Origin of the sequence: Sporosarcina sp. P2, from assembly GCF_002743255.1 — a bacterium.
GTDB lineage: Bacteria > Bacillota > Bacilli > Bacillales_A > Planococcaceae > Sporosarcina.
The window spans coordinates 1-115,343 of record NZ_PDYY01000010.1 but is presented as its reverse complement, the minus strand read 5'-3'; the positions used below and the strand labels follow the sequence as shown (position 1 = coordinate 115,343).

The window sequence follows — 115,343 nt, the reverse complement described above, 5'->3', positions numbered from 1 at the left end:
ATGAAATACAAGCAATTGTCCAAACGATTTCCTCGATCTCAGAGCAAACGAACTTACTAGCATTAAACGCTAGTATTGAAGCCGCTCGCGCAGGAGAACATGGAAAAGGATTCGCTGTAGTAGCCAATGAAGTACGTCATTTATCTGAAGACACAAACGAGGCAACTGCGAGAGTTCGCGACCTGCTCGTGCATATTCGGAAAGATACGACGACTGCCGAGAACCAAATGAAACACACATTAGATTTGACAAGTCATCAAGAAGGTACGATTCTGGAAACTAAAAATGCTTTCGAACAACTATCCGATTCCATTCTCAACATCACATCGCTGTTGAAGACTATGGAAAATGATATGAATAGTATGGATGAAAATCGACAACACGTTGTTCAAGCAATTGATCAAATTGCAGCTGTCGCAACTGAATCAGCTGCTGCTACCGAACAAGTCAATGCATCCATCGATGAACAAAAAGCTGCAATCAGCACGATTATGCACGCTTCCCTTGATCTTCATACAGAAGCGGAGAATATGCACGACCTTGTTGATCGATTTAGCTAATTAGTTAAGTGAAGTAAAACATCCCTGCGCGTAGGCAGGGATGTTTTATTATTCAACAGCATTTTTATATTTCTTGTAATAGTTGATTTGGCGCATCAGTAAATACAATTTACGCTTCATATGTTTATCTTTACTATAGAATAAAGGATTACCATACTTTCCTGCTTTGATAAGTGACCGAATCTCTTTTTCCATAGGCGGATTATCGACAAACTTTTTTAATACTGCTTTCGGTACGACAGTGAATAGGAAATGATCATCTAGATATGTGAGGGGTTTTTCTTTCCCGTATACTAAGTCATCGACTAAATACTTCGCCATATTTTCACCGCATTGCGTAATATAATAACTTGAACGCCCTTGACGGATATTCACTTCAAACGCTTTAAATTTGCCATCGCGTTCATCGTATTTCAAATCGAAGTTCCCATAACCGACATAGCCAATCGCTTCAAGGAAGTTAGCTAATTTCGTCATAATTTCTTCATCATACCGCGTAATCAATGCTGTATAGTTTCCGATCGCCGTCATCGCACGTTCTTGTAATACCACCTGGGCCAATGTGATTAACTGCGCTTTACCATGCTGATCAGCGTAATATACAGCATCCCACATATACGTATCATCGCCTGGAATGAAATCTTGGATAATCAGATCTTCTGTGTATCCACTGGCTTTTACCATTTGGATAATACGATTGATTTCCTCATATGTATCGACTTTATAGATCTTCTGCAACCCTTCAAACGGATGGCGATAGTATTGAACACCATCGCTAGGCTTGATGATGACCGGGAACAGGACTTCCTCTGTAAATGGTTCATCAGATACACATGAATGGAAGTATGTAGAGGGTGTATCTATTCCATGCTCCGCGCATAATTCATAGAAATTTTTCTTAATATAGACGGCATTCATAATTTCTTCATCGATATAATTGAACAAGAAATCTTCTTGCAAAGCTTCTCGCTGCTCTATAATTAAACGGACATATAAATCGTCTGTTCCGACAAGTACTAATTTCTGATCAGCCGTGCGATACTTTTTAGCAATTTCACGTAAAAACTGGACGAATACTTTAGGATCATGCAAACCTGGATGTAATTCTTGGATATCTGTAATCGTACTATAGCTTGTGAAAGGCAATGATTCTCTACCTACAATTACAGGTTTAATGCCATATTCTTCATGAAATGAAATCGCCATATTATAGGCGTTAATGTTAGTTCCGACAATAATCGGGATAAAAGAATGCTTACTCATATATTCCTCCAACAGACGTTTTTCCATTTAGTGTAGTTGTACCGAATTCGTAAGTCAAGAAAGGACCGTTCTTCACTAACCATACGTTTTATAAACTTGATCATGAGTAGAATATAATTCCCAAGGATAAACTCGCGGCGCTTCCGAGGTAAATTGCATCATTTCCTTTGTTGTCGGATGTTCGAATTCTAGTTTGTGCGCCCACAACGCAATCTGTTCGCCACGCCTATTCATTGAACTTCCGTATTTCTGATCACCATAGAGTGGATGGCCTTCTGTGGCCATTTGTACTCGAATTTGATGTGAACGTCCTGTATGTAGACGTACACTTACCAAGCTGTGTTCAATTTTTTTATCAAGTACCTGATATTCCAAACTAGCTACTTTCCCTTCTGGATGATTTGGCTTCACACTATACACTTGATTTTTCAGACGATTCTTGTATAAATAGTGCTGAAGAGTAGATTGTTTTTTTCGAGGCACACCGCGGAGAACTGCTAAGTATTTCCGTTCAATGACGCCACGACGAAGCTGATCAGATAGACGAGATGCTGCTTTGGATGTTTTAGCAAATACCATCACACCGCCAACTGGACGATCAAGACGATGTACTAAGCCAAGATATACATTTCCCGGTTTTTGATAACGTCTTTTAATATCTTGCTTTAATATAGTCAATACGTCTAAGTCTCCGCTCTCATCTTTTTGCACCGGTACGTTGACCGGCTTTTCCACGACTAAGAGATGGTTATCTTCATATAGGATAGGTATCTTCATTTAATGGATGCCTCTTTTTTTATAAGTTCCAATAATGCCTGACAACCTTCAAGCACCAAGTCATATGTTTCCTGAAAATCACCCGTGAAGTACGGATCTGGAACGTCTTTTTGATGACTAGTCAAATCCAAAAAACGGAGCACACGCTGGTGGTCATGATCACCAAATATGTTATGAATATTTCGGACGTTTTCTTCATCCATTCCAATAATATATTCAAATTCCCCTGCATCTTTTATGTTCAACTGACGTCCAGCCATCCCATCTGCCGAAATTTGAAATTCCGCCAGTTTGGACAGCGTTCCTTCATGTGGAGCTTTCCCGACATGCCAATCGCTTGTTCCTGCCGAGTCTACTTCGATGTGATTCTCCAATCGTTCATCATGAATCATCTTACGAAATACACCTTCTGCCATAGGTGAGCGACAAATATTCCCGAGACAAACGAATAATACACGTATCATACGACTCTCTCCCTTTATTATATTTCTATTCTAGTATACATGATTCGATAAATTACTTCATTTTATGTATAATAATCAGCGGCAATTCCGAATACTACGAAATTTATATCTTATACAAGAGAATTAAGTCGTAATTAATATTTATTATTATTCTGTGATATAATAGGACTTAAATATCAATATCTAGGGAACGATATAGGAGAAAGGGGGTCTATCCTATGCATATTGTGTTTGAAAAAACATGGGAAGCTACTTTATCAGAGCAACAAAAACAGGCTTTTATTTATCAATATGAAGCTAAAAGAACTGTACATGAAGAATTTACAGCTACACCTATACTGATAAAGAGAAAACGTAATGGAGGAATAGTCGCTACGGTATTTTTGCAAAATAATCGCGATGAATTATTATCTATCCGTGAAGCTACAGTGTGTGTAGTAAATGAACGTGGAGAAACAGCGGCTGAGGAGACATTTTCACTGTCCCTCGATATTCCACCTTTCGCAGCAACGCCCTGGTCTTTCGTCTTTTTACCAACTTGTGTAGATTCCACTGAAGAACCGACTGATGGATGGAAGGTCACCGTAAAGTAATACATGAAGAAACAGCTGCTCCTTGTGGAACAGCTGTTTTTTATGTTAACTCAACATTATGGTGAACTTGTTGTACATCTTCTAAATCATCGAGTGCATCAATCATTTTTTCAAACTGTTCCTGCGCTTCTGCATCTAATGAAATTTCATTCTGCGCTATCATGGACAACTCTGCTACAGTAAAGTCCGTAATACCGGCTTGACTGAATGCTTCTTGTACTTCATGGAAATGGGAAGGATCAGCGTATACAACTACTTGCCCGTCTTCCTCCTCGATATCGTTTACATCAACGTTTGCTTCCATCAATAACTCCAATACTTCTTCTTCCGTTTTGCCTTCCACACCGATAATCGCAGCGGGATCAAACATATAAGCTACAGAACCACTCACGCCCATATTGCCCCCATTTTTACCAAATGCCGCACGCACTTCGGAAACTGTCCGATTGACGTTATTTGTCAACGCGTCCACGATGACCATTGAGCCATTCGGTCCGAATCCTTCGTAACGAAGTTCATCAAAGTTTTCCTCACCGCCACCTTTTGCCTTTTCGATTGCACGGTCGATGATTGCTTTTGGTACGCTGTACGTTTTTGCACGCTCGAGTACGAATTTCAGTGCTTGATTCGATTCGGGACTTGGATCTCCTGATTTTGCTGCCACATATATTTCACGGCCAAACTTTGCATAGATTCTACTTGTGTTCGCATCTTTAGACGCTTTCTTTTCTTTAATATTATTCCATTTACGTCCCATTGAGTACACACTTCTTCCTTTAGTTTTAATGGTTTGCTACTATTAAGTATACCAATTGCTTTTTTACATGAAAAGTAAAATGATAAATAGACGCGGGTAGACACCGCTGATCTTCGCCCCAAGTGGACATTGGTCTTTTGCTATTTTTCGCCTGTAACGAAGTGTGACTAGCATTAAATTCTTTCAATATACTGCCGCGAAGTACATACCGAAACTAGAAATCTTTTTGGAAGAACCACTATCCAGCCACGCCTGTCGCGGCGGCGTAGCGACGAGCTATCTACTAGCGCCAAAGTGAGGATAATGAACTCTCTACTTACACTGCTAGTGCTATACGAAACTTCTTTCATCCCCCTTAAGAAAAGCTGTTTTAAAAAAACACTATCCATTATTAGTTATTAATTACTATGCAACGGACCTTACACCAATTAATAGGCTCTACTATTTACGCAAATAAATTTTAATCCCTACTATTCTAATTTGCATTGACTATTTTTAATTGTCTGTTAAACTGTTAATAATATAACAGTTAGCGGGGGGATAAAATGATCACATTTGAATCGTGGAAAGATGCACCGGTCTTACCAGAGTTTAAAGCAGACTCCGAGACCAAAGGAGCTTCCGAAGTGTTGCAATGGGCTTATGATCACTACGGAGAAAAGCTAGTCTATGCTTGTAGCTTTGGTATTGAAGGAATTGTATTGATTGAACTGATTTCACGCGTGAAGCCCGATGCCAAAATTGTTTTCTTAGACACGAATTATCATTTCCAAGAAACGTATGACACGATAGAAAAAGTGAAGAAGCGTTATCCTCAACTTCAAATCCATTTGCAACAACCTGGATTGACTATTGAAGAACAGTCAGATCAATATGGAATAGATCTTTGGAAAACCAATCCAAACCAATGCTGTGATTTGCGAAAAATTAAACCATTGGAAGAAGCGATTGCCCCTTCCACTGCTTGGATATCAGGATTACGTCGGGAACAATCTGCCATGAGAAAATCTACGGAGTATCTAAATGTAGATAACCGTTTTAAGAAGATTAAAGTGTGTCCGCTGATTCATTGGACATGGAAAGATGTTTGGCGTTTCGCCCACACACATGAACTGGACTATAATATACTTCATGATCAAGGCTACCCGAGTATTGGGTGCACAAACTGTACAAAACCAGCATTTACTGAAGAAGATATGCGTTCTGGACGCTGGACTGGTAGTGGTAAGACAGAATGTGGACTGCATACGTAAATTTTTTTAACTTAAACCCTAGTATTTCTATATGACTTATTAAAATGAAGAGGATAGGTGTTTACAAATGATAACAATACAACCACATGGCGGTAAGTTAGTTAATTTATATGATCCCACTCTCTCCACTAAGGGATTGCACAAAATAGTCTCAATTGATGCCACATCAGTAAGTGATTTGGAATTAATCGCAACGGGTGCATACAGCCCGCTAACTGGATTTTTAACTTCTGAAGATTATCACGCTGTCGTCAATGATACTCGTCTTGCGGACGGTACGATATGGAGTTTACCTATTACGCTACCCGTAAAAGATAGTTCGCCTTATTCCGTAGGCGATACGGTTTTACTCGACTATCAAGGTGATATATACGGCACACTTGAAATTACGGATATCTTCGAACCTGATCAACAAATTGAAGCAGAAAAAGTTTATAAGACAGCTGACAGAGCACATCCGGGTGTAGCGAAATTACTTGATCGTGGCCATATCTATCTTGGCGGACCGATTAAACTGATTAGACGAATAGAACAGAAAAATTTTGCTGAGTTTTATTTTGATCCTTCTGAAACTCGTCAAGCATTTGAAAATAATGGTTGGAAGACGGTTGTCGGATTCCAAACGCGTAATCCTGTGCATCGTGCGCATGAATATATTCAAAAAACCGCACTCGAAATCGTAGACGCACTTTTGCTCAACCCGCTAGTTGGTGAAACAAAGTCTGACGATATTCCCGCTGATGTACGGATGGAGAGTTATCAAGTATTACTGCGTGACTACTACCCTGAAGATCGCGTGAAGTTGGCTGTCTTCCCTGCCGCAATGCGTTATGCAGGACCACGCGAGGCAATTTTCCATGCTATTGTGCGTAAAAATTATGGTTGTACACACTTTATTGTCGGCCGTGACCATGCAGGTGTTGGAAATTATTATGGTACTTACGAAGCACAAGAAATTTTCTCGAACTTTACAGCGGAAGAAATCGGCATCACGTTACTGTTCTTTGAACATAGTTTCTTCTGTAAAACTTGCGGCAATATGGCAACACCTAAAACTTGCCCGCACTCCAGTGATAACCATGTCATCCTTTCGGGAACTAAAGTACGTGAAATGTTAAAAAACGGAATCTTGCCTCCACCGGAATTCAGTCGCAAAGAAGTGGTTGATGTACTGATCAGTGGATTACAAGAAAAAGAACTGGCAAAGTGAGGGATGATGATATGGCAGAGAACATTGTATGGCATGACCATTTAATTTCAAAAGAAGATCAACGGGCAAAAAATAAACATCATAGCGCAGTACTTTACTTCACCGGCCTATCCGGTTCAGGTAAATCCACGATCGCCAATGCAGCCGCACGCCGGTTGCACGATCTTGGTGCTAACACATATGTACTTGATGGTGATAATGTGCGTCATGGCTTAAATAAGGACCTTGGCTTTTCTGATGAAGCACGTAAAGAAAACATTCGTCGCATTGGGGAAGTCTCGAAGTTATTCATTGACAGCGGACAGCTTGTGTTTACCGCATTCATCTCCCCTTTCCAAGAGGACCGCGACAGCGTCAGACGTTTAGTGGAAGAAGATGAATTTGTTGAAGTGTACATCAGTTGTCCTCTTGATGCTTGCGAGAAACGTGATCCAAAGGGATTATATGAAAAAGCACGTGCGGGTGTCATTCCGGAATTTACCGGGATTTCATCTCCTTATGAAGCACCAGTGAAACCTGAACTTACATTAGAAACTGATCAATATACGATTGAAGAGTGTGTCGAGCAATTAATCGGCTACTTACGCGATAAAAAATGGATTAATTAAGGAGTGAGTAGAATGGGCAAAGTTTGGCTAGTTGGAGCAGGTCCTGGAGATCCTGATTTATTGACCGTCAAAGCAGTGAAAGCTATACAGCAAGCGGATGTAATTCTTTATGACAGACTGATCAATCAAGAGATTTTAACTCATGCGAAGCCCGATGTGGAATTGATTTTTGTAGGCAAACTTCCTAAGCATCATTTTGTTCAGCAGGATATGATCAATTTCTTATTGGTTAAACATGCGAAGCAAGGTAAACAAGTCGTCCGTCTAAAAGGCGGCGATCCCTTTATATTCGGTCGTGGCGGAGAAGAAGCAGCGTTTGTGGTAAAGCATCACATCCCATTCGAAGTGATTCCCGGCATCACGTCCGGAATCGCAGCTCCAGCATATGCAGGAATACCTGTTACCCATCGTGATTACAGCGCTTCGTTTGCAATTGTCACGGGCCATCGTAAAGAAGGTGCCGAAGAGGCTGAGAAATGGCAGGCTCTCGCAAAAGGGATTGATACACTGGCGATTTACATGGGTGTCAGCAATCTTCCGTATATTCAACAACAACTGATTCAGCACGGTAAAGATCCAGATACACCGGTTGCTTTCATTCATTGGGGAACGACAGAGACACAGCATACGGTTACTGCAACGCTTTCCACCATGACGGAAACGGCACGTCTAGAAGAAGTCAAAAATCCGAGTATGATCGTGATCGGTGAAGTGGTTCGCTTGCGTGATGAATTACAGTGGTTTGAAGAATCCAGTAAAGAACGTCGGTTACACGAGGCGATAGTATGAAAGCAATCCTATATATTTGCCACGGCAGCCGCGTAAAGAAAGGACAGCAGGCTGCTTTGGCATTTATTGAGAAAACAATGGAAACCAAAGCGGCCCCTATCCAGGAAGCATGTTTTCTAGAACTCGCCGAACCGTCGATTGCTGACGGTGTTGCACGCTGTATCGCACGAGGTGCAACAGAAATTATAGCTATACCCTTTCTGTTATTGCGCGCAGGTCATGCCAACGTGGATATTCCTACTGAGCTACAGGAAGTCATGATGAATTACCCTGATATTCCTGTTTACTACGGTGATCCGATTGGTGTGGATGAACGTATGGTTGATGTGCTAATCGAACGATTGCATGAAACAACAGAAGTAATTCCTAAGGATGCATCCATTTTATTGATTGGAAGAGGCAGCAGTGACCCTGCTACGAAAGAAGATTTTGCGAAAATCAAAAGAATATTCCAAGAGAAAACCAAGCTTCAAAATGTTCATGTCGGCTATCTAGCAGCTTGCGAGCCTTTTTATGAAAATGAACTTGAACGACTACTAGAACACCAACCTAAAAATCTGTATATTTTACCGTATTTATTATTCACTGGTATTTTAATGAAGTCAATTGAAAGAACACTAAAGAAAACCAAAACAACAACCGCTATTCATCTCTGCCCCGAACTAGGCTATGATCCAGTGATTCATGCGATTCTGAATGAAAGGGCCGATGAAGCAACAGAAAGGAAACGTGGTCTCTATGTTCCCCATCATGCTTGAAAACATGGATGAATCAAATATATTCCTAGTCGGTGGCGGGCACGTCGCGTATCACAAAGTACTCAACCTACATCGTTTCGGTATTCATCCTACTATTATCAGCCCTGAATTCCACCCGTCTTTTGAAAAATTAGAACAACAAGGTACGGTTACGCTCATTAAGAAAGAAGCGGAATGGGAAGATGTTGAAAATGCTTTTCTCACCTTGCTCGTAACAGATGACGAAGCCGTAAATGATCGTCTTGCCAAGCTATTGAAAGAAGCAGGTAAACTAGTCGTTCACGCTTCCAATCCAACATTAGGTACCGCGCAAATTCCAGCAGTCATGACGCGTGGTAAACTGATCGTCAGCGTATCGACAAGTGGAGCAAGTCCTTCATTGGCCAAAAAGATTCGGACCGAAATAGCAGAAACGTATGATGAACGTTATGAAGACTATCTGGACTTCTTGGCAGATGTCAGACACTATGTGAAGCAGTACGTAGCGGATCGTGCAGAGCGTAGGACATGGCTGAAGGAAGCTATTGAGCCCATTTATCTTCATAATACCGAAGAGCGCCAAACATTCCTGAACGAACTGCAGCAAATCTTTCCTTCAGAACAGCTCATTCAGTAAAAATCATATAAATAAAAAAGATCCTTAATTCATGTGCGAATTAAGGACCTTTTTTACAGTGTTTTAGGTTGATTACTTATTCATGAAAGATTTAATTTCTTCTTTAGACATAGAGGAATCACATTTAACGTTTACAGTGTCTCCATTTGTGTAAATGAAGCCAGGTACTGTCGGAATGTCATATTCATTTCGGAAAGCAGAAATGCCTTTCATATCAGCGTTTTCATTACTGTTAACGTAATAGATATGTGCATCTGTTTCTTTGGCTACTTTATTTAGTTTTTCAACGAATATTTGGCAATAAGGACATACGGATTTACCCACATAAATTACAGCCTCTCCATGACCTTTTACTAATTCCTCTGCTCTGGCCGAATCAATTTTATCAAAACCAGCTACATTTTCTTCATAACTCATTTCAAATCCATCTCCTTTCCCTACTATTAGTATTATACCGCATTGTGTAATGACTCAAACAATTCAGCTTATAGGTTCACGTCCATATACTTTTTCAAAGACCTCCTTCATACTATTTCCAGCTCCAACTGCCCCTTCTACGGAAGCATTAGTGGTAGCATCTTTTATGGCAGCAATTGCATGACTTGGTTGAACCACTAATTCACGGATTGAATTCATTCTTCTATCATTGCATTCTCCAACAACCAGATTAATGGTTCCAGTAGTATACCCAATTTCAGGACTTTCCTCCAACATATATTGTAAGGTTCTTTGGGTCACCGCGGGGACTCCAAACGTGTTTGTCAACATAATCGGAGGCTCAATCAAGCCTAATTCATTTACCTGAACGAGCCCAGTTGTTTTTCCAAAACCGTTTAAGACGTAACTTGCGCCTACCACTTTATTCATAAACAGACTGTCGCCATGCGGTAAAATGGCAGTCACGCCTGTAGCTGCGTAATCATCTCCCTGTAATGGATGATCAAGTGTGACATGTCCAACTTTCACGCCTTTTATATCCGTGATACAATTTTTGTTACCCGTTGGAAGACGACCAATGATAATACCTCTATCTCAAACTTTTTTGGATTCGCGCAAGTCCATATTATTCACTCCAAGTTAAAATTTTAATTAAGTAAAGATTTAGTTTTAGACTATTTTTCTCTATTTTAATAAAAATAAAAAAAGGCAGCAAAGTTCTACTGCCTTTTCAATCTTGATTAATGACCTAAATAGGCTTTCTTAATCGTATCATCTTGCAATAATTCTTTAGCAGTACCAGAAGCAACTACCTTCCCATTTTCAAGTACATAACCATGATCTGCTACTTTTAATGCTTGGCGCGCATTTTGTTCAACAAGTAATACAGTGGTACCAGCTTCATTAATCTCTTTAATAATTTTAAATATATCTGCAACGATTATCGGTGCTAGACCCATTGAAGGTTCATCTAGTAAAAGAAGCTTTGGCCTAGACATAATCACTCTGGCAATCGCTAACATTTGTTGTTGCCCACCTGAAAGTGTACCACCGTATTGTTCTTTTCTTTCTCTCAGAATCGGAAAGCGATCCATCACCTTTTCAATATCCGCGCTAACTTCTGAATCACTTCGGTGATATGCACCCATTTCCAAGTTTTCTAAAACAGTCATTGTTGCCAAAATACCTCGACCTTCTGGAACAAGTGCTAAACCATTTCTTAAAAGCTGGTCTGGTCGACGGCCTGTAACGTCTTTCCCTAAATAATGGATTGTACCTTCTTTAGGTTTTAAAAGCCCAGCGATGGTATTCATCATCGTCGTCTTACCAGCACCATTGGCACCTAAAATCGTTACGATTGTTCCTTCTTCTACAGCTATATCTATACTTTTTAACGCTTGAATTTTACCATAAAAGGTACTGATGTTATCTAGTTTAAGCAAGCTCATCTTCCTCCTCAACCCCGAGGTAGGCTTCAATTACTTCTTTATTGTTTTGAATACTGCTCGGTGTACCTTCTGCAATTTTTTTACCAAAGTTCAAAACGATAATTCTACTACAAACACGCATCACTAGTGGCATATCATGTTCGATAAGTAACACTGTAATATCTAACGTTTGGATTTTTTTAATTAAATTAAATAAATCATTCGTTTCTTTTTCGTTCATCCCAGCTGCTGGTTCATCAAGAAGAATTAACTTTGGTCTACTTGCTAAAGCTCTTGCGATTTCTAATCTCCGCTGCGCACCGTATGAAAGGTTTTTTGCAATTGTTTCCTTGTCATCCGCTAAGCCAACAACTTCTAGTATCTCATCTGCAGTCGCCAAAACTCTAGCTTCTTCTGCTTTTTGAGCTTTCGTACGAAAAACACTTTGCATCACATTAGTTTTTAGTCGGCAATGATTACCTACCATAACATTTTCACGTACTGTTAAGTCAGAAAACAGACGGATATTTTGAAATGTACGGCAAATACCTTTTTCTGTAATTTGATGCGGCTTCAGATTTGAAAGTGGATTACCGATAAACGATATTTCACCAGAACTAGGAGGATACATAGCTGTAATCATATTAAACATCGTCGTCTTTCCAGCACCATTAGGCCCAATTAAACCAAGAATTTCGCCTTCTTCCACTGAAAATGAGACATCGGTTAAAGCTTGGATACCACCGAAATTTTTACTGATCTTCTTTATTTCCAGTACCATGCTTTTTCTCCCCTTTCTTCTTAGGTCTTAATCGTTTAAATCGGTTCATCATATTCACATCGATAATTCCTTGTGGACGGAACGCCATCATAAGAACAAGAAGCGCACCATAAATCATAAATCGATATTCGTTGATAAAACGTAAGAATTCCGGCATTGCAGATAAGAACACAGCTCCGAATATGGATCCCCATATAACTTCGCTTCCGCCAAAAATAGAGAAAATCAATATTTCTACTGCTCTGTGATAATCAAAGTCTGATGGGCTAATGTACGCCATTAAATGGGCATATAATGCGCCTGCAAATCCTGCTAACATTGCGCCTTGACCGAAAGCTAATACTTTGTAATAAGTAATATTAATACCCATTGCTTCTGATGCTTCTTCATCCATTTTAATAGCGGAGAAAGCACGTCCAATTCTAGAATTATTTTGTCTCACGAAGAACCAAATGACAGAAATCGTTATAATAAGTAAGACAAAAAAGACAGCTAAACTTATGAACTGGTTGTTTTTCAACCCAAACATATCAGGTTCTATTCCTATAATTTTACTTATACTAAGTATTTCTCTTCCAAGATGCGGAATGCCTGATAAGCCAATTGCACCGTTTGTTAAACCATCCCAGTTAATGAAAAGAACTCGAACGACTTCACCAAACCCAAGTGTTGCAATAGCGAGATAAACACCTTGTAATCTTAAAGCCGGTATACCAATTAATGTCCCAACAATCCCTGTAAAGATAGCAGCTATAATGACACCGAGTACAAGCGGCATATTATAATTAAGCGTTAGAATTGCTGTTGTGTACGCGCCTATACTCATAAAACCTGCATGACCAAGTGATAATTGTCCCGTTCCAAGCGTTATGTATATACTAACAGCCAGAATAATATTAATTAAAATAAAAGAAATAACTTGTAGATAATATGGGTTTATTAATTCGCCTAACATCTAATCAACCCTTTCTCCCAGTTGTAGCTGTTCCAAAGATTCCTTGTGGTCGTACGATTAAAATAACAATGATAGCGATAAACGCAACAGCATCACGATAACCTGAATCTCCATATGCTACGATAAATGTTTCAGCCATCCCTAAAATCAAACCACCTACCATGGCTCCTCTAACATTACCTAAACCACCTAAAATAATAATAGCTAATCCTTTAAGTCCGAAAGATAAACCCATTTGGGGGTTAACAGAGTTGAAAGCAATTCCCACTAAAATTCCAGCAATTCCACCCATTGCTGATGCAATAATAACAGTTTGCGTTATCGTTCTCTTCGTATTTACACCGAGAAGACTTGCTACTGCCAAGTTTTCCGCGCTCGCACGTAATGCTTTTCCTGCTTTTGTTTTAGATAACCAAAAAGTAAGCCCAAACATTAGTAAAATAGCAATAACGAAAATAATAATTTGAACGTAGTAAACTGTTGTTGATCCTAAAACGAATTTTAATTCCGAAAGTGATGTACGGAATGGTTGGTTACCTGAACCAAAAAAGTGATGTGCAACGTTCTCAAGAAAAATAGAAACACCGATTGTACTTATTAAAGGCGCAAGATGTGAGACACCTTCTTTCCCTCGTAATGGTCTTAGCGCAAATGTTTCGAGAAAATAGCCTAAAATTCCCGTCACTACAATGGCTACAACAAATGCAATATATAATGGCCAACCCAATATATTCGTGACAACGACGCCCATAAATGCTCCGAACATAAAGATTTCCCCGTGCCCCATGTTTACTACGTTCAACACACCAAATACGAGCGTGTAACCTAGCGCAACAATGACATAAATACTCCCTAATGTTAAACCATTTATTAATTGTTCAATTAGCAATAGTACTCCTCCTTCTTCATTTTCGACTTGTATGATTAATCTTATTTTTCGTAAGTCATTTAGGAAAACAATAAGGCTGGGAAAATCCCCAGCCCCTCTCCTAAAAAATTATTCAAATACTACGTATTCGTCATCTTCAATAATTAAAACAGTTGGCTCCATAATAATGTCACCGTCTTCATCAAATGACATATTTCCTAGAACGCCTTCAAAATCTTTAATTTCAGCAAGTGCATCACGAATCGCATCACGATCTGCTTCACCAGCATTTTTAATTGCTTCAGCCATTACATAAAAACCATCATATGCTTGTGCTGCGAACTGGTCCGGCTCCATACCGTAAGCTGCTTTATAATCTTCAACAAACTTTTTAACTTTCTCGTTGTCTTTCTTAGCGAACCAAGGAGTTGCAACGATTAAACCATTTGCAGCATCGCCAGCAATTTTAATAACTTCCGGTGAGTTAAAACCATTACCGCCAACGAATGGTACGTCAATTCCCATTTTGCGAGCTTGATCAAGAATTACTGCGCCTTCATTATAAAGAGCAGAAGCTAAAACTAAGTCTGGATTTAGGCTCTTAATTTTTGTTAATTGTGCTTTATAATCAGATTGTCCTAATTGGAAAGTTTCTGTTGTTAAAACTTCCAAATCCAAATCTTCAGCAACTTGCTTCATCGTGTCATATCCTGCTTTTGTGAATACATCATCATTTCCATATAAAATAGCAACTTTTTTCGCGCCATATTTATCAATAGCTTTCTGCACAGATGCAGGAATTGCTAATGTCTCAGGAATTGAATTTCTGAATACATATTCTCCAAGTTGTGGAATACCTTCAGCTGTGTTTGACGTACCTAGAATCGGAACACCGTTTAAATCTGCTTCTGGTCCAACAATTTGCATTTCAGTACTTAAAGTAGGTCCAATAATTGCATCTACATTTTCTGAGTTCATTAATTTTTGTGCAACTGATAATGCTTCTTCTTGTTTACCAGCAGAGTCTTCAATCTTCAACTCGATGTCCACTTCTCCTAGTTCAGTAATTTCTTTGTGTGCAAGATTAATTCCGTTTGTAATCGCTTCACCATAACTAGCACCTGGACCAGTTAAGTATGAAATAACGCCTACTTTTGCTTTTACAACATCACCAGAATCTGCACTTTCAGTATCATCTGTTGATGAGTTTCCACATGCAGCTAACATTACTAATGTGAAAGCCATTAAAACTGTAAACAAGAGTTTACTTCTTTTACTCATTCTACCCAGCCCCCTATTTGATTGAAATTTCAATCACTGAGAATTACACAACTCTCAATAATTTGTTAGTTATATCATTTGGCATTTTCATTTGTCACAACTCTGGTTATCTTATGACTCATCGTATATGAGCTTCTGTTGTCACGTGACAAAATAGTGATATAACTAATATTTTGATTATACCCTACTATTATTAGTATAGGGTGTAATATTTCCAATATTAAAAACTTTCTATCGGATTAGAGTTATTCATTTCTCAATTGAAGATAATGTGAATTATTTTGATGAACTAGATTTATCCACTTATGGCTATCTTCGCAGCGAGTTGTTACGGTACACTCTCTACTATTATTAATCTCGCTATATTAGATGGTTTCACTGTTGCAGAAGCAGTCCGATAGCCGGACTAATTACCGCAGAAAAGACAATTACAGAAAGAAGCGTAAAGTATAGCATAAGAATACTCCTTATCTATTGATAATTTGGCCCGTTTATGGAATAACCTACTTCTCTTATTTGTACGCTCTATCACATAATGAGTTTCACTTTTCTCACAACTTCCATTACAGTTCATCGAGTACACCAATCCTAAACTCTTTCTCTACTATATACATACAATTCACTTCTACGAAATTTTTCAAAACATAAAAAAGAGCAGCTAGTTTTTACTCTAGCTGCTCTACTTATTTAATCACACCGTATGGAAATTGGTGCCGTCCGTAGTTTCTGCCACAATGCCAGCACGTATCACAAAGTCTCCGAAGTGCTCTCCGTCATCGCGTTCTTTCGCATAACGTTTTAATATAGGTCCTAATTCACTTAAGATCTCTTCTTCTCCAATATTTTCACGGTAGATCTTGCTCAAGCGTTGTCCCGAAAAACCGCCACCTAAATACATATTGTACTTGCCGGGTCCTTTACCGATGAAACCTAGTTCCGCTATCGCTGGACGTGCACAACCATTCGGGCAACCTGTCATACGCGTTACGATCTCTTCATCCCCTAGCCCTGCCTCGTCGAGCAAGCCTTCGATTTTCGTGATCAATGAAGGTAGATATCGCTCGGCCTCCGCCATCGCTAATCCACAAGTCGGTAGCGATACACATGCCATAGAGTTCTTACGCAGCGCTGACTGCTCTGTTGGTGATTCTAACCCGTATTTCGCAATAATTTCTTCTATATTCTTTTTATTTGAATCCGCTACATCACCTAACACTAAGTTTTGATTCGGACTCAAGCGGAAATCACCTGTGTGGATCTCTGCAATTTCACGAAGTGCGGTCATCAATTTATAGTTTTCTGTATCACGCACTCGACCGTTTTCAATAAAGAATGTATAATTCCAGCGATCATTTTCTGCTGCAACCCATCCATAGCGATCTCCGTTATGGTCAAAGTGATAAGGGCGTGTTTCTTCCAACTCCCAGCCTAGACGGCTATGAAGTTCGCTGACTAGCCAATCTAATCCTCGAGAATCAATTGTATACTTAAATCGTGCATATTTTCGTACAGAACGGTTTCCATTGTCACGCTGGATCATCATCAAGTGCTTCGCTACCTCCACCACTTGATCAGCAGGCACAAAACCGATTAAGCGTGCTAACTGCGGATACGTCTGCTCATCGCCATGCGCCATTCCCATGCCGCCACCTACCGCAACGTTGAAGCCGACTAATTTTTCATTTTCTACTATCGCAATTAATCCAATGTCTTGAGAAAATACATCAATATCATTCATTGGAGGTACCGCTATTCCAATTTTGAACTTTCTAGGCAAATAGGTCGCACCATAGATTGGCTCTACTTCTTCCCCTGCCGTATCCACAACTTTTTCCTCATCCAACCAAATTTCATGATAAGCCGTTGTTTGTGGCAACAAGTCTAAGCTTAATCGCTTCGACCACTCATATATTTCCGTGTGAACCGATGACTGATTCGGATTCGGACTGCACATGACGTTTCGGTTGACGTCACCACAAGCGGCGATAGAATCCAGTAATGCATCATTCATTTCCTGGATATTTTTTTTCATATTCCATTTCAAAATACCATGCATTTGGAACGCTTGGCGTGTTGTTAACTTTAATGTTCCATTACCATATTTATGTGCCAATTCATCCATAACCAGCCATTGTTTTGGCGTGGCAAAGCCAGCTGGTGTCCGCACGCGGATCATGAACTGATAGGCAGGCTCTAATTTTTGGCGCTGACGCTCGACCCGCAGATCTCGGTCATCTTGCAAATAACTGCCGTGGAATTTCATCAGACGGTTATCATCATCTGGAATTCCGGAACTGATAGAGTCATTCATCGTTTCAATGAGACTACCACGCAAGTAATCACTTTTAATTTTAATTTCTTCTACATCACTCGGCGCTCCATCTTGTATATGGATTGGTTTTGTTGTTGAAGACATGCTCCCACACTTCCTTTCAAATTACTTAATAGACATCTCGCTGATAGCGTTTCTCTTGAACTAACTGTGTGATGAATTGTTCGGCTTCTTCAAGTGATTTGCCGACTTCTTGTTGAAGAATTTCCAGCAAAGTCGCGTGGACGTCTTTTGCCATGTTCTGTTCATCACCACATACATAAATCACTGCACCTTCTTCAATCCATTGATACAGTTCTTGACTCGCTTGTTTCATACGATGTTGTACATATACTTTTTCATCCGTATCACGTGAAAAAGCTACATCGAGGCGTGTTAACGTGCCATCCTTCACGTAATTTTGCCACTCCGTTTGATAATAGAAATCGGTCACATAATGCTGATCTCCAAAGAACAACCAAGACTTTCCTTCCGCTCCTGTTTCACTACGTTCTTCAATGAATGAACGGAATGGCGCGATACCCGTCCCTGGCCCTATCATAATAATCGGTGTTTCCGAATTAGGTGGTAAACGGAAATTATCATTTTTATGGATATAAATCGTCAATGTATCTCCCGGCTCAAGATTTTCTGCACATTGGATAGAACACACGCCTTGTCTGTCGCGACCATGCGCTTCGTAACGAACAGCACCAATTGTCAGATGCACTTCTTCAGGGTTCGCTTCTAGGCTACTGGCAATTGAATATAATCTTGCTGGCAATTTACGAAGAATTCCCACCAGTTGTTGTTCTGAAGCTTCTACTGGTCCAAAGTCCGTTAATGCATCGTATAAGTCCCGTCCATCGACATACGCACGAAGCTCATCCGCATTTTGCTTATTTAGGAGTCGCTTCAACTCTTCTGACTTAGAGTAATTAGTCAGTTTTTCAAGTAGCGGTTTAGTTACTACGGTAATCTCTAAGTGATGAAGTAATGCGATACGTAAAGCACGGCGTTCCCCTTTTGAGTTGATTTCCACTGTTTCTTCTGCATTCCAGCTTCCTAACTTAATAATCTCATCGACTAAGTCGGAATTATTTGTTGGGAAAATCCCTACACTGTCACCCGGCTTATATGTCAATCCCGATCCTTCTAATGAAATCTCCACATGACGCGTCTCTTTATTAGAACCTCGACCGTTTAGATTAATATTTTCAAGTACTTCTGCATTAAACGGATTGGTGCGTGAGTACTGAGTAGATGATGGGCTTTCCACTTCTACACTAGCTGCAGCCGATTGACCGCCAGATTGAATTTCTAACGACACTTCCACCGCTGATAGCCACTGCGCTGCCGGTTCATCATAATCTAAATCACAATCTACTCGTGGAGCTAACTGAACTGCGCCTAGTTCGGATAGTTTCTGATCAAAATCAGCGCCTGTTTTACAGAAAAATTCGTACGAGCTATCGCCAAGTGCCAATACGGAATAATGGAGATGATCTAGTTTCGGAGCACGTTTTCCATGCAAAAACTCATAGAATGGCAACGCTGTATCAGGTGGATCTCCTTCTCCATGCGTACTGACGACCAGTAATAGATTTTCGATTTTCTTCAAATTATTCGGCTTGAAATCATTCATAGACTGGATTGTCACATCAAAAGATTGTTCTTTTAACTTGGCTGCCGCCTGTTCAGCGATTCCCTGTCCCTTACCTGTTTGTGAGCCATAAAGAACAGTTATTTCTTTTACTGCCAACGGGACTTCGCTAGCAGGACGTTCTAATACAACAACACTAGCAGATGATACTGAAGCTGTGCTGACAGCTGTTAAATACCCACTTAACCAACTTTGCTGTGTTTCTGTGATGCTCGGTAATAAACGATTGAGCAATTCTACTTGTTCTTCACTAAAAGGACTATTCGATACTTGTAACGCCATATTCATCACCCTCGCAACCTCTTATTTTATTATTGCATCATGTTGCAGAAAATCTGACTAGACTGACAACTTTCTTTAAGATGGCTTCATTGTATTACGATTATTCCTATTAGTCAAGTAGGCTTTTGATGCGGAGTGTGGCATCTATAGTAATAGTACAAATTGATAGTTTTTCCTTGTGGTGAATTGCACTTCGAAAGGACAGTCTCCCTTCGAAATCACTAGTTAACCTACTACAACTATTAGCAAAAACTTTGAACTTAGAAACACGTAAAAGAATGCCCTGTTGAAGTACAATAACTTCTAGGACATTCTAGTTTAGTAATTCGAAAGTTGTACGCTGGAGCGGTTACCTGCTTTTCGTATCCAGGCAGCCACTAAGATGATGACTAGTAAACCAAGTTGTGCCGTAATCGTTTCATTGGTCGGATAAAAACCAATAAAGTCAATAATCGGCAACCCGGGTTGCACCGTTGAGTTGATCACGTTCGTCAACTGTAACGTATGCAGACTGACACCAATAATCTTGAAAGCAAGTACATAAATTAATATCGTCGCCACTGCGAAGAAGCGATGGATTGGAATTCGATGGCTGAGCTTCATGAGGATAACTGCGACGACCGCCAATATGACAACCGCTAGCAATATCCCCAACACAAATTCCGCAGTAGACATTTTTGGCGCAATTCCTGCATAAAAGACCATTGTTTCTGCACCTTCTCTAAATACAGAAAGAAAGCTAACCGAAGCCATAGCGAGTATGCTACCTTTTGAAATTGCCTGTCCCATTTGTCTAGATATATAACGATTCCACGAGGCGACAGTAGATTTTTGATGCATCCAAATCCCGACACCGATCATCAGTGCTGCAGCAATGAGACCAACATAGCCTTCCATCATTTCACGATTATTGCCAATCGTGACAGAATGCAATACCGTAGATATCATAATCGCTACTACGACACTAAGCGTCATGCCAGCACCCACTCCAACATACACCCATTTACGCATAGCTTGTTGATTAGCATTCGTTAAGAATGATAATAGTGCCATAATAATCAACAACGCTTCTAGACCTTCACGTAATAAGATCAGTGCTGAATCCCAGAAACTGAAACCGTCATTTGTTTGCAATAAGGCAATTTGCTGTTTGAAATTTTTTAACTGATACACAGCCTTGTCAAGGTTATATCCACTATTAGACAATTGACCAATCATCATAGGCAGTTCATTTTCAAGTTCTGTATAAAGAGAGGCATTTTTCGTACGTACTTCCCCTTCCACATTCGGCCAAATTTTAATGAACTCGCTCAATGATTTCTTCGCTTCAACAAGCTCTCCATTTCGCACTGATTCTGAGCTTTCATCTAGTAGTGCAATCAATGTGGTCAAAGAATAGTCTTCAGTCGCTGTCTCTTTCAACGTCCCAGAGACGAACTGGTCTACCGTGACGGTTAATTCATCAAACTGCGTCCGCAACAGATCAAGATCAGGTTCTTCTTCCGCTAACGCGATTCTCATGAATGCCATACTCGTTTCAATTGCACCATATGCTGAAATACTTTGCTCTCGCACTGGACGTTCATTGCGTGTCCAAGTAGAAATGAACTGCTGATTCGCCTCTTCGATTTCTTCTAGCGAACCTAACTTAATAGCCTGATTCAATTCAGCAAGTGCCGGTTCCATCAATTTACCGAATTCTTCTCGCTCTGCTTGTTCATCAACTGGATTTTCCGACTTTTCCAATTCATGTACCGCCTTAGATAATGAACTCAATAGCACTCCGCGTGTTTCCGAGTCAGCTTGTATTGTTTTTTTTAACGTTTTATCGATTTCCAACGTGTACTCCGAACTCTCTAGATTCTGTTGTTTCCAAATCGTTTCGAATTCTCGTAAAGATGTCAGTGCCGCCGCATCGTTTGCTTTCTTAGTTTGCATAATGGAATCACTGATAGAAATATACAGATCACTATAATTTGTTTCTGTATCGGCAATTGCTGGACGAATCGGCATGAATGCAATAATCAACAGTACTGCAATCCATCTATATAATCGAGAAGAGTGAGTCACCGATAAAGCCTCCCTTTTGGATCCCAGGGAAGCAGGCGAATAACGCACTGCCGCGATGAGTAATATATTCATTTAATTTATCTTTACGACCAAAACTGTTTTGGATTGCAATAAATTGTTCAGGATCTTTTTGGAACGAAATAAACAATAAACCCGCATCGAATGTACCTGTTGAATCCATGACACCGGAACTATAAGAGAATGAACGACGATAGATCTTCTGTTTGGTCTTTTTAGCCAGTCGAACATGAGAATTTTCAGAAATAATATACGCACCGTTTGTATCCTTTTCATCCAAGTCTACTTCGTCCATCTCTTTTTCTTTACCTAATGGCGCCCCCGTATCACGATGGCGGCCAAATGTCGCTTCTTGTTCCTGCAGTGCTGTTCTGTCCCATGTTTCCAAATGCATCTGCACTCGACGGACAGCCATGTACGTGCCATTGGTCATCCAATCTTTTGATTGACCGGCATCAACCCAAGCAACTTCATTCATTTCGGATTCTCTGGATCCATTCGGATTGACAGAACCATCTTTAAACGCAAATAAGTTTCTTGGCGTCTCTTTTTTCTTCCCCTTCATTGGGTAAGAATTAAAGCCTGCCTGTGTCCATTTCAATGATACTTTTCCTGAAGCTGCACGTACTAAGTTTCGAACAGCATGAAATGCAACTTGCGGGTCATCTGCACATGCTTGAATACAAATATCTCCTCCTGTATATGCAGGATCTAGTTGATCTTTCGGGAAGTGAGGTAAATCTTTCAGTTCAGCAGGCTTTTTTGACGCTAAACCTAGTGACTCTTTTTCAAATAGTGACGGACCAACACCAAACGTCAATGTTAAATTTGAAGCATCTAACCCGACTACTTCCCCCGTATCTTTTGATGGAATGAGCATATTGGAGGTCTGACCATCAATCTGTTCGCCATTCATCAGGCGTACAGCAATGGGAGTCCACATTTTAAAAAGATCCATCAATTCCTGTTGTGAATTCACCAAGACATGTAACGAAGCAAAATATATGTAACTTTGGCATTCAGTCGCGATTCCGGATTGGTGCTTTCCATAAAAATTAATCTTATTCTTCGAGCGTGGATTATCTTCCTCCTCAGCCATTCCAAACACTTTGAAAACACCGCCAAGACCCGATGCTCCGATCGCAACACCAGCAGCACCTGCACCTGTATATTTCAACATTTGACGACGTGAAATTTTCTTTTCATAGAATCTTTCTTCAGTTCGGTCCGTCATAAAATCACTCCGTTACGATGCCCATCATACTTAATGGTTCACCTAATTGATTTACCGCTTCTGATAGCGATTTTGTATCTTCCTTTGTTAATTCTTCATAGGATATATAGCCGCCATTTTCATCTTCATATTCGGCAAGTAGACTATTAATGGTTTGGAATTTAGTTTCGAGTTCATCGACTAGTTGCTGATCTTTCGCTGCCATCTTATCCTTAAGAATTTCATAGATTTTTTCTGCACCTTCAATATTTGCTTTAAAGTCATATAGATCGGTGTGAGAATAAATTTCTTCTTCACCAGTTATTTTAGAAGTAGAAACTTCATTCAGTAAATCGACTGCTCCAGTGATCATTAAATCAGGCGATACTTCAACTGTTTCTACACGTGCACGCAGTTCTTTTGCATCCTTAAGCAATTGGTCGGCAACATCTTCGTATCCTTCAATTGTATTTTCCACCCATAGACCGTACTCAATTTTATGATAGCCAGACCATTCCTCTTCTCCCTGACCCTGTTCTTGAACATCTGCCAGACGTGCATCGATTCGTGGATCCAAGTCTCCGAAACTTTCCGCAATTGGTTCAGAGCGTTCAAAATACATTCTAGCTACAGGATAGATTTTCTTTGCTTCTTCTAAATCACCCGCCTTAACAGCCGTGACAAATTTTTCTGTGTTTATAACGAATTCATCCATTTGTTCAAGCGCAAATTCTTTATATGCATCAGTTTCAGCAGTTAAGTCGACTTCTTCAGTCGCTACTGGCGTTTTTTCGACAGATTCTTCAGCTGCCCCGCAACCTGATAGTAGAATTCCTGTTGTTAAAGCGAAAGCTGTTACTAGTGTTTGTTTCATATTTCTTCCTACTTCCCACAGTTTAATTTTATGTTTTCAATGATAATCGTTCTCAAATGAATGTCAATAGGCAATTAAAGGATAAATATGTATCTTTCTAGTATTTATTGTGTTTTTAGAAAATATACGAGATACTATATTTAACTAGATAATTTCTGTGAGAACCTTTTCATTCCTGATATTCTGTAACATATAATGTGTTTATTAGTCCACTTAGTAACTATTATGAAAGGAGGGATTTAGTATGAAAAGAAAGGTCAGTAAGCAACAATTGACTTTCTTGCAACAAGAGTTTTCTTTTCTACAACAGCAAGGCAAAATGAAAGAAGTAGATGCCAACGAAATGCTCTCGCTATATGAATCTAAAGGTGGCACTAATTTCGTGAGAATCTTGCTGGCTTTCGGGGCTATATTAGTGGGGATAGGAATACTGAGTTTTATCGCAGGTAACTGGGCTTTACTAACGCCATTCTTTAAGCTCGGATTAATCATCGTCGGCATGGTCTTGGCATACTTCGCAGGATACAAGCTTGAAAGCAATTACGAAAAAACGTCTCGCAGTATGTATTATATAGGGGCTGCCATTTTTGGAGCTGGAATATTCCTAATTGGTCAGAGCTTTCATTTACAACATACGGTGTATACAGATTTCCTATTATGGGGGATCGGAATCCTGCCACTTGCCTATTATGTAAAAGATCAATTGCTCGCTGTATTTGCTAGTGCATTTTTTATTATTTACAGCTTTAGTGCTTTCACAACGTATGAAGTTGGAAGCTTCGGTCCTTTTTGGCTACTTCTATTGATTCCTCTACTGTTCTGGATGAATGAAACGCGATTCAGAAGAAAAAGTGCGTTGTTTGTTATGAATGTATTGCTTAGTGTAGCTTTTATCGTCAATATGCTAGAATTCTTCCATGTTGAGGAATGGATTTCCGTCTTGATTGTCTTTGTATTAGGTGTATTTCTTGCACTCGCACCTTTAAAACAGTATCGTACAGAGTCGTCTTGGACGGGTTCCGTATTATTTGGAATCACGGGCATGATGCTAACGTTCCCATTCATATGGGATGATGTACGATTTGGTGATTCTATACCTTATATCTTCACCGCTATATTCGTTATCTTATTGATTTATCTTCTGAAGAAAGACAGCTTACCAGCCATCTTGATCACATGTGCGTTAATCTACCGTTATTACACGGATATCACATATGACTTCATGCCAAAGTCATTATTTTTCATCATAGGTGGTTTGCTGTTGATCGGCTTTGGATTCTGGTTTGAAAAATCACGACGAGAGACGGTGAAACGTCATGAAGAATAAACGGAATCTATTTCTTATTGCCTTAATCGTCCCAATCATCCTCCTGTTAGCGATGACTTGGAAACCTTTATACACAGTGAAAACAGGTAAAACCATCACATTGGAAACAGTACCTGTCGACCCGCGCGATATTCTTTATGGTGATTATGTTAGTCTTCAATTTGCGATTGAAGAATTCTCCAAAGAAAGTCTTGACCCTGCGCTCATTAAAGAATTCTCCAAACATGATACTGGAAGACTGACAGTATATGCAGTTTTAGAACAAGAAGAAGGAGATGTATATGGGTTAAAGACCGTTACACATAAGAAACCAAGCGATGGCCTTTTTTTAAAAGGTGATATGTATTACTACGGTGAACACAATATCGATGAAAATCAAATGTATTTTGCAAACTTCCTTCCTGATCGTTTCTATGTAGCTGAAAATACGGGTATGCAGTTAGAAGATTTGTCACGCAAAGGTCAATTGCTTGCAGATATAAAAGTTCGTGATGGTTTTGCTGTATTAGAAGATGTACGGCCTAAATAGGTCACTTTATTGGAGTAGCGGAAGCCCTCACTGGAGGTCGTGGTATATACGATTTCGAGTAGGGGCTTTTTTTAGTTGGTTATCTTTTTGAAGGTAGTGAGAAGTCGGCTTCGGGGTGTAGTACTGCCACTTACTTCATTCGCTTGTGTCTCTTTAGGTATTTCCTCACAAGTTCTTGAATTTGTAACTATTTTTTCTGTTTACACACTATACAAAACTACTACTTTTACGTATAATTTAGGTAATTCACTAAAGGAGCTGGAGCTGAACTTGAAGCCTATTTCAAAATTAGCATCAAAGATTTTTGTCGTAGCCCTCTTTGTCACGGCCATTGCAGCAGGTGTCACTTGGAACTATTTACTACCCACTGGAGGAAAAGAAGTTTCATTTGCTCAGATGGAAAAACTGATTGCTGAACAATCAGGTGCTGGTGTCTTATTAAACGAAACGGCCAAAGGAAAGTTATCCATCATTGTAGATAACACAACATACAGCACGATGGTGCGTCCGCAAAGTACATTAGTGGATGACTTAGTACAGAAATATAATGTAACGTATCAATATAAAGCAGAGAGTTCGATGGGCGGTTGGATTTTTGGTGGGCTTGTATTGGCAGCTCTTTTGACACTTTTCATTCTTCATAAAAAAGGTAAGCTCAATATTGGCGCGTCAGCTATGAAGCATCAAGCGTCAAAGGCGACTCCCCTACCTGACATCACAATGGATGATATCGGTGGAATCCCTCAAGAAATGAAGGATGAAATCCAACAGACGTTAGAAATATTCAAAAACCCTGAAGCGGCAAATGAAATGGGCATTGCTTTGCCTCAAGGTATTTTACTTTATGGACCTCCGGGGACAGGTAAAACATTACTAGCTCAAGCTATCGCAAAAGAAATAGGAGCTACTTTTTATTCTTCTAGTGGAGCAGCCTTTACAGAATTATTTGTAGGTGTTGGAGCTTCACGAGTACGTACACTTTTTGAAATTGCACGCAAACAACGTCCTGCTGTGATCTTTATAGACGAAGTAGATGCGTTGGCTGGAAAACGAAAAGAACATGGTGGAGAAGAATCTGAAAAGACGTTAACGGAACTACTTGTTCAACTTGACGGTGGTAATGATAATGACGGTGTTTTATTCATTGCAGCTACGAATCGGAAAGATATGCTGGATGATGCATTCTTGCGACCTGGGCGTATCGACTTTACTTTTCATGTTCAATTGCCGGATACAAAAGGACGTCGCGAAATTATCGATATCCATACAAACGGCAAAACGTTGGCTCCTAATGTGGCCGCGTCTCTCGATACACTTGCAGATAGCACTTCAGGTTTTTCTGGCGCAGAAATAAGTAGCTTGTTCGAAACAGCCAGCCGCCGGGCCATTCGCGAAGGACGGAAATTAATCGAGAAGCATGATTTAGATTTTGCAATTGACCGGACAATCCTTGGAAATACAGCACGCACGTTAAGCGACCAAGAAACAAAGCGTCGTGTAGCCATTCACGAATCCGGACATGCCATCATCGCTGCTCTTACAAAGCCAGGTTCTGTAAGAAAAGCGACGATTATTCCAAGGGGTCAAGCACTCGGTTATGTAGCCCCTATTCAAAAGGAATTACATTTATCTACTGCTAGCGAATTGCTTGATCAAGTCAGTATGATTTTAGCGGGCGGCATTGCAGAGCGTCTCTATTTGGGGGAGCACAGTATCGGAGTTGGAGGCGATGTGGAACAGGCCAAGGACATTCTTGAGCGTATGGTGAATACTGGATTGTTCCAAGAAGGATTTTCTTTGATCTTCAATAAAGCTGAACGTGAAGAAAAAATGCAAATGCTATTTGATCAAGCTGCGCAAAAGACGGAAACGCTCATTAAGGAGCACGCGTATCAATTTGAAGAGTTAGTCAATGCACTATATAAAGAAGAAACGCTTGAAGGTGACGAAGTACAACGCATAGTCGAGTTGTCGACTCCTAAAGATGCGGTAGTGTTTATCTGATAGCAAAACAGCGATCATCCTCTTGATGATCGCTGTTTTTTTAGTTTGCGTAGGTTAACAGCGCTTCTCTAACCTCATCGGCCATCCATCTTTGATCCGCAATGAAATCAATGGTTCCGGAACGGGCGCATGTGGTCGCATATTGCGGAATATGAACTTCTTATAAAGTAGCGATATGATCAATGTCGCTTCTAGCATAGCAAATCGAGAACCGATACAACTGCGTGAACCACCACCGAATGGGAAATAACTAAATGGCGCATACTTATTACCTGCCGCAAACCGATCCGGGTCAAATGTGTCGGGTTCAGGGAACACCTCTTTATTTCGGTGAATCGCATATGGACAAATCATAAACGTGCTTCCCTTTTTAAAAGACCTTCCAAACATCTCGACCGGTTCGTTAAGTTCGCGATAAATTAGCCAAGCAGGCGGATAAAGACGCAAGCCTTCTTCAATAATTTGCTGTGTATATGGTAATTCTCGCATCCAATTAAATGGGTTACCTACCAAGTTCGCGGAATTCAATTCATCCAACAGACGCTTCTCTACTTTAGGAAGCCGTGCAATTTCAGCAAATAACCAGCCTAATAAGTTTGCCGTTGTTTCATGTCCTGCGAGCAACATCGTCATCATCTGATCACGTACTTCTTTGTCAGGCAACCTGTTTCCGGCCTCATCTGTAACCGCCATCATCATGCCAAGCAACGAGTCTTTAAACCATTCTGGATGTTCTTTTGCAGCGATTAATACATCGTCAATCATTTCCTCAAGTGTTTGTATCGCTTTTTTATGTTTCAAGTTGGCTTTAGTCGGAACAGAAGATGGAATCATCACAGGACTAAATAAAATTTTGACGCTTTGCTCAATCGTTGTTGTGACGGCATCTGCAAGTTCTTTCTCCTCTGCAGAGACATCTGTCGAAAACATTGTTCGTGTAATGATCGACAATGTCAAACGCATCATTACTGTATGTATATCTACTTCCTCTTCATGCTCAAGACGTTTGACTAGCTTCTCCGTTTCATCAATGATCGAATAGGCATAACGTTCCATCACCTCTTTATAAAACGCTGGTTGAATATATTTCTTCTGCGTCGCATGCCGTTCACCTTCCGTCGTCAATAGACCCTCTCCCACTGTTCTCTGCAACACAGTCGTTGTTCGCCCTTTAATAAATGACTGGTCTTGACGAATCAAGATTTCTCGAATTGCTTCGGGACTGTTAACCACAAACGTCGGTGAAATGCCTGTCTTCAATGAAATCACATCACCAAGTGGCTGTACTCGCATAAAAAAAGCAATCGGATCACGCACGAATTCCAAATAGTTCTGTAATCGTGGCGTTGCAATATCTTGTACAGTAACCATAAACTCTCCTCCAAAATTATCATATTGTATTACTTCTCCATCTCCAGTATGTATGCTGTGTTTCTGGATATGCTAGTAAAAAGGAGGTGGGTCAATTGGCAAAAGACGTATTATGTGAAGTGACAAATTGTCATTTTTGGGAATCAGGTAACCAATGTGGAGCAGATGAAATCAAAGTAATTTCACGAAAAGGAAGAAAAGCAAAAGACTCAGCCGAAACAGATTGTAATACGTTCATTCCAAAAGGATGATCCACCGTGCAGCAGCCACGCTTTTATGCTTGGCTGCTTTTTTATTGATAAGTTGAACGCGTACGCATCGCTTCCCAGTTAACAGCAATCACACTCAAAACTGCAATCACTCCACCAATCATAGACAATCCACTCGGAAGTTCTTGTAGCCATACCCAAGCAACCAATATCGCCACGACTGGCTCTATATAGAGTAGACTCGAAACCGCTCCCGCATCGGCAATCGACAACGCAGTAGACCAGGTTACATAGGCAATCGTTGCTGGAATAACCCCCATATAAATTGTTGATAATGTGGCTTCAAGCGTAGCCCCTTGTATTTCATTTAGCAAGCCTGGTGTGAAATATAAAAACGGTAAGGTACCTGCCCATGTGAAGTATGCTGTCAACTCGACAGGAGTGTAACGGTTGAATAAAGGTTTCTGAAAGACAAAAAATATAGAAGTAGAAATAACCGCAATAATAATGAACCACGCGCCTACCGATACTTCCAACGCACCTTCCGAACTTCCTATCGTTATCAACGCAACACCTGATAATCCGATTGCCATGCCAATCCAACCTAATTGACTAATTTTTTCACTTAGGAAAATCACTGCGATTATCGAAGTGAAAATCGGCACCGTTGCGATAAACAGACCAGCCGTTCCAGCTGATACCGTTTGTTCTCCGTATGTCAGACCAAAGTGATAAATACTGATTCCCGCGAAGCCTAGTAGCATGATCTTCCCTATATCCTGTTTTGCAGGCAGACGAATTTTCGTTCCCGGCCATAATGCATATAAAATAAATACTAATGAAGCGACGATAAACCGTGTCAACACCAAATGTCCAGGAGAATACCCTCCTAGCAAACTCACTCGAATAGCAGCAAAACTGGAGCCCCATGCGACAACGGTGAATAATCCTAAATAGAAAGCTTTCTTATTCATATGAAAACCTGCCTTGATTTGAAATTACAGAGTAAATAATAATCATTTCAACTTGAACGTAGCGGTGCAATGAGCAACTAATTCATCTTTCTCATTGAATAACGTTCCTTCAACCAGAGCCGTAGAGCGTGTTCTATTAATAACGGCAGCTTTTGAATAAACGGTTTCCTGAACGACCGGCTTTAAAAATTGTGTCGTCATTTGTATTGTCATGACATCATTTGCACCCATCGAACGACAAAGCATTCCCATCGTCGTATCGAGAACGGACATATACATACCACCGTGAATAGTTCCGCGTACATTATCATACTCTTGACGATAAGGTAAATATAATTCCACTTGACCCGCTTCTAATTTTTGTGTTTGCAGACCGGCAAATTTCCAAAAAGGACTTGTTTCGAAGTCTTGTCGAACCTGTTCCAAATATTCCATTGTTGTATCGTTCATTTCATTACCTCCATAGAATGTAGTAATTGTTTTATATACCATATCGTAAAGACGTTCTGACGACAATTCAAAGCATTTTACCATTTGCCATAAAAAAGTTTTTTCTAATATTTTTCTATAAAAAGTATATATTTTTCATTCTTTTTCCTTTATAATGAAATCAATTTCATAAGTTTTTTAATTTAGAAAGAGTACCTGTGAGCATTACGCCAATCCAATCACCTGTTATGTAATGGAATAGAGTGAATATCTATTCTTATATCAACAAGCGAAACAGAGTAAAGGTCCCTCTCCAATCTGTCATGTTTGTATTATTTCATGTGGATTGGAGAGGGACTTTTTTATGTGATTATACTTTTTAAAAAGCAATTTTGAAAGGACGGATGTTTCGGTTGGAAAATAAGCTGAAGCTCTACGGCTTTAACAACCTCACCAAAACTCTTAGCTTCAACATTTACGATGTGAGCTATGCAAAGAGTAGAAGAGAGCAAAGTGAGTATATCGCCTATATAGATGAGCAATACAATTCAGAACGTTTAACGAAAATTCTCTACGATGTTACTGAAATGATTGGTGCGCATGTATTGAATGTCAGTAAACAAGATTACGACCCACAAGGTGCTAGTGTAACGTTGATGATTTCAGAGGAAAAATTCCCTGCATCACAAATTGATCCTTCTTGTAATCAAGGCGCGATTCCTATCTTGCCAGATAAAGACTCCGTCGTCAGTCATTTAGACAAGAGCCACGTGACTGTCCATACGTATCCCGAGTATCATCCCGATAACTCCATTGCGACATTTCGTGTAGATATAGATGTGTCGACGTGTGGAGAGATTTCTCCGTTGAATGCGCTCGACTACCTGATCGGAAGCTTTGATTCGGATATTATTACCGCAGACTATCGCGTGCGTGGATTTACACGGTCAGTAGACGGTAAAAAACTTTTCATGGATCATGCAATTACATCCATTCAAGACTTCATTGACCAGAAAACATTGCAAAAATATGATGCAATCGATATAAATGTTTACCAAGCGAATATCTTCCATACGAAATTACTCATTAAAGAGATTGATTTACAAGATTACCTATTCAACAAAGATGTTTCGGAATTACCGCCAAAGGAACGCCTTCAAATTTCTCATAATCTTCGCAAAGAGATGATCGAAATCTACAGCGGTTCCAACGTCTATGAAAATGAGTGAGGAGAGACCATTGAAATTATCACAACATCGCGTTCCTATTATGGAAGCATTGCAACACTATCAAGAAGCACGTGTCGTTCCTTTTGATGTACCCGGACACAAGCACGGTCGAGGCAATAAGGAGCTCGCTGATTTTCTCGGGGAGACTTGCTTACAACACGACGTGAATTCCATGAAACCTCTTGATAATTTATGCCACCCTGTTTCTGTCATACGTGAAGCTGAAGAGTTGGCAGCGGACGCGTTCGGCGCGAAACACGCTTTCTTGCTTGTAAACGGGACGACCTCTGCTGTACAAGCGATGGTCATGACAGCTTGTAAAGCAGGAGAGAAAATCATCATGCCGCGTAATGTTCATCGCAGTGCAATCAATGCCTTGATCTTAAGTGGTGCTATTCCTATCTATGTGAATCCGGGAGTGCAAGAGGATCTTGGCATTGCACTCGGTATGGCAGTAGATGAAGTTAAGAAAGCCATCGTGGATCACCCAGACGCCAAAGCGATTCTCATTAATAATCCAACCTATTATGGTATTTGCTCCAATTTGCAAGCCATTACTGATATAGCACATGCACACGGTATGCTCGTGCTAGTGGATGAAGCACATGGCACGCATTTTTATTTTAACGACAAACTGCCTGCTTCCGCGATGTCCGTCGGCGCGGATATGGCTTCTATCAGTATGCATAAATCAGGTGGATCTTTAACACAAAGTTCCTTTTTATTAATCAATAATGCGGTGAGTGAAGGCTATACGCGACAGATTATTAACCTAACGCAGACTACGAGCGGTTCTTATCTATTGATGTCGTCATTGGATATTTCACGGAAAAACCTGGCATTACACGGGCAGGAAATCTTCGATAAAGTGATCAAGATGGCGCAGTATACCCGCGATGAAGTCAATCAGATCGGCGGCTATTATGCATACTCTAAAGAGCTGATAAACGGCGATACCATCTATGACTTTGACGAGTCCAAATTGTCGATTCATACGCGTCAAATGGGTCTGGCTGGCATTGAAGTATATGATATTTTACGCGATGAATACGATATCCAAATTGAGTTCGGGGACGTAGCGAATATCCTTGCCTATATTTCAGTCGGGGACCGTACACTCGATCTTGAACGATTGGTCGCAGCACTAGCAGAAATCAATCGTCGTTATAAAAAGGATCCTAGTTCGTTATTCGACCACGAATATATCAATCCGCAAATTGTTCAATCGCCCCAACAGGCTTTTTACGCGGATAAAGAGACTTTAGTACTTTCCGAATCTTCAGGACGCGTGGCAAGCGAATTCGTCATGTGCTATCCCCCTGGCATTCCAATTCTGGCACCCGGAGAACGAATCACAAATGAAGTAATTGAATACATCAACTACTGTAAGGACAAGGGATGTTTCTTGACGGGTACCGAAGATGCAAAAGTTGATTGGATTAATGTAGTAAAGGAGGACGTCTAATGAATCTATGGTTTACTGAAGATCATTCACCCCATACACGATTTTCATTTCGTGTCGAAGAACATCTATATACTGCGACGAGTGAATTCCAGAAAATTGATGTCTTCCAAACGACAGAGTTCGGTAAAATTTTGACATTGGATGGTTATGTCATGGTGACAGAAAAAGATGAATTCATTTATCACGATATGATTGTTCACGTGCCGATGGCTACCAATCCGTCCATCGAGAACGTGTTGGTCATCGGTGCTGGTGATGGTGGGACCGTACGCGAATTGACGCGCTATCCATCAATCAAACAAATCGATATGGTGGAGATTGATGAGCAAGTTGTGAAAGTGTGCCAAGAATTTTTACCACAAACCGCAGCCCAACTGACTGATCCACGCGTTACACTCTATTTTGAGGATGGTCTGAAATTCGTTCGTCAGCAAGAAAATGCCTATGATTTGATCATTGTCGATTCCACCGACCCATTCGGGCCAGGTGAAGGACTCTTCACGAAGGAGTTTTATGGCAATTGCTACAAGGCTTTGAATAGCCAAGGCATTCTTGTAAATCAGCATGAAAGTGCTTTTTACGCCGAAGATGCACGCGGTATGCAACGAGCACATAAAAGTATTATGGGATTCTTCCCCGTTTCTAAAGTCTATCAAGCACACATACCAACCTATCCATCGGGGCACTGGCTGTTCGGATTTGCTTCCAAAAAATATGACCCGATAGATGATTTGGATGCCAATTCATGGAATGCACTTGGTTTGCAAACAAAATATTATAATACAAAACTTCATGTCGGCTCATTCGCTTTACCGAATTATATTAAGGAGCTATTAACCCATGCTAAATAAAAATATAGAAACATTTCTAGGGTTCGAAGCAGATTACGAGGAGGCTTCATTCGTAATATTCGGTGCTCCTTTTGATTCCACAACATCTTTTCGTCCTGGTACACGATTCGCTAGTAAAGTGATGCGAAGCGAATCATTCGGTCTTGAGACATATAGTCCTTATCAAGAAGCAGATTTAACGGATTACTCATTATTCGACGGCGGTGATCTGGAATTAAGTTTTGGTAACACGGAGCGTGCTCTTGAGCAAATTGAACAGTTCACCTCACTCGTTTTGGAGGATGGGAAAATCCCTTGCATGATTGGCGGTGAACATTTAGTCACTTTGGGAGCTGTACGTGCTGTTGCGAAAATGCATCCTGATTTACATGTCATTCAATTCGATGCACATACAGACTTGCGCGAAGAATATTTAGATCAACGCCTATCTCATGCTACGGTTATTCGCAGAATCTGGGACTTGCTCGGAGATAATAAAATCTATCAATACGGTATCCGTTCCGGTGATCGTTCAGAATTTGAATGGGCGGCTAAGCAACATGTCTTTATGAATAAATTTAATTTTGTTGGACTTGAAGATACGGTTAAGAAGTTACAGGATAAACCCGTCTATTTGACGATTGATCTAGATGTCTTAGACCCTTCCGTATTCCCGGGAACTGGTACGCCGGAAGCGGGTGGCGTCAGCTTTGTTGAATTGCTACAAGCGATATTGACGGTCAGCGGTTTGAATATCGTTGCCTGTGATATCAACGAGCTGTCCCCTATCTATGACCAAAGCGGCGCATCAACAGCCGTGGCTTGTAAAGTGTTACGTGAATTAACGATTGCTATAAACAAAAATAACTAAATTGGTGGTGTCTTTAATGGGAAAAGCATTAATTATTGGAGCTGGCGGCGTGGCAAGTGTTGTCGTGCATAAGTGTTGTGAGGTACCGGATGTATTTGAAGAAATTTGTATCGCGAGTCGCACGAAATCTAAATGTGATGCATTGAAAGAAAAGCTGGACGGTGGACGAACGAAAATCCAAACAGCTCAAGTAGATGCAGATAACGTGCCTGAACTTGTCGCGTTAATCAATGAATTTAAACCAGATATCGTCATTAATGTCGCATTGCCTTATCAGGACTTGACGATTATGGATGCATGTCTTGAAACAAAAGTAGACTATCTGGATACTGCAAACTATGAACCGCTTGATACTGCGAAATTTGAATATAAATGGCAGTGGGCTTATAAAGAGAAGTTTGAAGAAGCAGGTATTACCGCATTGCTCGGCAGCGGTTTCGACCCTGGCGTAACCGGTGTGTTCTCCGCATATGCATTGAAGCATTACTTCGATGAAATCCATACGATTGATATTGTCGATGCCAATGCAGGCGACCACGGCTATCCGTTCGCAACTAACTTTAACCCAGAAATCAATATCCGTGAAATCACAGCTAACGGACGCTATTACGAAAATGGAGAGTTCATCGAAACAGAACCTCTTGAAGTGAAACGCGTCTATGATCTACCTGAAATCGGACCAAAAGATGTCTATTTGCTATACCATGAGGAACTTGAGTCATTAGCGAAAAATATTACCGGTGTAAATAAAATCCGTTTCTGGATGACGTTCTCCGAAAAGTATTTGATGCATTTGCGTGTACTTGAAAATGTAGGTATGACATCCATCGAACCGATTGATTTTGAAGGTCAGCAAATTGTTCCACTACAATTCTTAAAGGCGGTACTACCGGACCCTGCTTCTCTCGGACCACGTACGAAAGGAAAAACGAATATAGGTTGTATCTATCAAGGTACGAAGAACGGTGAGCCAAAAACGTATTATGTTTACAATATTTGTGATCACCAAGAGTGCTATCAAGAAGTGGGATCACAAGCTATTTCCTATACAACAGGTGTTCCAGCTATGATCGGTGCGATGATGATGTTAACAGGCAAATGGAAAAAGCCAGGGGTCTTCAATATTGAAGAATTCGATCCAGATCCATTTATGGATGCGTTGAATGAGTATGGTTTACCTTGGCACGAAGATTTCAATCCAACTTTGATAGATTGAGGAGAATAGTATGAAATTTAATGTCCAAGCAGTCCCTTCACCTAGTTATGTTGTGGATGAAAAATTGCTGATTGCTAACTTAGAAAAATTGAAATCTATTATCGACCAAACAGGATGCAAGATTTTACTCGCACAAAAAGGGTTTTCGATGTTCGAAGTTTATCCATTAATCGGTCGGTATTTGCATGGCGTTACTTCAAGTGGTTTATTTGAAGCGCGTCTCGGCTTTGAAGAGATGGGGAAAGAAGTGCACACGTATGCCCCTGCTTTCCACGAGAATGAGTTTGAGGAAATCCTTCGCTACTCTGATCATTTGGTATTCAATTCATTTGCGCAGTGGAAGCTGTTTAAGAGCCGAGTTCAGGAGCAGGAAAAGTCCATTGAATGTGGAATCCGAATCAATCCCGAGTACTCGGAGATTGAAGTGGATATGTACAACCCTTGCTTCACCTATTCGAGATTTGGTGTTACGTTAGATAATTTCAAAGCTGACGAACTCGAAGGTATTAGCGGCCTGCACTTCCATACGATGTGCGAGCAGAACTCCGATACGTTGTGGCGGACGATCCAAATCATCGATGAAGAGTTCGGTCCCTATTTACAGAAGATGAAGTGGATCAACTTCGGTGGCGGTCATCATATCACTCGGGCCGATTACGATCTAAAGACATTAATCCGTTGCATTCGTTTCATGCAAGATAAATATAATCTTGAAGTGTATCTAGAACCGGGTGAAGCCGTTGCCTTAAACACAGGCTTCCTCGTCGCAACAGTACTTGACACGATGCATAATGGGATGGACATTGCTATTCTCGATACGTCGGCTTCTTGTCATATGCCAGATGTTTTGGAGATGCCTTATCGTCCTGAGATTATCGGGGCAGGTACGCCAAATGAAAAAGCCCATACCTATAGATTAGGCGGGCCAACATGTCTTGCAGGTGATGTTATTGGTGATTATTCATTCGATCAGCCATTACAACCTGGTGATCGCCTAGTATTTTGCGATATGGCACATTATTCGATGGTAAAGAACAATACGTTCAATGGCGTTAATTTGCCATCGATCGTTCTTCATACTGCCGATGATGAAATCAACGTTGTGAAGCAATTTGGTTATGAGGATTTCAAGCAGCGTTTGTCTTAAGTGTAGTGAGTGTGAATTTGAGAGTAAGTTGATCTGCGTTCCAGGCGGACGCTTTCTCATGGGCGTGGCTTGAGCCTCCTCGTCCGCTAAGTGCAAAGACGTACTCCTAACGCTTCGCTTTTACTCGCAAAAGCCGTTCTTCGTTACGGCTTTCGCTACCTGCGGGGTCTCAAGGCGCACGCTTATCCATCGGAAGTCGCCGCCTTCCACTACAATCAACTGGTGTCTTTTTCTGATTTTAGAAAGTGGAGTTCAAGTTCCTAACTACTAATCAAAATTACATCATTTTCTTTACTCCATTCGACTATTTCGTTTAAGACGTAAAAACCCGATTCGCTGAAAAATGCGAATCGGGTTTTTACACTTTGATACAAATAAGTAATGTGTAAAAGTCTATAATAGTTTAAGGTTTCATTAGAATTATCAATCAACACACTGATACTTTTTATATTCCAGTTCAAGTTAGAATAGTACATTAGTTTTTCATTCCACTCGCGACCATCAGAAGATAACGCCAGTTGATCGTAGTGGAAGGCGGCGACTCGGGGAGGATCAGCCCGATCAGGTGAAACAACTAAAGGAGCACCGCGACTAGTTGGTTCACCGCGGGCCCTCCCGAACGCGTCCGCCTGGAACGCAGATCAATGTTACTTACCTCTATCCCGATCTTAAACCTTATACTTACCACTCACAGTAAGAAGAATCCAATACCCATGATAAGATAAGCTGAAAATAGCACGAGACCCTCGAACCAATTTGACTCTCCGTCATGACATATATTGACGACTAGTAATGTGGCAGTAATCATCGCGACCAACTCGGGCCACGTGAATACAAGCGGCATTGCGGTAGGCATCAGTAATGATATTAATACTAGAACCGGTGTGACAAACATCGCTACTTGCAATGTAGAACCGATTGCAATCTCCACGGATACATCCATTTTATTTTTCATTGCCAATGTAATTGCGGAAGAATGCTCTGCCGCGTTACCAACAATGGCGACGATAATTACACCGATAAATAATTCTGACCAGCCAAACTTTTCACCTAGTGTACCAAATGTGTGCACAAGCTTTTCAGAAACAAATGCAACTGCTACTGTCGCAACTAACAGGACCACTATAGATTTCTTCTTTGTCCACTCCGGCACTTCTTCTGTCTCATGATTTTCTGAACCGAACACGCCTCGATGAGTAAATAACTTAAATACTAGACCCGCCAAGTAAATCAGGATGAGAATGATGGAAATACCGACACTCAAGTTCAGTCCAGTTCTAGTATCCATCGTCATTGAGAAAACTTCCGGAATGACAAATGCTACGACAATCGCAAAAATTAATAATGCGGAATTAAATCGGGCATCAAAAATATTAAAGTTTTGTCTTTGATACTTTACACCGCCTGCGAAAAATGACAGACCGAGAACTAATAATAAGTTTCCTAATACTGAACCCGTCAACGATGCTAGTACGATTGCAATCAATCCAGCTTTCAATGTAAATATGGAAATAATAAGTTCAACTGCATTACCAAATGTTGCATTTAATAAACCACCAATTCGTGGCCCACTGACAATCGCTAAACTTTCTGTTGCTCTTCCAATGAATCCAGCTAGAGCAATAATACTGTAACAACACAACGCAAACATCCATAAATCCGACCAATTCAAGAATGATGCAATAAATACTAAAGGTACACCTGTAAATGCCATGACAGTAAATACTTTATTCAGTGTCTCCACCTCTTTTCATAATCAATTTGTTATAAGCATTCCCTATTCTGATGGCAAATAAACTGGTTAATAAATGACTTTTCAACAGAGTATAGATATGGCAAATAGCGCATAAAAAATTATTGCCTATTAGAATTAAAAAAGGATAGAGGACAGTCCGTACATTAGACTGTCCTCTATCCATTATCGTTTTAGATTATATTCATCATAAAAAAACAGCTTAACTCTTCATTTTCGGATCCAACGCATCACGTAACCCATCACCCATCAAGTTAAAGCCTAATACGGTCAGCATAATGGCGAGTCCCGGGAAAATCATTGTCCAGGGAGCATTTTGTAAATAATCTTTAGAGTCGGCTAACATCTTTCCCCACTCAGGGTATGGAGCTTCTGCCCCCAATCCTAGGAATCCAAGTGCTGCTGCTTCGAGAATAGCTGTAGCAATCGCCAATGTACCTTGTACGATAACAGGCGCCATCGAGTTAGGTAAAATATGCGAAAACAGAATTCTGAAGTCTTTCATACCAATTGCCTTTGCCGCTATAATATATTCATCTTCTTTAATACTCAATACTTTTGATCGTATCAATCGTCCGAAGTTCGGTACGTTAATGATTGCAATCGCAATCAACGCATTACGTAAGCTTGGTCCCAATACGGATACAATCGCAATAGCCAGTAAGATAGAAGGGAAAGCAAGCATAATATCAAATATCCTAGAGATAATAGTATCGATCCAGCGGCCGTAATAACCAGCAATGATCCCAAGAAAACTCCCCACTACAATCGAACCGACGACCGAGAAGAATCCGACAGATAACGAAATACGCGCACCGTGGATAATGCGTGAGAATATATCACGGCCAAAGTCATCCGTTCCAAACCAATACTCCGAAGAAGGAGGTTGCAGTCGATCTGTCATGAATTGTTCGTTGATGCCCTCTTTTGTGACAAGAGGACCGAATAGTGCAAGTACAATAAAGAATATCACAATGGCTGCGCCTACGACTGCTACTTTACTTTTGCGAAAACCTACCCAAGCTTCCCGCCAAGGTCCTATTGTTTTTTCTAATTCTGCTTCCACCACTCCGTCTACCTTAGGTGTAAACTCTGACATGAACTGTTCCTCCTTCCTCAATCATACTTAATCCTTGGATCGATCAGTCCATATAGTAAATCGACGATTAGATTAATCATGACAAAGATAAATGCTACGATAAGAATTCCTGATTGAATAACGGGATAATCTCTAAAGTTGATTGCATCATAGATATAGCGTCCAATTCCAGGCCACGCGAAGATTGTTTCTGTCAGAATAGCTCCACCTAGGAGTAGACCAATTTGCAGACCGATAACTGTCAAAACAGGAATGATTGCATTTTTTAATGCGTGCTTATATACTATCCAAAACATTTTCTGACCCTTTGCTCGTGCTGTACGAATATAGTCAGAACGCATCACTTCTAGCATGCTCGAACGCGTCATCCGGGCGATAATCGCCATCGGAATGGTCGCAAGCGCTAGCCCAGGTAAGATCAAATGTTTAATGACTACCCATAATTGATCAACCCTGCCCTGGATGAGCGTATCAATTATGTATAAATTGGTTATGGCAGATACGGGATCACGGACATTTTCACGCCCAGTTGTCGGCAACCATTGCAATTCAATTGCAAATGCCCATTGCCCCATTAATCCTAACCAGAAAATAGGCATGGAAACACCGACTAGTGCCAATACCATTGCTGAATAATCAAACCACGAGTTTTGGAACCAAGCGGAAATAATACCCGCATTAATCCCTACAAAGACCGCGATAATCATCGCAAATAAGGCCAATTCTAATGTAGCTGCTAGATAAGGCCAAATTTCGTCCGCCACAGGAAGTCGAGTACGCATGGATTCCCCTAGATCACCTTTTAAAATGCCGCCAAGATAACTGAAATATTGTGTATACCATGGTTGATCAAGACCTAGCTTGATCGTCAAAGCTTCCACCGCTTCTTTTGTTGCTTGTTGTCCTAAAATAACTTGCGCTGGATTACCAGGAATTGCGCGAATCAACATAAAAACTAAAAATGTCATACCAAGCAGGACAGGAATCAGCTGTAAAAGCCTCTTAATCGTATAGTTGAACAACTCTTTCACCCCTCCGGCTTTTATTATTTATGAATCAAAGAAAGGGAGAATGCTGGCTTCTCCCTCTTCTTTCATCATGTAATTTACCTATTTTTACTTAAATTCAACATTCGACAACAGATCAGAACCAGTAGGATGCGGAACAAACCCTGTTAGTTCCTTCGCTCCGCCTAATAATGGAATAGAGTGTGCAAGTGGTACCCAAGGAGCTTCTTCGTGAAGAATTTCTTGAGCTTGCTTGTACAACTCAATACGCTTGTCTTCGTCTACTTCTGTTTGCGCTTCTAGGAATAGCTTATGTGTTTCGTCGTTTTTAAAGTACGTGTAGTTATTACTTCCGATATTGTCTTCATCCAACAATACGTACAGGAAGTTGTCTGCGTCTCCATTATCCCCAGTCCAACCAAGCATGAAAGCATCTGCTTCCCCTTTGCTCGCCTTATCCAGGTAAGTCGCCCACTCATACGAAACGATTTTTGCTTTAATACCTACGTCAGCCAAGTTGCTTTGAATAGCTTCAGCTACTTTTGTGCCGTCTGGCATGTATGGACGTGGAACTGGCATAGCCCATAGCTCCATTTCAAATCCATTTTCAAGACCTGCCTCTTTCAATAGTTCTTTAGCTTTTTCAGGATCATATGCATATGCTTCTACATCTTCGTTATAACCTGAAATAGATGAAGGCATTGGATTTTTCGCCACTTCTGCACGTCCTTCAAAGAATGAATCGATGATTGATTGTTTATCAATAGCATAGTTCATTGCCTGACGAACTTCTTTTTTATCAAATGGTTCACGAGTTACTGTTAATCCAAGATATCCTACGTTCATGGAAGGACGCTCGAACAACTGCAATGCATCGTTATCTTCTATCTTTACTCCATCAGCTGGATTAATTCCATCTGCTAAATCAATTTCACCGGAAAGTAAAGCATTCAGACGGGCAGAGTTGTCGGGAATTGCTTGGAAAATGATGCGATCCAATTTCGGCAATCCTTCTTGCCAATAGTCTTCGTTCTTTTCAATTGTAATGGTTTCATTTGGCTTCCATTCTACAAACTTGAATGGACCTGTTCCGACTGGGTTACGCTCATACTCATCGTCGCCCTTCTCGAAAGCCGTAGGACTGGAAATAGCGAACATACTCATCGCAAGGTTTTTCAAGAATGGCGCTTGTGGGCGCTTCAATGTAATAATCACTGTGGAATTTCCATCTGCTTTAACAGATTCAATTACGTGCTCTTCATCGTCTTTAAATCCACCGAACATAGAGTTATAGTATGGGAATGTATCTGAATCTCCATTAGCCCAACGCTCAAAGTTCTTTACGACTGCTTCTGCATTAAAATCAGTTCCATCATGGAATTTCACGCCTTCTTCCAATTGGAATGTATACGTTAATCCATCTTCACTTGTATCATACTCTTTAGCAAGTCCTGGTTGAATCGTAGTATCCTGCTCCCCAAAGTTTAATAAGGTTTCGAATAAATTGACCGTTACTTTAAATGTTTCCCCTTCTGTTACGCGGGATGGGTCAAGAGATGTTGAATCTCCACCTCGTCCAAATACTAACGTTTTGTTCTCACTGCCGCCTTTATCTGCAGCATCTTTGTCCTTGTCGCCACTGCCTTCTTGATCATCACCGCCTGAACAAGCTGCCAAAGCAGTCGATAAGACAAGAAGCATGATCAATGCGAACGACCACAGTTTCCCTTTTCTCATACAGATCCCTCCAATTGTTTTTTTCTTTCTATATCATCGTTGCTTTCCGACGTATAAAGATGGCAAGCAACAGAATGACCAATTTTCTCCTCTGCTAATACAGGAATTACTTTCGTACACACATCCATTTTGAAAGGGCAGCGAGTGTGGAATGCACAACCGCTTGGCGGATTCGCGGGGCTTGGCATATCCCCTTCAATAATGATTTGTTCCTTCTTATAATTTGGATCTGGTACAGGTACCGCAGACAGTAAAGCCTGTGTATACGGATGGAGGGGGTTTGCATATAGCTCTTCACTCTCTGTAATCTCCACAATCTTCCCCAAGTACATGACTGCCACACGATCACTGATATGGCGTACAACACCAAGATCATGTGCAATGAAGATATACGTCAAGTTGAATTCCTTTTGTAAATCCTGCATTAAGTTTAATACTTGCGCCTGAATGGATACGTCAAGCGCAGACACTGGCTCATCTGCAATAATCAATTTGGGATTCGTCATCAAAGCACGTGCTATACCAATTCGCTGACGCTGCCCTCCACTGAATTGGTGAGGGTAGCGTTTTGCATGGTATTCACTCAAACCGACAATTTTTAGGAACTCTACGACTTTTTCACGACGTTCCTTTGCATTGCCCCCACCATGGACAATCAATGGTTCTTCTAAAATCTTTCCGATTGTATGACGAGGATTCAAAGAGGCATAAGGATCTTGGAAGACCATTTGCATATCTCGACGAACCGCTCGAATTTCATTAGCCGAGAGCTTCGTCAAATCTTTCCCTTGGAATTCGACGACTCCCTCTGTAGGTTCCAGCAATTGCATTATCGTCCGCCCTGTCGTAGACTTCCCGCAACCACTTTCTCCAACGATCCCGAGCGTCTCTCCTTCATTTACATGAAATGAAACATCATCGATTGCTTTGACATGACCTACTGTTTTACCAATCAATCCTTTGCGAATCGGGAAGTATTTTTTCAACCCTTCAACTCTTAGCAATGGTTTGTTCATTTGCACTTATCACTCCTTCTCGTTCGTCATATAAGAAGCATCTTGTTTGATGATTGTCGGAGTTTCGGTACAATTCTGGTGTTTCTGTCCAGCATCTCGAGAAAGCGCTTTCACATCTCGCTGCAAATCTACATCCCTTTTCAATAGATCCTGGTTTTGGTACGTTACCTTGAATCGAATAGAGACGATCTTTTTTATTGCGCATATCCGGCACGGATTGAATCAATCCTCGTGTATATGGGTGACAAGGATTCTTAAAAATCACTTCTGTCGCTGCTTCTTCAATGACTTGTCCTGCATACATGACTACGACGCGTTCACAGGTTTCAGCCACTACTCCTAGGTCATGTGTAATGAGTAAAATTGCTGTATTCATGCGCTCGTTTAACTCTCGCATCAATTTGAGAATTTGTGCTTGAATAGTTACATCAAGTGCTGTTGTAGGTTCATCCGCAATGAGGACTTTCGGATCGCATACAAGCGCCATTGCAATCATGACACGTTGTCGCATACCACCAGATAACTGATGAGGATATTCTTTCATAATTTCTTCAGAGCGGGGTAGTCCGACTAATTTCAACATTTCGATTGCCCGTTCCTTAATTTGCTTTTTCGACCACTTTTTCTGATGAAGTGAAATGGCTTCAGACATCTGATTGCCAATAGTGAATAGCGGATTCAAAGAAGTCATAGGCTCTTGAAAAATCATCGCGACGTCGTTCCCACGAATCTCTCTCATTTCCTTCTCTGTTTTTTTCAGGAGATCCTGACCTTCAAAAAGGATTTCCCCTCCGGTGATTTTCCCTGGTGGACTTGGTATTAACTGCATGATAGATAAAGAGGTGACACTCTTTCCGCAACCTGACTCTCCAACGATCCCTAAGACTTCCCCTTCTCTTACATAAAAGTCCACATGATCTACCGCTGGAATTTCTCCTGAATCCGTGAAAAAGGTCGTTTGCAAATCATTCACTTCAAGTAATTTCCTTCTTTCTTTCATTTGCTCACCTTTTTCCATTTTCTGAAATAACCAATTAATCACTATTATACTTTTATTCTGATTAAACGCAAGATGCTTTTTTAATAAAGTAATATGTTAAGAGACTTCTGTTAATAACAAAAGAAGTGCGATAGGTAATGTTCTACCTACGCACTTCCTGAAAAACAATATGCATCAAAATATTATACTTTTCATTTCACCTATATAACTATTCCCTTAACCAAATGGCTTCTCCATCTACAAAATTAGGAATTTGCAAGTCCAATAACTCATATACACTTGGAGCAATATCTGTCATCGTAATTCTTTTGTTCATTTCCCCCGGTGGAATCATAGGTCCCGACGCATATAAAATTGGCCGTAATTGCAAGCGCTCAGGATTTCCGCCATGACTCCCTAATTCCTGCGTTGGTTCGACAGCAACTTTTGCGTCTTTCCCCATTAAAAATCCAGGAGCTGCAGATAAAAACACGTCTCCACTATTATTATTATTTAACTCAGAATACCCTTCTGAGTCGCCTGTCCAAATAGTCTCATATGGATACACTTGTGACTGCTCTTCGCTAGATAATACAGACAAAGTCGGATACATATAAACCTTTTCAACGTTTTTACTTTTACTAGTAAGCCAACGTAAAATAGGTTGTGCTACCTTTTCCGGATCTTGGGTTAGGCTAGTAAAAACGGTCCTATTAGTAAAGGTCGATACAATTTCATTCCTCACCTGTTCATATTCTTCTTTTTTCACAATTCCTTTTTTCTCTCTGCCTTTCAAATTTACATAGACATGAGCGATCGTTCCACTCGCTTCTGCATAAGCTTTGGTTTTAGATGCATCTATATTTCCCTTTTTATCTTTTACAAGTAGTCCTGCCTTTTCCAATTCCTTATTCGGCGAAAGTCTGGTATGAATTGGTTCCAACCCATGATCGGAAACAATCAATAAGTGGTCGTCATCATTAAGATTGTTTTTAATTCGACCGATTGCTCGATCTGCTTGGCCAAACGCCCAGCTGACATATGCCTCTTTTTCCAAAACATTCGCTAATTGATATCCAGGTTGTGCGGGTTCTCTTAATAGGAATTCATGTAATTCATTATCTACCAGGGAGTAATAGTAAAATAGCAGATCGGGCTGATAATGCTCCTTAATATAAAAGCTAACATCCGTCACCCAATTCGCAAATCGTTCGCCAACTTGTTCATATTCCTTCCTCGTTATATCCCCATTTTTGAACGCATCAATTTCATCAGGTGCTGGGTAAAATCCGAATTCAGATTGAATCTTATCTGTAAATTGACCAGGTCCTTTGTATAGTCCGCCCATTACAGTACCTTGAAATAGCTGAAGTTCTTCTTTGTTCTCAGGATCTCCTTTTAGTTTCACATAAAATCCTGCGCTATCGAGATTATGTAAGTTCAGCGCGACAGCCATCCAATCATTGGGTGATACTTCTTCGCCTAACTTCTTTCTATCCATGGAAATATAATAGTTCGATTCTTTTTCATCTGTTCGCAAAATGTATAACTTTTGAGTAGGGGAGTTTTTTATATCCAATGAAATAACTGCTTCTTCTACCTTGGAAGTTCTTGCATTTATTTGTTCAACGCGTCCATCCTTAATCTCTGAAAACTCCAAGTCATGAAGTTTCGATTCTGCTAAGGTTCCACCAGAATAAACAGCGTACGTAGCAGCAGATGCGTTATCCGGATTCGAGTCGGGAAAGGAGACGGTTGCTGTGACCTTCCCTTGATTTCTTGCCTCTTTCCATATAGGCGTAACACCTAACGTCTGTGAAAATCCACTTTGGTCATCTTTCACTTTTTCTCCCGATGAATGGAACTGATTACTGACAATACCTGTCTTTGAAGGTTCAGCACCAGTAGACATTGCTGCATGTGATGGTGCCGTCAATGATGGTGTAATGGTAACAAAATCTGTGGCGTAGGCTGCCTGTTGCTGAAATTCTTCTAAATTGGGCATGATTCCTTTAGCTATGTAACGTTGTGCATCCCCATATCCCAAGCCGTCAAATGACACGACACTAATTGTGCCAGTTGTCTCAGCGGCTTTTCCAGTTGAATGAGTTGTAGTAACGGTCATGCTAGATAAAATAATAATGAAAAAGATTTTTATAGGTTTAAACATGCTTACATCCCTCGCTTTATAAAACTATTCCCTTGATGAAAACAAGGTAAACTTGCTAACTAGAAAATCATGAATAGTTTCTTACCGTTTTCCTGGAGGTGAAAAATGAAATCCACCATAGTAAACATCATCAGAAGTACGTCAATAACTTGAATGCAGCGCCGCAAAATTACGAAGGATTTCAGTCCCAACCTCCTGATACCATAGGGACTGATTTCCTTAGGTACCTGAGTAGATTCGCACTGCATTCAAAATATAGGCGGTGGACATTGCTGATATAGCTTATTATTTATCGTTCAAGAACCGCCGCTCTGAATTTGTATAAATTTGGAACTTATTGTAGAGTGGAACATTTTGAATGAGCGTTTCATTCAAGTTGCTAAACCATCGGCGGGAACAGATCAGGTCACCTTAATTTTATTTCAAAAAAATCTCCCGCTATATTTATACTCTGCGGGAGATCTCAATCACTTTATTTTTGCACTACAAACCTTCCTGCCGAATTACCTTTTAGCCACGCCAAACTTTTCTCAAATAGTTCATCTTCAAAAGAATAACCAGAAAAGGTGTGATCTGCTTTGTCGATATACTGTTCAACTACTTGCTCGGCATTTACGCGTTTATTGAGTGAATTAGCGTATCGCGCCGCATGTTCTTTCGGAATTTGCTCGTCGGCCCTTGCATGAATAATATGCGTTGGCCCCGTAAATGAACGAACAGATTCAATTGGGTGATGTTTTTTCAAATCTTTCAAGAACGTTTGGCTGATCATAAACCCATGGTAATCATGACTGCCTTGTCTAACAATCTCATGAACTGCTTTCGGTCCAAGAATCCCTGTAATATCTTCGTATGGCATGCCTACCGGAGACCATAGAATTAATTGCTTAATTCGTGTATCGCTCGCTGCCGTAAGTGATGCAACAGCTCCACCCATACTGTGTCCCACTATCGTAATGCGTTGTTTATCTATCCCTCGGATTGAACTTAAATAATTTATGACATCCTGTAATTCATTCAATTGATTGGTTATAGTTACATCTGCATAATCCCCATCACTTTCACCACAACCGCTAAAATCGAAGCGGAATACCCCATATCCACGCTCCGTAAAGTACCGTGCAGCTTTTACAAACAAACGGTGCTCCCCTACTTTACTGCCCACAAATCCATGAACAAGTATAAGTAGTGGTATGGTTTCTTTTCTATATTCAGGCAGATGCAATGCACCAGATAAATTATTTTCCCCAGAACGAATCTCGATCATTTTTTGCATTTCTTACCCACTCCTGTCAAAATATATTATTCCAACATGTTTAATAGGTATTATATAATTTTGATATGAATAAGTCAAATCAACCTGTAGGAATCTTTAATTTTCATATTAAAAAAACTCTCGTAGAAGAGAGTCTTAAAGAACAAAATGCTATTTTTATTGTGACCGGTTTTCATTTCGGAAGAGGAAACTTCCCAAAGTATGATAGTTAGTTTCATTATAATGAGTACGAGGAACATACATTGCATTAGCGAACTAGTTGGATCAATAGTTCTTTACCGTACCTACCTTATTTCACAATCCCGAGTGTATTCAAGAATACCACAATAATAGTCAATGGCACTACCCACTTCATTAAAAAGTGCCATAGCGGATAGAAGCCTTTGGATTGCGTATTATACAATGTAAATTCATCGCGCACCAACACTTGGTCCATCTTGTGGACGATAAACAACGCGATCAGCAAACATCCTGCTGGTAGCAAAATATTACTAACCAGATAATCGGTTGCATCAAAAATGCTCTTATCGAATAGTAAGAACCCTGACAACGTACTCGAAGACAATGCAGAAGGAATCGCGGCAATGAAAACAACCGCACCAATCAACCAAGTCACTGACCTACGTGTCCGCTTGCCACTTGCAGTCATGGCTGCCACAATAATCTCATACAAACTAAACGAGGACGTCAATGTTGCAAACAAAAACAAGATTAAAAATAACGCCAAGAATACTTGCCCGAGTGGAAGTTGTGAAAAGACTGCCGGTAACACCATGAATAGTAATTCTGGTCCTGCAGCCGGTTCTTGACCGAACGCGAAGACTGCTGGGAAAATAGCTAAACCTGCTAGTAATGAAACAAATAAATTCATCCCCACTACGGAACTAGCAGATGAAGTTAAACTAACATCTTTTTTCAAATATGAACTATACGTTACCATACAAGAAAATCCGACGGCCAATGAAAAGAAAGACTGGCCAAGTGCATATAACACGGATTCTCTTGTAATGCTAGAGAAATCAGGCTTCAGAAAGAACGATACACCTTCCATTGCACCAGGCAACGTCAATGAACGAATAACTAAAATGATAAAAAACACAAATAATAAAGGCATCATATATTTATTCGCTTTTTCAATCCCGTTTTGTACACCGGAAGAAACGACTAATATGTTAATGATAGTAAATAGAAACAGACCGATCAATGTCGTGATTGGCGAACCTACAACCGATCCAAATTGATCCGAATAGGAAGCACCTTCACTAATGATCTTGCCACCAATGGATAACCCGCTGTATACGAATACCCAACCGCCAACTACACTATAGAAAGATAGTAAAAGAAAACATCCAGCAACACCGAGCTTGCCAATCCACGGCCATGCACTGGCTGGCGCCAACTTCTTGTAGGCATTAATTGCTTCTCTACCTGAACCACGTCCAATAATGAATTCGGAAATCAACATTGGTAATCCGATCAAAACTGTAAATATAACGAATAATAGGAAAAACGCGCCACCACCACTCATTCCTGTTACATATGGGAATTTCCAGATTGCTCCAAGGCCAATTGCTGCACCTGCCGAGGACATAATAAATCCAAGCTTTGAAGACCATTGTTCTTTACGTTGTTCCACTTTTTCACCCATTTTCCTTTACTTCTGTTTATTACAGTTATACTGTACTGCTTCGATAGAAACAAGAGGAAAATGTTTTTCATTCTTAGAATGCTATTAATGACCTCTCTGATTCAATACAAACTCCTTTTGAAAAAGAGCCTTTGCTAGACGTTCACAATTTTGCTGATCGAAAAAGTCAATGTATTCGGATGCTCTGCCGAAAAAAGGATTATCATATCGTTTTTCTTCAATAATAGTTTCTAAATAATGGAGTACCTTTCCTTGATTATTCGCCTTATAGCCAAATAGATCTGTATCCAAATCTAAATAGGAACCTCGATTTTCCAAAAATGCTTGTTGATCGAACGTATAGAAAATAATAGGTTTATTCATATAAAGAAAATCCCAGCAAATGCTGGAGTAATCTGTTATTAGCAGATCCGCATCATGCAATTCTCGCATAATTACTATTTCATCGAAACTGAAAAAAGATATCTGGTCACTAATTAAACTATTTTTTCTGAAATATGTTTCATAACGTTTCATGAAAGGGTGTAGGATAACCCTCACTTCAAGCTTCTCCTCTTGGACGAGCTCTTGTAGCTTTTCGCTATTTAGAAGTTCCACGGTTGATTGAAAATACGTACTCTCTAAAAATTCTTCTTCAGTTAGGTCAAATAGCCACTCTCTCCAAGTAAACATCAGCAAAAGACGTTTAATTTCAGAGGAAGGCCGATTGAATGGCAACAGGTCAAAACGAGCCATACCTGTCACAATCAACTTTTCTTTTGGTATCCCCCATTCATTGCGCTTGATATTATATTCATATTCCGAAGCACAATTAAAGTAATTACACCTTTCCAATAATGGGATATCTTCTTTCTGAATTAAAATCTTTTTGAAACATTCAATACCATGACTGATATGCAACATCACGGTTTTTTTATTCAAGAAGATGAACTTATCCATATAAGGAGCCAAGTCATACATGATGGAATGACCATGAACGGAATACTTCGCTCGAAAGAATAATAAATAATTACGTAAACTGCCAAGCGGCACAGCATTCGGAATCTCATGTTTTTTTATGTAATCGTATTGCGGATCATACATCCAGTAAATATCCATTTGCTCCGAAAAGTTATCTATAGCGTAGCGATGAAACACCGCAGCGTTATCCTCGTATTTTTCTCCAAGATTTCCGCCAATCAACAGAATTATGTCGGTATTCTTTCGATAAAATAATTTAGTGATTACATAGGCTGCCAGAATCTTAACATATGTCCATCCTGTTTTCCATACAGGGCTTTGTTTTAGCTGCATACATTCACCTCCAGACTTCCTTCATTTCCCCTATATTTATACATAATAAACCAATATATGTTTCTCTTTGAGATATTCAGGGTAAATGAATAGAGCTTTAAGAATTATTTGTTTGAAAAGCATGAAGAAAGGAGCATTAAAAGGCATGGTAAGAAAAGTATTGTTTATTTCTGATCATGGTGATCCGTTAGCACCACTAGGCAGTGAGCAAGCCGGCGGCCAAAATAATTATGTTAGACAACTGGCTCTAGCTTTAGAGAGTGAGGGGTATGCGGTAGATGTGGTCACGCATTGGAATAGTCTAGATACACCTCAAGTTGAACGTTTCGGAACCGCCTGCCGTGTCATACGCATAGCAGCAGGAAAACATTATTTTGTGCAAAAAAATGAAATGTACCGTCTGATTCCCGCCTTCTTTGATGAAATGTCAAAGACCCTTAACTTCAAAGATTATGATGTCGTGCATACTCATTATTGGTTATCGGGCCTTGTTGGTTCTTTTATAAAGCAAAAGTGGGGTATTCCTTGGATTCACACGAATCATTCGCTGGGCATGGCGAAGCGGAAAGCAACAGGTAACACGGAAGCACTCCGCTTGCTTACTGAAAAAATGATTCTGACTTCAGCAGATTTGATTGTAGTTACAACTCAATCGGAAAAACAACTAATCCGTGAATTTATAGATAATCCAGCACCTATGAAAGTTATTCCTATCGGTGTTGACAAAGCGTTTCAAGCGAACAAGCCAAAACTTGTAGTATCACCTTACTTTGCCTTTGCCGGTAGATTGCAAACAACGAAAGGTATATACACTCTCCTAAAGGCATTTGAACTGTTTATAAAAGACCGTCCTTCCACAGACCGTACTAAGCTGATTATTGCAGGCGGCAGTGAATCGTGTATTTCTCCTACAAATCATTTACCGAAGAGCCCGAAGCTTCGTATGGCAATTGAAGGCTTTAATCACAAAGTGGAATTTCTGGGCCCTCAAAATCAACAGCAACTGGCTCGATTGTTTACTAACTCAATCGCTACTATTGTCCCGTCATATTATGAATCATTCGGAATGGTCGCTGCGGAAGCGCAAGCATGTGGAAGTCCTGTTATTGCTTCAAAAGTCGGGGGACTGCAGAACATTATAATGCATGGCATGACAGGTCTGCACGTGGAGCATAATAATCCCTTTCAACTATCACAAGTCATGTCTACTCTATTGGATAAGCCTCATTTCACCAAAAAGCTAGGACAGAGAGCAGCTGCTTATGCACGTGAGGAATTTGATTGGAGAGTAATCGCATACAAAATGGCAAGAGCATACAAAGGAGTTGCCAATGAAACAAAAATCGTACTTGCTGGCGACTGACCTGGATAATACGTTAGTCGGTGATCAGACAGCATTAAATAACCTTTTCTCATTCTACCGTGACAAACAGTTTGATCCTGCCCTCGTTTATGTAACAGGCAGACATTTAAATTCGGCGCTTTCACTCATTAAACAAGAAAAATTGCCACTGCCCGATATCCTCATCACGGATGTTGGAACAGCAATTTACCATGCACCTGATTGGTCAGAAGACAGGACATGGGCCGCATGGGTAAATGAAACGTGGTCACCTAATGACGTTCTATCAGCTTCTGCAGACTTCCATTCGATAATCCGGCAGAACTTACCTCATCAAAAGCGTATATCCTATACCCTAGATTCCTGTCAGCCACATATCGTACAAGCTATTCAAGCTAAGCTCGATACTCATCATATTCCCTGTCATATCGTATACAGTTCAGGAAGTGATTTGGATATACTACCTGAACGTAGCGGTAAAGGCAAAGCAATGGAATATGTCCTTCTTGAATATGCTAAGAAAGGCGTGAATATTTTACTCGCAGGGGATTCAGGCAATGACGCTGAAATGCTGTCACTTGATTATCCCGCCGTTATTGTTGGAAATGCTCAAGATGAATTGAATGAGCTGCCACCCCATGCGCTTCTTTACCGCGCTGAAGGGTATTATGCAGACGGCATAAAAGAAGCTTGGGACCATTTCTATCCTACAATTCACATCTAAAAACCAGTTGGCTTGGTGTCCAATTGGTTTTTACTTTAAAGAATTTTCTTTTATCAGCTGACGGTAAACTTGTAAATGATTTTGAGAGAGTTTGTTATAGGTAGCCAGACTAGTATTTTTAATTGAATGAAAATCGATTAGGTTGACTATCTGATACCGCTCGTTCAACTTGTACGCATTTTTCCAAGCGGTTACTTCGAAAGCTAAGTTCATTTCATCTTCTTCAATCAGCATTTCCAACAAATCAGGCGATTGATAAATCTCTTCCATAGTAAAACTCTTTTTCATAGTGAAAATTTCCATGGTTCTCGCTATTGATTCTTCTAAAGCAGGCAGATCAATGGCATGGCCCAGTTCATGCATGGTAAGGGTCTGTACATATGTCTCAAACGAACAGAAAAAAGCGAGCTCTCCATAGGCAGTTTTCAGCCGCCCTTCGTCAAATCCAATATATTTTCCTATAAAATTATAACTCATATTGATTCCATCCTGAACTTTTCGAATTTCTTCTTTCATACACACATTTTTCATAACATCGTCAATACATTGTAGTACATTTAAAGACACAACCTGATTATCCATTCTCATTCATCCCTGTTTCCCTTATATATGTTTCTTCCACAGAATTTTATTCCTGAGAACATTATACTAACCCTTATATATTCAATCAATATACTTTATGATTAATTGCCTGTTTAATTTCAAATTTAAAAAATGAATTCACGCTTCAGACAAAACACCCATTTCACTACGTAAAAATACTCTTAAATCATATAAATGATTCAAGAGTATTTTCATTTTGCCTTTATATTAGATTTTATGTGTATATAGCATTCCCCAGTTATCAGTTATTATCGCGCTGTTTAGCACGTGCTTCTCCGCCTTTACGACCCGCTTCTTCTCGGCTCATTTTACCATTATTGCGGCTATTGTTGTTCGAGTTGCCTGAGTTATTTGAGTCGTTCTGATCGGCTCTTGCTTCGCCGCCTTTGCGACCGATTTCTTCATAGAATTCCTGGCCATGGTTTTTAGAGGTGGCTTCCCCACCTTTACGACCGATTTCTTCGTAGAATTCCTGATCATGATTTTTAGAGGTAGCTTCTCCGCCTTTACGTCCCGCTTCTTCAAGACTCATTTTCTCATCATTGTTGTTGCGATTGTTTTGGTTAGCCATTTTTATAATTCCTCCTATTACATTAATCGTTTTGAGCTCGTCGACAAGCTTACTAGATATATTCCCAGCAGACATGAGAATAAACTTATAAAATGATTTTAATGGCATATTAGTATAAAAGTGATAGAAAATTCTATTTATTATTTATATTTTTAGGTGTTAATACCCGCTAATTTTAACAAATCACAAATTTATTCTTGGTTACCCCCATTTAAATCTGAATTTATTTATCTTTTACAATAAAAGCTGCATATTTATTATACAATTACGCCTACTTACAATAGACCTTTTAGATCTTTTAAAAGAGTGGAGACACAACCGTGGTGTATGATGAATATAAAACAGGCAGTAACGCTTCCTAATATTTGCAACAAATGACAAAAAATATTTATGGATATAAAAGAAGACATTTCCCAAGGGTTTGCCATATTATGCCAAGCCGCTGTTTTATTAAAAAACGCACATCCTACGTGTTGCAATGTGGCATTAATCCATTCGAAAAACCGGGGTTATCCATACTTCCCCGGTTTTTACTGTGTTATTTAATGTAAAGAATCTTTGAGAACTGCTGACTGTTTTACCATGTAAAATCATACGGATGTATGTTTTTCATTACGCTGACTGGCGCGAGCTTCACCGCCCTTACGTCCAATGTTCTCGTAAAATTGTTTATCGTGCTTCTCGGAAGTAGCTTTTCCACCTTTCCGACCAATTTCTTTATAAAATTCGCTACTATGCTTTTTAGCTGTGGCTTCCCCACCTTTACGACCAATCTGTTCATAGAACTCTTTGTTATGCTTTTTAGAGGTGGCTTGACCGCCTTTACGTCCCGCTTCTTTCAAAGTCATTTTCTTCTTTTGTTCTGTATGATGTTGGTTAGTCATATATATTCTTCCTCCTTATTATTCAACTTACAAAGCCTAATGAATATATTCCCAATATACTACGTGCTAAACACAAGACATCTTAAACAGCTTCTTTTCGAATGGAAGACTTACAGAATAGAATTTATTCCCCATTTAAATGAATTTGCCAAACGCTATCCCTTTTTTCACGTATAACTTTTCAATTTTGAACCAACTTACGTATGAAGGTACTTACAGAAGGGAGATTGACAAATGGGAAGAGATGAACATACTAAAGGAAGTAAATCGGCCGGCTCCTTACCACAAACGCCAAAGAACCAGACGATTGCTGCACGCGATATGCATGAAGAAATCGCGAAAGAATTCGCCGAATTACGTAAAGCTCCCACACAAAAAAAGCGTAAGTCTTAAGTAAAAAAGATCAGGGGAAATTTCCCTGATCTTTTTTACTTATTTCCGAAGTGGGGCTTGATCATCTAGAAGCTTTTCCAAATGCTCGTCCCATTCTTCCGTTAAAGTATTCCACACTCTAGTGAAATAGCTGTTTTCCGCACGATTATAAACGTAGAACTCCACACAAGGAATATGTTGGTTTTCAAGCTTTTGTGGGATCTCTATTTTATCCACCACATTCTGAAGTGAACCTTCTGTAACTTCTACGCGAGTAGCAAGTAGTGTCACCCGCAATTGTTCATAATCTAGTTCTTGCAGACTTCTTGGGAATTTCTTTGCTAATCTAAACTCTTTAACTCTTGCCGTGAAGACTTTTTCAGGTTGTTCACATAAAATTGAATTGTGGCAAGGACTATAATAAAACTTTTTTTCTGCCTTTTCAGGTGGATGTTCGTAAATACCTGATTGTAATTGATTTACTCCAACGCTCGTCAATTCAAAACTGTCTTTACGCAACTTGATCATCTGTGCAGCTTCCATCTTATTAAACAAATTCTCTATAAACAGTGGTTCAACGGCAAGAAAATCTGCAATTACCTTGGGCTCAGATACATCTAACCTTTGAATTGTTAATAAGATCATTTTCATTAATATGTCCATCGTCGTGCGTTTAATCGTTGTGTAGGGTATTTTAATAAGCTCGACCGGCAATCCCCAGCTGTCTGATTGTTGTATATGGATATCGGGTTGTTGCTCGAGTTCTTGTTGTAATTTTTTTCGAAGCAAATCCATTTACTCATCTCCCCTGGATTTGGTTTATTTTGCGCAATCCACCTTGATGATCTACAACTTCTAGCAAGTGTTTATACATATTCCTCGTAGTGGCATTTTTAGTATGGATGGTGAACATATCAGAACTCCCAACGATAATGAGCAGTTCTCTTGCACGTGATAAAGCCACATTCAGACGTCGATAATCTTTAGCGAATCCAATGTCACCATTTTTATTATCATGATTTCTAACGAAGCTCAAAATAATAATATCCATTTCCATACCTTGGAACTTATCTACCGAACCTGTTCGGCAATGTAATTGTTTGGGACGAATTTCTTGTTGGATCAATCGATCAATTCGCTTCACTTGTTCACCGTAAAAACTAATAACACCGACGCTTTTCTTTTCGTCTGGCTTCATAAGGCCGTCTTTTTTAGCTTTTTCCGTCGCCTGTTCTATATCTAGCAACGTATCTTGAACGATGGTGAGCTCCGCTTCATTGAAACGACTTGTCCCCCCTTTGACTTGATTTTCGAAAAATGAAGGTGTATTGGGTGTATCTAGCCATAGCAAATGGTCTTTTCTAGTGATATTACTGCTTTCGAGCAGATGATCACGCAATTCGTCTGAATTGGGAAGCCCGCATTGTAATTGATAGTCCCCGTCTTTATAAAATGGTGCGATAGTTTCCATGATTTTTTCATGCATCCGGTACTGAATACTGAGCATCGTTTTGTTTTGCTTGGGCAACGTACGGAATAACCGTTCGAATAATGATTCATTAAGTAGTTTTTTCATTTCACGTTGCACTTCTGGATCTTTTTGCTGATCTACCAGTTCGTCCATCGTTTCTTGACCTACAAGTGGCGGTAACTGATGATGGTCACCCACTAGAATAACTTTTTTACCTTTTAGCATGGGTAATAATAATTCTGGCGGTGTTGCTTTAGATACTTCATCAATAATCACTACGTCGAAGACAGGGTATTCTTCCATAAACTTTTTAGAAGCTGATGCGACACATGTCGTGCCTATTACGTTCGCATGATCGATATACAGCTTACGGATTTCGTCAAGGTCATATTCATTGGCATCACGCAGCAATTCCTCCCACTGCGCCTGTAGTTCTTGTAGGATAGGAAGCTGTTGTTGTTCTTTTACTATTTCTGCTTTTCGTGTTTCAGCTTGAGCAAGTTCTATTTCTATTTTCTCTAATTGCTCTGGTAAATCTGGTTTCAATTGAACGGCAAGTTCTTCTATTTTCTGCTGTCGTTGTTGCTGTTCTTCTTGTAATTGCAATGTTTTTTGCTCTACTTCTCTGACTTCTATTTTTTCTTGTTCAAGTAGTTGTTTTGCTTGAGAATACTTTAGTTCCGAAGTAGTTAAGGTTGCTGCTAATTGCGTTACGTTTTTTATTCGTTGTCTGCACTCCAATATCTTCGTTTCAAGCTGATCAATTGCCTGTGTGAGTTGATTTCCCTGCCACTGTTTTTCAGGCGGCCCGTTGGTTTGTAGGTATTCATCAATCTTTTTCTCCAATGCTATTTGCTTGGATTCCAGATGTTGCTTCAACTCTTCCTTTCGCTGTATATTGGCTTGTATTTCATGAAGTTCCTGTTGGAGGAATCTCAAAATCTCATATTTCACTTCCGCAAATACTTCCTTTACAGAGTGGACTTTCTGTTGTTGAAGATCAATTCCTTTTGCACGAACGATCTCTTCTTTACCGTAAAACAATGACATACCTTGTGCAATTTTTTGTAGAACTTCCATTTTCCCGGATGAAATTTCTTTATTTTGCAGCACTTTTTTTGTTGTAGGATTGATTAAAAACTTTCCTAAACGATCAATCATTTCATGCATTTCTTGTATAGTTGTGAAATTTTCGGTTGAGCGCTTAGTAATGGTTTCTACCGGATAACGGTGCGTCTGCAAAAGAGATTGTGTTTTTTTAATAGCCGTCTGAAATCGTTCATGAAGTTCCTTCCATTCCTGAAATTCATAGGAATACTCTCCACTTTCAATCGACTTGATGATTCGTTGTAAGTCGTTATTCCGCAACGTAATATGAATAGGTAATTCAATCTGGTTTTCAGCGAGCGTCAGTTGGATATCTTTCATTTTCGTCTGAGACTTTACGAGACGATGTGTTGCTTGTAGCAATCGTTCTTTATCAGGAAGAGTTTTGTATTCTTCCATCATCTTTTGGTGTGCTTCGGTATTGGTCCGCAATTCTGCAAGCAAGTTGATGTAAGATTGTGTCTGTCTTAATAAGCACTGCTCTTGTAAAGATTCTTCCACTTGACCTGACAATTCTTCTTTATTCGGCTCTGTTTTTAGCTGTTTCTGTAACCCTGCAATTTCCTTTACGTGTTGAGCAAGGTCAACTTCAGTTTGCGCCATTTTTTGCTGCTTTTGAGAAAGCCTGCGTACAGACTGCTCAAGCAGAGATTTCCGAGAAAAGTATTCAGACTTTAGTTTTTTCAACTTCTCTTGCACTATGTTTTGCATTTGTAGTTGCTCAGTTAATATGATTTTCAATTCTGTATTTTGTTTAACCTGATTGGATAATTGATCCGCATGCTTTTGCAATTCGATATCTTTTTTTCGATAAATTGCACGTGTTGCTTGTACGGTTTCAATTGTTTCATTTCTCCAGTGCAACGCCACATTTTCTTCCATGAAACGCTTGCCCTCTTCTTCGATACTTTCCGATCGCCCATAACGTAAAATACGTGTCGCTGGATCTGTAAGTAATCGACCGAGTGCGTTATCTACTGCTAGATTTGATTGGGATGCAACAAGTGTCCGCAAGCCGGCTTTGACGTTCTGATAGCAAATTTCGGATATTACCGTTGTTTTACCTGTGCCGGGAGGACCTTGGACTACAAACAAGTCATGTGCTTTCATCGCGCCCGAGACTGCTTCTTGCTGGAATTCATTTAAATTATTATGAAACTCCAGTTTCGGCTGTTTATTCGTAATTTGCACGACAGGTCGTTCCTCAAATAAGATCTTTTCCAAATTCGCATTTGCCGCTAGACCATCTTGTAAGTCTTTGAAACCTTTACGTAACCGACGAATCTGACTTAATTCAGCAAAGTTCGTCAGCACTAGGCTTTTATTACGTGTTGGTAACCAGTGCTCAGATCTTGCTTTCTTCTGAAACCGTTGATTTAGTTCCACGACAAGGATTTTCTGTCCTTTCTGAGCATCGATGACTTGACCGATCTCAGTGGTGAGTTCATTCATTTTTACACTAAATCCACGGAGTTGCTTCCAATTTTTCATTTGCAAATCTTTACATTGAAGACGTACCTTTGTAAAATCACTAGTAAAACTGGCTTGGCTAAATGTACAGGAGATATCCGCTACATCCGCATTTTTCTCCGCAATTTGTAGATAGCCTTCCCAACTTTCAATGCGTTTTTTTACATATTCTGAACGCTCTTCTGCGATGGGCAATTGACGCAACCTTGTATAAAATTCAATTGGCAGTGCGACTCCTGCACGGTTTAACCTGAATTTTATTGCTGTATGTAGCCGCCGATTTGTCTGAACAGGCTCTCTTGCACCTCTGACATGAAAGCCTGTTGCGAGCAAGCCATCCGGTTTCAATACGCACTCCATAACTGCCACACGTTGCTGTACTTCTTTGGCAAACCTTTTATTTGTATGTGGATCAAAAAACAGCGCATAGGATTGGTTCCCCATACGATTCTCTGGTTTCTTTTCAATATGTATATCAAAAACAGACTCTGAAGAAACAAAAGCCTCTTCACTTAGAAACCACTGTTCCAAACCTTTTCGTGCATTTTTCGTTATTTCCAGACTGCAAAGTATCATTTCTATATTTTTTAACACACTCATGGTAGTTCATTCTTTTCAACATAGGGCTTTACTTCAGCAAGATTATACATCGTGCTTCTCCCTGTTATTCCCTTGTTCAAAGCTCTCACCTCAGTCCTCTATTATAGATCATAAGTGCATATACCGCGAGTAAGAAAAATCTCAAAAAAACTTTTTCAAATTAATTTAAAAAAGATGTTTAGAAATAGTTTGTATGGGTATACTATTACTACAAGGCAAACTGAAGGGACTAGTTAGTGAAGTAAGCTGCTAGATCTGGACGAGATGCACAGCCTTGGCGGAAAATTTTTCTTTACTGGCAAGTGGTACACTCGGTTTGGGAATCTGCTTTTAAGATTCCAAATGAAAGACAGGTTTACCAGGTAATGCGAAAGAAGTTTTTTGTGTAAGTGCAAGTGAAATTCCTGCTTCAAAGAAGTTAAGCAGTGCAACATGCAAAACGCATACTACGAGGGTACAATATCGTCAGTATGGAGTAATCGCAACATAAAATTTTCCGCATAGTTAGAGAAGAACAGTCAGTGATTAGAAGGTTTTAATCACTGACTGTTTTTTGTTTTGTCGCTAAACCATGTGAGTTGTTTAATATGAATGAAAACTGGGAAAACAACATATAAGAAACAATAACGAGGAGGAGCATTATATGAAAAAAAGAATGGCGTTGACAGCTATTGGTTTAGGAGCAGCCTATTTAATGCGTAACAAAGATGCACGGGACAAATTGTCTCGTCAATTCGACGAGTTCAATGACACACCTATGCGCGGCGAACGTAAAGGTAACACTCAGAAACCTGAACCAAATAAAGGATTACTAGGTAGATTTTTAGACTAAATATATTGAATCGCAAAGGAGTAGATTTGCATGAGCGAAGAGAAAAGAGTTTTTACAGAAAAAGACCGTAACAGGGCAGAGGGCGGTTATATGGATAACCCCGAAAATTTAAAAACGGATAAGGAAAGCATTTACGATATGCATGAAGATATGCAGACCGTAGACGCTATTCCTTTGGAAGATGTTCGTATGGAGGAAGAAGAAGAAAGACATCATCGTGAGACGAAAAATCGTTCGTCCAGTGAAGAAAAATATGAAAAGGAATAATGATGTTTTGAAATACACTGAAATAAACACGTAAAGTACTTAACTGATATGAAAGCTGATTAGAAAAGTGACGCCCATCAAAACGGGCGTCACTTTTTATGTCATTTTTAATAGTGCTTCTGATCCAATCATACCTGCGGAAATGCCGTAGTTCTCAGCTTCCAACGTTACCGATTCTAGCGGGGCTGCCAGCAATTGCTCTATCGTTTTCACACCAACCGCGCGTCCCGCAACAATTTTACGGTCTGCTAGTACACTATTTAATAATCCTACATCAAGTGCCCCACACATAATATACCCTTTGTCATTCGAAACTGTAAGTAGCGTCGTTTTCGGTAGTTTTACCGTAACTGCTTGAAATGACTGTCCATCTATAGATATGCTTTGATGTTCAATCAAGACACTCACCCCTTTCTTTATCAGCATATGATAAGCCAATTAAAACGTGATTCATCTTACAACCTTTCCTACACTGGAATGCATGAAAATCTCACCAACTATGGTAAAAGTATGACGTCGTTATGTATTCATGTGCTACTCTGTTGTGTGAATATCCAACCTACACTTCAGAATCGCTAATTAGCTCAACGTATTTTATATAAAATTTTTCATCTACTATTTGTTGATTCATCTTATTCAGTTTACTATAGGTAGATAAGGAGGTTTCGGTATGACAACGATTTGGTTTAATGCACTCTTTTATACGATGCAAAATGAAGGACATACAATAGATGCTTTACTGACAAACGACGGAAAAATACTAGCGACCGGTTCATATGATGAACTAAAAAATCAAGCTGATACTCAAATAGACTTGCAAGGTGCTTTTGTTTACCCTGGTTTTATCGATAATCATATGCACATGATCGGCCAAGGTGAAAAGCTGTTGCGCCTTGATTTATCCAACACCACTTCTTCAGAACATATGATGGAGCTGCTTCTAAACGCCTATAAAGATTTGCCAGAAGACGAATGGTTCATTGGGGAAGGTTGGGATGAGAATAATTTTCCTGACAAGAAAATCTTCACTCGCTATGAGTTGGATGCTGTAACAGATTCACCCATGCTATTAAAACGCACTTGTTGGCATGCTGCTATCGTCAATTCAAAGGCTCTGGAACTAGCTGGTATTACAAAAGAGACACCTGATCCTGATGATGGTATCATTGAACGCGATCATAACGGCGAGCCGACAGGGTTATTGAAAGAAGGTGCTATGCAGCTAGTGCTTCAACTTTTACCGACTCCAACAGAGGACTATGTTACGAAAGCTTTGGAAACTTCTGTTGATCATTTACTATCTGTCGGGTTGACAGGTGTTGTGACCGATGACTTAGGTTACTACGGTCACTATCAGACGCCATTGAAAGCTTTCAATAATGTTCTCGGTGGTGATCGAAAATTTCGTGCTCATTTACTGTGTCATGTTAGTGTATTTTCTGATTTGATGGAAGACCATATGCTCTATAATACACCGTGGGTAGAGCCTGGTGAGATGAAGTTCTTCATTGATGGCGCTTTTGGCGGCAGTACTGCGCTGTTAAGTGAGCCGTACACCGATGAACCCGATAATGTAGGAACAGCTGTATTGACCGATGAAGAGATCGATAACTATGTCAAAATGGCAAGACACTATGGAGAAGCTGTTGCCATACATGTGATTGGTGATCTAGCAGTTGAAAAAGCACTAGATGTCATTGAAAAGTATCCTGCTCCAGCCGGCAAGAAAGATCGGTTTATACATGTCATTTTATTACGTGATGATTTAGTAGAGCGAATGCAAAGGCTTCCCATTGTTTTAGATATACAGCCTGCGTTCGTTCCTTCTGATTTCCCTTGGGTTAGGGACCGACTGGGTGAAGACCGGCTTGACTGGGCATATGCATGGAAGAAGCTTCTAACTAAAGGTTTTATTTGTGGCGGGGGATCAGATGCTCCTATTGAAGATCCGAATCCTTTGCTAGGTATACACGCAGCAATCACCAGAAGATTATGTACGGAACAGCATGAAGGATATTTGCCAGATGAAAAACTTAGTCGTTATGAGGCAGTACAATTATTTACTTCAGGCGCAGCGGCTACTATAGGTAAAATGCATTCAAGAGGAAAACTCTCAGTTGGATTTGATGCAGACTTCACGGTCTTGAAAGACAATGTTTTCACTATAGACGTTGATCAAATAACTGAAATACAAGTAGAAAAAACTATTGTCGCTGGTGAAATTATGTATACAACGAATACGTAATCACTGTTTAGTAACTAGTGAATGGGGGAAACTTTCTAAAAAGGGGGTTTTACCTTGGAATTATTAAAAGTATATGGTGAACTGGATTGGAAGAAGCTCACGCGTAACGTGTTAATTCCAGTAGTGGGCGGATCGATTATCGGATTTCTTGCTAACCGCAATACGCAAAAACAGTATGCCAAGTTGAAGAAACCTTCATTTTCTCCTCCCGGAGCTACATTTCCATTTGCTTGGACAGCTTTATATACGATAATGGGTGTTGCGAATTACCGCGTGGAAATGAAGCAGCCATCGCAATGGAAAGATACCGCTATCTCGTTGTATGACGTACAATTAGGCCTTAATTTTCTTTGGTCCTTCTTGTTCTTTAAATGGAATTTACGAGGTACAGCACTGATAGAGATGACGATTTTGTTAGGTGCAATTGCTATGACCGCTTATGAATTCAATCAGGCTGATCGTATCGCAGGCGGATTGATGGTACCTTATATTGGATGGGTTATGTTTGCACTAGTATTAAATTACTCTACATGGAAATTAAATAAGTGAACATAAAAATGTCCCTGCCACTACTGGCTGGGACATTTTTCAATGTTGATTATATTGATTTTGATTGTAGTTCATACGCTCGGCAGTCTTATAAGCGTCATACATACCCCAAATCCATACAATGGGATACGTAATGAAACCGATACCTACAAACATGAGCAGACCGTTGATTCCTTGCAAGATAATAAGTAAAATCCCTTTAAGGATTTGTCCATTATAGATTTGACCGACGCCAGTCCAGAAAAAACTAAGCACGGCTGCAATACCTGGATGCTTAAACATGTCATCTCCCCTTCCTGGCTGTTACGTCTATCCTACAGTATCCAGAAAGGGAATGACAAGGTATTTGCTACATGTTTTTTAGAAACGGTCTTTATCCAACTGATCGCCTTTGACTTCTACGTCTCCTTCTTTTTCAAAATGTACTTCCTCACGTTTCACTGATTCGTGAATCGTTTCATTCTCTACAACCTCACGCTTCTTGAGTATGATTTCTTCCGTGACAACTGGTTTCTTTGTTACTTCCACTTGTTCTTCAGTAATCGGAATGCGAATTGTCTCATCATCTTCCCTGAACGCTGCCGCGTCATTGCCATTACGACCGTCAAAACCACCTTCTCCATCTACAACTGGTCTACGTTCGATTGTCACTTCGTCGTGCGAAACGCTAACATCTACTGATCTAGGTTCTTCTACTACTTCTTTTTCAACACGGATTTCTCCACGCTGTGTTTCATGCTTATCCACTTGAAGACGTTCCTCGTGTAAACGTAGACGCTCTTCTTCTGTATCTGTGTCAGTGAAAGCATGTTCAGTTGCATGAAGGCCAGAATCTACATCCCGATTGTGTTGGTTAAGTGTATGATCTGGAAGCGTTTGGTTCAATCTGAATGCCGGATCTCCTCCATTCAATTCTTGGTCAGTTACGCTCAAGCCATTCGCTCCAAGATTTACGTCTGTACTTTTTCCAATTCTGCCGTAGAACTCGGTGTTGTCCATATAGTGGCGATTTGCTTCACCAGAATCAACATATAGCAACATGCCACCCTGTTCAATTTCCTGGTAATACTTTACTGTATCTTCTGTTCCGAAATCTAAACTATCTACCATACGACGTACATGGTCTTCTCCAGAAACAAACCCCATAAAACGATCCCACCATGAATCGTCAGCTGATTTAATTTCTGCATCCGTACGACTTCTAAGCATAGTTAATTGATCTTCATTTTTCACAACGACATAAATATCATCATCAGGCCATCCTTCTCTTTTCAACTCATCCAGACGGTTCACCAGATCTGTTTCATTATAGTACATTCCAATATATCTATTTTTACCCATATAAATCTCCTCCTAATGTTGTAATGAATTATTTAGAACTCTTTTTAACGTCGTGTTGATACATGTACCCGGGTTATGGAAATTAGAAACCTTTTCGTTAAATTTTTTGGGGATGTATAAATATTTGCTAGTATGGAATGCTGTTAAAAAGGAGTGATTTCATGCTGGAATTAGATACGCCGATTGAAGGCAAACTAGCTTGTTTTGGGACTTTACGGGATAAAGTCGATCAGCACGGGTATCATTTTGGCGGAGGCTGGGATTATCATAAAGGTAGTTTTGATTCCATCCTTCATAGAGAAGCTGGCGAAACCATTTACTTACGTGTCCCCTTTGAAGTTCATGACGGTGAACTTGATGATTTCAACACATCCATTAAATTTAAAAAACCTTACGTCATCAAACATGTGGTGAATACGGGATTAGATCCCGACTCAAGTTCTTTAATAAGTGGTTCTTTCAATCAATTCCAAGAACCGTTGGATCGAGATGCAGAAATTCGTGATAAAAGTCGTTGGGAAATTGCCGGTGAACTAGCAATTGAAGAAATACTACAGTACTTGGAATGAAAAAAGGATCTTCTTGCCGAATTTTTGGCAGAAGATCCTCTTTACTATTTTTTTAAACCTTGTATTTTTTCATCCATCTCATCTGAATCTAGCACTTTTTTAGGATATTTCTTGAAAACCGGTTCTAGTTCGCTCATTAACTCTTCTAATTCAGCCCCTGTATAGAAAAGGGTTTCGAAGTATTTGGTATTTCCATCCGACTCCACTACTATTCTAAGCCGTTGCAAAGGTTCTTTGCCGGCAAGGTCTTCATCCGTCATGATTGCCTCTTCTGCTTCATAATCGGCTTGCTGAATCCAAGTTGTTCCCGATTCATCTGCCTCTTTTGCAAATAACAGTAATTCTTCTGTATCCATCGTCGGCATCTTCATGCAAACCCCTCACTTTACTTGTTTTACTTAGTGTTCCCTGTTAGTCACAGTTAAAACCAATTAGTGGCTCGCCTCATTTTCGAAGTATAGCTCCTTATGCAGACCACACCCTCGATTAAACCCCGCGTCGCAAGAAGGACATTGATAGTCGCATTGTAAGTATTCAGTAATGGTGAGTTCGTGGCCGCAATTACCGCACAGTATGGCTTTTTCATTATATCGACTAACTGGCCAAACAGCGTGATGGCCGCAACCCGCTTCTTCATGGCATAGGTGACATGGATAATAGATTTCACAACAATAGAACTTGATGGCAATTCTGTCTGTTTCTGTTGCGTAATGGATACAGCGCGTTTCATCATCCACTAGTAAGCCCCGAACTTCTTGATCGTATTTTTTCATTTTTACGCACCCCTCTTATGTACATCATAAAAGTATGGAGGCCTGTTAAGCAATTAAAAATAGAGAGGGATTTGAAATGGAGTGGATGAGTAAGGGGCTGCAAATTTATAGACTCACCACATTGGTTATAAAATACGCGTCCCGGGTTCTAGCTTCAATCTACTCACTCACCTCTTTTTATTCATCCTTGGTTTCGAAACTCAGTCATATAAAAATGTCTCCGGCAACCGTAAGTTCACGACTGCAGAGACATCCTCAGTTTACATATCCTTATGAGTGAATGGACACTTTCCTGTTAACGGCACACTGTCGTCGCCGATGAAGAACTGTTTCCATTCATTATGCGTCGGATCTCCGTAATGGCTGATATCGGGATGCTTCGGTAGATTATCCCATACCTCTACACGTTCACGAACTTTTTCACGTGAGTTAATTCCGCCTTTTTCCGTACCTGTTAGACCTTTAAAAATTTTGCGCGGCTGGAACCCGATGACCATTGCATTTCCCAAATCACGCGTTTTGCGTTGCTTATAGGCGGGTGCATTACCAAAAGCAAAAATCGGCTCACCTTGGAAATGAAAGTCCCACAGATAATGATCAGGATCTCGTGGCGCTTCAGCAGGCCATTCTTCTTTATCTTCTTTATGCAAGTATTGCAAAATATCCCAAAACTGTTGGCGATATTCTTCTATTGTTCCTTCTTTTTCAAAGGGTTCAACAAATACAAACAGACCATGGCGTTTATGCTTTGGATTTTCAAATAGTTTTAAAAAAGCTTCTAGCGCTTGCGGTAAGTTCGACCAGTCTTTTTGTGAAATATAGGCATAGCGCAACTCGCCTTTATTTTCACCAGCCATACCAAAATAGCATGGGAATGTTTTATCGGTCACAATATCATGAAATGTTTGATATTCTCTACGTAACCATTCCGGTAAATCATTACGTTCTGTAAAGTCTTCTTTTGTCAATAAAGCGTTTGATGTTTGAATCAACGTTTTATCCTCCTCTACCATACTATGCTGTATATCCGTTACCCCGTCTTTCGCATAATGAAACATATGAAATAAAAAAACATCTTATCGAATGGCGATCGATAAGATGTTTTTTTATTGTAAAGATTTCGGATTATCCTGTAATTCATCAATCGTTTGCATAACCAATGTGACTGCTTGGCTTAAGGCACTTCCACCACCAAGCGTAGCTGCAACACCAACAGCTTCTAATACTTCTGAAACTGTACAACCTGCATCCATACAAGCTTTTGTATGGAAAATAATACAGAACTCACTATGTGCATAGATACTTACTGCTAGTGCAATCAGCTGTTTATATTTCTGACTGATTTCTCCTTCTTCAAAACCAATTTCCGTAAATGCGTGGAATGATTTCATGAACTTCGGCAACTGTTCGCTCATTGCACCCATACCAGTTTTGTAATCTGCCAGTACCGCATCCGTAAATGTATAGTCTTCCATAAAATTGCCTCCCGTCATAGCAGTAGTATGTCCGATTCTTTGTTTGCTATTCAGCGAGAATGGAAATGATATAAGCAATTACAAATACAGGAGGTTCAGTATGAAAATCGTCGTTACAGGAGATACACATATGCCTGGAAGAGGAAAAGGTTTGCCATCACGATTAATAAAAGAATGTGAGACGGCCGATTTAATTTTACATACAGGTGATTGGAAATCGGTCGAAGTCGTGCAGATGCTTTCTGAATTTGCGGAAGTAAAAGGCGTTTTTGGAAATGTGGATGACGAGGATATAAAAGAACGGTTTCCATTGCAGCAAGTGATTCAAGCGAGGCACGTAAACATTGGATTAGTACATGGTCATGGCGAGAAAAAGACTACAGAAAAACGGGCTATTGAAGCATTTGAAGGAGTGCCACTGGACGTCATCGTCTTCGGACACTCCCACATTCCTATGCTTCGTTACTTGAATAAAACCCTATTACTGAATCCTGGTTCACCAACAGATAAGCGAAAATTACCCCATTACTCTTTCGCTATCTTACATATTGATGATGGGATTCGTGCTGAGTTATTATTTTTTGATAATAAAACGTAAAGTACAAAACGAATGGATTAATATATCCAACCGCGTGTATATTGAACGGGTGATTCGATTTCTACTCCCAGTTCTTTTGCTGCTGTGTACGCCCAATAAGGATCACGTAATAATTCGCGAGCGAGCAATATGATATCCGCACGGTCATTTTGTAAAACTTCTTCTGCTTGTAGGGCTGATGTGATCAATCCTACTGCACCCGTTGCAATATTTGCTCGCTGACGGATTGTATCTGCAAATGGCACTTGATAGCCTGGGAAAGGATGAATAGCAGCCGGAACTACTCCACCTGAGCTAACGTCGACTAGATCGACACCTTGTTCTTTCATCCAGCCCGCCATTTCTGCATACTGCGAAGAATCCATGCCGCCTTCTTGATAATCTTCTGCCGAGATTCTGACAAATAACGGACCCTCCCAAACAGAACGAATTGCATCAATTACTTGCCTAAGTATGCGATAGCGATTTTCTGCTGATCCCCCGTATTCATCTTCACGATGATTACATAGTGGAGTCAGGAATTCATTAAGTAAATAGCCATGTGCACCATGGATTTCAATCACGTCAAATCCAGCTTGTTTGGCACGGAGCGCTCCTTGTTTGAATGCTTCAATGGTTTCTTCAATATCAGTGACAGTCATTTCTGTCGGTGTTTTGTGTTTTTCATTGTACGCAATAGGGCTTGGCGCATGAATTGTTCCATCCACTGTCGCCTTTCTTCCTGCGTGTGCTAATTGGATACCGGTACGGGCACCATGCTGTTTGTTTAAACGAACGATTTCAGTTAAACCTTCAATATGCTCATCTGACCAGATCCCTAAATCCTCACTTGAGATTCTTCCTTGCGGTTGAACGGCTGTTGCTTCAACGATGATCAGACCAACTTGTCCTACCGCACGCGTTGCGTAGTGGATTTTATGCCAGTCTTCTACTTTCCCATCCTGATTATGTGAAGAATACATACACATCGGTGCCATTGCGATACGGTTTTTAAACTCTACACCACGTATATTATAAGGACTAAATAATTTTGCCATGAATAATTCCTCCTCTAATAGTTACTAGAGAAAGTATAGCAAATCCCTGCTAATTTTTACTGTTCGAGGATTTCAAACGAACTTTATGAAACATATGGTAGTCTTTGAACGTATAGTAGACTATATGAAAGGAGGTCTTCCTATGCAACCACTTATTTCAATATGGACACAACCTAAACAAACGATTCATTATGTTCTTGAATACAAAACATGGAGTTATAGTTTTTTCATCTTATTCCTTACGTCGGTCAGCGTCGGTATAACATCATTCGCTGAAACGGATATTTTACCCAATCTGTCATTGCCGGTAATGATCCTACTCGGTATCGTGTCATCGTTCATCGGGACTATGATCAGCCTGTTCATTAGTTCTGCTCTCTACACGTGGGTAGGTAAATGGCTCGGAGGTAAAGGGAACTTTAAGGATATGGTGCAAATGACGCCAATCGCTTCGATACCTTTGATTTGGATGATGCCGATTAACTTGCTATTAGTCATTATTTACGGCAAGAATTTATTTGAGGATATGACGAATACTGCAAGTGTTGACGTTTTTGGATCATTATCTATTGTATTATTACTCGCTAATTTACTAACATTGGCTCTAAGTATCTTTAGTACAGTGATATTATCGAAAGGGATTGGGATTATCCATCACTTCTCTTCATGGCGTGGATTTGGCACGATTATGATTGTTGCCGGTTTATTTTTAGCATTAATGATTCCATTTATTATCTTTTTGATAGTTGTTTTTTGGGCTTACTAAAATCAATATATAAAAAAACCGAAGGCGATTCCACTTCTGGAAACGTCTTCAGTCTGACGCAAAGCCTAATGTGCTTTACGTTTTATTATTTATTGATCATTTTCATGAATTCTCTCATTAAGCCTGGAAGATCTGGCCAAGCATGTCCTGATACTAGATTCCCTTCTGTATGAAGATCTTTTTCTATATACGTAGCACCAGCTGCTGTAACGTCTGGCTTACACGCGATATATGCTGTATATTCCCTGCCTTGCATGAGATCAGGAATAACGGATAACACTTGAGCAGCATGGCAAACTGCCGCCACGGGTTTATTCTCTTCAAAGAAATGGCGGACAATATCTGGTAATGATTCATCTAGACGAATATACTCTGGTGCACGTCCACCTGGAATAATGAGCGCATCATAGTCTGCAGGATTGACATCTTTGAAGGCAATATGTGAATCCAAGCCATACGCGGGTTTTTCAACATACGTTTCCATTCCATCGATGAAATCATGGGTAACGGTATATAATTTTTTTACTGATGGTGAAGCAATAGTTGTGTCGAATCCTTCTTCCAAACAACGATAATAAGGATAGAAAATTTCCAGTGCTTCTACTGCATCTCCACCAAGAATCAATACTTTTTTACTCATGTGCAGATCCTCTCCCTATTCTAAATTGTGTTACTACTTTACTTCTTTCGACAATTTGATAATGAATCCTCTTTCTTTTGCTGAATTCCTCTTCTTTATGTATGACTATCGCAAATTACACCATATTATGAGTAGGAGGGATTTCTATGGATCGAGATATACGTCATTTGTTTCATAAAGGAACGATCAACGAAGAAATGGGAATGGAGTTTGAAGTATCTGCCGAAGAAGCTTCACGTGCCCGAGAAAATGCAAGCGGTAAAGAATATCGGGATGCTTTGAAAGAAGTCTATCGGGCAACAGAGGATAAAAGAAAATAATTCGTGAAAAAGCCGGACAGTTCATACTGTTTGGCTTTTTACATCTTACTATAATAATTTCTCCGACTTCTGCGTATCATGTATTGCTCAATAAGTATTGCGAGAATCGTTCCTGTAATCAATCCATTAGATAATGTGGAAGCTACAATGGGAGGAAGTTGCGACAAACTTTCTCCGGGGACAAACATAGTCCCTACACCTACCATTAATCCAAAAGCTACAGCTTGGCGAGCACGCTCCTTTTCTGGATCAGCGTCGAGTTCATTGAATGCCATCGAGACCATTTTTGTAAAGATGGCGAAAGTTACAGCGTATGCAACTGGCGCTGGTAAAGCCGCAAATATCGCCATAATACTTGGAAACAGTGTAATGAGTACTAATAGCGTACTGCCAATAATAAATGGTTTTATAGATGGCATACGTGTCGTACCAACAAATCCAGCAGATCCTGAAATCGGTACGGATCCAATGGCGGAAAAAGCGCCTGCGATCAGATGGATGAATCCTGAAGCAAATGCTCCTTGGCGTAATCGATCTGGCGCTTTAATATGAAAAGATTCCTTCAACAAATGTTCCATGACACGTATTGATGCAAGCATATTCGCTACTAGCAATAATGTAATGAAAATCGCTGTAACGAGAACACCACTATCCCATACAGGTTTTCCATAAACAAACATTTTTGGTAGTTGGATTAGCTGATCGGACACTTTCGCGATAGTTGGTGTTTTTCCTAGTAGCAAGAAAATCCCCCAGCCAAGTGCAATGGAGATCAATATCGCATATTTAGATATGAACGGGCGTTTATTTGCCATCGCAACAAACGTGATGAGTAAAACAATGAAACTTCCGAGAAAAATGACTGAATCCAGATGGTCTCCTACTTCTTCTATCCCTATCATTCCCTTAATAAAGGTTCCGCTTAATTGTAAGATCAGCAACATTAGATACGTAAACGTGATTGCTGGTGTGAAGAGTACTTTCATTTTCGTGATGATTCCTGTCGCTGCTAGGATCATGAATATCACACCGCTGTATAACATACCACTTTGCAATGCTTGCAAGGCGTCTGCTGAGGTTGTATAAAAAATGCCGACCATACCGGCATAGACCACATAAATTCCCCACCATAAGCCTGCGGGACCTTCGTTGATGGGCATTTTATGTCCGAAAAATGCCTGAATCAGACTGGCAACACCGAGAATAAATATAGTTCTTTGCATAAATAGCGATGTCGCTACTGAGTCCATACCAAAGGCGTGCGCGATTGCGATGGGGGCAGCAATAGATGATGCAATGAGAAAGATGGTCCATTGTACGCCGCCTGCTAGATGTTTCATTAGACGATTCCTCCAATAGTGCCGTGCAATTTAGAATTCATATAGTATACCATGAGAGTAATTTTTTTATCATATAGAATAAGAATAGATAAGGATTTGAGGAAGCACCGTTGAACGACGTTTCAGGCGCACGCTCACCCTCCGGTAGTCTTAGACTTACGATCAACTAATATCGCTTCTTAATTTTATGTTTTGATACAAAATTAAAATGGAAAAAAGACTAAAGACACCCCCTAATTCAGGAGTTTGTCTTCAGCCTAATCCTACATAATTAACTAATCATACATTTTTCATTATTCACCGGTCGGTTGCAACGTAAGTACACGTCCGTCAGGGATTTCTTGTGTCATGAGTGTTTCGTGGTAGTGGCCTTTTGCCCAGTCTTCTGCTTGGTCGTGGAACCATTTGGATTTCAGATGTCCGCTTTGGCCGGGCCCAACGACATGATATGTTTTTGTTAAGTCGTCTAGATCTGCAACAAAACGCCATGATGCGCCGTGGTTAACGGAGCCGTCGTCTTTAAAGGAAGCAGCTTGCACTGTAATATTGGAACCACCGATTGGCTGTTTTTCGGGATTTAATAATTTGGCGAATACAGGTGATGCGCTTGCTAGCGGGTGTGGGAATGTCAGTTGGTGATAGTCGCCCCATGCCCATTTTTGTTGTTTGTCACCGAAGTCATCAGAAATTTTATTTATTGCGTTAATAAATGAATTATACACCCATTGATCAATGCCCCGCTTTTCTTCTAACCAGACACTTTTTTCACCACTATAGCCTTTACGCAGAAGTTCGTCTGTAATCTGGTTTTTACCTGGCATTAGTTCATAGACATCATCCGGCATTTCATTGCGGAACATATCGATTTGCAGTTGTTTCATCCATTTGTGGAAAATTAGCGGAGCACTGCTATCTTTTGAATCAACTTGATCCCATTGTTTCAATGTATTTAATACTTCTTTGTAATCACCTAATTGGTCTTTGTTCTCTACTGATGTAATCATGGATGGCAGGAATTCCGCAGCGTAAAGGTTTTTTTGATCCATTTGCAGTTTCATCATGTCATCCACTGTGAAACTATCTCCTCCTCGCAGCACTTCTGCAATCCGTTCAAAGCGGTATGGTTGTGCCCAGAACTTTGTGATGTGATATGGATAATTTTCATCTACCACTTCATTATTTGCTGTGGCGATGAAACCTTCTTCGGGATTAACTACACGTGGTAGTTCTTCATAGGGAATATAACCCTCCCAACCATAATCAGAAGAATCTCCTGGCACTGCCAATTGTGCGTCACCTTGTTTACGGATGGGAATGCGACCGTTTGCTTTATACGCGATTGTGCCGTCCGTCGAAGCGAAGACGAAGTTCTGTGCAGGTGCATGAAACTTCTCCAATGCTTTCTCAAAACTTTTCCAATCTGTTGATTTATTCATTTCCATAATTGCTTCGAGCTCAAGCGTGGGCTCGAGTGCCGTCCACTGCATGGAGAATAATGCATCAGGGTTTTCTTCTTTGTACATAACGTCTGAAATAATCGGACCGTGTTTTGTGACAAGTACTTCATAGGGAACATCTTCAGCATCTTTCACTTTAATCGTCTCATCCCGTACTTCTGCTTGTTCCCACTTGCCATCATAACGGAATTGAGCTTTTTTACTTGGGTGCGGTACTTCAATATAAAGATCTTGCACATCCGGTCCAACGTTCGTAACCCCCCATGCGATATCTTCATTATTCCCCAAAATAATTCCAGGAATTCCGGCAAAGATTACTCCTTCAACATTTTGTTCAGGGGATTGTAAATGCATTTGATACCAAATAGACGGAGTACTCAGTCCTAAATGCGGATCATCAGCCAGTAACGGTTTACCGGAAGCCGTCTTTTCTCCTGATACTACCCAGTTGTTACTTCCATTGAATTCAGGTGGTGAAAGTTCCGGTAGAAAGCGTCCCGCTACCTCTACGTTATGCTCTTTATTAGCCGTCATGATAGATTCTGCATTTTTCGGATACGTCAGGAATAAATCTTTCACTTTTTCTTCTGGAAACGCATTGATCGCCCAGTGGCGGAAGGCTTGCGGTTGCCATCTCCCCCCCAAGTCATAAGCCATATACTTCCCGATCGTTAATGAATCAATCGGTGCCCACTCTTCAGGCTCATATCCAAGAAGTGCAAATTCATAAGACAATTGATTTTCCGATATAGCTTCCCGAATGAATGCATTGACTCCTTCCGCATACCAGCCAAGTACTGCTTTTGCCTGTTCTCCATATCCATCATATGAAGCTTCTGCGGCATTTCGCAAACTAAATGTACGAAATAACTTATCAGTATCGACTGCCTTATCACCGATGACTTCCGCCAGACGACCGCTCGCCTGCCTTCGGGCTAGATCCATTTGAAATAAACGGTCTTGCGCTTGCACATAACCTTGCGCTCGGTATAGATCTTCATCCGAAGCAGCGTTGATATGCGGTACCCCATTGTTATCCCGTGTAACGATTACTTCTTGATCGATGAATGTGACTTGATGGTTTCCTTCTACAAGCGGTTTCGACTTCAAAATGTAAGCGTTTTCAAATATCACAACAAACACAGCTATAATTGACAGTATACTGAGTGCCCACAGTGTAATCTTTCTGCCTCTTCCCATGTCATTCCCCCCTTTAGAACTTAGTATACTAGTAATATTCTGAAATTCCTTTAATTATTATCCATTAAAGGAATGTAGTGAAACTGAAACTTCAATCCCTTTAACTGTATTTGAATTTTTTCAAAAAACAAACTACATAAAGAAAGGATGTCCTAGAAGTCGCTGACTTCTAGGACATCCTCTTTTGATTCTTCTTAGCGGGATTCGAAAATCTTTTGGATGACGTGATTATTGTTCGATTTTCCAAAGTTTTTATGAATACAGCTTGCGGGTTTTTCACGCAAGATGGACGCGAAGCTATTGGCCAGTTCGGCTTCCCCTGCCACATGCACTTCTTTCCATCCGCGCTTCTTTTTCATGTTACCCACTACAGAACCCATGCCTTTATAAAAACGATCCAGATTCTCCTTTAACCGATGATCAAATTCGTCTGTATGTCCACCTACTCCCCGTTGTATGGACGACTTAACACCTTTCTGTTCTTTCCAGACATCGAGACCCGAATCAAATTCATACACCGTTTCTTCATGGACTCTCCCCATTGCTGTATCCAAAATCCGGACATTACTGTAGCTTGGGAGTATAATTCCCGCTTCTGGATATGCTTGTAACATATACTCAAATTCATTCGTCATGGCTTGGTTTTCCCAATGAAAGCTCGTCTTGACTGCTACTTGAACATAATGAACAGACCATATTTCAGGATCCGCTGCCGCAAAAATGATAACCCCTTTCGCCAAATCATTTTGCTTATCTTCAACTTCTTTCATCACACGGTCTTTCAATGAACGAAATGCAGTCAATTCTTTTTCATCTCCGGATGCGACGAGGTATTCATCAAGTCTCTTCAACCCTGATTTCAAATGAATTCTCCACGCAGCTTGTTGTTGGTCAGGATCTGCAGGATTCGTGTTTAAGTATACTGACAGCACACATCGATCATCACAGTGAAATGCCTTCAACTTTTTCAATTCTTCGCTAATACTCATCCAATCATCCTCCTTATTCCCTCAGCTATAGCATGCCCGCTGAAGTGAATATTACAAGGTAATTGGAGCTGTGAATTTTTTCAAGTGAAATAGCAATGCTTCATCAAAAATGCCCAGTTAGCAAAAAACGTGCAGTTAATTCCGCTACTTCTTTCTGGTGATGAATTTCTTTATGTCCATAGGGCAACTTAATAAAATCAGCAAGTCCCGGATAATAAACTGAATCCAACTCTACTCGTCCATCATTTTCTCCTTGAAGCAATTTCCCAAGCCATAAATGATTTCGATTCCCCGCAATTGCGCCAATCGCAAAAGGAGTCATATCCGGCAAGTTTAACTGTTCAATATACGTTGCGTTTAATGAGCGTAATGTCTTGTAGTGTTCAGTGTATCCTGTAATTTTACTCGCCACATGCGCCAGCTGACTTCCACGGTTTGGCGTAGCAATTTGCACACAGTGACCAATTGAATCCTTCCATTCAGTTTCTTGCAACACTTTTCGAATAAGTAGACCGCCTGTACTGTGACCAACCAAATGAATAGGAGTATCTTTTTGTGAGATCATATCGGACAAATATTTTTCCACAAGATAAATGGATTGGTCAAATTCATGATATGTTAACGGTAAGTCGAGTGATCTGCAATGAAATCCCTGATGTTCTAAATAGATAGACAACGTCTGCATATCACGTGAATTTTTATTGAAACCATGTAACAAAAGAACACGTTCTTCCATGCAAACACCCCTTTATCGTTAAATACCCGATTGAATTTTCTTTACAAGCTCCTTCGTTTTTTCATTCAATTCTTCCACATGGACTTGCTCTTGTGGAATATCCACCACTTTATACTGTTGCTTTAGCAGTAAAATCCGCTCGACGCTTTGATTGACTCGTTGTTCTGTAATGACTCCTTCACTTATAGCCGTTTGTAATGCAGTGAGTAGCTCGTCTACTGGCGTATATTTATGCCCAACAAGTAAAATATCTCCACCCGCTGCAATAGATTGAACTGCCGCATCTCCAATTGTATAGTTCTTTTCAATTGCTCCCATGACCAAGTCGTCTGTAATCACCACACCATCGAACTGTAATTCATCACGTAATACGTCTTGAATGATGATTTTTGAAAATGATGCAGGCGTTTTCGGATCATATGCCTCTACAAGTAAGTGTCCGACCATAATCGCATTTACGCCACCTTCAATCGCCTGTTTAAAGGGAATTAGTTCTACGTTCTTCAAGCGCTCCTTAGTATGCTTGATCACGGGCAAATCAATATGTGAGTCTACACTGGTATCACCGTGTCCTGGGAAGTGTTTGACGACAGGTATGACATGTTGCGACATCATACCCTTGGCCTGCTCGATTCCTGCTTTACTGACTAGCCGTGCGTCATGGCCATACGAGCGATCACCAATCACTGGATTATTCGGATTGCTATCGACGTCCAGTACAGGTGCAAAATTCATATTCAATCCGAATGCACTCATTTTGCGGCCAATTAACTCTCCAACATCATATGCATATTTCCCGTTTTCAGCTTGTCCGATTTTACGATTAGAAGGTGTTTTTACGAGTTCTTTTGGCAATCGTGTAACACGTCCACCTTCCTCGTCTGCACTAATAAATAACGGCGTTTTCGCATTCGTATTCGCCTGTTTCAAATCATTAATCAAACTAAGCGATTGCGAAACAGAAACGAAATTGCGTTTAAATAAAATAATGCCACCGACATGCCTATCTTGAATAAATCCCTTCGCTACAGAATCCAGTTGCGGACCTTGCACACCCATAAGAATCAATTGACCGAGTTTTTCATCAAGTTGCATTTCCTGTATCACATCCTGAATCTCCGCACTCGGCTTATGGAGAACAGCAATTTCTGCGATGGTTGCATCGTTTTCTGCTGAAGAAAACAACAAAGTTAATTGGTATTCATCATTCAATTCATAAATAAATGCTGTTTGCCCACCTACTTGTTCAAGTCCATCTGGAACTCCTAGTACTTCCTTAGTCTGCAATTGCGTTATGTCAACGAATTTCGATTTCGCTATACGTAATTTATAAACCTTCTTGTTCTCTGTCAAACGAAGCTTCAATTTTTCTTTTTTATAAGATGCATATATTCCCTTACGATCACGTTCTACCTTATCAGCTTTCCCCAACTGTTCTTGGACTTGTTGAAAAGTAGTTTTCCCCACTTGCCATGGTTGACTGGGTAGCTTTCCTTTTTCAGCGGCATCGTGTACCGCAATCAGCTCTTGTTCTTTCTGTTGATTTCGCATGTCTATTTGTTTGGATTGTTCATTCTTATCGTTCTCTTGATTTGAACACCCTATTGTTATCATAAAAAGTGCACCGACGACGAGTAACAGGAATACTCTAGATACTTTTCGCATAGTTCCACCTCTTCTTTTAGTCATGATAACATCTTTTAGACGTTTTTTGATATTGTCAGCCGCCGCATAAAACTTCGACTTTTGTCCATTCTAGTCTGTAGGAGGTGGACGAACATGGCGAATAAAAATAATAAGAAAAACATGAATGAACGGACACATAACCCGTTGAAAACGTATGAAAATAAAAACAAAGAAGCCAGTAACAGTAATAATCAACATCCAGAGGGCCATTCTTTAGAAGAGTTTTCTGCAGAGTTTGGATCTAGGCCAAAAAATAAAAAGAAGAAAAAATAAAACCACTGCCGTGTTCTGTTCACAGAATGACGGCAGTTGTTTTATTTTATATCTCTTCGTTAATCTTGAAATGACGTCTTCCATACCTGTTCCCCACCTTATTGAATATAGAGGCAAGTACTTGTTGGAAGAGCATACCGAAAACGACAGGCATTGCGACTTTCGGCGGAAAGAACGTTGTCGCGATGACAACACCTGTCGCGATATTTCGCATGCCGCCCACAAACATGAACGTCGTAGCAATCACTGGATCTCTCCACAGTACATGCGCTATCCATAAGGCAGTTGCATAGCCCGTTAATGCTATGAACAGTACAAGCGCAATAATACCGACGAGTTCAAAAGAAATCTTCTGCACATAAGGCGCTACTGCACTACCATTAATCGCAACAATCGCAAACAAACTTAATTTAGAGAAAGGAGCTAAGCGAGGTCCCCATTTCTTTTGAACACTCCCCTTTGAGAGTTCATTTAACGTAATACCTGCTATTGTAGGTAGTACGATCATCCAAAGTAAATTAAGTATTAGTGACATACTATCAATGGATACTCTTTCTCCCACGACGATATGAAGAATAACCGGTAAAATGATAGGTGCCAATAATGTATCAATCAATATGATAGATAAGCATAGAGGTAGATTGCCTTTCGAAATAGTCACCCAAATCACACTCGTAACACCTGTCGGGATTGCGACTGCTAACACAAAACCTACCGTCAGTAAGTGATCATCAAAAAATACCGTGGATAAAAAGTACGCCCATGCCGGCATCACTATGTGCAGAAAAGCGATGCTAACAAGTACTACGGCAGGATACTTCCTGACCATGTGTACTTCTTTTATATTCATGCCAAGACTGCCAACGAACGTCATAAACGCAAACAACCAGGAGACAATAAACAATAACTGCTCCCCTACTTGATGAAACACGACACCTATTACTAAGCTGAGAGGTGTTAAGATGGCAATCCATCGTTGTAAAAATGTATTCAAATTAGTAAACATATAATTCCCTTCTTTACTAGCCTGACGTAATGGTTGATATAGTCGTATTCTAGCATAGTAGATTGTGTGAGAATCCATATTGAACCTAACAAAAATTACAGATGCATAAAAAAACCGTAGCGCTAAATCGCTACGGTTCTGTTTTCGTAAAATTATTTTGTGTATGAAAGAACAGCATATTTACTAAAGTTCTTCATTGCATTTGTTGCTTCTGCTTTCTCAGCATATTCAAAAATTCGTACGTTTGCTTGATCAAATAATGTAATTACCCACATGTTTTCCAGTCTCCTTTTAATTTGTATTTATTTATCAATAGTAAAGTCAGTGCTTAGTATGTGTATGTTAGGACTGCGTACTTGTTAAAGTTCTCCATTGCACTTGTTGCTTCTGCCTTCTCAGCATATTCAAAGATTCGTACGTTTTCTTGATCAAATAATGTAATTACCCACATGTTTTCCAGTCTCCTTTTAATGTGTATTCATTTATCAATAATAAAGCCAACGCTTAGTATGTGTATGTCAGGACTGCGTAATTGTTAAAATTTTTCATTGCATTTGTTGCGTCGACCTTCTCAGCATATTCAAAGATTCGTACGTTTGCTTGGTCAAACAATGTGATAACCCACATGTTGTGTAGTCTCCCTTTTGTTTGGCAGCATAGTTCCTTGAATGGAATCTGCTAACCAATTTCTTTTGTTACCCTTATCATACTCTGTTCTACAACAAAAGAAACCGATATGTGAAGTGTTTCACAAATCATTCAAAGTCAAAACGCTTACATATGTCGCAATTGTGTCTGCAAACGTTTTCTTATTAGCGAAATAGAATTTATGCATATATTTTCAATTTAACTTAATCTTTTCATCAACAAGAAAGTACTTTTTTCAGCAGTTTCTATAAATTAGCCTCTCTGACTAGATATATTTCAACAACACGTACATATAAAAAACCGCAGCTACGTACGCTACGGTTAAAATGATCACTTCTTATTTCGTGTAAGAAAGAACGGCATATTTACTAAAGTTTTTCATTGCGTTCATCGCATCTACCTTCTCCGCATACTCAAATATTCGTACGTTTGCTTGATCAAATAAAGTAATTACCCACATGTTTGTCAGTCTCCCTTTGGTTTACATTTTAATCATTTATTTGTATTCTCTCTATGTTTGTTCAGTGATTTTACTTTGTGTAGGATAAAACAGCGTACTGATTGAACTTCTTCATAGCAGTTGTAGCCTCTAATTTCTCCGCATATTCAAAGATCCGTACCTTTTCTGTTTCGAACAATGTGATAACCCACATGTTGTTCAGTCTCCTTTTTGGTTGTATTTTAATTCTTTAAGCGAGAATCCATGACCAACTTCTCTTGTTAACCTTAGTATACTACGCTCAGCAAACGATTTGGTTACATTGTGAAGACTTTCACAATTCATTCAAAGTCGAAACGCTTACATATGACCACTTTGTGTATTCTAGTCACTGTGCGTTTAGTTGTTTTACTCTCTTTTCCCTATCACTTTCAATTAAACACAGATCAGTATGTAAGGCATATACTATGGTCAAAACATAATGAAAGGAATGAGTGTGATCAATCCAGCTGTTTCTAATTTCAAATTAGTGTGTTGGTATCAGCCTGTGTATATATATCCATGTTTTAACTTATTGCCTTTACAGCAAATGAATCAAGCTGAAAATTCGTCTGTGTTACCACACGATGGTCGAACGGATTATGGGCCAATGCCTTTCACGATCAATATAGAAGAGGCAACAACACGAAACCAAACGTTCCGTACCGTACTATGGACAGGTGACCATTTTCAGCTCACACTAATGAGTATTTCGCCGGGAGAAGATGTGGGTTTGGAAATGCACCCACATACCGATCAATTTATTCGGCTTGAGGAAGGGCAAGGTATCGTTCAGATAGGACATAGAAAAGATCAAGTAGACCTCGAGCGACACATTCAAGATCAGGATATTGTTATTATTCCAGCTGGGACTTGGCATAATTTATTAAATACCGGTACTGTTCCTATCAAATTGTATTCTATTTATGCACCGCCAAATCATCCGTACGGTACGATTCATGAAACGAAGGCGATTGCGGAAGAAATGGAATCCCCACATCCTGCTCACAATAAGTATATCTAGTATGCTGAAATATGCTGTTGCTATGATTGAAAAATAAAAAAAGACAAGGCACTAATTTACACGGTGTCTTGTCTGAATTGGACTATACTGTTTTGTCATTTCACCTGGGCGAATAGGCATTGTGTGTTCACAGTAAAAGGTGTTTTATAAAAACAGCAACCCTAAGCTAACCACGATAGAAATCGAGAACGCAATTTTACTTAAAAACACAAGCTCATTACTTCTAAACTTCATAACAACTGCCAATACAGCTACAATCCCCATTAAAATAGATAGAGTTTTTTGAATTGTAAAGTTTGTAGGAAAAGATGTAAACGCCAAGTAGGATAAAAGCAGGCCAAATAACATATTGATAATGATTATACTGTTATTGGTTTTACTTTTATATAATACAACTTGAATTCCTATAGCTATAATTATTAAAAATATATACATGATCTCCAATATATCTAATGCCATTTGTGTAACCTCCTTCACATTATGAACTAATTCAGTAATTGTAACATGAAGTCGAAACTTACGATATTTCTTCGTTCGTTTTTCCGTTATTTATTAAAATATAACATCGGTTGTTCCGTATTTCACATAACGTTTTGATTCCCCGTAAGGTCAAAAAAAACTCTCGAACTATCCGTCCGAGGGTTTTTAAAATATACATCTATATTTACTGAAATTACTAACCCGTTGTCGCCAAGCTATTTCAACTCTATAAACGCCACACACTCCACATGACTACTATGCGGGAACATATCTACCGGCTGAACTTCCTTCGTGCGATAGCCGCCATCTTCGAGAATGCGTAAATCACGTGCCAATGTTCCTGGATTACAAGACACATACACAATCTTCTTCGGTTTATAAGTTAGAATGGTTTCTAGTAATTTTTCATCGCACCCTTTACGTGGTGGATCGACGACTAATACATCAAATTGCTTACCTTGCGCGTACCAAGTTGGAATAACCTCTTCTGCAGGACCTGCTTCAAAATGTGCGTTAGTAATACTGTTTAGTTCCGCGTTACGCTTTGCATCTTCTATCGCCTGCGGTACTATTTCAACTCCGTAAACAGCCTTCGCTTGTTTAGCCAAGAACAATGAAATCGTTCCTATTCCACAATACGCATCCACTACCGTTTCATTTCCGGTTAGGTCAGCATAATCAAGTGCCTGTTGGTACAGTACTTCCGTTTGAATAGGATTTATTTGATAGAAAGAACGTGCTGAAATCTCGAATTCAGTATCTCCAATCCGATCAATAATGACATCCGCTCCGTATAGATTAATCATATCATTCCCCATGATGACATTTGTATTCGCTGTATTCACATTTTGCATAATAGACGTCACGTTCGGTAATTGTTGTAGAATTAATTCGACTACCGCGTCTTTTTGCGGGAACTTTTTATGTCGCGTAACGAGTACAACCATGACTTGACCCGTCTGACGTGCTTTTCTAACGATTACATGACGTAGCAAACCTTTGTGTGTATATTCGTCATACGTCTCGATACCAAGCTGTTGAAGTTTATACTTAAGCATCGTCATCAGTTCGTCTGCTTCTTTCGTTTGGATCAGACAAACATCTGTATCGACAATGTGATGTGTACGAGCTTTATAGAAGCCAGTAATTACACGGTCGTTCTCCGTATCAAATGGAATTTGTGATTTATTGCGGTAACGCCACGGATCATTCATGCCTTTTACTTCATGTACAGGCACGTCAGGGAGCTTAGCTATCCGATCCATTACATCGCGTACCGATTTGCGTTTTTGTATCAACTGACTCTCATAGGACAAATGCTGCAATTGACATCCACCACATGTCGGGAATACATGACAAGGTGGCGTTACACGGGATGGAGATGGTTCCACGATATTTAGCAGTTTGGCGAATCCATATTTCTTCAATGTCTTCAATACATGGACATCGACTGTTTCTCCAGGCAACGTTCCTTGAATGAATAACGGATAGCCTTCTACTTTCGCTACGCCCGCTCCATCATGTGTCAGATCTTCTATCGTCACTCGTATCTTTTCATTTTTATTTACTGCAAAGCTCATGATTTTTCCTCCATCTTTCAGATACTTCTAGTGTAACACGGGGAAGCAAACAAAAAAACAGACGTAATCACACGTCTGTTTCTTTATTTTCCTTATACTCATTTCTAGTCACTGCATCGTCTTTCAAGACCACAAAGAACGATAATAGTATACCCGCAATGATCACCAAAAAAGGCGCATAGAAAATCAAAAATTCATTCATCGTATTGCCTCCTTATGCATGATGATTTTCGTTTCCTTTTACGTATTCTTTATTGAACAGGAACATACGTAATAGTAAATAAAGCGATGGAATTAGAAGCAATAATCCACATATGAAAGCAATGATTAAAGCAACCGCCATTGCTTGGTTCGTAAAGCTATCGTAGATCGTCAAATACGGGTAGAGCAAGTACGGATAATGCGATGCCCCATAGCCAAAGAAAGCGAACACGAACTGTCCTATTAGTAAACTGAACGCCACACCATAATGACGCTGTCTCCAAATGAGGTAAACCGTACCCAGAAACAGTACGAGCGATATCAAAAACAAAGGCCAGAACGTTTGAATACTCTCGTAATGGAGCGGATTATGCTTACGTAATTCAAATATAATCCCGCCAGCTGCGATGATCGTTGGAAATGCCCAGATTAGCGCGTATTTCCTCAAAAGATGCGTCGCCTCGTGATCCCCGGCTTTGTTCGCATACCACGTCAAAAATGCGGAAGAGATATAAAGTGTTGCCGCTATGCTAAGCACTACAATCGACCAAGTTAATGGGCTAGTGAACAACTTCCAGTAATCCAAAACCGGTTGTCCATTCACTATTTCAATAAATCCACCTTCAGAAATTGTTAAAACAATCGATAGTGATGCCGGAAGTAATAAACCCGTGGAACCGTAGGCAAATGAATATCCTTTATGACCACGGGCTCCATACGTCTCAAATGCATAGTAGGAACCTCGAACTGCCAGAAGAATAATGGCAAAACTCACCGGGACTAGCAATGTAGTGCCATAATAAAAGGCGGTTTTCGGGAAGAATCCAATAATTCCTACGAAGAAGAATACTAAAAAGACATTCGTTACTTCCCAGACTGGCGATAAGTAGCGCTGAATGACATTAGTCAATATTCGCTGTCTGCCCGTAAATAAACTGTATGCGTTGAAAAAACCTGCTCCAAAATCAATGGCACCAATTAGAATGTAGCCGAACAAAAACACCCACAATACCGTAATCCCAAGAATTTCGATATTCATCGAATGTCACCGCCTCTCTCCTGCTGCCGATCTTTGATTTCTTGTTCTACAGGATTCCTGATGAACATTCTCCTTAAAACAACAACACTACCGACTCCTAGAACCAGGTAAAGAAGCGCAAAAAGCACAAGCATAGTCGGTACTTGCCCGCTAGTTGTCGCGCCTTCCGAAGTACGCATAATATTACGCAATATCCACGGCTGACGTCCTACTTCCGCTAGCCACCAACCCGCTTCAAGAGAAATGAAAACGAGTGGTCCTCCCGCGACAATTAGCCAACGGAATAAGCGTGACTCGACAAATGACCATCTTCGCCACATACCAATCCAGTATATAGCTGACAACATCATTAATGTCATTCCGATCGTTACCATAATATCAAAGAGGTAATGAATATAGAGCGGAGGGATATCTTCTTCAGGAAATTGATCCAACCCAACGACTTCTGCACTAAGAGATCCATGTGCTAAGATAGAAAGTGCGTACGGTATTTTAATGGCGTATTTAACTTCCCCATCGTCCAACACACCATACAAAATTAATGGAGCATTTTCTTCCGTTTCAAAATGCCATTCTGCAGCCGCCAGTTTTTCAGGTTGATACTCTGCTAAATACTTACCTGATAAATCTCCAACCAACACTGCACTCACACTAAAAATGAATCCCACTTTCAATGTCAGATATAACGCTTTTTTATGATAGACGTGATTCGAACCACGCAACAAACGGAATGCTGCAATAGCCGCCAATAAAAAGGCGGATGTCATATAAGCTGTCCCGACTACGTGTGCCACTTTTGTGGGCATGGCGGGGTTGAACATTGCCACAAGTGGATTGACGTTAATTAATTCTCCATTCACTAGGTTAAAGCCTTGTGGTGCATTCATAAAGGCATTTACAATGGTTATGAATACTGCAGAGAATGAAGCTCCAAGCGCGACAGGGATAAGGAGTAGAAAATGTTTCTTTTGATTTTCAAAACGATCCCATGTATAAAGGTAAATACCGAGAAAAATTGCTTCAAAGAAGAAAGCGAATGTCTCCATAAATAATGGTAATGCAATCACATTTCCCGCAAGCTCCATAAAGTTCGGCCATAATAAGGACAACTGCAAACCAATTGCTGTTCCTGTCACTACCCCTACTGCCACGGTGATAACGAAACCGCGTGCCCAACGTCTAGCCAACAAAATATAATGCTCATCGTTTTTCTTGATACCCACCCACTGGGCTAGCATAATCATGAGCGGGACACCGACCCCTATGGTGGCATAGATAATATGAAACGATAAAGTTAGTTCGGTCAAGATTCTAGAATATAAAACTGGATCCACACAGGCCACCTCCTCTTTTCACGAGAATGATCTTCCAATAATTGATAGCAACATTATACCCGCTACAATAAATGCCAACCACATCAGACGCTTTTCTTGCCTTTTATACACCTAATCACTCCTAAGCACAATTCTATTTTAGGCTTTCCCTTAAAACACCTTTCAATAACCTATTTAAAGCGATTTGTTGAAATTTAGACGTATTTCTGCATTCATAGCACATCTTATTATTGTATACTAATAAATTAACCCATTTCACTTGTAATTTGTTAGTTTTTACAGTATAATTAGTTAACTAATGAGAGGTGAAAGTCAATGAAAAGAGTAAAAAGAAAAGTCATAGCGTATATTACAAAAGGGGAAGGCAGACACCGTAAATTGCTTGTTTATGAGCAAAAGGATCAGCCTGAAGCAGGTTTACAAGTTCCTGGTGGTACAATCGAACGCAACGAACTATTATTGGATGCATTATATCGAGAAATCGAAGAAGAATCCGGTATCGTGCGTGATGAACTTATACTAGAAGGTAAAGTAAAAGCTTCAAAATATTTCCCGGAAGATAAAAATGTAATTTATGAACGTACGATTTTCCACTTTTCCTATACAGGAGAAAACAAGCACGAATGGGAATATATCGTAGAAGGTGAAGGTAAAGACGCAGGTCAATTATTCAGCTATCGTTGGATGCCGTTGAAAGAAGTGCCAAAGTTAGCTGCTAAACAAGGAGAAGCGATTGAATACATCTGATATCGACCTGATACGATGCTCATTGCATCGGGCTCACCCAATTAATTTTTCACAATAAAAGACTATTCCATCCGAACGTTAGTAATTCGACTGGAATAGTCTTTTTATTATTTCTTTTATTTGATTTGCTTCACTTTATCCTGAGGGCGTAATTTCTGAAGCGGTACGAACATCTCGACATGTTGATATAAATTTTGGAAAGTTGCTGGCAATACGCCACCGTACTCTCCATCTAAGTTCAATAACACTTCGTCTTTGGAAGTCACCACAATTTTTTCCGCCTTCGCTGAAACAACTAAAGGATCATCCAGATGTTCTCCGCGGGAAGCTAGCGTAACCACACGAATAAATTCTGCAATATTGCATTTCTTTAAAATAAGCAATGTAAAATATCCATCGTTGATACTGGAGTTAGGTGCTAATTTCTCAAACCCGCCAACCGAGTTGGTCAAGCCAATCAAAAACATCATGGCTTCCTCATCAAATACATTTCCATCATACTCAATACGAAGATGACTGGAATGTATGGAAGGCAACATTTCAATTCCTTTTAAATAATAAGCCAACTGACCAATTACTGTTTTTAAACGGCTTGGAACTTCATATGTCAATTCCGTCATTCGGCCGCCACCCGCTATATTAATAAAGTAGCGATCATTCATCAAACCTACATCGACCGGAATCGAATCTCCTTGGCAAATGATATCTACAGCGTCATCGATTTCTCTCGGTATACGCAATGCTCTTGCAAAATCATTCGTTGTTCCCATAGGTATCAAGCCGATTTTTGGACGTTTGTCAAAATGTCCGACACCTTCAACTACTTCATTGAGCGTCCCATCGCCACCTGCAGCAATAATCACATCGAAACCTCTGCGAACCGCGTCTCGCGCTGCCGCTGTTGCATCACCCTCGCAAGTTGTAGCGTGAGCGGATGTTTCATAACCCGCATTCTCCAATTTTTCGAGGACTTCTGCTAAATGTTTACGGAAGACTTCTCTTCCTGCAGTCGGATTATAAATAATGCGTGCACGTTTCATACACTTTCCCCTCGATCCTTTCGCGTCTGAAACAAATCAGACCTTTACCATTTTCAAATGGTTTCTTACACTTAATTACTGAGACAATTGTAAAACAGGAAGCCATGTCGACCGAATATCACTATAAACAGCAAGCCAATTTTCGGGCTTAGATGTATATTCAGCCGTCAATTGGGAATAAAACATTTTTTGTTTATCTTCAAAATCAGGTGCATCTTTAGCTGGCAACTTGGCACGACCATCCATGACAAACTTTTGAAGTACTGGTGCCCGTGGTCCCCACTTACCCACTACCTCACCTGCAGCATTTAATAGCAGATACATAGGAATCGAACGTCCACCATTCGTCAAATATTGATCAATCAGCTCTGGATTTTCATCCCTCAAAACAGCGCGAACATCTAGATTGGCAGCTTCAGCAATTTTTCGAAGGATGGGATTATTTAGCATGGCATCTCCACACCAGTCTTCTGTAATGACTAAAATATGGGGTTGCTTTTCTTTCAACAATTCAATAAATTCATCATCCTGTGGTACTTCAAATGCATTATAGATCAAAAAACTGTTTTCCTTATGTGTTTCCATTTTGTCCATATTCGTTTGAAGGGATACAGCATCTTCAAAATATTGTTGTTCTGTTTTCAATACAATCCCCCCCTGTTTCACTGTGTAAGTTAACGTGGAAAAACGTCCAGGTTCAGGCTATTTTGACCTCTCCTGGAACGTTTTCATTTAATTGATAGATTAGCGCTTCTTGATCTCTTCCATCAATAATTTATTAACAAGTGGTGGATTCGCTTGTCCTTTGGTAGCTTTCATAACTTGTCCAACTAAGAACCCAACTGCGCGATCCTTACCATTTTTAAAGTCTTCTATTGATTGTTCGTTGTTGTCTAGAATTTCGGTAATGATTGTACGCAATGTACCTTCATCGGAAATTTGGACAAGTCCCTTTTCTTTGACGATATCGGCAGGGTTTCCGCCTTTTTTCACGAGATCAATAAATACTTTTTTCGCGATTTTAGAAGAAATCGTACCATCTGTAATCAATTTTACAAGTTGCGCCAAGTTTTCAGGCGTCAGTGGAGTATCGTGCAGTTCTTTCGATTCTGCATTAAGATAGGCAGATACATCCCCCATCAACCAGTTGGAAGCCAATTTAGGATCCGCTCCAGCTTTTACTGTTGCATCAAAGAAATCAGACATTTCTTTTGTTAAAGTTAGTACGTGTGCGTCATATTCCGGAAGATCCAGTTCAGACACATAACGTGCTTTACGAGCATCTGGTAATTCAGGAATTTCTTTACGAACACGGTCAATCCATTCCTGTTCAATATGAACTTCAGGTAAGTCCGGGTCATTAATAAAGCGATAATCATTGGCACTGCCTTTAATCCGCATCAATACCGTGTCACCAGTTGCTTCATCATAACGGCGAGTCTCTTGTTGAATAGTACCGCCAGACAAGAGAATCTTTTCCTGACGCGCTACTTCATTAGCAATACCGCGGCGAATAAAGTTAAACGAGTTCAAGTTTTTCAACTCTGTCTTCGTTCCAAATTTTTCTTGACCGTATGGACGTAAGGAAATATTTGCATCACAACGAAGTGAGCCTTCTTCCATACGTACGTCAGATACTCCTGTATATTGAATGATCGCTTTTAGTTTTTCCAGAAATGCATATGCTTCCTCTGGAGAACGCACATCTGCTTCTGTAACGATTTCGATTAATGGTGTTCCTTGACGGTTTAAGTCGACTAATGAATAGCCATTTTCTGTATGCGTTAGTTTACCTGCATCTTCTTCTAAATGTACACGTTCAATACGGATTTTTTTCTTCTTACCGTCTACTTCAATTTCAATCCAACCGTTTGCTCCTACAGGACGCTTGTCTTGAGAGATTTGATAAGCTTTCGGATTATCAGGATAGAAGTAATGCTTGCGGTCAAAGTTCATGATCGGCGCAACGTCACAGTTTAGTGCCATAGATGCCTTCATTCCAAATTCAACAGCTTTTTTATTTAACGTAGGTAAAACACCAGGATACGCGATGTCTGTTACGTGTATATTTTTATTCGGCTCTGCCCCAAAATGAGCGGGTGCTGGAGACATGATTTTAGTATCTGTTTTAAGCTCTACGTGGATTTCTAATCCGACAATTGTCTCAAAGTTCATGATTATTTCCCCTCCTGAATCGATGGAGTGCGTTTGTGGAAATCAGTTGCTTGCTCATAGGCATGGGCGACTTTATATAATGTTTCCTCGTCAAAGTGCTTACCCATGAGTTGCATTCCAACTGGTAGTTCGTTAACGAAACCACATGGTACGGATAGTGCTGGACGGCCTGTCAGGTTCGCTGGTACAGCCAAGACATCATTTGCATAATGAACGAGCTGATCACCGCCTGTTTCGCCAAGTTTAAATGCTGTTGTAGCAGCAGTTGGTCCAATTACTACATCATACTTTTCAAATACAGAGTCAAAGTCTTGTGCAATCAATGTACGTGTCTTTTGTGCGCGTACATACAGATCTTCATGATGATCCGCACTCATTGCATACGTACCGAAAATAATGCGTTTTTTCACTTCATCACCAAAACCTTCTTGACGTGTACGGAAATATGCTTGTTCGAGGTTTTCAGCGTTTTCAGTATGATAGCCATAACGCAATCCATCAAAACGTGAAAGATTGGATTGAGCTTCTGAAGAAGAGATTACATAATACGTAGTTGGCGCATATTGAATATGTGGCAATTCTACTTCTTCACAAACCGCTCCAAGTGATTCCAATACAGAAATTGCTTCTCTTACTGCCGCTACGATTTCTGGATCAACACCTTCGCCTAAGTAAGGTTTCGGAACTGCAACCTTCAGACCTTTTATGTCGCCTGTAAGAGCTGCTGTGAAATCAGGAACTGCTTTTGCAGAAGATGAACTATCATTGTCATCTTCTCCCGCGATTACGCTTAGCAATAATGCGTTATCTTCCACAGTTCGTGACATGGTACCAATTTGATCAAGTGAGGAAGCAAATGCTGTCAAACCAAAACGTGAAATACGACCGTATGTAGGTTTCATTCCAACAATTCCACAGAATGCAGCTGGTTGACGAACTGAACCACCCGTATCCGAACCGAGGGATAGTGGGACTTCACCTGCTGCGACTGCTGCTGCCGAACCGCCTGAAGAGCCACCTGGTACATAGTCTGTATTCCAAGGATTTAATGTATTACCGAAAAAAGATGTTTCAGTTGTAGAACCCATTGCAAATTCGTCCATATTGAGTTTTCCAATATTAATTGCGCCCGCAGCTTCCAATTTTTCTATAGCCGTAGCATTGTAAACAGGTACGAAGTCTTCCAACATTTTGCTTGCGCATGTTGTCTTCATATCTTTTGTTACAATATTGTCCTTAATACCGATTGGAACTCCGAAAAGGCGGCCACGTGTAGTTGCAGCTTCTTGATCAAGCTGTTCTGCACGCTTTGTTGCCTCTTCTTTTGCGACGTGAATGAACGCGTTGATTTTCTCTTCGTGCTGTTCAATCGTTTGTAATGTTGCCTCTGTTACTTCTTTAGCAGTAACTTCCCCTTTTTGTAAAAGAGCTTGAAGTTCAGTTGCTGTTTTACTAGTTAACGTCATCACTTTTCCTCCTACTGTCATTGTGCCAATAATAGTATTTTATACTGTGAATTCGATTACAGAATATCCGGAACCTTGATAAGTCCATCTTCCTGATCTTCTGCACTGGCCAGCATTACTTCACGGTCCAAGATATCTTTTGGCTCATCTTCACGTAAGACGTTGATCATAGCAACTGGGTGCGTCATAGGTTTTACACCTGTAACATCCACTTCTTTTAAATCACTTACACTTTCAATCAAATCTGCTATCTTTGCAGAGAAATTTTCTTTATCTTCCTCGGAGAGGCCAATACGGACGAAATCCGCAAAATACTTGACGTCTTCTTTCGAAAATGTTGTCATACATCGTTCCTCCTCATTTTGCAATCGTACAATTAATCATACCATTTAATCAGTTTCTTGGAAAGTTCGTGTTACTCCCTAAAATCTGTTAATATCCGTAGACGTGTACAAACGGTTCCTCCCGATCCTTGTCATTTACAATCAGCACTTCGGGCCCATTTACTGAGGTAACACTTACTTCAATGGGAACATCTTTAAAATGTGTTTTAACCAATGAAGTTAAGTATTGTGAAAACCCAATCAGCTCCGTCTTGCCAAAAAATTGTATAGGAATTTCCACGCGTAATGAATTGAGTTTCTGATCTTTATAAAAAGCTGTTCCAATGACATTCACAAAGCTCGGGAAGTAATCATCAATGTCTTGTTTGAAGTTCTTGAATGTCGTATTCAAGTCACGATAATTCCCTGTTGATGAAGTCGCGGGAAGTAATACATACTGCTCGTCTACTTCTTTCCAACCCGTGAATTCTTTTTTTCCTTTTGCAGCAAATGAAGTGGCAAAATATGTACCGGGTACAATATCGTTGCGACTTTCTTGCTTAAACAGTCCAACCGCTATTGGTATCTCAGCAAGCTCTGGTTTACTGCGTAACCGACTTAAAATAATATCCGCCATCTTCTTGCCTTTTTCTTCAATTGTTTTATCATCAATCCGACGTTCACTGGCTTCACGTGGATAATACACCGAATTCATCGCTAGTCCAATAGAAATGCCAGCCAATTTCACTTTTTTATCGTCCGTCATTTGTAAATAGTTTTGCTCGACGATATGTGCAAGATATATCGGTGCCTCATCTGCAATTTGAGCCGGTGACATATCATCAGTTATTGCGGGATTGAGACCTGCTTCAAAATTGGATTTTCTAGAGATCCATTGCTTCGCCGTATCGCGGTCAATATATTGACCCTCCTGGAAGAAATAATCTTTCGGGTCGTAATACAACGATGACAGGCGCAGTAAGCCTTCCTCTGTTTCCTGAATATCGTACTTCGTATGGAGATTATTGACGATCAACCCCCGGCTGGCGCTCTTTTTAAATGGAACCGGTGTCCGGTAATAGGATTTTTTAATTTGAGCATCAGGGATGAGCACCATTTCCTGCTCACTCTCTTCTGTTTCCTGCACTGCTTTTTCCTGATCATCGCTCGGCGAAGGTACACAGCCTGTCAGCAATACTGCCGACAGAATACCCGTTATAAGCCATTTAGTCTTTCTTTTCATTCATATCCACTCCAAGGGCATCAAGCATAGCTTGTTCGTCCCAAATTTCAATCCCCAATTCTCTTGCTTTGGTCAATTTGGATCCTGCATCTTCACCCGCAATGACCAGATCTGTTTTCTTACTAACACTGCCGCTAACAGTTCCGCCAAGTGATTCAATTTGTTCTTTAGCTTCTCCACGCGTCAATTCTGAGAGCTTTCCTGTCAATACGATGGTTTTTCCAGCGAAAGGTCCAGTAGTTGGCAACTTTTCACGTGTGGCACCTTTATAAACGGTATTTACACCGTAAGAGCGCAACTTGTTCATCACTTCGTGAACTTCTTCTGTATTAAAGTACGTTGTTACAGAATCAGCAACTATCGCACCGATTTCAAAAATTTTCATAAGGTCTTCTTCTGTTGCTTGTTCTAACGCATCGAGAGTACGGTATTCTTCCGCTAAGATTCTTGCGACTTTTTCACCGACATGACGAACACCCAATCCAAATAGCAATTTTTCCAATGAATTCTCTTTCGACTGTTCAATGGCCGCCAAAATATTTGCTGCGGATTTCTCACCGATCCGTTCCAAGCTCAATAGCGACTCTTTCGTTAAAATATATAAATCAGATACATCTTGTACCAAATCAGCCGTATACAATTGTTCAATAAGCTTTTCGCCCACGCCATCTATATTCATGGCTCTTCTTGAAACGAAATGGATTAACGCTTCTTTCATCTGCGCGGGACATTTAGGGTTCACACAACGCAGCGCTACTTCCCCTTCAATCCTAACAAGTTCTGAATCGCAAACAGGACAGTTGTCAGGCATATGGTATGGTTCTTCTTCACCCGTTCGCTGTTCTTTCAATGACATGACGATTTCAGGTATGATATCGCCTGCCTTTCGCAACACGACGTGATCACCGATACGAATATCTCTCTCTCGGATCAAGTCTTCGTTATGCAAAGATGCTCGTCCCACTGTCGTACCTGCCACAAGAACGGGCTCAAGAATAGCTGTTGGCGTCACTACACCTGTCCGCCCTACGCTTAACTCAATATCCAACAGTTGTGTGTGCACTTCTTCTGCAGGGAACTTATAGGCAATGGCCCATTTAGGACTCTTTGCCGTATAGCCCAGTTGCTCCTGCGATTCGAAGTTATCGACTTTTATTACAATACCGTCAATTTCATAATCAAGGTGTAGTCTATTTTCTGACCAGTAGGCTACGTAGTCCAATACTTCTTCAATTGTTGTACAACGCTTACGTTCTTTATTCGTCGTCAAACCTAGTTCATCCACTTTATTGAGCGCATCCGTGTGACTATCTAGACCATAGACATCTGCATCGCCGCCTACCGCATAAATGAAAGTAGCTAAATTTCTGCTCTCTGCTACTTTTGAGTCTAGTTGACGAAGTGATCCCGCAGCTGCATTTCGTGGATTGGCAAAAGGAACTTCACCCGCTTCATCACGGTATTCATTCAATTTAACAAATGAATTCTTCGGCATATACGCTTCGCCACGCACTTCAATCGTTAAAGGCTCATTCAATTTATGTGGAATTGAGCGAATAGTTTTTAAGTTAGCTGTGATGTCTTCTCCAACTGAACCATCTCCACGAGTAGCGCCCTGCACAAGGCGACCTTCTTCATATTGCAATGAAACGGCAAGACCATCGATCTTCAGTTCACAAACATACACCGCGTTATCTGTTGCTTCTTTTACCCGTCTGTCGAAATCCTTTAAGTCTTCTTCATTAAAGGCGTTCGCTAAACTTAGCATTGGATAACGATGAACGACTTTTTTAAACACCTCAAGTGGTTCTCCACCCACCCGTTGTGTCGGTGAATCAGGATAGATCAAGTCGGGATGTTCTTTTTCAATCGCCAACAATTCCTTCATCTTCTTATCATATTCTGAATCGGGAACGATGGGGGCATCCAAGTCATAGTATGCGCGCCCGTATTTATGCAATGTTTTATTGAGCTCCGCTACCCGCTTCTCTAGTTCTAGAACATCATCCATCTATTTTCCACACTCCTTAAAGAGGCTTTATTCTTTTTCAATCGGTGCGAATTTAGCTAATAATCGCTTAATACCTACTGGATTTGGGAATGCAATATCCAGTTCCATATCATCTGCTTTACCTTTAACACTCACAACCGTTCCAGTTCCCCATATTTTATGGGATGCCTTGTCTCCGGGTTTCCACTGCATTTTTTCTCCGCCACTTTCATTATAGGCTGGACGTTTGACCGCAGGACGTTTGGCTTTTGCTTTAGGTGCTTGGGCGAAAGGTACACTCATGCCATTCCCATCGGCCAGCAGCTCTGTCAGTTCTTGCGAGATTTCATTGAGGAAACGGGATGGTTGATTAAAGCTTGATTTACCAAACAACATCCGGTGACCTGCGCTAGTCAGGTAAAGGCGCTGTTCCGCGCGTGTAATCGCCACATACGCGAGTCTTCTTTCTTCTTCCATTTCTTCCGGATCTGTCAGTGCCCGAATATGCGGGAATATGTTTTCTTCCATGCCGAGAACGAAGACCACGGGGAATTCTAAGCCTTTTGCTGCGTGCATCGTCATTAGGACGATTTTTTCAGTGGAAGTGTTCTCTTCTTTATCCAATGTATCGATATCCGCTACTAAAGCGAGGTCAGTCAAGAATGCAACGAGTGAAGGTTCCTCCTCTTCTTCCGCTGCACGTTTCTCAAACGCTTCTGTAACCGATAGGAACTCTTCAATATTTTCCAGACGGCTTTCTGCTTCGATGGATTTTTCTTTTTCCAACATCTCACGATAGCCTGACTTATCAATGACTTCTTTCACTAGTTCAGTGACTGATAAAAACTCTTGCATTTGAGTGAATCCATTGATGAGTTCATGGAATTTTACCGCTTCTGTTAATGCTCGTTTAGGTAAACCCATGAAATCCACTTCCTGCAGCGAATCAAATATGGAGCGGTCATTTTGTAATGCAAAAGTAGCCATGCGTTCAAATGAAGTTGCACCGATGCTTCGTTTAGGTTCATTAATGATTCTCGCTAAAGCTAGGTCATCATCGTTATTCGCAATGAGACGTAAATAGGCGAGTAGATCTTTAATCTCTTTGCGGTCATAGAACTTCGTCCCGCCTACAATTGTATAATCGAGATTTGACTTCAATAAATATTCCTCAATTAGACGAGATTGTGCATTAGTTCGATAGAGTATCGCAAATTGATCCAATGTTAATCCTAGTTTTTCTTTTAACTCAATGACTTGTTGCACAACAAATTGTGATTCATCTTTTTCGTCGCGCGCTTTATAGATCGAAATTAATTCGCCCTCGGGGTTATCAGTGCGCAATTTCTTATCATAGCGACTTTTGTTATTGTTGATCACTTCATTTGCTGCTTGTAAAATTCTCTTGGTGGAACGGTAGTTTTGTTCCAAAAGAATGACATTCGCTTCTTTATAATCTTTTTCGAAAGACAGAATATTACCGATATCCGCACCACGCCAGCGATAGATTGACTGATCGGAATCGCCTACTACGCAGACATTACGGAATTTTGATGCCAGCATTTTCACGAGACGATACTGCGCGTTATTTGTATCTTGGTACTCATCCACATGAATATACTGAAATTTATTTTGATAATACTCGAGCACTTCAGGAACTCGTTCAAACAAGACCGTGGTCATCATAATTAAATCATCAAAATCCATTGATTGGTTCTGACGTAGTTTTTTAGTATAACGATCGTAAATATCTGCTACTGTACGTTCATGAGGGTTTTGAGGATTCGAATTTTTCCGGAATTCAATCGCATCCAAACATTCATTTTTCGCATTGCTAATTATTCCAAGCATTGCTCGCGGATCATTCTGCTTCGGGTCGAGATTCAGTTCTTTCAAAACACGTTTCATTGCAGTTAGTTGATCCGCACTGTCAAGGATCGTGAAGTTTTTGGATAAACCGATTCGATCCACAAACCTACGTAGAATTCGAACACACATCGAGTGGAATGTTGAAACCCACATACGTTCTCCAGAACCCGGACCAAGTAGGCCATCAATTCGGTCACGCATTTCACGTGCCGCCTTATTGGTAAATGTAATGGCCAATATATTGGAAGGATACACTTGTTTTTCCACAACCAAGTATGCAATTCGGTGCGTCAATACACGAGTCTTTCCTGAACCAGCACCCGCCATAATAAGCAAAGGGCCTTCTGTCGTTTTGACCGCGCGCGCTTGCTCAGGATTCATGCCTTTTAGTAAATCATCTGATAGTTTATTCATATTCGTACCGCCTTTAATGAACATTTGTTCTCATTATATAGTACTCACACAGGTAAAGGAACAGATTTCACAGCATCGACTGTTTTAAGAGCCATTTGTAGATTTTCGTATACAACATTTCCTATCACTACAGTATCTGCAATGGCCGCCATTTCTTTTGCTTGTTCTGTTGAGCGAATTCCACCACCATAAAAGAGGCGAGTGTTGGTTAGTAACTCTTTCGCTGACCGAACAATTTGTGGGTCACCGTATTGTCCACTGTACTCTAAATAAAAAATCGGCAAGGAAAATAAGTGTTCAGCCATACGTGCATATGCTTGTACATCTTCTTCATCCGGAACACGATCTACACCTGTCACTTTCGCGGCTGTACAATCCGGATTTAAAATGCAGTAACCTTCTGTAACCATTTCATCGAAGTTCATCATGTGGCCGTATTCTCGAAGTGCTTCGTGATGCAAACCGTTCAGCCATTTCGAATCTGTCGTATTTAAGACCGTTGGAATGAAGTAATAATCGAAGCCTGGTGTTACCGATTCTACAGTAGATACTTCTAATGCAAGTGGCACGGAAAAGCGACGGAAACGTGCAAGTAAATCAAGTACGTTTTCCAATGTAATTCCGTCAGATCCACCGATGATGACTCCATCTGTTCCAGATTCCGCCACCGCTTCTATCTGTTCATCTGAGAGGTATTTGGCCGGATCAATTTTAAATGCATGCCGCCATGTTTTATAGTCCATATTTTCTTTCCACCTTCTTTTAGTATATTCGTTTTATATAACTTTTAAAAAACCGGTGGGGTTTTATCCCTGGCCGGTTGTGTTAGTCGTTTTTTGTTTGGTTGTTTTGGAGTTCAGGATAGAGTCGATCCAACATGAGGTTGTAACCACCAGACCCGTAGTCTACGCAACGACGTATGCGGGAAATCGTAGCTGTGCTTGCACCTGTTTCTTGTTGGATACTATCATATGTTTTTTTCAGTTTAAGTTTATGTGCGACGTCCAGTCTTTGTGCTAGTGATTGAACTTCGCTCATCGTGCAAATGTCATCGAAAAACATGTAACATTCTTCTACATTTTTCAGCTGTAGAATGGCTTGAAACAATTGATCTATTTGTTCTCCGCGAATTTTATCTATTTGCATGTTCTCGCCCTCTCTCTATGTCGATCTTACGGAGTATAAGTGACGGAAGCAGAAGGACCCGATAATGATGGAACAATGTGGATCCAAGTTTTTCCTACGGTTAATTTAACAGGTATACCTTGATCCATTGGAGTTAAAAACCCATCTTTATTTTGCCATTCGATCGGTTTAGCGATCCCTTCATGAAACAGCATAGCAGGGCCACCTGATTCTAGATCTATTGCAAGTCGGCCTTTTTGATCAACTGTTTGATGATCCATTTCCATCACGATAATATTCGCTAATTCTATTCGTCGTTCGTTTAACTTATCCACTGTATCAATGCCATTGACAGAACGATAATACCGATTTGCTTGTTGATTATATTGATACGTACTAATAAAATTCGGGTCTGAACTATACAATACTTGTACCGTTGATGCCATATCCCCTATTTTATCACTTTCATTAGGATTTAGGAAAGAAAAGGACGGCCGTGCAGTGATCTTTTCAGAAGCATTCACGAGACTAAAAGCTTCTTCAATATGTTCCTTTGAAATATAAGAGTTATGTGGAGCACGGCGTTCTGCTGAACGTTCGAATAATGTCCCGTCATGATTTATGCCATTTATATGATCGACTACTCGATCATCAAGTAATTTTTTTGCATCCGGACTATAACCGTGCGCTATATAAAATGCATCCATACCTACAGCTAATTGTACAAAATAATCACGTGCACTTCGAATTGGCCCTAACTGATCCGGTACTTTACTTTGAAAAAGTGCAGCATAGCGCGTAACTTGACCTTCTGCTAAGAATTCATATATCTGATCGGCATCTGAAAGTCCCGACTGCGGACGTGCAGCAGGTATATTGCTAATGGTCGCTAAAACACGGTTATCTATAGAGTCTGCAATTATCTCGCCTGTAAACAACGATACTTCATTCGTTTTTTCTTGTTCCTCCGGTTCAGATTGATCTTTCGAAGAACAACCTCCAAGACATACTGCGCTAACTAAGGCTATCATGAATAACTTCCGTCCATTCCCTATCAATATACGTTCCTACCTTTCTACATGAGGAATTAATAGTTCATATTTCATTACTTGCAAGACACCAACTGGCGTGATTCGGATATATGGCAAGTGAATAGATTGAAGGAATAATAATGTATATATAGCATCTCCATGTGCATAGCCACGTTCTCCTAATGCTTTTCTCATTGCTAGCTCTTCTTCGATGATCACTTCCATCGGTTGAACTGACAGTCCGCCTGCTACCACTAATGGTAATGTTTCAATAATTTTACCATTTTCAGCGAGTGCCATGCCTCCACCTATATTCTTGATTTCATTAAATGCTCTCTTCATCTCTTGCCAATCCTGTCCTATCAATAATACATCTCCAGTATTTGAATAGGAAGATGCAAAACCTTGCAGATTATTACCAAACCCTTTCAACATAGTATTGACTCGCCATTTTCCGTTCTTATCCAGTAATATCAAATAGCACTCATCACCAGTAGCAATAGTGGGACTAGTGAGATCCAGATCACTTTCGTATACTTTCGTAATAACATCATTGACCATCTGAATCCCTATTGAAGATGAGAATGTGAAGTCTTCATCTGTCAGTTCATAAGGCAATTCGTATGTCGGTAATGCTTTCCAATCGACTGCTTTAAAGGCGTCAGACGATGTACTATCTCGTAGAACCCACTTCCCTTTAGATAACACGTCAGTCGGCACAGGGTTATGTTCATTCTCTAAAAAGTTCAATGTCGCAAAACGGCCCGTCGCAATTACACTATGCAAGTCCGTAATGTCATAGTACCTCGCCACGTTATACGATGCCATTTGATACGCATCAATCGGTGATACTCCCGCGTCAAGTGCTACCTGAATGCATTGGTCCATAACACCTTCACGGTAGAACGAAGGTGGAGAACCATCGGTCGTCATCATCAAATGATCAAAGACATCCCATTCCTTCTCTACAATACCTTTCAATAAATCTGGTAGGTCGGGACGAATTGACGAATAGCGTAATGTGGCAGCATACCCTTGCTGCAAGCGTCTTTCTACTTCATCTACAGTCATCGCTTCATGATCGCCGTCCGCTCCAAGTAATTTCATCCGGGCCAGTGTACGTTCCGATGCACCCGGAAAATGTCCTTCAATCTTTTTACCAAGCCGTTTTGATTCTACTAATGACTGCATCATATTTTGATCACCTTGTAGTAATTTAGGCCAACCTGTCAGCTCTCCTGTCATCAACACATCAGGACGCTCCATCCATTTCACAATATCTACGGGATTGAAAAGTTCTTTTTCATTTTGCAGTACGGTTTGTGAATCAACACGTGCCCACCAATAAAATGCAAATGGCAGTTCATTTAGTTGATCAATGAACGTAATTGTAGTTTGCTGATTCAGCATTGAAAACAAGATGAGGTTATCTGATATAAAAGTCGTTGTTCCACGGCGAGAGGCATAGTCTGCAAATGTTTCGGGATTATATAATTGGAATGGATGAACATGCGGCTCGATATATCCCGGTACTATTTTCTTGTCTGAAGCATCGACACGTTCTGTTCCTGCAAGCAAAGCCGGCATGCGTTCCCCTACATAGACAATCCGGTCACCCTGAATCCAAATATTTCCTTGCATCCATTTCTTGAATATAGAATGTAAGTAGGTAGCATTTTCAATTACGATGTCAGGCGCTTTCTGACCATTAATAATCGCTAGTTGCGACTGTATTTCTTTCGCACTCCACATGCAGATCACCGTCCCTAAAAGTTTTTTACTAGTTGTTAACTATTGCTTTATAGTAACATAGCAATCCAATCCCGAATAGATGTGTCGTACAAAGGTTGTCCACAAGTAGATTTTCACTAATCCACAAAATACTGGAAACTTACACACATTACCAACAACTTACCCACAACTTTTCCACTTATAAACCACAGATTATAAAAAAAGCTGTGGATAACATATTTTTCAACTCAACTAAAGTGTATGCAGCATTTACTATAAGTTCGTAAACACTAAACATCTTCCTTTAGTATTAAAAAAAGATTGTCTTAGAAGTCAGACAACACTTCTAAGACAATCCTGTTTCATCTATTATTCAAATGTACGCCATCCGATATCCGTACGATGGAAGAATCCATCCCATTGTTGATCAGCGAGACCAGTGTAGACTTTTTCTTGTGCTTCTTTTAAAGTGGCTGCTTTCGCTGCAACGAGAAGTACACGACCACCATTTCCGATAAAGCGATCATCTTCCAGTTTAGTCCCTGCATGGAATACATCAAGCCCTTGATCTGTTAGTACATCAAGGTTAGGAAGTGCGTGACCATTCACTACGGCGTTAGGATACCCTTCCGATGCAATGACTACGCCTAACATCGCTTCTTCATGCCACTCAAGATCAAATGATTCTCCAGCCATCAGGGCTTCCATAAACTTACCAAAATCCGACTTCATACGTGGCAAGACAACTTGTGTTTCAGGATCACCAAAGCGGGCATTAAATTCAATAACTTTCGGACCTTGATCAGTAAGTATTAAACCAGCATACAGGATACCTGTGAAAGGAATTCCTTCTTCTGTCATAGCCTCAACAGTTGGCACGACTACGCGATCGTACGCTTCCTGCACAATGGTATCCGAAATTTGTGGAACTGGAGAATAAGCCCCCATTCCTCCTGTATTCGGACCACGATCTCCATCATACGCACGTTTATGATCTTGTGCAATTACCATTGGATAGATTTGTCCATCATGGACGAACGACATATATGAGAACTCTTCGCCATCTAAAAATTCTTCTACCACCACACGTGATGATGATTCACCGAACTTTTGATTGCCGATCATGTCATCTACCGCGTCTAATGCTTCCTGTAATTCCATTGCGACAATTACGCCTTTTCCAGCTGCTAATCCATCCGCCTTCACTACGATTGGAGCACCTTGTTCACGGATGAATGATTTTGCTTCTTCAGCATCCGTGAAAGTTCCATAAGCCGCTGTTGGTATATCATATTTGTCCATGATCTCCTTAGCGAATGACTTACTACCTTCGATACGAGCAGCTGCCTGGGTCGGACCGAATACTGTTAAACCTTTTTCTAGGAAGTAATCAGCAATACCTTCCGCAAGCGGCTGTTCCGGTCCAACAAACGTCAACGTAACACGCTGTTCAATTGCGAAATCTGCTAAAGCTTCAAAGTCTGTAGCTGCAATATTGACACATGTTGCATCTTGCTGCATTCCGTCATTACCAGGCGCCACAAATACTTCCGATACAGAAGGCGCTTGGTTGAACTGTTTGGCTATCGCATGTTCACGACCGCCACTTCCAATTACAAGTACTTTCATGTTCATCTACTCCCTGCACTATTAATGTTTGAAATGACGTACGCCTGTGAATACCATCGTAATGCCGTATTCATTGGCTTTTTTAATGGAATCCTCATCTTTCACCGAACCACCCGGTTGAATGATTGCTGTAATGCCCGCTTTTGCCGCTGCTTCAACCGTATCATCCATAGGGAAAAATGCGTCAGAAGCAAGAGCTGCCCCTTTTGCACGTTCGCCTGCCTGTGTCAGAGCAATTTTCGCAGCACCTACACGGTTCATCTGACCTGCGCCAACACCGATTGTCATGTGCTCATCTGTAATGACGATTGCATTAGATTTCACGTGTTTCACAACGGCCCATCCAAGTTTCATCGCATTCCATTCTGCCTCAGTCGGCTCACGGTCTGTTGCCACTTTGATATCCGCTTCTTCAAAACCGTGGGCATCAGGCTGTTGCATTAATAATCCGCCCTCAACAGATACCGTGTTCCACTGATCTTTTTTCTGCTGTTCAAATGAAATCGTCAAGAGACGAATATTTTTCTTTTTCATCAACGTCTCAAGTGCTTCTTCCGTAAACGAAGGAGCAATAACGATTTCAAGGAATATATCAGCAAGTTGCACTGCTGTTTCCTGATCTACTTCTTTGTTCAATGCAATAATTCCGCCAAAAATAGACGTAGCATCTGCTTCGTAGGCTTTTTGGAAAGCTTCAGCAATGGTTTCTCCTGTACCCACACCACATGGATTCATATGCTTAACCGCTACAGCTGCAGGCTCAGTAAATTCCTTAACGATTTGTATCGCTGCATTCGCATCTTGGATATTGTTATAAGATAGTTCTTTTCCATGAAGCTGTTCCGCATAGGCAATCGAGAAATCAGATCCAAGCGGACGGCTATAGAATGCTGCCTGCTGATGGGGATTTTCTCCATAACGCAATGGTTGCTTCAACTCGTATGTATAGGTAACTTGTTCCGGGAATTGTTCGCCTGCAAGGTCTGTTAAGTAGCCTGAAATCAATGAATCATAAGCCGCCGTATGACGGAAGACCTTAGCTGCCAAACGACGGCGTGTTTCAAGAGTCGTCTTGCCATCCGCTTTTAGTTCGTCAAGTACTACACTGTAGTCAGCTGCATCCACAATGACTGTTACGTATGCATGGTTCTTCGCAGAGGCGCGAAGCATTGCTGGTCCACCGATATCGATATTTTCGATTGCATCTTCCGCTGATACATCTGGTTTGGAAATCGTTTCTTTGAATGGATACAAGTTCACACAAACTACATCGATTGGCTGGATGCCGTGCTCTTCCATTTGTGCTTGATGTCCAGGGTCATCTTGTTTTGCAAGTAACCCACCGTGAATCATCGGGTTCAACGTTTTCACGCGGCCTTCCATGATTTCAGGGAATCCTGTTACTTCATCTACAGCCGTTACGGCAACGCCATTGTCTTTCAAATGCTTCATCGTACCACCAGTAGACAATAATTCATATCCAAGCTGTTCAAGTTCTTTCGCAAATTCTACTACTCCACTTTTATCCGATACGCTTAACAATGCGCGTTTTTTCAAAGGAATTCCCTCCAGTTTATAAAAAAAGCCTGTCATCTCAACAGGCTCATCAATTTTTAAATACGTTTTGCAATGTTGCTACATATAATTCATGTTCCACGGCATGGATAGCTAAAGCGGTCTGCTCGGCATCCCCATCAACAACATCCACTGCGCGTTGCGCTAAAATCGGACCCGTATCCATCCCCTCGTCTACCAGATGAACTGTGACACCAGTTACTTTAACGCCAGCAGCTACTGCTTGTCCAATTGCATCCTTACCTGGGAATGAAGGCAACAGCGATGGATGGATATTGATAATCCGTTCAGGATATGCGTCCAATAAAACTGGACCGATCAATCGCATATAGCCAGCTAATATTAGCCACTCCACTTGTGCTTCTTGTAATGCTTTGAGTATTGCTTGTTCATATGCTTCTTTCGTTTCGAAGTCACGAGGACGAATGGCTGCAATTGAAATACCTTTTTCATTCGCCCGTTCATTGACGAAAGCATCTGGTTTATCTGTTACCATCAAAACGATTTCAGCTGGAATTCGCTCCGCTTTACAAGCCTCTGCCAAAGCGGCAAAGTTACTACCGCTTCCTGAAGCAAATACTGCTATCTTTACTTTATTCATTATGACAATGTCCCGTCATGCTCACCGTTAAATGTTACGCCTGCATGCTTCGTAACACGTCCGATTACATATGCTTCTTCACCGTGTGCTTTAGCGATTTCAATTGCTTTTTCAGCCACTGCTTCCGGCAAGGCTACAACGAATCCAACACCCATGTTGAATACGCTATATAAATCACGATCTGTTAATTCACCTTTTTCTTTCAACATGTGGAATACAGGAAGTACTGGCCAAGCACCTAGATCTACTTCTACTCCAAATTCTTCAGTGAACATACGCGGAAGGTTTTCAAAGAATCCACCGCCTGTAATATGACCCATGGAGTGCACGTCAAGCTGTTGGTGCATTTCAAGTACCGGCTTTGCATAAATCTTAGTTGGCTTTAACAGTGCATCAGCTACTGTGCCAAGATCTTCATAGCCTTCAATCGTATCGTTAATATCGGCGCCCAATTGTTCGAATACAATATGGCGTACTAAAGAGTAGCCGTTCGAGTGAATACCGCTCGATGCGATTCCAACTAGTACGTCTCCTGCTTGCACACGTTCACCCGTAACAAGCTTGCTCTTTTCACACGCTCCTACGGCAAAACCAGCCAAATCGTATTCATCTTCTTCGTAAAGTCCTGGCATTTCAGCCGTTTCTCCACCAATCAATGCTGCACCTGATTGTACACAACCATCCGCTACACCTTTGACGATTGCTTCCACTTTTTCAGGAACCGCTTTACCTAATGCTACATAATCAAGGAAATAGAGAGGCTCAGCACCTTGCGCTACGATATCATTTACACACATTGCGACACAGTCTATTCCAATTGTGTCATGACGGTCCGCCATGAAAGCCAACTTCAACTTCGTGCCAACACCGTCTGTTCCAGAAATTAGTACTGGTTCTTTATATTCGAGTGCAGATAAATCGAACATTCCACCAAATCCACCAAATGCACCTGCTACCCCTTTACGAGATGTTCGTGCTACGTGAGATTTCATGCGTTCAACTGACTCATAGCCAGCTTCAATATTTACTCCCGCTTTTTCATATGCCTTCGACATGGAAAGGCCTCCTATCGTACGATTTCTTTTTCGTGCGGCATTGCCGTATCCGAATAAATCTCTGTTGGATACTCACCCGTGAAACAAGCCAAGCATTGTCCGCAGTTTTTCATTTCAGATGACCGGCCATTCGATTCCAACATTCCCTCTATTGATAGGAATGATAGTGAATCTGCACCAATCACATCGCGCATTTCATCTATAGTACGACCTGTCGCAAGTAATTCTGAATCTGAACTAATATCTACACCGTAATAACACGGCGCGATTAATGGCGGTGAAGCAATGACGACATGTATTTCTTTTGCTCCCGCATCGCGAAGCATGGAGACTATTCGTTTAGATGTCGTTCCACGAACAATTGAATCATCGACCATAACCACACGCTTACCATAAACGACCTGATGTACAGGTGACAGTTTCATTTTTACGCCTTTTTCACGCAATGCTTGAGATGGCTGGATAAACGTTCGTCCAACATAGCGATTTTTGATTAATCCCAATTCATATGGAATCCCGCTTTGTTCAGAGAATCCTATAGCTGCTGAAATACTAGAATCAGGAACCCCAGTGACGACATCTGCACTGATTTGTACTTCACGCGCCAGTTGCTTCCCACAACGTTTACGGGCGGCATGAATATTGATCCCATCGATATCTGAATCAGGACGAGAGAAATAGACATACTCCATAGAACACATCGCGTTGTCTGCCGGTTCTGCAAAACGCTCAGACACTAATCCATTATCATTGATGATTAGCAATTCACCTGGTTCCACAGAACGAACATACTCAGCACCGATAAGCTCAAACGCACAAGTTTCTGAAGCAACGACCCATGCATCACCAATTTTCCCCAAAGATAATGGACGCATACCATTTGGATCTTGCGCAACCATCAACCCTTCATCTGTCATTAAAACGAATGCAAATGCACCTTTTAAAATAGCCAGTGCCTTCTTCACCCGGTCACGATGATTACGTGAACCACTGCTTCGTTTTATCAAGTGAGCAAGTACTTCTGTATCGGATGTACTTTGGAAGATGCTACCTTGCCGCTCCAAATGTTCTTTCAAATCTGTCGCATTGATCAAGTTCCCATTATGCGCAATCGCCAAGCTACCCGTTGTGGAACGAAAGACAAGTGGTTGAACATTTTCTATACCACGTCCGTCTTTTGTCGTATAACGAACTTGCCCTATTGCGCCTCGTCCCTCAAGCGAGTCCAACTTTTCACCTGAGAACACTTCATTGACCAGGCCTTCACCTTTAACTGCATGGAGGCCATTATCGCCTTTTACGACGATACCAGCCCCCTCTTGTCCACGATGCTGAAGAGCATGCAATGCATAATAGCTAAGTTGTGCTGCATCGTCATGTCCCCATATCCCAAATACGCCGCACTCTTCGTTTAGTCCTCTGAGTTCAGCAAGCATGCTATTGCCCCTTTCCAAGCAGTTTGGAATTCTTCTACCGTCCCTTCTACTAAGACGGTTCCCTCTGCGTCTTTGATGACGATTTCTTCGCCATCTGTTACCGTTCCTATTTTCACAGCATCTTGAACTTTCTCTTCAAATGCGGCTACTTGATCAGCTTGTACAGTAACCAAGAAACGTGACTGTGTTTCACTGAATAACGCAGTGATTGCTGAGCCTTCCACTGTTACTTCAGCACCCAAACCTTGTGAACCAAATGTACCTTCACAAAGCGCTACTGCAAATCCACCTTCTGACAAATCATCAGCCGATTGGATGATTCCAGCCTGGATTGCCCCAAGAAGCTGTTGTTGACGAGTTGCCTCTATGTCTAAATCGATTGCAGGTGATTTACCGAAGATCTTTCCTTCGATCATTTGTTGCAACTCACTGCCGCCAAACTCTGTTTCTGTTTGACCGATCAAATAGATTGCATCTCCAGCTTGTTTGAAACCAGGCGTTGTCACTTGACCTAAATCATGGACGATTCCTACCAAACCAATGGTTGGTGTTGGATAGATTGGCACACCGTTTACTTCATTGGAAAGAGATACGTTACCACCAATGACCGGTGCATTTAATTTACGACATGCTTCTGAAATACCGTCCGCTGATTTTTCCAACTGCCAGAATACTTCTGGCTTGTCTGGGCTACCGAAGTTCAAGCAGTCAGTCAAAGCGATTGGTTCTGCGCCTGAACATACAAGGTTACGTGCAGCTTCAGCTACCGCAATCTTACCACCAACTTCGGGATCCAAATAAATGAATCGAGAGTTACAATCCGCCGTCATTGCAATACCCTTGTTTGTTCCTCTAACACGGATCACACCTGCAGATGCCCCTGGTGCTAAAACTGTATTCGTTCTTGCACCTGTGTCGAACTGATTATATACCCACTCTTTAGAAGCAATCGTAGGACGTTGCAATAAGTCGAGTAAAGTTTCTTTTAAGTCCGTTACTTGTGGTTCTTTGTTTTCAATCGCTTGGTTTTTCGCAAATGATGCAGGTTCTTTAGATTCTTTCTGATAGCTCGGTGCATCTTCAGCTAGTAGATCTGCCGAAACTTCTGCTGCAACTTCACCTTTATGAAGCAAACGCAGCATTTTGTCATCTGTTACATGTCCAATTGTCGCCGCAGTAATTCCGTACTTTGTGAAGAGGGCAATCACTTCTTCTTCCCGACCCTTTTTCACCACGATCAACATACGTTCCTGTGATTCTGACAACATCATTTCATACGCTGTCATATTCTCTTCACGCTGTGGTACAAGGTCTAAGTTCAATTCCACGCCATAGCCGGCTTTTGAAGCCATTTCTGCTGCTGATGAAGTTAGACCCGCTGCACCCATATCTTGAATACCGATCAACGCATCTGATTGAACTAGTTCTAGGCAAGCCTCCATCAATAACTTTTCAATGAATGGATCTCCCGCCTGCATTACCGGCAATTCTTGCTCTTCTTCAATAGATAATTCAGAAGAAGACATGGTGGCTCCGTGAATCCCGTCACGCCCTGTAGTTGCACCGGCGTATATCACTGTGTTGCCAATACCAGCCGCAACACCCTTTTGAATATCTTCATGATTCAATAAACCGACTGCCATCGCATTGACTAGTGGACGTTTCGAATAGCACTGATCGAACTGGACTTCACCGGCTACTGTCGGGATTCCCATTGCATTACCGTAACTTGCAATTCCAGCAACTGCTTCTTCAAACAAAAATCTATCTCGAGGCTCTGTTAAATCTCCGAAACGAAGTGAATTTACTAATGCTACTGGACGCGCGCCCATAGAAAATACATCCCGAATGATTCCGCCAGCACCTGTTGCTGCACCAATGAAAGGCTCAATTGCAGATGGTGAGTTATGGGACTCCATTTTAAAGACAGCAGCTTGGTTGTCACCGATGTCTACAATTCCAGCACCTTCACCCGGTCCCTGTAGTACACGTGCACCTTCAGTAGGAAATCTGCGTAATACAGATTTTGAGCTTTTATATGAACAGTGCTCCGACCACATAGCTGAAAACAGACCTGTTTCCACATAATTCGGAATACGCCCAAGTTTTTCCACCGCACGCTCATATTCTGCATCCGTCATGCCCATTTGGAGATATAGACGATTTTCTTTAATTTGCTCCGCTGTAGGTTCGTGATTAATTGACATGCTGTTCACCCCGACTGTTCATGATTGATTGGAATAAAGCTGTTCCATCTGTTCCACCGATGATTGCTTCTACTGCCCGTTCAGGTAGTGGCATCATACCGAGAACATTGCCTCTTTCATTTGTGATACCCGCGATAGCTTCTGTGCTACCATCTGTATTTTCATTCGCATATGTGAAAATAATTTGATTATTGTTTTTTAGTTTTTCCACTGTCTGCTCGTCCGCATAGTAGTTACCAAATTCATTAGCAACTGGCAATGTGAGCATTTGACCTTGTGTATAGTCTTTTGTAAACGCAGTATTATTATTTTCCACCCGTACTGTTTCTAGGGCTGAACGGAATTTCAAGCTTTGATTACGTAAGAATCCACCTGGGAGAATGCCTGCTTCTACTAAGATATGAAAACCATTACCTACGCCAAGAACTAATTTACCTGATTCAGCAAATGCTTGTAATTGTTTACACGCAGGTGAACTTTTCGCCAATGCACCCGGACGCAAGTAGTTGCCGTATGAAGTGCCTGTCGGTAATAGAACCGCATCGAATGAATCGAGTTGGTCGGCCTCTGTATGCCAAACGTATTCAACATCTTGCTTTACTGTTTCCTCAATTGCATGGTACATATCAAGATCACAAGTAAGACCTGGGAATACTAGAACGGCGAACTTCATTTGCTGGCAACCTCCCCGATTTCAAAGCGATAATCTTCAATGACTTTATTAATTAATAGATCGTTACACATTTCATTCACGCGTGTTTCGATTGTCTGTTCTGATCCATCAAGCTCTAATTCGATTAATTTTCCAACTCGTACACTTTTCACGTCTTCATAGCCCATCTTTTGAAGTGCTTCAGTTGTCGCGATGCCTTGTGGATCTACAACACTTTCACGTAGTGTTACATAAATTGTTACTTTCGTCATTGTCGGTTCCTCCCAAAGTGGAAATAATAGTTTTTATTAGTTAATATCTTGCCAAATACCGGACTGTTCAATTTCTTGCAAAGTTTTTTCAAGGTTTTCTGTCATAATCGTCACGTGACCCATTTTACGTTTTTCTTTTGCTTCTGCTTTGCCGTATAAATGAATGGACCAATCTGGATAGTCCGCGATACGTTCTTGAAGCGGTGCTACATGTTCCCCAAGTACATTCACCATTATGGACGCCCCCCATAACTTCGGCTCACGTAACGGCCAACCGCAGACTGCACGAACGTGTTGATGGAATTGTGAGATGTTACATGCCTCTATTGAATAGTGACCAGAGTTATGCGGGCGCGGTGCTAATTCATTAATCATGATTTCACCGTCAGGCAGTACGAACATTTCAACTGCTAGTGTTCCTATTAATTCTAAATGGCCTGCGATTTTCTTTGCAGCATTTTCTGCTTGCTCCAGAACCCTTTGTTCTACTCGTGCCGGTACAATCGATTCGTGCAAGATATGATGTTTATGAATATTTTCAGCAATTGGCAGGCAATATGTTTGTCCTGCTGGATTTCTTTGAATGATAACGGAAATCTCTTTTTCAAATGGAACAAATGCCTCTGCTATACAAGAAGAATGTGTAAACAAGTCTTTGGCACTTTCAATTTGATCTTTTGATTCAAGCTTTACTTGACCTTTACCGTCATAGCCTCCAAAAGCAGTTTTCACGATACATGGGAACCCAAGATCATCAATTTTCTCTTCTAACTCTATATATGTTTCAGCGGTTATGTAAGGCGCAACCTGTACTCCAGCCGCTTGAATTTCGGCCTTTTCATTGATGCGGTTTTGTGTGATACGGACTAGCTCAGCACCTTGGGGTACGTAAGCTTTCTTTGTCAGCCGCTTCAAACCTTCATAGTCGATATTTTCAAATTCAAATGTAATGACATCACTTACTTGGCTTAATTCATTCAATGCCTCTTCATCATTATACGGAGCCACTATTTCGATATCAGCTAACTGTCCGCAAGGGGAGTTCTTTGTTGGATCAAGTACCGCAATCTTGAAACCAGCCTCTTTTGCCGCAAGTCCCATCATCCGTCCCAATTGTCCACCACCGATGATACCGATTGTTTGTCCTGGTTGAATCATTTTCAATTTAATTCACCACTGCTTTCTAGCGAGATTTGCTTCATTTCATCGCGTCTTTGCTGCAGTTTATTGCGTAATACTTCATCTTGTGCACAGAGCATTTGAGCTGCAAGGAGGCCTGCATTTGTAGCACCCGCTTTACCAATTGACATAGTCGCTACTGGTACACCTCCTGGCATTTGAACGATGGATAACAGCGAGTCCATACCATTCAATGCTTTAGACTGCACAGGCACACCAATAACAGGAACTAGCGTTTTTGCTGCAACCATCCCTGGTAGATGGGCAGCTCCGCCTGCTCCTGCGATAATAGCGCATAATCCTTTTTTCTCCGCTTGTTCCGCATAGTCGAACATGAAATCCGGTGTACGGTGGGCCGACACTACTTTCTTTTCATAAGGAACTCCTAGTTCATCCAATATGTCGCATGCATGCTTCATTGTTTCCCAGTCGCTCTTACTGCCCATTATGATCCCAATCTTCGGTTCCAAATCTAATCCGCTCCTTCATGCACAACATGATTTAATATGAAATAATAAAAAGGTCCTTGAAAACTCCACTTTTCACATGCACAAAAAGCAGAACTTTCAAGGACCCTTACAAATATGGATACGTAGCTATCGTAACTTAGCCATTCTCCATGATTATCCAAGAAAAATTGCTTTCCCACATAGTATAGACATTTACGGTGTCTTGGTAGAAACGCCACAGCCAATTCTGCGGCATATACGGGGAACTCATTTACTCTTATTATATTATCAATTAATACATAATCCGTCAACTAAAAGACGAACATTACATTATAGGTCTTTTACAATCATTCGTCTTTAAGTTGACATATGAATGGTTAAACGTTAGTTCTCTTTCCCTTAACAGTTATTAGCTATTTTTGATAGCTTGAAACTGTGTTTGTTGTCTAATTGGAATATACTCTTCTCCAATCTGTTTAAATAGGGGTTTCTCTCTTCTAGCAACAACGGTATATCCCAAACTTTGAATTCTTTCCAAACATTCATCAAGCGTTTCATTTTCTTCTCTATCAAACCAGACCTTTTGTTTACTCATTTGAATAACTTGCCTCTTTTCACACTCTTCACCCAGAAGCCACCGTGTATCGACTTAGGTTCATACGATATAATAAAGGCTTTCGGATCTAGTTCCGTTATCGTTTTATACAGTTGCACTTCGTATTTACGTGGCGTCAAAATTTGCATAGTTGAACGATAACCACTTAGTCCATTAGCTGCCGAGTCTGTAACACCATATCCAAGTTTTCGCAACACAGCAGGCATTTCTTTATCGATATCTGCCGTTATCACGTTAACCGTTATATAACCAAGTGCTAAACGTTCTTCAATTTTCGAACCAATAATAACCCCGATGCCATACCCGAGCGCATAAGCAATCAAGTTTTGAATTTGATCTAGATTATCAAGTACTAAACCAAGCCCGATGACGTATATTACTGTCTCTATCATACTCACAGTTGCAGCAATATAACGATAGCCTTTCAGTGTCAGGATTATTCGTATTGTCATGAAAGTAACATAGACAATATTGATTGCGAAAATTATTAATATCATTACCATTGCACCACTCCTTTAAACAAGTAGGATAATCGTATCGCGCCTTAGTTAAAAACTCAAGGAAAGTCTATTAAATTGTAGATTACGATGGACGCTTGTGGAGTGGACGAGAAGGATAGAATGCATGACAGGGGTCGTGTAGTCAAATAAGGGGATAAATAGTACACTTGATGGGTTTTATTGAGCGGATTATTGCCTTTGATGTAGAGCGATGGTCTGGGTGCATTGAGCGGATTACCGTTGACGTAGAGCGATGATTTGGGTGCATTGAGCGAGGAAGCGGGATGATAGAGCGCATGGCACGCTTCATTGAGCGGATAAGCGAGACGATAGAGCACTTGGCATGCTTAATTGAGCAGGTAAGCGAGACAATAGAGCGCTTAACATGATTTATTGCGCAACTAACCAAGATTTACAATCACTCGACTCTAAACTTAGTTCATATTTATAATTAAACACAAAAAAGCCACTCCCCAAAGGGAATGGCTTCGCATGCCTAGCAACGTCCTACTCTCACAGGGGGAAACCCCCAACTACCATCGGCGCTGAAGAGCTTAACTTCCGTGTTCGGTATGGGAACGGG

At 40.5% G+C, this 115,343-nt stretch carries 115 protein-coding genes, 1 rRNA gene, 1 pseudogene and 1 riboswitch (1 of these 118 running past the window's edge); of the genes and pseudogenes, 33 read left to right on the top strand and 84 right to left on the bottom strand.

The window, feature by feature from the left end; all coding sequences use genetic code 11:
• Positions 1–560, top strand: partial view of a methyl-accepting chemotaxis protein gene (locus CSV67_RS11680; RefSeq protein ID WP_099631762.1) — the final stretch only. 1,174 nt of this gene lie to the left of the window's left edge; only the last 560 of its 1,734 coding nucleotides appear in the window; the start codon falls outside the window, past its left edge; it ends in the stop codon at positions 558–560.
• 48 nt (positions 561–608) lie between these two features.
• Here CSV67_RS11680 and CSV67_RS11675 read toward each other — a convergent pair whose 3' ends face one another.
• From CSV67_RS11675 to CSV67_RS11665, 3 genes are all read right to left on the bottom strand, one after another.
• Positions 609–1,823 carry a carboxylate--amine ligase gene (locus CSV67_RS11675; RefSeq protein WP_099631761.1) on the bottom strand — a complete coding sequence of 405 codons (1,215 nt, stop codon included), beginning with the start codon at positions 1,821–1,823 and terminating at the stop codon, positions 609–611.
• 75 nt (positions 1,824–1,898) lie between these two features.
• The gene (locus tag CSV67_RS11670; RefSeq protein ID WP_099631760.1) at positions 1,899–2,600 is read right to left on the bottom strand and encodes an RluA family pseudouridine synthase; all 702 of its coding nucleotides are present in this window, start codon (positions 2,598–2,600) and stop codon (positions 1,899–1,901) included.
• Positions 2,597–3,064 carry a low molecular weight protein-tyrosine-phosphatase gene (locus CSV67_RS11665; RefSeq protein WP_099631759.1) on the bottom strand — a complete coding sequence of 156 codons (468 nt, stop codon included), beginning with the start codon at positions 3,062–3,064 and terminating at the stop codon, positions 2,597–2,599. The genes CSV67_RS11670 and CSV67_RS11665 overlap by 4 nt, the downstream gene beginning before the upstream one ends.
• Before the next feature lie 218 nt (positions 3,065–3,282).
• Here CSV67_RS11665 and CSV67_RS11660 point away from each other — a divergent pair, with 218 nt between their 5' ends.
• Positions 3,283–3,657 carry an SLAP domain-containing protein gene (locus CSV67_RS11660; protein WP_099631758.1) on the top strand — a complete coding sequence of 125 codons (375 nt, stop codon included), beginning with the start codon at positions 3,283–3,285 and terminating at the stop codon, positions 3,655–3,657.
• Positions 3,658–3,697: 40 nt separating this feature from the next.
• Here CSV67_RS11660 and CSV67_RS11655 read toward each other — a convergent pair whose 3' ends face one another.
• Positions 3,698–4,414, bottom strand: coding sequence for a YebC/PmpR family DNA-binding transcriptional regulator (locus CSV67_RS11655; protein ID WP_099631757.1), 717 nt, complete (start codon positions 4,412–4,414; stop codon positions 3,698–3,700).
• Positions 4,415–4,959: 545 nt separating this feature from the next.
• On the opposite strand from CSV67_RS11655, the gene CSV67_RS11650 reads away from it, so the two are divergent.
• From CSV67_RS11650 to CSV67_RS11625, 6 genes are all read left to right on the top strand, one after another.
• On the top strand, positions 4,960–5,667 hold the full coding sequence (locus tag CSV67_RS11650; protein ID WP_099631756.1) for a phosphoadenylyl-sulfate reductase: 708 nt from the start codon (positions 4,960–4,962) through the stop codon (positions 5,665–5,667).
• A 67-nt stretch (positions 5,668–5,734) separates the two neighbouring features.
• Entirely contained in the window at positions 5,735–6,877 is a 1,143-nt protein-coding gene (sat, locus tag CSV67_RS11645; RefSeq protein WP_099631755.1) for a sulfate adenylyltransferase, read from the top strand.
• 11 nt (positions 6,878–6,888) lie between these two features.
• Positions 6,889–7,485 (top strand): adenylyl-sulfate kinase, encoded by a 597-nt coding sequence (gene cysC, locus CSV67_RS11640; RefSeq protein WP_099631754.1) that lies wholly within the window; start codon positions 6,889–6,891, stop codon positions 7,483–7,485.
• Positions 7,486–7,497: 12 nt separating this feature from the next.
• Complete coding sequence (gene cobA / locus CSV67_RS11635; RefSeq protein WP_099631753.1) at positions 7,498–8,274, top strand: uroporphyrinogen-III C-methyltransferase; 777 nt, start codon at positions 7,498–7,500, stop codon at positions 8,272–8,274.
• Entirely contained in the window at positions 8,271–9,032 is a 762-nt protein-coding gene (locus tag CSV67_RS11630; protein ID WP_099631752.1) for a sirohydrochlorin chelatase, read from the top strand. Before cobA ends, CSV67_RS11630 begins: the two co-directional genes overlap by 4 nt.
• Positions 8,983–9,648 carry a precorrin-2 dehydrogenase/sirohydrochlorin ferrochelatase family protein gene (locus CSV67_RS11625; protein WP_233192604.1) on the top strand — a complete coding sequence of 222 codons (666 nt, stop codon included), beginning with the start codon at positions 8,983–8,985 and terminating at the stop codon, positions 9,646–9,648. Before CSV67_RS11630 ends, CSV67_RS11625 begins: the two co-directional genes overlap by 50 nt.
• Before the next feature lie 72 nt (positions 9,649–9,720).
• Here CSV67_RS11625 and CSV67_RS11620 read toward each other — a convergent pair whose 3' ends face one another.
• The 12 genes and pseudogenes from CSV67_RS11620 to efeO form a co-directional block, all read right to left on the bottom strand.
• Positions 9,721–10,065: a DUF6568 family protein gene (locus CSV67_RS11620; RefSeq protein WP_099631750.1), complete on the bottom strand. Its 345-nt coding sequence runs from the start codon at positions 10,063–10,065 to the stop codon at positions 9,721–9,723.
• Between the two features lie 108 nt (positions 10,066–10,173).
• Positions 10,174–10,671: pseudogene (locus CSV67_RS11615) on the bottom strand (P1 family peptidase); the annotation flags it as partial.
• A 155-nt stretch (positions 10,672–10,826) separates the two neighbouring features.
• Positions 10,827–11,528: an ABC transporter ATP-binding protein gene (locus CSV67_RS11610; RefSeq protein ID WP_085131671.1), complete on the bottom strand. Its 702-nt coding sequence runs from the start codon at positions 11,526–11,528 to the stop codon at positions 10,827–10,829.
• Positions 11,521–12,294 carry an ABC transporter ATP-binding protein gene (locus CSV67_RS11605; protein WP_099631748.1) on the bottom strand — a complete coding sequence of 258 codons (774 nt, stop codon included), beginning with the start codon at positions 12,292–12,294 and terminating at the stop codon, positions 11,521–11,523. Before CSV67_RS11605 ends, CSV67_RS11610 begins: the two co-directional genes overlap by 8 nt.
• Complete coding sequence (locus tag CSV67_RS11600) at positions 12,266–13,249, bottom strand: branched-chain amino acid ABC transporter permease (protein WP_099631747.1); 984 nt, start codon at positions 13,247–13,249, stop codon at positions 12,266–12,268. The genes CSV67_RS11605 and CSV67_RS11600 overlap by 29 nt, the downstream gene beginning before the upstream one ends.
• 4 nt (positions 13,250–13,253) lie before the next feature.
• Positions 13,254–14,138 (bottom strand): branched-chain amino acid ABC transporter permease, encoded by an 885-nt coding sequence (locus CSV67_RS11595; RefSeq protein WP_029055115.1) that lies wholly within the window; start codon positions 14,136–14,138, stop codon positions 13,254–13,256.
• Between the two features lie 108 nt (positions 14,139–14,246).
• Entirely contained in the window at positions 14,247–15,398 is a 1,152-nt protein-coding gene (locus tag CSV67_RS11590) for an ABC transporter substrate-binding protein (RefSeq protein ID WP_099631746.1), read from the bottom strand.
• A 691-nt stretch (positions 15,399–16,089) separates the two neighbouring features.
• Positions 16,090–17,814: an assimilatory sulfite reductase (NADPH) hemoprotein subunit gene (cysI, locus tag CSV67_RS11585; protein ID WP_099631745.1), complete on the bottom strand. Its 1,725-nt coding sequence runs from the start codon at positions 17,812–17,814 to the stop codon at positions 16,090–16,092.
• Between the two features lie 25 nt (positions 17,815–17,839).
• The gene (locus CSV67_RS11580; RefSeq protein ID WP_099631802.1) at positions 17,840–19,654 is read right to left on the bottom strand and encodes an assimilatory sulfite reductase (NADPH) flavoprotein subunit; all 1,815 of its coding nucleotides are present in this window, start codon (positions 19,652–19,654) and stop codon (positions 17,840–17,842) included.
• Positions 19,655–19,972: 318 nt separating this feature from the next.
• On the bottom strand, positions 19,973–21,724 hold the full coding sequence (locus CSV67_RS11575) for an FTR1 family iron permease (RefSeq protein WP_233192603.1): 1,752 nt from the start codon (positions 21,722–21,724) through the stop codon (positions 19,973–19,975).
• Positions 21,699–22,976: an iron uptake transporter deferrochelatase/peroxidase subunit gene (gene efeB / locus CSV67_RS11570; protein ID WP_099631744.1), complete on the bottom strand. Its 1,278-nt coding sequence runs from the start codon at positions 22,974–22,976 to the stop codon at positions 21,699–21,701. The genes CSV67_RS11575 and efeB overlap by 26 nt, the downstream gene beginning before the upstream one ends.
• A 4-nt stretch (positions 22,977–22,980) precedes the next feature.
• Positions 22,981–23,829 (bottom strand): iron uptake system protein EfeO, encoded by an 849-nt coding sequence (efeO, locus tag CSV67_RS11565; RefSeq protein ID WP_099631743.1) that lies wholly within the window; start codon positions 23,827–23,829, stop codon positions 22,981–22,983.
• Positions 23,830–24,073: 244 nt separating this feature from the next.
• Between efeO and CSV67_RS11560 the strand changes: the two genes are divergently transcribed.
• The 3 genes from CSV67_RS11560 (at position 24,074) to CSV67_RS11550 (ending at position 27,689) form a co-directional block, all read left to right on the top strand.
• Positions 24,074–25,156, top strand: coding sequence for a DUF2157 domain-containing protein (locus CSV67_RS11560; protein WP_099631742.1), 1,083 nt, complete (start codon positions 24,074–24,076; stop codon positions 25,154–25,156).
• On the top strand, positions 25,146–25,685 hold the full coding sequence (locus CSV67_RS11555; RefSeq protein ID WP_099631741.1) for a GDYXXLXY domain-containing protein: 540 nt from the start codon (positions 25,146–25,148) through the stop codon (positions 25,683–25,685). The genes CSV67_RS11560 and CSV67_RS11555 overlap by 11 nt, the downstream gene beginning before the upstream one ends.
• 270 nt (positions 25,686–25,955) lie before the next feature.
• Positions 25,956–27,689: an AAA family ATPase gene (locus CSV67_RS11550; protein WP_099631740.1), complete on the top strand. Its 1,734-nt coding sequence runs from the start codon at positions 25,956–25,958 to the stop codon at positions 27,687–27,689.
• A gap of 54 nt (positions 27,690–27,743) precedes the next feature.
• Here the strand turns inward: CSV67_RS11550 and CSV67_RS11545 are convergent, their stop codons facing one another.
• Entirely contained in the window at positions 27,744–29,060 is a 1,317-nt protein-coding gene (locus CSV67_RS11545) for a cytochrome P450 (protein WP_099631739.1), read from the bottom strand.
• Between the two features lie 95 nt (positions 29,061–29,155).
• On the opposite strand from CSV67_RS11545, the gene CSV67_RS11540 reads away from it, so the two are divergent.
• Complete coding sequence (locus CSV67_RS11540; RefSeq protein ID WP_099631738.1) at positions 29,156–29,311, top strand: DUF1540 domain-containing protein; 156 nt, start codon at positions 29,156–29,158, stop codon at positions 29,309–29,311.
• A 41-nt stretch (positions 29,312–29,352) separates the two neighbouring features.
• On the opposite strand, the gene CSV67_RS11535 is transcribed toward CSV67_RS11540, so the two are convergent.
• Positions 29,353–30,243: a DMT family transporter gene (locus CSV67_RS11535; protein ID WP_099631737.1), complete on the bottom strand. Its 891-nt coding sequence runs from the start codon at positions 30,241–30,243 to the stop codon at positions 29,353–29,355.
• Between the two features lie 42 nt (positions 30,244–30,285).
• Positions 30,286–30,693, bottom strand: a complete 408-nt coding sequence (locus tag CSV67_RS11530; protein WP_099631736.1) for a PaaI family thioesterase — start codon at positions 30,691–30,693, stop codon at positions 30,286–30,288.
• Between the two features lie 383 nt (positions 30,694–31,076).
• Between CSV67_RS11530 and speD the strand changes: the two genes are divergently transcribed.
• The 6 genes from speD to nspC are packed head-to-tail and all read left to right on the top strand — an operon-like array spanning position 31,077 to position 37,430.
• Positions 31,077–31,901, top strand: coding sequence for an adenosylmethionine decarboxylase (gene speD / locus CSV67_RS11525; protein WP_099631735.1), 825 nt, complete (start codon positions 31,077–31,079; stop codon positions 31,899–31,901).
• On the top strand, positions 31,888–33,366 hold the full coding sequence (locus tag CSV67_RS11520) for an aminotransferase class I/II-fold pyridoxal phosphate-dependent enzyme (RefSeq protein WP_099631734.1): 1,479 nt from the start codon (positions 31,888–31,890) through the stop codon (positions 33,364–33,366). The genes speD and CSV67_RS11520 overlap by 14 nt, the downstream gene beginning before the upstream one ends.
• A complete protein-coding gene (gene speE / locus CSV67_RS11515) occupies positions 33,366–34,217 on the top strand; it encodes a polyamine aminopropyltransferase (RefSeq protein ID WP_099631733.1) in 852 nt (283 codons plus the stop codon). The genes CSV67_RS11520 and speE overlap by 1 nt, the downstream gene beginning before the upstream one ends.
• A complete protein-coding gene (gene speB, locus CSV67_RS11510) occupies positions 34,207–35,067 on the top strand; it encodes an agmatinase (RefSeq protein ID WP_099631732.1) in 861 nt (286 codons plus the stop codon). The genes speE and speB overlap by 11 nt, the downstream gene beginning before the upstream one ends.
• Positions 35,068–35,083: 16 nt before the next feature.
• Positions 35,084–36,283: a saccharopine dehydrogenase family protein gene (locus tag CSV67_RS11505; RefSeq protein WP_099631731.1), complete on the top strand. Its 1,200-nt coding sequence runs from the start codon at positions 35,084–35,086 to the stop codon at positions 36,281–36,283.
• A 10-nt stretch (positions 36,284–36,293) separates the two neighbouring features.
• Positions 36,294–37,430 carry a carboxynorspermidine decarboxylase gene (gene nspC, locus CSV67_RS11500; protein WP_099631730.1) on the top strand — a complete coding sequence of 379 codons (1,137 nt, stop codon included), beginning with the start codon at positions 36,294–36,296 and terminating at the stop codon, positions 37,428–37,430.
• A 688-nt stretch (positions 37,431–38,118) separates the two neighbouring features.
• On the opposite strand, the gene cax is transcribed toward nspC, so the two are convergent.
• From cax to CSV67_RS11465, 7 genes are all read right to left on the bottom strand, one after another.
• Entirely contained in the window at positions 38,119–39,165 is a 1,047-nt protein-coding gene (cax, locus tag CSV67_RS11495) for a calcium/proton exchanger (RefSeq protein WP_304442526.1), read from the bottom strand.
• 220 nt (positions 39,166–39,385) lie between these two features.
• Positions 39,386–40,282 carry a nickel transporter permease gene (gene nikC, locus CSV67_RS11490; RefSeq protein ID WP_099631728.1) on the bottom strand — a complete coding sequence of 299 codons (897 nt, stop codon included), beginning with the start codon at positions 40,280–40,282 and terminating at the stop codon, positions 39,386–39,388.
• A 17-nt stretch (positions 40,283–40,299) separates the two neighbouring features.
• The gene (locus CSV67_RS11485) at positions 40,300–41,304 is read right to left on the bottom strand and encodes an ABC transporter permease (protein ID WP_099631727.1); all 1,005 of its coding nucleotides are present in this window, start codon (positions 41,302–41,304) and stop codon (positions 40,300–40,302) included.
• Positions 41,305–41,397: 93 nt separating this feature from the next.
• Complete coding sequence (locus tag CSV67_RS11480) at positions 41,398–43,026, bottom strand: ABC transporter substrate-binding protein (RefSeq protein WP_099631726.1); 1,629 nt, start codon at positions 43,024–43,026, stop codon at positions 41,398–41,400.
• Positions 43,023–44,042: an ABC transporter ATP-binding protein gene (locus CSV67_RS11475; RefSeq protein ID WP_099631725.1), complete on the bottom strand. Its 1,020-nt coding sequence runs from the start codon at positions 44,040–44,042 to the stop codon at positions 43,023–43,025. The genes CSV67_RS11480 and CSV67_RS11475 overlap by 4 nt, the downstream gene beginning before the upstream one ends.
• Positions 44,017–45,042 (bottom strand): ABC transporter ATP-binding protein, encoded by a 1,026-nt coding sequence (locus tag CSV67_RS11470; RefSeq protein WP_099631800.1) that lies wholly within the window; start codon positions 45,040–45,042, stop codon positions 44,017–44,019. The genes CSV67_RS11475 and CSV67_RS11470 overlap by 26 nt, the downstream gene beginning before the upstream one ends.
• 208 nt (positions 45,043–45,250) lie before the next feature.
• A complete protein-coding gene (locus tag CSV67_RS11465; protein WP_099631724.1) occupies positions 45,251–47,191 on the bottom strand; it encodes an alkaline phosphatase family protein in 1,941 nt (646 codons plus the stop codon).
• Positions 47,192–47,289: 98 nt separating this feature from the next.
• On the opposite strand from CSV67_RS11465, the gene CSV67_RS17125 reads away from it, so the two are divergent.
• Complete coding sequence (locus tag CSV67_RS17125) at positions 47,290–47,472, top strand: hypothetical protein (protein ID WP_158232931.1); 183 nt, start codon at positions 47,290–47,292, stop codon at positions 47,470–47,472.
• Between the two features lie 191 nt (positions 47,473–47,663).
• Here CSV67_RS17125 and CSV67_RS11455 read toward each other — a convergent pair whose 3' ends face one another.
• The 3 genes from CSV67_RS11455 to CSV67_RS11445 form a co-directional block, all read right to left on the bottom strand.
• The gene (locus tag CSV67_RS11455; protein ID WP_099631722.1) at positions 47,664–48,467 is read right to left on the bottom strand and encodes an alpha/beta hydrolase family protein; all 804 of its coding nucleotides are present in this window, start codon (positions 48,465–48,467) and stop codon (positions 47,664–47,666) included.
• 289 nt (positions 48,468–48,756) lie between these two features.
• A complete protein-coding gene (locus CSV67_RS11450) occupies positions 48,757–50,115 on the bottom strand; it encodes a sodium-dependent transporter (protein WP_099631721.1) in 1,359 nt (452 codons plus the stop codon).
• A gap of 84 nt (positions 50,116–50,199) precedes the next feature.
• Entirely contained in the window at positions 50,200–51,408 is a 1,209-nt protein-coding gene (locus CSV67_RS11445; RefSeq protein WP_099631720.1) for a CDP-glycerol glycerophosphotransferase family protein, read from the bottom strand.
• Between the two features lie 121 nt (positions 51,409–51,529).
• Between CSV67_RS11445 and CSV67_RS11440 the strand changes: the two genes are divergently transcribed.
• Together CSV67_RS11440 and CSV67_RS11435 are read left to right on the top strand one after the other, a co-directional pair.
• On the top strand, positions 51,530–52,771 hold the full coding sequence (locus CSV67_RS11440; protein WP_233192602.1) for a glycosyltransferase: 1,242 nt from the start codon (positions 51,530–51,532) through the stop codon (positions 52,769–52,771).
• Positions 52,740–53,474 carry an HAD-IIB family hydrolase gene (locus tag CSV67_RS11435; protein WP_099631718.1) on the top strand — a complete coding sequence of 245 codons (735 nt, stop codon included), beginning with the start codon at positions 52,740–52,742 and terminating at the stop codon, positions 53,472–53,474. Before CSV67_RS11440 ends, CSV67_RS11435 begins: the two co-directional genes overlap by 32 nt.
• 30 nt (positions 53,475–53,504) lie before the next feature.
• Here CSV67_RS11435 and CSV67_RS11430 read toward each other — a convergent pair whose 3' ends face one another.
• The 3 genes from CSV67_RS11430 to CSV67_RS11420 form a co-directional block, all read right to left on the bottom strand.
• On the bottom strand, positions 53,505–54,056 hold the full coding sequence (locus tag CSV67_RS11430; protein ID WP_099631717.1) for an integrase: 552 nt from the start codon (positions 54,054–54,056) through the stop codon (positions 53,505–53,507).
• A 262-nt stretch (positions 54,057–54,318) separates the two neighbouring features.
• On the bottom strand, positions 54,319–54,648 hold the full coding sequence (locus tag CSV67_RS11425; RefSeq protein ID WP_099631716.1) for a KGG domain-containing protein: 330 nt from the start codon (positions 54,646–54,648) through the stop codon (positions 54,319–54,321).
• Between the two features lie 590 nt (positions 54,649–55,238).
• A complete protein-coding gene (locus CSV67_RS11420) occupies positions 55,239–55,532 on the bottom strand; it encodes a KGG domain-containing protein (protein WP_143560709.1) in 294 nt (97 codons plus the stop codon).
• 234 nt (positions 55,533–55,766) lie between these two features.
• Here CSV67_RS11420 and CSV67_RS16820 point away from each other — a divergent pair, with 234 nt between their 5' ends.
• A complete protein-coding gene (locus CSV67_RS16820; RefSeq protein WP_199173172.1) occupies positions 55,767–55,925 on the top strand; it encodes a hypothetical protein in 159 nt (52 codons plus the stop codon).
• A 39-nt stretch (positions 55,926–55,964) separates the two neighbouring features.
• Here CSV67_RS16820 and CSV67_RS11415 read toward each other — a convergent pair whose 3' ends face one another.
• Both CSV67_RS11415 and CSV67_RS11410 read right to left on the bottom strand, forming a co-directional pair.
• Entirely contained in the window at positions 55,965–56,699 is a 735-nt protein-coding gene (locus tag CSV67_RS11415; protein WP_099631715.1) for a hypothetical protein, read from the bottom strand.
• Positions 56,700–56,703: 4 nt separating this feature from the next.
• Positions 56,704–60,552, bottom strand: coding sequence for an AAA domain-containing protein (locus CSV67_RS11410; protein WP_099631714.1), 3,849 nt, complete (start codon positions 60,550–60,552; stop codon positions 56,704–56,706).
• Between the two features lie 643 nt (positions 60,553–61,195).
• Here CSV67_RS11410 and CSV67_RS11405 point away from each other — a divergent pair.
• Both CSV67_RS11405 and CSV67_RS11400 read left to right on the top strand, forming a co-directional pair.
• Complete coding sequence (locus CSV67_RS11405; RefSeq protein ID WP_099631713.1) at positions 61,196–61,384, top strand: hypothetical protein; 189 nt, start codon at positions 61,196–61,198, stop codon at positions 61,382–61,384.
• Positions 61,385–61,414: 30 nt separating this feature from the next.
• Positions 61,415–61,651, top strand: coding sequence for a hypothetical protein (locus CSV67_RS11400; RefSeq protein WP_099631712.1), 237 nt, complete (start codon positions 61,415–61,417; stop codon positions 61,649–61,651).
• Positions 61,652–61,747: 96 nt separating this feature from the next.
• On the opposite strand, the gene CSV67_RS11395 is transcribed toward CSV67_RS11400, so the two are convergent.
• A complete protein-coding gene (locus CSV67_RS11395; protein WP_099631798.1) occupies positions 61,748–62,077 on the bottom strand; it encodes a YunC family protein in 330 nt (109 codons plus the stop codon).
• 244 nt (positions 62,078–62,321) lie between these two features.
• On the opposite strand from CSV67_RS11395, the gene CSV67_RS11390 reads away from it, so the two are divergent.
• Both CSV67_RS11390 and CSV67_RS11385 read left to right on the top strand, forming a co-directional pair.
• A complete protein-coding gene (locus tag CSV67_RS11390; RefSeq protein WP_099631711.1) occupies positions 62,322–63,896 on the top strand; it encodes an amidohydrolase in 1,575 nt (524 codons plus the stop codon).
• Positions 63,897–63,950: 54 nt separating this feature from the next.
• A complete protein-coding gene (locus CSV67_RS11385; protein WP_099631710.1) occupies positions 63,951–64,445 on the top strand; it encodes a TspO/MBR family protein in 495 nt (164 codons plus the stop codon).
• 39 nt (positions 64,446–64,484) lie between these two features.
• Here the strand turns inward: CSV67_RS11385 and CSV67_RS11380 are convergent, their stop codons facing one another.
• On the bottom strand, positions 64,485–64,727 hold the full coding sequence (locus CSV67_RS11380) for a hypothetical protein (protein WP_099631709.1): 243 nt from the start codon (positions 64,725–64,727) through the stop codon (positions 64,485–64,487).
• 78 nt (positions 64,728–64,805) lie between these two features.
• Positions 64,806–65,786, bottom strand: a complete 981-nt coding sequence (locus tag CSV67_RS11375) for a YsnF/AvaK domain-containing protein (RefSeq protein WP_099631708.1) — start codon at positions 65,784–65,786, stop codon at positions 64,806–64,808.
• A 161-nt stretch (positions 65,787–65,947) separates the two neighbouring features.
• Between CSV67_RS11375 and CSV67_RS11370 the strand changes: the two genes are divergently transcribed.
• On the top strand, positions 65,948–66,355 hold the full coding sequence (locus CSV67_RS11370; protein ID WP_099631707.1) for a YugN family protein: 408 nt from the start codon (positions 65,948–65,950) through the stop codon (positions 66,353–66,355).
• A 44-nt stretch (positions 66,356–66,399) separates the two neighbouring features.
• On the opposite strand, the gene CSV67_RS11365 is transcribed toward CSV67_RS11370, so the two are convergent.
• The 4 genes from CSV67_RS11365 to CSV67_RS11350 all read right to left on the bottom strand — a co-directional run bounded on the left by CSV67_RS11365 (position 66,400) and on the right by CSV67_RS11350 (position 68,603).
• Complete coding sequence (locus tag CSV67_RS11365; protein ID WP_099631706.1) at positions 66,400–66,720, bottom strand: hypothetical protein; 321 nt, start codon at positions 66,718–66,720, stop codon at positions 66,400–66,402.
• Between the two features lie 66 nt (positions 66,721–66,786).
• Positions 66,787–67,128 (bottom strand): CHY zinc finger protein, encoded by a 342-nt coding sequence (locus CSV67_RS11360; protein WP_099631705.1) that lies wholly within the window; start codon positions 67,126–67,128, stop codon positions 66,787–66,789.
• Positions 67,129–67,388: 260 nt separating this feature from the next.
• Positions 67,389–68,141, bottom strand: coding sequence for a YqcI/YcgG family protein (locus CSV67_RS11355; RefSeq protein WP_099631797.1), 753 nt, complete (start codon positions 68,139–68,141; stop codon positions 67,389–67,391).
• Between the two features lie 93 nt (positions 68,142–68,234).
• Positions 68,235–68,603, bottom strand: a complete 369-nt coding sequence (locus tag CSV67_RS11350; protein ID WP_099631704.1) for a carboxymuconolactone decarboxylase family protein — start codon at positions 68,601–68,603, stop codon at positions 68,235–68,237.
• 100 nt (positions 68,604–68,703) lie between these two features.
• Here CSV67_RS11350 and CSV67_RS11345 point away from each other — a divergent pair, with 100 nt between their 5' ends.
• Positions 68,704–69,201: a metallophosphoesterase family protein gene (locus CSV67_RS11345; protein WP_099631703.1), complete on the top strand. Its 498-nt coding sequence runs from the start codon at positions 68,704–68,706 to the stop codon at positions 69,199–69,201.
• Between the two features lie 17 nt (positions 69,202–69,218).
• On the opposite strand, the gene namA is transcribed toward CSV67_RS11345, so the two are convergent.
• Positions 69,219–70,238, bottom strand: coding sequence for an NADPH dehydrogenase NamA (gene namA / locus CSV67_RS11340; protein ID WP_099631702.1), 1,020 nt, complete (start codon positions 70,236–70,238; stop codon positions 69,219–69,221).
• Positions 70,239–70,380: 142 nt separating this feature from the next.
• On the opposite strand from namA, the gene CSV67_RS11335 reads away from it, so the two are divergent.
• Positions 70,381–71,004 (top strand): Yip1 family protein, encoded by a 624-nt coding sequence (locus CSV67_RS11335; protein WP_158232930.1) that lies wholly within the window; start codon positions 70,381–70,383, stop codon positions 71,002–71,004.
• Positions 71,005–71,089: 85 nt separating this feature from the next.
• Here the strand turns inward: CSV67_RS11335 and CSV67_RS11330 are convergent, their stop codons facing one another.
• Positions 71,090–71,644, bottom strand: a complete 555-nt coding sequence (locus CSV67_RS11330) for a DJ-1/PfpI family protein (protein ID WP_099631700.1) — start codon at positions 71,642–71,644, stop codon at positions 71,090–71,092.
• 146 nt (positions 71,645–71,790) lie between these two features.
• Here CSV67_RS11330 and CSV67_RS16685 point away from each other — a divergent pair, with 146 nt between their 5' ends.
• Positions 71,791–71,964 (top strand): hypothetical protein, encoded by a 174-nt coding sequence (locus CSV67_RS16685; RefSeq protein ID WP_158231675.1) that lies wholly within the window; start codon positions 71,791–71,793, stop codon positions 71,962–71,964.
• Between the two features lie 38 nt (positions 71,965–72,002).
• On the opposite strand, the gene CSV67_RS11325 is transcribed toward CSV67_RS16685, so the two are convergent.
• From CSV67_RS11325 to nagZ, 5 genes are all read right to left on the bottom strand, one after another.
• Complete coding sequence (locus CSV67_RS11325) at positions 72,003–73,304, bottom strand: purine/pyrimidine permease (RefSeq protein WP_099631699.1); 1,302 nt, start codon at positions 73,302–73,304, stop codon at positions 72,003–72,005.
• A gap of 293 nt (positions 73,305–73,597) precedes the next feature.
• Positions 73,598–75,961: a penicillin acylase family protein gene (locus tag CSV67_RS11320; protein ID WP_099631698.1), complete on the bottom strand. Its 2,364-nt coding sequence runs from the start codon at positions 75,959–75,961 to the stop codon at positions 73,598–73,600.
• Positions 75,962–76,155: 194 nt separating this feature from the next.
• Positions 76,156–76,950 carry a VLRF1 family aeRF1-type release factor gene (locus CSV67_RS11315; protein ID WP_099631697.1) on the bottom strand — a complete coding sequence of 265 codons (795 nt, stop codon included), beginning with the start codon at positions 76,948–76,950 and terminating at the stop codon, positions 76,156–76,158.
• Positions 76,951–77,053: 103 nt separating this feature from the next.
• Positions 77,054–77,686: an esterase/lipase family protein gene (locus CSV67_RS11310; RefSeq protein ID WP_099631696.1), complete on the bottom strand. Its 633-nt coding sequence runs from the start codon at positions 77,684–77,686 to the stop codon at positions 77,054–77,056.
• Positions 77,687–77,704: 18 nt separating this feature from the next.
• A complete protein-coding gene (nagZ, locus tag CSV67_RS11305) occupies positions 77,705–79,351 on the bottom strand; it encodes a beta-N-acetylhexosaminidase (RefSeq protein ID WP_158232929.1) in 1,647 nt (548 codons plus the stop codon).
• 114 nt (positions 79,352–79,465) lie between these two features.
• Here nagZ and CSV67_RS11300 point away from each other — a divergent pair, with 114 nt between their 5' ends.
• Positions 79,466–79,645 carry a hypothetical protein gene (locus CSV67_RS11300; RefSeq protein WP_099631694.1) on the top strand — a complete coding sequence of 60 codons (180 nt, stop codon included), beginning with the start codon at positions 79,466–79,468 and terminating at the stop codon, positions 79,643–79,645.
• A gap of 46 nt (positions 79,646–79,691) precedes the next feature.
• Here the strand turns inward: CSV67_RS11300 and CSV67_RS11295 are convergent, their stop codons facing one another.
• The 6 genes from CSV67_RS11295 to CSV67_RS17015 all read right to left on the bottom strand — a co-directional run bounded on the left by CSV67_RS11295 (position 79,692) and on the right by CSV67_RS17015 (position 81,952).
• On the bottom strand, positions 79,692–80,651 hold the full coding sequence (locus tag CSV67_RS11295; protein ID WP_099631693.1) for a bile acid:sodium symporter family protein: 960 nt from the start codon (positions 80,649–80,651) through the stop codon (positions 79,692–79,694).
• A gap of 152 nt (positions 80,652–80,803) precedes the next feature.
• Complete coding sequence (locus CSV67_RS17035) at positions 80,804–80,926, bottom strand: hypothetical protein (RefSeq protein WP_255397325.1); 123 nt, start codon at positions 80,924–80,926, stop codon at positions 80,804–80,806.
• Positions 80,927–80,979: 53 nt separating this feature from the next.
• A complete protein-coding gene (locus CSV67_RS17030) occupies positions 80,980–81,102 on the bottom strand; it encodes a hypothetical protein (protein WP_255397360.1) in 123 nt (40 codons plus the stop codon).
• A 53-nt stretch (positions 81,103–81,155) separates the two neighbouring features.
• The gene (locus CSV67_RS17025; RefSeq protein WP_255397323.1) at positions 81,156–81,278 is read right to left on the bottom strand and encodes a hypothetical protein; all 123 of its coding nucleotides are present in this window, start codon (positions 81,276–81,278) and stop codon (positions 81,156–81,158) included.
• A gap of 358 nt (positions 81,279–81,636) precedes the next feature.
• The gene (locus CSV67_RS17020) at positions 81,637–81,759 is read right to left on the bottom strand and encodes a hypothetical protein (protein ID WP_255397322.1); all 123 of its coding nucleotides are present in this window, start codon (positions 81,757–81,759) and stop codon (positions 81,637–81,639) included.
• Between the two features lie 70 nt (positions 81,760–81,829).
• The gene (locus CSV67_RS17015) at positions 81,830–81,952 is read right to left on the bottom strand and encodes a hypothetical protein (protein ID WP_255397359.1); all 123 of its coding nucleotides are present in this window, start codon (positions 81,950–81,952) and stop codon (positions 81,830–81,832) included.
• 276 nt (positions 81,953–82,228) lie between these two features.
• Here CSV67_RS17015 and CSV67_RS11290 point away from each other — a divergent pair, with 276 nt between their 5' ends.
• Positions 82,229–82,801: a cupin domain-containing protein gene (locus tag CSV67_RS11290; RefSeq protein ID WP_199173171.1), complete on the top strand. Its 573-nt coding sequence runs from the start codon at positions 82,229–82,231 to the stop codon at positions 82,799–82,801.
• Between the two features lie 144 nt (positions 82,802–82,945).
• Here CSV67_RS11290 and CSV67_RS11285 read toward each other — a convergent pair whose 3' ends face one another.
• The 5 genes from CSV67_RS11285 to CSV67_RS11270 form a co-directional block, all read right to left on the bottom strand.
• Positions 82,946–83,260: a hypothetical protein gene (locus CSV67_RS11285; protein ID WP_099631691.1), complete on the bottom strand. Its 315-nt coding sequence runs from the start codon at positions 83,258–83,260 to the stop codon at positions 82,946–82,948.
• A gap of 236 nt (positions 83,261–83,496) precedes the next feature.
• The gene (gene rlmD, locus CSV67_RS11280; RefSeq protein WP_099631690.1) at positions 83,497–84,861 is read right to left on the bottom strand and encodes a 23S rRNA (uracil(1939)-C(5))-methyltransferase RlmD; all 1,365 of its coding nucleotides are present in this window, start codon (positions 84,859–84,861) and stop codon (positions 83,497–83,499) included.
• A 67-nt stretch (positions 84,862–84,928) separates the two neighbouring features.
• Positions 84,929–85,063 carry a cytochrome bd oxidase small subunit CydS family protein gene (gene cydS, locus CSV67_RS17010; RefSeq protein ID WP_255397358.1) on the bottom strand — a complete coding sequence of 45 codons (135 nt, stop codon included), beginning with the start codon at positions 85,061–85,063 and terminating at the stop codon, positions 84,929–84,931.
• A gap of 12 nt (positions 85,064–85,075) precedes the next feature.
• On the bottom strand, positions 85,076–86,101 hold the full coding sequence (locus CSV67_RS11275) for a cytochrome d ubiquinol oxidase subunit II (RefSeq protein WP_099631689.1): 1,026 nt from the start codon (positions 86,099–86,101) through the stop codon (positions 85,076–85,078).
• Complete coding sequence (locus CSV67_RS11270) at positions 86,098–87,435, bottom strand: cytochrome ubiquinol oxidase subunit I (protein ID WP_099631688.1); 1,338 nt, start codon at positions 87,433–87,435, stop codon at positions 86,098–86,100. The genes CSV67_RS11275 and CSV67_RS11270 overlap by 4 nt, the downstream gene beginning before the upstream one ends.
• A gap of 315 nt (positions 87,436–87,750) precedes the next feature.
• Here CSV67_RS11270 and CSV67_RS11265 point away from each other — a divergent pair, with 315 nt between their 5' ends.
• Positions 87,751–88,182: an NUDIX hydrolase gene (locus CSV67_RS11265; RefSeq protein ID WP_099631687.1), complete on the top strand. Its 432-nt coding sequence runs from the start codon at positions 87,751–87,753 to the stop codon at positions 88,180–88,182.
• Between the two features lie 116 nt (positions 88,183–88,298).
• Here the strand turns inward: CSV67_RS11265 and CSV67_RS11260 are convergent, their stop codons facing one another.
• From CSV67_RS11260 to rrf, 25 genes are all read right to left on the bottom strand, one after another.
• Positions 88,299–89,222 (bottom strand): diacylglycerol kinase, encoded by a 924-nt coding sequence (locus CSV67_RS11260; protein ID WP_099631686.1) that lies wholly within the window; start codon positions 89,220–89,222, stop codon positions 88,299–88,301.
• Between the two features lie 75 nt (positions 89,223–89,297).
• Positions 89,298–89,867, bottom strand: a complete 570-nt coding sequence (locus CSV67_RS11255; protein WP_099631685.1) for a thioredoxin family protein — start codon at positions 89,865–89,867, stop codon at positions 89,298–89,300.
• Positions 89,868–89,966: 99 nt separating this feature from the next.
• A complete protein-coding gene (gatB, locus tag CSV67_RS11250) occupies positions 89,967–91,397 on the bottom strand; it encodes an Asp-tRNA(Asn)/Glu-tRNA(Gln) amidotransferase subunit GatB (protein ID WP_099631684.1) in 1,431 nt (476 codons plus the stop codon).
• 2 nt (positions 91,398–91,399) lie between these two features.
• Positions 91,400–92,863 carry an Asp-tRNA(Asn)/Glu-tRNA(Gln) amidotransferase subunit GatA gene (gene gatA, locus CSV67_RS11245; RefSeq protein ID WP_099631683.1) on the bottom strand — a complete coding sequence of 488 codons (1,464 nt, stop codon included), beginning with the start codon at positions 92,861–92,863 and terminating at the stop codon, positions 91,400–91,402.
• 56 nt (positions 92,864–92,919) lie between these two features.
• A complete protein-coding gene (gene gatC, locus CSV67_RS11240; protein WP_099631682.1) occupies positions 92,920–93,207 on the bottom strand; it encodes an Asp-tRNA(Asn)/Glu-tRNA(Gln) amidotransferase subunit GatC in 288 nt (95 codons plus the stop codon).
• Between the two features lie 88 nt (positions 93,208–93,295).
• Positions 93,296–94,429, bottom strand: a complete 1,134-nt coding sequence (locus CSV67_RS11235) for a CamS family sex pheromone protein (RefSeq protein ID WP_099631681.1) — start codon at positions 94,427–94,429, stop codon at positions 93,296–93,298.
• Positions 94,413–96,440 carry an NAD-dependent DNA ligase LigA gene (ligA, locus tag CSV67_RS11230; protein ID WP_099631680.1) on the bottom strand — a complete coding sequence of 676 codons (2,028 nt, stop codon included), beginning with the start codon at positions 96,438–96,440 and terminating at the stop codon, positions 94,413–94,415. The genes CSV67_RS11235 and ligA overlap by 17 nt, the downstream gene beginning before the upstream one ends.
• Positions 96,441–96,467: 27 nt before the next feature.
• Positions 96,468–98,702 carry a DNA helicase PcrA gene (gene pcrA, locus CSV67_RS11225; protein ID WP_099631679.1) on the bottom strand — a complete coding sequence of 745 codons (2,235 nt, stop codon included), beginning with the start codon at positions 98,700–98,702 and terminating at the stop codon, positions 96,468–96,470.
• Positions 98,703–98,746: 44 nt separating this feature from the next.
• Entirely contained in the window at positions 98,747–99,445 is a 699-nt protein-coding gene (pcrB, locus tag CSV67_RS11220) for a heptaprenylglyceryl phosphate synthase (protein ID WP_099631678.1), read from the bottom strand.
• An 82-nt stretch (positions 99,446–99,527) separates the two neighbouring features.
• A complete protein-coding gene (locus tag CSV67_RS11215; protein ID WP_099631677.1) occupies positions 99,528–99,848 on the bottom strand; it encodes a YerC/YecD family TrpR-related protein in 321 nt (106 codons plus the stop codon).
• A gap of 26 nt (positions 99,849–99,874) precedes the next feature.
• A complete protein-coding gene (locus CSV67_RS11210; RefSeq protein ID WP_233192601.1) occupies positions 99,875–100,858 on the bottom strand; it encodes a DUF3048 domain-containing protein in 984 nt (327 codons plus the stop codon).
• A gap of 36 nt (positions 100,859–100,894) precedes the next feature.
• The gene (locus CSV67_RS11205; protein ID WP_099631675.1) at positions 100,895–102,610 is read right to left on the bottom strand and encodes an adenine deaminase C-terminal domain-containing protein; all 1,716 of its coding nucleotides are present in this window, start codon (positions 102,608–102,610) and stop codon (positions 100,895–100,897) included.
• Positions 102,611–102,958: 348 nt separating this feature from the next.
• On the bottom strand, positions 102,959–104,218 hold the full coding sequence (purD, locus tag CSV67_RS11200) for a phosphoribosylamine--glycine ligase (RefSeq protein WP_099631674.1): 1,260 nt from the start codon (positions 104,216–104,218) through the stop codon (positions 102,959–102,961).
• Between the two features lie 21 nt (positions 104,219–104,239).
• Entirely contained in the window at positions 104,240–105,775 is a 1,536-nt protein-coding gene (purH, locus tag CSV67_RS11195) for a bifunctional phosphoribosylaminoimidazolecarboxamide formyltransferase/IMP cyclohydrolase (RefSeq protein ID WP_099631673.1), read from the bottom strand.
• Between the two features lie 49 nt (positions 105,776–105,824).
• Positions 105,825–106,397: a phosphoribosylglycinamide formyltransferase gene (purN, locus tag CSV67_RS11190; protein ID WP_369802758.1), complete on the bottom strand. Its 573-nt coding sequence runs from the start codon at positions 106,395–106,397 to the stop codon at positions 105,825–105,827.
• Entirely contained in the window at positions 106,394–107,449 is a 1,056-nt protein-coding gene (gene purM / locus CSV67_RS11185; protein WP_099631671.1) for a phosphoribosylformylglycinamidine cyclo-ligase, read from the bottom strand. The genes purN and purM overlap by 4 nt, the downstream gene beginning before the upstream one ends.
• 11 nt (positions 107,450–107,460) lie before the next feature.
• Positions 107,461–108,885, bottom strand: coding sequence for an amidophosphoribosyltransferase (gene purF / locus CSV67_RS11180; RefSeq protein WP_099631670.1), 1,425 nt, complete (start codon positions 108,883–108,885; stop codon positions 107,461–107,463).
• Positions 108,861–111,092 (bottom strand): phosphoribosylformylglycinamidine synthase subunit PurL, encoded by a 2,232-nt coding sequence (gene purL, locus CSV67_RS11175; protein ID WP_099631669.1) that lies wholly within the window; start codon positions 111,090–111,092, stop codon positions 108,861–108,863. The genes purF and purL overlap by 25 nt, the downstream gene beginning before the upstream one ends.
• Positions 111,082–111,765 (bottom strand): phosphoribosylformylglycinamidine synthase subunit PurQ, encoded by a 684-nt coding sequence (purQ, locus tag CSV67_RS11170; protein WP_099631668.1) that lies wholly within the window; start codon positions 111,763–111,765, stop codon positions 111,082–111,084. The genes purL and purQ overlap by 11 nt, the downstream gene beginning before the upstream one ends.
• Positions 111,762–112,016 carry a phosphoribosylformylglycinamidine synthase subunit PurS gene (gene purS / locus CSV67_RS11165; protein ID WP_099631667.1) on the bottom strand — a complete coding sequence of 85 codons (255 nt, stop codon included), beginning with the start codon at positions 112,014–112,016 and terminating at the stop codon, positions 111,762–111,764. The genes purQ and purS overlap by 4 nt, the downstream gene beginning before the upstream one ends.
• Before the next feature lie 36 nt (positions 112,017–112,052).
• Positions 112,053–113,174: a 5-(carboxyamino)imidazole ribonucleotide synthase gene (purK, locus tag CSV67_RS11160; protein WP_099631796.1), complete on the bottom strand. Its 1,122-nt coding sequence runs from the start codon at positions 113,172–113,174 to the stop codon at positions 112,053–112,055.
• A gap of 2 nt (positions 113,175–113,176) precedes the next feature.
• Positions 113,177–113,665 carry a 5-(carboxyamino)imidazole ribonucleotide mutase gene (gene purE / locus CSV67_RS11155; RefSeq protein WP_099631666.1) on the bottom strand — a complete coding sequence of 163 codons (489 nt, stop codon included), beginning with the start codon at positions 113,663–113,665 and terminating at the stop codon, positions 113,177–113,179.
• A gap of 160 nt (positions 113,666–113,825) precedes the next feature.
• A riboswitch (purine riboswitch) is annotated at positions 113,826–113,926 on the bottom strand.
• Between the two features lie 127 nt (positions 113,927–114,053).
• Complete coding sequence (locus tag CSV67_RS11150) at positions 114,054–114,239, bottom strand: NETI motif-containing protein (protein WP_099631665.1); 186 nt, start codon at positions 114,237–114,239, stop codon at positions 114,054–114,056.
• Positions 114,236–114,763, bottom strand: a complete 528-nt coding sequence (locus tag CSV67_RS11145) for a DUF2179 domain-containing protein (protein ID WP_099631664.1) — start codon at positions 114,761–114,763, stop codon at positions 114,236–114,238. Before CSV67_RS11145 ends, CSV67_RS11150 begins: the two co-directional genes overlap by 4 nt.
• 491 nt (positions 114,764–115,254) lie before the next feature.
• Positions 115,255–115,343, bottom strand: a 5S ribosomal RNA gene (gene rrf / locus CSV67_RS11140); the annotation flags it as partial.

What these genes read in the sequence shown, in the direction of transcription:
- cysC (WP_099631754.1), top strand. Translation starts at nt 6,889, where the DNA reads ATGGCAGAGAACATTGTATGGCATGACCATTTAATTTCAAAAGAAGAT.
- CSV67_RS11300 (WP_099631694.1), top strand. Translation starts at nt 79,466, where the DNA reads ATGGCGAATAAAAATAATAAGAAAAACATGAATGAACGGACACATAAC.
- CSV67_RS11625 (WP_233192604.1), top strand. Translation starts at nt 8,983, where the DNA reads ATGAAGCAACAGAAAGGAAACGTGGTCTCTATGTTCCCCATCATGCTT.
- CSV67_RS17015 (WP_255397359.1), bottom strand. Translation starts at nt 81,952, where the DNA reads ATGTGGGTTATCACATTGTTCGAAACAGAAAAGGTACGGATCTTTGAA.
- CSV67_RS17025 (WP_255397323.1), bottom strand. Translation starts at nt 81,278, where the DNA reads ATGTGGGTTATCACATTGTTTGACCAAGCAAACGTACGAATCTTTGAA.
- CSV67_RS11590 (WP_099631746.1), bottom strand. Translation starts at nt 15,398, where the DNA reads ATGAGTAAAAGAAGTAAACTCTTGTTTACAGTTTTAATGGCTTTCACA.
- CSV67_RS11435 (WP_099631718.1), top strand. Translation starts at nt 52,740, where the DNA reads ATGAAACAAAAATCGTACTTGCTGGCGACTGACCTGGATAATACGTTA.
- CSV67_RS11660 (WP_099631758.1), top strand. Translation starts at nt 3,283, where the DNA reads ATGCATATTGTGTTTGAAAAAACATGGGAAGCTACTTTATCAGAGCAA.
- CSV67_RS11215 (WP_099631677.1), bottom strand. Translation starts at nt 99,848, where the DNA reads ATGCAAATAGATAAAATTCGCGGAGAACAAATAGATCAATTGTTTCAA.
- CSV67_RS11290 (WP_199173171.1), top strand. Translation starts at nt 82,229, where the DNA reads ATGAGTGTGATCAATCCAGCTGTTTCTAATTTCAAATTAGTGTGTTGG.
- CSV67_RS11620 (WP_099631750.1), bottom strand. Translation starts at nt 10,065, where the DNA reads ATGAGTTATGAAGAAAATGTAGCTGGTTTTGATAAAATTGATTCGGCC.
- rlmD (WP_099631690.1), bottom strand. Translation starts at nt 84,861, where the DNA reads ATGAGCTTTGCAGTAAATAAAAATGAAAAGATACGAGTGACGATAGAA.
- CSV67_RS16820 (WP_199173172.1), top strand. Translation starts at nt 55,767, where the DNA reads ATGGGAAGAGATGAACATACTAAAGGAAGTAAATCGGCCGGCTCCTTA.
- CSV67_RS11210 (WP_233192601.1), bottom strand. Translation starts at nt 100,858, where the DNA reads ATGATAGCCTTAGTTAGCGCAGTATGTCTTGGAGGTTGTTCTTCGAAA.
- CSV67_RS11375 (WP_099631708.1), bottom strand. Translation starts at nt 65,786, where the DNA reads ATGGGTAAAAATAGATATATTGGAATGTACTATAATGAAACAGATCTG.
- CSV67_RS11390 (WP_099631711.1), top strand. Translation starts at nt 62,322, where the DNA reads ATGACAACGATTTGGTTTAATGCACTCTTTTATACGATGCAAAATGAA.
- CSV67_RS11560 (WP_099631742.1), top strand. Translation starts at nt 24,074, where the DNA reads ATGAAAAGAAAGGTCAGTAAGCAACAATTGACTTTCTTGCAACAAGAG.
- CSV67_RS11310 (WP_099631696.1), bottom strand. Translation starts at nt 77,686, where the DNA reads ATGGAAGAACGTGTTCTTTTGTTACATGGTTTCAATAAAAATTCACGT.
- CSV67_RS11465 (WP_099631724.1), bottom strand. Translation starts at nt 47,191, where the DNA reads ATGTTTAAACCTATAAAAATCTTTTTCATTATTATTTTATCTAGCATG.
- CSV67_RS11530 (WP_099631736.1), bottom strand. Translation starts at nt 30,693, where the DNA reads ATGAACGATACAACAATGGAATATTTGGAACAGGTTCGACAAGACTTC.
- CSV67_RS11535 (WP_099631737.1), bottom strand. Translation starts at nt 30,243, where the DNA reads ATGAATAAGAAAGCTTTCTATTTAGGATTATTCACCGTTGTCGCATGG.
- CSV67_RS11440 (WP_233192602.1), top strand. Translation starts at nt 51,530, where the DNA reads ATGAAGAAAGGAGCATTAAAAGGCATGGTAAGAAAAGTATTGTTTATT.
- CSV67_RS11445 (WP_099631720.1), bottom strand. Translation starts at nt 51,408, where the DNA reads ATGCAGCTAAAACAAAGCCCTGTATGGAAAACAGGATGGACATATGTT.
- CSV67_RS11330 (WP_099631700.1), bottom strand. Translation starts at nt 71,644, where the DNA reads ATGAGTAAAAAAGTATTGATTCTTGGTGGAGATGCAGTAGAAGCACTG.
- purD (WP_099631674.1), bottom strand. Translation starts at nt 104,218, where the DNA reads ATGAAAGTACTTGTAATTGGAAGTGGCGGTCGTGAACATGCGATAGCC.
- CSV67_RS11275 (WP_099631689.1), bottom strand. Translation starts at nt 86,101, where the DNA reads ATGAATATCGAAATTCTTGGGATTACGGTATTGTGGGTGTTTTTGTTC.
- CSV67_RS11505 (WP_099631731.1), top strand. Translation starts at nt 35,084, where the DNA reads ATGGGAAAAGCATTAATTATTGGAGCTGGCGGCGTGGCAAGTGTTGTC.
- sat (WP_099631755.1), top strand. Translation starts at nt 5,735, where the DNA reads ATGATAACAATACAACCACATGGCGGTAAGTTAGTTAATTTATATGAT.
- CSV67_RS11355 (WP_099631797.1), bottom strand. Translation starts at nt 68,141, where the DNA reads ATGGTAGAGGAGGATAAAACGTTGATTCAAACATCAAACGCTTTATTG.
- efeO (WP_099631743.1), bottom strand. Translation starts at nt 23,829, where the DNA reads ATGAAACAAACACTAGTAACAGCTTTCGCTTTAACAACAGGAATTCTA.
- CSV67_RS11320 (WP_099631698.1), bottom strand. Translation starts at nt 75,961, where the DNA reads ATGGGAAGAGGCAGAAAGATTACACTGTGGGCACTCAGTATACTGTCA.
- CSV67_RS11670 (WP_099631760.1), bottom strand. Translation starts at nt 2,600, where the DNA reads ATGAAGATACCTATCCTATATGAAGATAACCATCTCTTAGTCGTGGAA.
- CSV67_RS11365 (WP_099631706.1), bottom strand. Translation starts at nt 66,720, where the DNA reads ATGCCGACGATGGATACAGAAGAATTACTGTTATTTGCAAAAGAGGCA.
- CSV67_RS11415 (WP_099631715.1), bottom strand. Translation starts at nt 56,699, where the DNA reads ATGGATTTGCTTCGAAAAAAATTACAACAAGAACTCGAGCAACAACCC.
- CSV67_RS11345 (WP_099631703.1), top strand. Translation starts at nt 68,704, where the DNA reads ATGAAAATCGTCGTTACAGGAGATACACATATGCCTGGAAGAGGAAAA.
- ligA (WP_099631680.1), bottom strand. Translation starts at nt 96,440, where the DNA reads ATGGATGATGTTCTAGAACTAGAGAAGCGGGTAGCGGAGCTCAATAAA.
- pcrA (WP_099631679.1), bottom strand. Translation starts at nt 98,702, where the DNA reads ATGAATAAACTATCAGATGATTTACTAAAAGGCATGAATCCTGAGCAA.
- CSV67_RS11410 (WP_099631714.1), bottom strand. Translation starts at nt 60,552, where the DNA reads ATGAGTGTGTTAAAAAATATAGAAATGATACTTTGCAGTCTGGAAATA.
- CSV67_RS11425 (WP_099631716.1), bottom strand. Translation starts at nt 54,648, where the DNA reads ATGGCTAACCAAAACAATCGCAACAACAATGATGAGAAAATGAGTCTT.
- nspC (WP_099631730.1), top strand. Translation starts at nt 36,294, where the DNA reads ATGAAATTTAATGTCCAAGCAGTCCCTTCACCTAGTTATGTTGTGGAT.
- CSV67_RS11360 (WP_099631705.1), bottom strand. Translation starts at nt 67,128, where the DNA reads ATGAAAAAATACGATCAAGAAGTTCGGGGCTTACTAGTGGATGATGAA.
- CSV67_RS16685 (WP_158231675.1), top strand. Translation starts at nt 71,791, where the DNA reads ATGGATCGAGATATACGTCATTTGTTTCATAAAGGAACGATCAACGAA.
- gatC (WP_099631682.1), bottom strand. Translation starts at nt 93,207, where the DNA reads ATGACAACATTTTCGAAAGAAGACGTCAAGTATTTTGCGGATTTCGTC.
- purL (WP_099631669.1), bottom strand. Translation starts at nt 111,092, where the DNA reads ATGTCAATTAATCACGAACCTACAGCGGAGCAAATTAAAGAAAATCGT.
- CSV67_RS11650 (WP_099631756.1), top strand. Translation starts at nt 4,960, where the DNA reads ATGATCACATTTGAATCGTGGAAAGATGCACCGGTCTTACCAGAGTTT.
- gatA (WP_099631683.1), bottom strand. Translation starts at nt 92,863, where the DNA reads ATGACGTTAACTAGTAAAACAGCAACTGAACTTCAAGCTCTTTTACAA.
- CSV67_RS11335 (WP_158232930.1), top strand. Translation starts at nt 70,381, where the DNA reads ATGCAACCACTTATTTCAATATGGACACAACCTAAACAAACGATTCAT.
- purM (WP_099631671.1), bottom strand. Translation starts at nt 107,449, where the DNA reads ATGTCGAAGGCATATGAAAAAGCGGGAGTAAATATTGAAGCTGGCTAT.
- CSV67_RS11475 (WP_099631725.1), bottom strand. Translation starts at nt 44,042, where the DNA reads ATGAACAAACCATTGCTAAGAGTTGAAGGGTTGAAAAAATACTTCCCG.
- CSV67_RS11265 (WP_099631687.1), top strand. Translation starts at nt 87,751, where the DNA reads ATGAAAAGAGTAAAAAGAAAAGTCATAGCGTATATTACAAAAGGGGAA.
- pcrB (WP_099631678.1), bottom strand. Translation starts at nt 99,445, where the DNA reads ATGGACTATAAAACATGGCGGCATGCATTTAAAATTGATCCGGCCAAA.
- CSV67_RS11675 (WP_099631761.1), bottom strand. Translation starts at nt 1,823, where the DNA reads ATGAGTAAGCATTCTTTTATCCCGATTATTGTCGGAACTAACATTAAC.
- CSV67_RS11350 (WP_099631704.1), bottom strand. Translation starts at nt 68,603, where the DNA reads ATGGAAGACTATACATTTACGGATGCGGTACTGGCAGATTACAAAACT.
- efeB (WP_099631744.1), bottom strand. Translation starts at nt 22,976, where the DNA reads ATGACGGACCGAACTGAAGAAAGATTCTATGAAAAGAAAATTTCACGT.
- CSV67_RS11665 (WP_099631759.1), bottom strand. Translation starts at nt 3,064, where the DNA reads ATGATACGTGTATTATTCGTTTGTCTCGGGAATATTTGTCGCTCACCT.
- CSV67_RS17020 (WP_255397322.1), bottom strand. Translation starts at nt 81,759, where the DNA reads ATGTGGGTAATTACTTTATTTGATCAAGCAAACGTACGAATATTTGAG.
- CSV67_RS11520 (WP_099631734.1), top strand. Translation starts at nt 31,888, where the DNA reads ATGAAAATGAGTGAGGAGAGACCATTGAAATTATCACAACATCGCGTT.
- CSV67_RS11150 (WP_099631665.1), bottom strand. Translation starts at nt 114,239, where the DNA reads ATGAGTAAACAAAAGGTCTGGTTTGATAGAGAAGAAAATGAAACGCTT.
- cobA (WP_099631753.1), top strand. Translation starts at nt 7,498, where the DNA reads ATGGGCAAAGTTTGGCTAGTTGGAGCAGGTCCTGGAGATCCTGATTTA.
- CSV67_RS11655 (WP_099631757.1), bottom strand. Translation starts at nt 4,414, where the DNA reads ATGGGACGTAAATGGAATAATATTAAAGAAAAGAAAGCGTCTAAAGAT.
- purS (WP_099631667.1), bottom strand. Translation starts at nt 112,016, where the DNA reads ATGACGAAAGTAACAATTTATGTAACACTACGTGAAAGTGTTGTAGAT.
- nikC (WP_099631728.1), bottom strand. Translation starts at nt 40,282, where the DNA reads ATGTCAGAGTTTACACCTAAGGTAGACGGAGTGGTGGAAGCAGAATTA.
- CSV67_RS11380 (WP_099631709.1), bottom strand. Translation starts at nt 64,727, where the DNA reads ATGTTTAAGCATCCAGGTATTGCAGCCGTGCTTAGTTTTTTCTGGACT.
- purF (WP_099631670.1), bottom strand. Translation starts at nt 108,885, where the DNA reads ATGCTTGCTGAACTCAGAGGACTAAACGAAGAGTGCGGCGTATTTGGG.
- namA (WP_099631702.1), bottom strand. Translation starts at nt 70,238, where the DNA reads ATGGCAAAATTATTTAGTCCTTATAATATACGTGGTGTAGAGTTTAAA.
- CSV67_RS11430 (WP_099631717.1), bottom strand. Translation starts at nt 54,056, where the DNA reads ATGGATAATCAGGTTGTGTCTTTAAATGTACTACAATGTATTGACGAT.
- CSV67_RS11395 (WP_099631798.1), bottom strand. Translation starts at nt 62,077, where the DNA reads ATGCTGATAAAGAAAGGGGTGAGTGTCTTGATTGAACATCAAAGCATA.
- gatB (WP_099631684.1), bottom strand. Translation starts at nt 91,397, where the DNA reads ATGAACTTTGAGACAATTGTCGGATTAGAAATCCACGTAGAGCTTAAA.
- CSV67_RS11580 (WP_099631802.1), bottom strand. Translation starts at nt 19,654, where the DNA reads ATGGCGTTACAAGTATCGAATAGTCCTTTTAGTGAAGAACAAGTAGAA.
- speD (WP_099631735.1), top strand. Translation starts at nt 31,077, where the DNA reads ATGTTTCGGTTGGAAAATAAGCTGAAGCTCTACGGCTTTAACAACCTC.
- CSV67_RS11235 (WP_099631681.1), bottom strand. Translation starts at nt 94,429, where the DNA reads ATGAAAAGAAAGACTAAATGGCTTATAACGGGTATTCTGTCGGCAGTA.
- CSV67_RS11555 (WP_099631741.1), top strand. Translation starts at nt 25,146, where the DNA reads ATGAAGAATAAACGGAATCTATTTCTTATTGCCTTAATCGTCCCAATC.
- speE (WP_099631733.1), top strand. Translation starts at nt 33,366, where the DNA reads ATGAATCTATGGTTTACTGAAGATCATTCACCCCATACACGATTTTCA.
- CSV67_RS11455 (WP_099631722.1), bottom strand. Translation starts at nt 48,467, where the DNA reads ATGCAAAAAATGATCGAGATTCGTTCTGGGGAAAATAATTTATCTGGT.
- CSV67_RS11285 (WP_099631691.1), bottom strand. Translation starts at nt 83,260, where the DNA reads ATGGCATTAGATATATTGGAGATCATGTATATATTTTTAATAATTATA.
- CSV67_RS11400 (WP_099631712.1), top strand. Translation starts at nt 61,415, where the DNA reads ATGAGCGAAGAGAAAAGAGTTTTTACAGAAAAAGACCGTAACAGGGCA.
- CSV67_RS11480 (WP_099631726.1), bottom strand. Translation starts at nt 43,026, where the DNA reads ATGAGAAAAGGGAAACTGTGGTCGTTCGCATTGATCATGCTTCTTGTC.
- CSV67_RS11145 (WP_099631664.1), bottom strand. Translation starts at nt 114,763, where the DNA reads ATGGTAATGATATTAATAATTTTCGCAATCAATATTGTCTATGTTACT.
- CSV67_RS11325 (WP_099631699.1), bottom strand. Translation starts at nt 73,304, where the DNA reads ATGAAACATCTAGCAGGCGGCGTACAATGGACCATCTTTCTCATTGCA.
- CSV67_RS11260 (WP_099631686.1), bottom strand. Translation starts at nt 89,222, where the DNA reads ATGAAACGTGCACGCATTATTTATAATCCGACTGCAGGAAGAGAAGTC.
- CSV67_RS11605 (WP_099631748.1), bottom strand. Translation starts at nt 12,294, where the DNA reads ATGGTACTGGAAATAAAGAAGATCAGTAAAAATTTCGGTGGTATCCAA.
- CSV67_RS11370 (WP_099631707.1), top strand. Translation starts at nt 65,948, where the DNA reads ATGCTGGAATTAGATACGCCGATTGAAGGCAAACTAGCTTGTTTTGGG.
- CSV67_RS11630 (WP_099631752.1), top strand. Translation starts at nt 8,271, where the DNA reads ATGAAAGCAATCCTATATATTTGCCACGGCAGCCGCGTAAAGAAAGGA.
- cysI (WP_099631745.1), bottom strand. Translation starts at nt 17,814, where the DNA reads ATGTCTTCAACAACAAAACCAATCCATATACAAGATGGAGCGCCGAGT.
- cydS (WP_255397358.1), bottom strand. Translation starts at nt 85,063, where the DNA reads ATGAATGAATTTTTGATTTTCTATGCGCCTTTTTTGGTGATCATTGCG.
- purQ (WP_099631668.1), bottom strand. Translation starts at nt 111,765, where the DNA reads ATGAAGTTCGCCGTTCTAGTATTCCCAGGTCTTACTTGTGATCTTGAT.
- CSV67_RS11295 (WP_099631693.1), bottom strand. Translation starts at nt 80,651, where the DNA reads ATGTTTACTAATTTGAATACATTTTTACAACGATGGATTGCCATCTTA.
- CSV67_RS11420 (WP_143560709.1), bottom strand. Translation starts at nt 55,532, where the DNA reads ATGACTAACCAACATCATACAGAACAAAAGAAGAAAATGACTTTGAAA.
- purK (WP_099631796.1), bottom strand. Translation starts at nt 113,174, where the DNA reads ATGATTCAACCAGGACAAACAATCGGTATCATCGGTGGTGGACAATTG.
- CSV67_RS11315 (WP_099631697.1), bottom strand. Translation starts at nt 76,950, where the DNA reads ATGAGTATTAGCGAAGAATTGAAAAAGTTGAAGGCATTTCACTGTGAT.
- nagZ (WP_158232929.1), bottom strand. Translation starts at nt 79,351, where the DNA reads ATGCGAAAAGTATCTAGAGTATTCCTGTTACTCGTCGTCGGTGCACTT.
- CSV67_RS11600 (WP_099631747.1), bottom strand. Translation starts at nt 13,249, where the DNA reads ATGTTAGGCGAATTAATAAACCCATATTATCTACAAGTTATTTCTTTT.
- CSV67_RS11450 (WP_099631721.1), bottom strand. Translation starts at nt 50,115, where the DNA reads ATGGGTGAAAAAGTGGAACAACGTAAAGAACAATGGTCTTCAAAGCTT.
- CSV67_RS11545 (WP_099631739.1), bottom strand. Translation starts at nt 29,060, where the DNA reads ATGGTTACTGTACAAGATATTGCAACGCCACGATTACAGAACTATTTG.
- CSV67_RS11205 (WP_099631675.1), bottom strand. Translation starts at nt 102,610, where the DNA reads ATGTGGAGTGCGAAAGAAATACAGTCGCAACTAGCGATTATTAATGGT.
- CSV67_RS17035 (WP_255397325.1), bottom strand. Translation starts at nt 80,926, where the DNA reads ATGTGGGTAATTACATTATTTGATCAAGCAAACGTACGAATTTTTGAA.
- CSV67_RS11470 (WP_099631800.1), bottom strand. Translation starts at nt 45,042, where the DNA reads ATGAAAGAAAGAAGGAAATTACTTGAAGTGAATGATTTGCAAACGACC.
- CSV67_RS11405 (WP_099631713.1), top strand. Translation starts at nt 61,196, where the DNA reads ATGAAAAAAAGAATGGCGTTGACAGCTATTGGTTTAGGAGCAGCCTAT.
- speB (WP_099631732.1), top strand. Translation starts at nt 34,207, where the DNA reads ATGCTAAATAAAAATATAGAAACATTTCTAGGGTTCGAAGCAGATTAC.
- CSV67_RS17030 (WP_255397360.1), bottom strand. Translation starts at nt 81,102, where the DNA reads ATGTGGGTAATTACATTATTTGATCAAGAAAACGTACGAATCTTTGAA.